This window comes from Methylobacterium sp. 174MFSha1.1, from assembly GCF_900116815.1.
GTDB lineage: Bacteria > Pseudomonadota > Alphaproteobacteria > Rhizobiales > Beijerinckiaceae > Methylobacterium.
This window is the reverse complement of sequence record NZ_FPCB01000009.1, coordinates 180811-279775: the sequence shown is the minus strand read 5'-3', so window position 1 is coordinate 279775 and position 98965 is coordinate 180811. Positions and strand designations below refer to the sequence as shown.

Annotated in this window: 73 protein-coding genes, 2 tRNA genes and 1 pseudogene; 36 read left to right on the top strand and 40 right to left on the bottom strand. The window is 71.2% G+C overall.

Annotation, left to right across the window (positions count from 1 at the left end):
- Positions 1–386: 386 nt before the first annotated feature.
- Positions 387–1103, bottom strand: a complete 717-nt coding sequence (locus BM430_RS08915) for a chemotaxis protein (RefSeq protein WP_093566878.1) — start codon at positions 1101–1103, stop codon at positions 387–389.
- A gap of 258 nt (positions 1104–1361) precedes the next feature.
- On the opposite strand from BM430_RS08915, the gene BM430_RS08910 reads away from it, so the two are divergent.
- A complete protein-coding gene (locus tag BM430_RS08910; RefSeq protein ID WP_244539388.1) occupies positions 1362–2345 on the top strand; it encodes a L,D-transpeptidase in 984 nt (327 codons plus the stop codon).
- 94 nt (positions 2346–2439) lie between these two features.
- Here BM430_RS08910 and BM430_RS08905 read toward each other — a convergent pair whose 3' ends face one another.
- Positions 2440–3195: a DUF2076 domain-containing protein gene (locus BM430_RS08905; protein ID WP_093566877.1), complete on the bottom strand. Its 756-nt coding sequence runs from the start codon at positions 3193–3195 to the stop codon at positions 2440–2442.
- Positions 3196–3462: 267 nt separating this feature from the next.
- Between BM430_RS08905 and BM430_RS08900 the strand changes: the two genes are divergently transcribed.
- Entirely contained in the window at positions 3463–5637 is a 2175-nt protein-coding gene (locus BM430_RS08900; protein WP_093566876.1) for a malate synthase G, read from the top strand.
- 294 nt (positions 5638–5931) lie between these two features.
- On the opposite strand, the gene bcsS is transcribed toward BM430_RS08900, so the two are convergent.
- From bcsS to BM430_RS08870, 6 genes are all read right to left on the bottom strand, one after another.
- Positions 5932–6714, bottom strand: a complete 783-nt coding sequence (gene bcsS / locus BM430_RS08895; RefSeq protein ID WP_244539394.1) for a cellulose biosynthesis protein BcsS — start codon at positions 6712–6714, stop codon at positions 5932–5934.
- 509 nt (positions 6715–7223) lie between these two features.
- Positions 7224–9689, bottom strand: a complete 2466-nt coding sequence (locus BM430_RS08890) for a response regulator (protein ID WP_093566903.1) — start codon at positions 9687–9689, stop codon at positions 7224–7226.
- Between the two features lie 172 nt (positions 9690–9861).
- On the bottom strand, positions 9862–10182 hold the full coding sequence (locus BM430_RS08885; protein ID WP_093566874.1) for a helix-turn-helix domain-containing transcriptional regulator: 321 nt from the start codon (positions 10180–10182) through the stop codon (positions 9862–9864).
- Positions 10183–10550: 368 nt separating this feature from the next.
- Entirely contained in the window at positions 10551–11786 is a 1236-nt protein-coding gene (locus BM430_RS08880; RefSeq protein WP_093566873.1) for a hypothetical protein, read from the bottom strand.
- Entirely contained in the window at positions 11783–13786 is a 2004-nt protein-coding gene (locus tag BM430_RS08875) for a GumC family protein (protein WP_177302985.1), read from the bottom strand. The genes BM430_RS08880 and BM430_RS08875 overlap by 4 nt, the downstream gene beginning before the upstream one ends.
- A 230-nt stretch (positions 13787–14016) precedes the next feature.
- Positions 14017–15201, bottom strand: coding sequence for an acyltransferase family protein (locus tag BM430_RS08870; protein ID WP_093566871.1), 1185 nt, complete (start codon positions 15199–15201; stop codon positions 14017–14019).
- Between the two features lie 219 nt (positions 15202–15420).
- On the opposite strand from BM430_RS08870, the gene BM430_RS08865 reads away from it, so the two are divergent.
- The gene (locus tag BM430_RS08865; RefSeq protein WP_093566870.1) at positions 15421–15675 is read left to right on the top strand and encodes an acyl carrier protein; all 255 of its coding nucleotides are present in this window, start codon (positions 15421–15423) and stop codon (positions 15673–15675) included.
- Positions 15676–16049: 374 nt separating this feature from the next.
- Here BM430_RS08865 and BM430_RS08860 read toward each other — a convergent pair whose 3' ends face one another.
- The 5 genes from BM430_RS08860 to nth all read right to left on the bottom strand — a co-directional run bounded on the left by BM430_RS08860 (position 16050) and on the right by nth (position 22672).
- Positions 16050–16427: a hypothetical protein gene (locus BM430_RS08860; protein WP_177302984.1), complete on the bottom strand. Its 378-nt coding sequence runs from the start codon at positions 16425–16427 to the stop codon at positions 16050–16052.
- A gap of 23 nt (positions 16428–16450) precedes the next feature.
- Entirely contained in the window at positions 16451–19588 is a 3138-nt protein-coding gene (locus BM430_RS08855; RefSeq protein ID WP_093566869.1) for an efflux RND transporter permease subunit, read from the bottom strand.
- Between the two features lie 13 nt (positions 19589–19601).
- Entirely contained in the window at positions 19602–21329 is a 1728-nt protein-coding gene (locus tag BM430_RS08850; RefSeq protein WP_093566868.1) for an efflux RND transporter periplasmic adaptor subunit, read from the bottom strand.
- Between the two features lie 88 nt (positions 21330–21417).
- The gene (locus tag BM430_RS08845) at positions 21418–21867 is read right to left on the bottom strand and encodes a hypothetical protein (RefSeq protein ID WP_093566867.1); all 450 of its coding nucleotides are present in this window, start codon (positions 21865–21867) and stop codon (positions 21418–21420) included.
- A 49-nt stretch (positions 21868–21916) separates the two neighbouring features.
- Positions 21917–22672, bottom strand: a complete 756-nt coding sequence (nth, locus tag BM430_RS08840; protein ID WP_093566866.1) for an endonuclease III — start codon at positions 22670–22672, stop codon at positions 21917–21919.
- Positions 22673–22692: 20 nt separating this feature from the next.
- Between nth and BM430_RS08835 the strand changes: the two genes are divergently transcribed.
- Complete coding sequence (locus BM430_RS08835; RefSeq protein WP_093566865.1) at positions 22693–23229, top strand: DUF2244 domain-containing protein; 537 nt, start codon at positions 22693–22695, stop codon at positions 23227–23229.
- Between the two features lie 321 nt (positions 23230–23550).
- Here BM430_RS08835 and BM430_RS08830 read toward each other — a convergent pair whose 3' ends face one another.
- From BM430_RS08830 to BM430_RS08820, 3 genes are all read right to left on the bottom strand, one after another.
- Positions 23551–25806 carry an SF1B family DNA helicase RecD2 gene (locus BM430_RS08830; RefSeq protein WP_093566864.1) on the bottom strand — a complete coding sequence of 752 codons (2256 nt, stop codon included), beginning with the start codon at positions 25804–25806 and terminating at the stop codon, positions 23551–23553.
- A gap of 81 nt (positions 25807–25887) precedes the next feature.
- Complete coding sequence (locus tag BM430_RS08825) at positions 25888–26733, bottom strand: FkbM family methyltransferase (RefSeq protein ID WP_093566863.1); 846 nt, start codon at positions 26731–26733, stop codon at positions 25888–25890.
- 211 nt (positions 26734–26944) lie between these two features.
- Positions 26945–27586 carry a DedA family protein gene (locus BM430_RS08820; protein ID WP_093566862.1) on the bottom strand — a complete coding sequence of 214 codons (642 nt, stop codon included), beginning with the start codon at positions 27584–27586 and terminating at the stop codon, positions 26945–26947.
- Between the two features lie 290 nt (positions 27587–27876).
- Between BM430_RS08820 and BM430_RS08815 the strand changes: the two genes are divergently transcribed.
- The 8 genes from BM430_RS08815 (at position 27877) to BM430_RS08780 (ending at position 43337) form a co-directional block, all read left to right on the top strand.
- The gene (locus tag BM430_RS08815; protein WP_093566861.1) at positions 27877–29262 is read left to right on the top strand and encodes an MdtA/MuxA family multidrug efflux RND transporter periplasmic adaptor subunit; all 1386 of its coding nucleotides are present in this window, start codon (positions 27877–27879) and stop codon (positions 29260–29262) included.
- A 241-nt stretch (positions 29263–29503) separates the two neighbouring features.
- A complete protein-coding gene (locus BM430_RS08810) occupies positions 29504–32623 on the top strand; it encodes an MdtB/MuxB family multidrug efflux RND transporter permease subunit (protein WP_093566860.1) in 3120 nt (1039 codons plus the stop codon).
- 220 nt (positions 32624–32843) lie between these two features.
- Positions 32844–36128 (top strand): efflux RND transporter permease subunit, encoded by a 3285-nt coding sequence (locus BM430_RS08805; protein ID WP_093566859.1) that lies wholly within the window; start codon positions 32844–32846, stop codon positions 36126–36128.
- A gap of 233 nt (positions 36129–36361) precedes the next feature.
- Entirely contained in the window at positions 36362–37825 is a 1464-nt protein-coding gene (locus tag BM430_RS08800; RefSeq protein WP_093566901.1) for an efflux transporter outer membrane subunit, read from the top strand.
- A gap of 541 nt (positions 37826–38366) precedes the next feature.
- Positions 38367–39986: an ABC transporter ATP-binding protein gene (locus tag BM430_RS08795; RefSeq protein WP_093566858.1), complete on the top strand. Its 1620-nt coding sequence runs from the start codon at positions 38367–38369 to the stop codon at positions 39984–39986.
- Positions 39983–41191 carry a phosphopentomutase gene (locus BM430_RS08790; RefSeq protein ID WP_093566857.1) on the top strand — a complete coding sequence of 403 codons (1209 nt, stop codon included), beginning with the start codon at positions 39983–39985 and terminating at the stop codon, positions 41189–41191. The genes BM430_RS08795 and BM430_RS08790 overlap by 4 nt, the downstream gene beginning before the upstream one ends.
- Before the next feature lie 46 nt (positions 41192–41237).
- Positions 41238–42608: a cytochrome P450 gene (locus BM430_RS08785; RefSeq protein ID WP_244539387.1), complete on the top strand. Its 1371-nt coding sequence runs from the start codon at positions 41238–41240 to the stop codon at positions 42606–42608.
- Positions 42609–42686: 78 nt separating this feature from the next.
- A complete protein-coding gene (locus tag BM430_RS08780) occupies positions 42687–43337 on the top strand; it encodes a TetR/AcrR family transcriptional regulator (protein WP_093566856.1) in 651 nt (216 codons plus the stop codon).
- A 257-nt stretch (positions 43338–43594) separates the two neighbouring features.
- Here the strand turns inward: BM430_RS08780 and BM430_RS08775 are convergent, their stop codons facing one another.
- Both BM430_RS08775 and BM430_RS08770 read right to left on the bottom strand, forming a co-directional pair.
- Positions 43595–45070 carry a SulP family inorganic anion transporter gene (locus BM430_RS08775; RefSeq protein ID WP_093566855.1) on the bottom strand — a complete coding sequence of 492 codons (1476 nt, stop codon included), beginning with the start codon at positions 45068–45070 and terminating at the stop codon, positions 43595–43597.
- Between the two features lie 340 nt (positions 45071–45410).
- Entirely contained in the window at positions 45411–48053 is a 2643-nt protein-coding gene (locus BM430_RS08770) for an MMPL family transporter (RefSeq protein WP_093566854.1), read from the bottom strand.
- Positions 48054–48456: 403 nt separating this feature from the next.
- On the opposite strand from BM430_RS08770, the pseudogene ispH reads away from it, so the two are divergent.
- A pseudogene (gene ispH, locus BM430_RS08765) lies at positions 48457–49408 on the top strand (4-hydroxy-3-methylbut-2-enyl diphosphate reductase).
- Positions 49409–49530: 122 nt separating this feature from the next.
- Positions 49531–50685, top strand: coding sequence for an adenosyl-hopene transferase HpnH (hpnH, locus tag BM430_RS08760; RefSeq protein WP_048449925.1), 1155 nt, complete (start codon positions 49531–49533; stop codon positions 50683–50685).
- On the opposite strand, the gene BM430_RS08755 is transcribed toward hpnH, so the two are convergent.
- From BM430_RS08755 to BM430_RS08745, 3 genes are all read right to left on the bottom strand, one after another.
- Positions 50608–51348, bottom strand: coding sequence for a phosphorylase (locus BM430_RS08755; RefSeq protein ID WP_093566853.1), 741 nt, complete (start codon positions 51346–51348; stop codon positions 50608–50610). The genes hpnH and BM430_RS08755 overlap by 78 nt on opposite strands.
- A gap of 105 nt (positions 51349–51453) precedes the next feature.
- Positions 51454–51684 (bottom strand): hypothetical protein, encoded by a 231-nt coding sequence (locus tag BM430_RS08750; protein ID WP_093566852.1) that lies wholly within the window; start codon positions 51682–51684, stop codon positions 51454–51456.
- A 75-nt stretch (positions 51685–51759) separates the two neighbouring features.
- A complete protein-coding gene (locus tag BM430_RS08745) occupies positions 51760–52653 on the bottom strand; it encodes a 3'-5' exonuclease (RefSeq protein WP_093566851.1) in 894 nt (297 codons plus the stop codon).
- Between the two features lie 467 nt (positions 52654–53120).
- Between BM430_RS08745 and ada the strand changes: the two genes are divergently transcribed.
- Together ada and BM430_RS08735 are read left to right on the top strand one after the other, a co-directional pair.
- Entirely contained in the window at positions 53121–54227 is a 1107-nt protein-coding gene (gene ada, locus BM430_RS08740; RefSeq protein WP_093566850.1) for a bifunctional DNA-binding transcriptional regulator/O6-methylguanine-DNA methyltransferase Ada, read from the top strand.
- A 222-nt stretch (positions 54228–54449) separates the two neighbouring features.
- A complete protein-coding gene (locus BM430_RS08735; protein WP_093566849.1) occupies positions 54450–54665 on the top strand; it encodes a hypothetical protein in 216 nt (71 codons plus the stop codon).
- A gap of 22 nt (positions 54666–54687) precedes the next feature.
- On the opposite strand, the gene BM430_RS08730 is transcribed toward BM430_RS08735, so the two are convergent.
- The 13 genes from BM430_RS08730 to BM430_RS08670 all read right to left on the bottom strand — a co-directional run bounded on the left by BM430_RS08730 (position 54688) and on the right by BM430_RS08670 (position 69108).
- The gene (locus tag BM430_RS08730; protein ID WP_210188424.1) at positions 54688–55404 is read right to left on the bottom strand and encodes a ribonuclease activity regulator RraA; all 717 of its coding nucleotides are present in this window, start codon (positions 55402–55404) and stop codon (positions 54688–54690) included.
- Positions 55405–55795: 391 nt separating this feature from the next.
- On the bottom strand, positions 55796–56272 hold the full coding sequence (locus tag BM430_RS08725) for a hypothetical protein (protein ID WP_093566848.1): 477 nt from the start codon (positions 56270–56272) through the stop codon (positions 55796–55798).
- 78 nt (positions 56273–56350) lie between these two features.
- Positions 56351–57970: an ABC transporter ATP-binding protein gene (locus BM430_RS08720; protein WP_093566847.1), complete on the bottom strand. Its 1620-nt coding sequence runs from the start codon at positions 57968–57970 to the stop codon at positions 56351–56353.
- The gene (locus tag BM430_RS08715; RefSeq protein WP_093566846.1) at positions 57967–59079 is read right to left on the bottom strand and encodes an ABC transporter permease subunit; all 1113 of its coding nucleotides are present in this window, start codon (positions 59077–59079) and stop codon (positions 57967–57969) included. The genes BM430_RS08720 and BM430_RS08715 overlap by 4 nt, the downstream gene beginning before the upstream one ends.
- A complete protein-coding gene (locus BM430_RS08710; protein WP_093566845.1) occupies positions 59076–59999 on the bottom strand; it encodes an ABC transporter permease in 924 nt (307 codons plus the stop codon). Before BM430_RS08710 ends, BM430_RS08715 begins: the two co-directional genes overlap by 4 nt.
- Positions 59996–61612: a peptide ABC transporter substrate-binding protein gene (locus tag BM430_RS08705; RefSeq protein WP_093566898.1), complete on the bottom strand. Its 1617-nt coding sequence runs from the start codon at positions 61610–61612 to the stop codon at positions 59996–59998. The genes BM430_RS08710 and BM430_RS08705 overlap by 4 nt, the downstream gene beginning before the upstream one ends.
- A gap of 8 nt (positions 61613–61620) precedes the next feature.
- Positions 61621–62055, bottom strand: coding sequence for a GlcG/HbpS family heme-binding protein (locus BM430_RS08700; protein ID WP_093566844.1), 435 nt, complete (start codon positions 62053–62055; stop codon positions 61621–61623).
- A gap of 137 nt (positions 62056–62192) precedes the next feature.
- The gene (purU, locus tag BM430_RS08695) at positions 62193–63056 is read right to left on the bottom strand and encodes a formyltetrahydrofolate deformylase (protein WP_093566843.1); all 864 of its coding nucleotides are present in this window, start codon (positions 63054–63056) and stop codon (positions 62193–62195) included.
- A 36-nt stretch (positions 63057–63092) separates the two neighbouring features.
- The gene (locus BM430_RS08690) at positions 63093–63746 is read right to left on the bottom strand and encodes a class I SAM-dependent methyltransferase (protein ID WP_093566842.1); all 654 of its coding nucleotides are present in this window, start codon (positions 63744–63746) and stop codon (positions 63093–63095) included.
- Positions 63743–65611, bottom strand: coding sequence for an ABC-F family ATP-binding cassette domain-containing protein (locus BM430_RS08685; protein WP_093566841.1), 1869 nt, complete (start codon positions 65609–65611; stop codon positions 63743–63745). The genes BM430_RS08690 and BM430_RS08685 overlap by 4 nt, the downstream gene beginning before the upstream one ends.
- Positions 65612–66346: 735 nt before the next feature.
- Positions 66347–66422: transfer RNA gene (locus tag BM430_RS08680), tRNA-Phe, on the bottom strand.
- A gap of 84 nt (positions 66423–66506) precedes the next feature.
- Positions 66507–66582, bottom strand: a tRNA-Phe gene (locus BM430_RS08675).
- A gap of 117 nt (positions 66583–66699) precedes the next feature.
- Entirely contained in the window at positions 66700–69108 is a 2409-nt protein-coding gene (locus tag BM430_RS08670; RefSeq protein ID WP_093566840.1) for a type IA DNA topoisomerase, read from the bottom strand.
- 215 nt (positions 69109–69323) lie between these two features.
- Between BM430_RS08670 and BM430_RS08665 the strand changes: the two genes are divergently transcribed.
- The 5 genes from BM430_RS08665 to BM430_RS08645 all read left to right on the top strand — a co-directional run bounded on the left by BM430_RS08665 (position 69324) and on the right by BM430_RS08645 (position 76319).
- Complete coding sequence (locus BM430_RS08665; RefSeq protein WP_093566839.1) at positions 69324–70313, top strand: ArsR/SmtB family transcription factor; 990 nt, start codon at positions 69324–69326, stop codon at positions 70311–70313.
- 26 nt (positions 70314–70339) lie between these two features.
- Positions 70340–71254 carry a methylenetetrahydrofolate reductase [NAD(P)H] gene (metF, locus tag BM430_RS08660; protein ID WP_093566838.1) on the top strand — a complete coding sequence of 305 codons (915 nt, stop codon included), beginning with the start codon at positions 70340–70342 and terminating at the stop codon, positions 71252–71254.
- 517 nt (positions 71255–71771) lie between these two features.
- Positions 71772–75521, top strand: a complete 3750-nt coding sequence (metH, locus tag BM430_RS08655) for a methionine synthase (RefSeq protein ID WP_093566837.1) — start codon at positions 71772–71774, stop codon at positions 75519–75521.
- A gap of 60 nt (positions 75522–75581) precedes the next feature.
- On the top strand, positions 75582–75839 hold the full coding sequence (locus BM430_RS08650; RefSeq protein WP_093566836.1) for a hypothetical protein: 258 nt from the start codon (positions 75582–75584) through the stop codon (positions 75837–75839).
- Positions 75840–75905: 66 nt separating this feature from the next.
- The gene (locus tag BM430_RS08645; RefSeq protein ID WP_093566835.1) at positions 75906–76319 is read left to right on the top strand and encodes a hypothetical protein; all 414 of its coding nucleotides are present in this window, start codon (positions 75906–75908) and stop codon (positions 76317–76319) included.
- Here the strand turns inward: BM430_RS08645 and BM430_RS08640 are convergent.
- A complete protein-coding gene (locus BM430_RS08640) occupies positions 76313–76531 on the bottom strand; it encodes a hypothetical protein (protein ID WP_093566834.1) in 219 nt (72 codons plus the stop codon). The two genes, BM430_RS08645 and BM430_RS08640, sit on opposite strands and share 7 nt — an antisense overlap.
- 157 nt (positions 76532–76688) lie before the next feature.
- Between BM430_RS08640 and BM430_RS08635 the strand changes: the two genes are divergently transcribed.
- Both BM430_RS08635 and BM430_RS08630 read left to right on the top strand, forming a co-directional pair.
- The gene (locus BM430_RS08635) at positions 76689–77234 is read left to right on the top strand and encodes a formaldehyde-activating enzyme (protein ID WP_093566833.1); all 546 of its coding nucleotides are present in this window, start codon (positions 76689–76691) and stop codon (positions 77232–77234) included.
- A 117-nt stretch (positions 77235–77351) separates the two neighbouring features.
- Complete coding sequence (locus BM430_RS08630) at positions 77352–78209, top strand: collagen-like domain-containing protein (RefSeq protein WP_093566832.1); 858 nt, start codon at positions 77352–77354, stop codon at positions 78207–78209.
- A 227-nt stretch (positions 78210–78436) separates the two neighbouring features.
- Here BM430_RS08630 and BM430_RS08625 read toward each other — a convergent pair whose 3' ends face one another.
- The gene (locus tag BM430_RS08625; RefSeq protein WP_093566831.1) at positions 78437–79669 is read right to left on the bottom strand and encodes a BaiN/RdsA family NAD(P)/FAD-dependent oxidoreductase; all 1233 of its coding nucleotides are present in this window, start codon (positions 79667–79669) and stop codon (positions 78437–78439) included.
- Positions 79670–79899: 230 nt separating this feature from the next.
- On the opposite strand from BM430_RS08625, the gene BM430_RS08620 reads away from it, so the two are divergent.
- The gene (locus tag BM430_RS08620; protein WP_093566830.1) at positions 79900–80946 is read left to right on the top strand and encodes a TerC family protein; all 1047 of its coding nucleotides are present in this window, start codon (positions 79900–79902) and stop codon (positions 80944–80946) included.
- Between the two features lie 213 nt (positions 80947–81159).
- Here BM430_RS08620 and mgtE read toward each other — a convergent pair whose 3' ends face one another.
- A complete protein-coding gene (gene mgtE, locus BM430_RS08615; RefSeq protein ID WP_093566829.1) occupies positions 81160–82527 on the bottom strand; it encodes a magnesium transporter in 1368 nt (455 codons plus the stop codon).
- Positions 82528–82854: 327 nt separating this feature from the next.
- Here mgtE and BM430_RS08610 point away from each other — a divergent pair, with 327 nt between their 5' ends.
- Positions 82855–83301: a low affinity iron permease family protein gene (locus BM430_RS08610; protein WP_093566828.1), complete on the top strand. Its 447-nt coding sequence runs from the start codon at positions 82855–82857 to the stop codon at positions 83299–83301.
- A gap of 144 nt (positions 83302–83445) precedes the next feature.
- Here the strand turns inward: BM430_RS08610 and BM430_RS08605 are convergent, their stop codons facing one another.
- Positions 83446–83889, bottom strand: a complete 444-nt coding sequence (locus BM430_RS08605) for a response regulator (RefSeq protein ID WP_093566827.1) — start codon at positions 83887–83889, stop codon at positions 83446–83448.
- A 387-nt stretch (positions 83890–84276) separates the two neighbouring features.
- On the opposite strand from BM430_RS08605, the gene pal reads away from it, so the two are divergent.
- From pal to BM430_RS08560, 9 genes are all read left to right on the top strand, one after another.
- Positions 84277–84810, top strand: coding sequence for a peptidoglycan-associated lipoprotein Pal (gene pal / locus BM430_RS08600; RefSeq protein WP_093566826.1), 534 nt, complete (start codon positions 84277–84279; stop codon positions 84808–84810).
- A 207-nt stretch (positions 84811–85017) separates the two neighbouring features.
- Entirely contained in the window at positions 85018–86016 is a 999-nt protein-coding gene (gene ybgF / locus BM430_RS08595; protein WP_093566825.1) for a tol-pal system protein YbgF, read from the top strand.
- 73 nt (positions 86017–86089) lie between these two features.
- Positions 86090–87091 carry a tRNA lysidine(34) synthetase TilS gene (gene tilS, locus BM430_RS08590; protein WP_280142268.1) on the top strand — a complete coding sequence of 334 codons (1002 nt, stop codon included), beginning with the start codon at positions 86090–86092 and terminating at the stop codon, positions 87089–87091.
- A gap of 147 nt (positions 87092–87238) precedes the next feature.
- Complete coding sequence (gene ftsH, locus BM430_RS08585; RefSeq protein WP_093566823.1) at positions 87239–89161, top strand: ATP-dependent zinc metalloprotease FtsH; 1923 nt, start codon at positions 87239–87241, stop codon at positions 89159–89161.
- Between the two features lie 198 nt (positions 89162–89359).
- Positions 89360–90703 (top strand): phosphoglucosamine mutase, encoded by a 1344-nt coding sequence (glmM, locus tag BM430_RS08580; protein ID WP_093566822.1) that lies wholly within the window; start codon positions 89360–89362, stop codon positions 90701–90703.
- 270 nt (positions 90704–90973) lie between these two features.
- The gene (locus BM430_RS08575) at positions 90974–91906 is read left to right on the top strand and encodes an outer membrane protein (RefSeq protein ID WP_093566821.1); all 933 of its coding nucleotides are present in this window, start codon (positions 90974–90976) and stop codon (positions 91904–91906) included.
- Between the two features lie 278 nt (positions 91907–92184).
- A complete protein-coding gene (locus BM430_RS08570; RefSeq protein WP_093566820.1) occupies positions 92185–93024 on the top strand; it encodes an outer membrane protein in 840 nt (279 codons plus the stop codon).
- A gap of 304 nt (positions 93025–93328) precedes the next feature.
- On the top strand, positions 93329–94711 hold the full coding sequence (locus BM430_RS08565; protein WP_093566819.1) for a M20/M25/M40 family metallo-hydrolase: 1383 nt from the start codon (positions 93329–93331) through the stop codon (positions 94709–94711).
- A gap of 75 nt (positions 94712–94786) precedes the next feature.
- Positions 94787–95491 carry an aspartate/glutamate racemase family protein gene (locus tag BM430_RS08560; RefSeq protein ID WP_093566818.1) on the top strand — a complete coding sequence of 235 codons (705 nt, stop codon included), beginning with the start codon at positions 94787–94789 and terminating at the stop codon, positions 95489–95491.
- Positions 95492–95497: 6 nt separating this feature from the next.
- On the opposite strand, the gene BM430_RS08555 is transcribed toward BM430_RS08560, so the two are convergent.
- Complete coding sequence (locus BM430_RS08555; RefSeq protein WP_093566817.1) at positions 95498–96853, bottom strand: 8-oxoguanine deaminase; 1356 nt, start codon at positions 96851–96853, stop codon at positions 95498–95500.
- Positions 96854–96998: 145 nt separating this feature from the next.
- Between BM430_RS08555 and uraH the strand changes: the two genes are divergently transcribed.
- On the top strand, positions 96999–97373 hold the full coding sequence (uraH, locus tag BM430_RS08550) for a hydroxyisourate hydrolase (RefSeq protein ID WP_093566816.1): 375 nt from the start codon (positions 96999–97001) through the stop codon (positions 97371–97373).
- Between the two features lie 470 nt (positions 97374–97843).
- Here the strand turns inward: uraH and BM430_RS08545 are convergent, their stop codons facing one another.
- Positions 97844–98143 (bottom strand): hypothetical protein, encoded by a 300-nt coding sequence (locus tag BM430_RS08545; RefSeq protein ID WP_244539386.1) that lies wholly within the window; start codon positions 98141–98143, stop codon positions 97844–97846.
- Positions 98144–98538: 395 nt separating this feature from the next.
- Between BM430_RS08545 and BM430_RS08540 the strand changes: the two genes are divergently transcribed.
- Positions 98539–98868, top strand: a complete 330-nt coding sequence (locus BM430_RS08540; RefSeq protein WP_244539392.1) for a DUF6894 family protein — start codon at positions 98539–98541, stop codon at positions 98866–98868.
- The last annotated feature ends 97 nt before the right edge of the window (positions 98869–98965 follow it).

The window sequence follows — 98965 nt, the reverse complement described above, 5'->3', positions numbered from 1 at the left end:
CGCCGCCGCTTGAGGAGCGGCGGGACGCGACCTTCGGTGAGCAAGGAGCTGTAAGCACGGCCAAGGCCAGAGCAGGATGAGGGACCTGGGACCAGGACACTCCGCCACGTCATCGCGCGTCACAGCGCGTCGGGATGTTGGGAGCCTGGTTCTTCGCAAGGAACGCTTGTGCGCACCCCTTGGTGGCCCGCCGTCGTCCTCGTCGCATCAACCGCGGCGGCACGACGGCATCAGAGGCCGGATACATGACTGCTCCTGAACCGACTGGCTCAAACCGATGCTCACAAACCCTTGCGAAACGGGGGCCGTCCATACATGACATCGAGGGTTTGAAATTCGTCGGCTGGCCCTTGAAGCGCCGGCGCCCCGACGCCGCCCGCCGCCCGTCAGTCGAACAGCGCGTCGATGTCGGTCTGGTCGACGTGGCCCGGATCCTCGTCGAGCTTCGGCCCGTTGAGCAGGCTGCTCTCGTCGTCGATGCTGACACCGGCGCGCTCGCCGATCAGGTCCTTGAAGGCCTCCAGGCCGCCCCAGGCCTCGATCATCCGGTCGATGTGGTCCTCGACGAACTTCAGCACGCTGACGATCTTGCTGATGCGCTGGCCGGTCAGGTCCTGGAAGTTGCAGGCCTCGTAGAGCACCACGGTGCGCTCGAGGATCGCGTCGACGTCGGAATGATCCTTGAGCCCGCCGGTCGAGCGCAGCACCGAGGCGTGGGTCTCGATGTCCTCGACCGCCGCCAGGATCGTGGTGGTGGCCCGCTCGGTGGCGTCGACCACGGCGTCCAGCTCGCCGGCGGCGCGGCGCACGCCCTTGCCGTCGAAATCCTGCCGGTGCAGCACCGCGATCTCGTGCTTGGTCCGGCCGATCGCGGCCTTCATCACGTCGAGCTCGTTGCGCATGCCGTAGATCTCGGCCATCTCCCGCCGGCAGGCGTCGATCACGTCGCCGGTGGTGGTCTCGGTCAGGCGCTTGAGTTCGTTGACCGTCGCCAGGATCTCGGAGATCCGCTCGTCGTTGATCGAGACCGGCGGGGGCGCCGCCTCGACGGGAACGGAAGCAACCCCGAGACTGTCCTCGATGCGGAAGCGCTTGTTCTTCATGGGTCCGAGAGAGCCTGCAGCCGCGGCCGCATCGCACGGCCCACACGGGCCAATGTCCCCAACATTGATTGCGATTTGCTGAATGCCTGGAGGGGGCTTGTGCCCGCGGTGACGAACGATTCACCGTGAGGCCGAATTAATGATTCACCACAAGGATTTAGCGAAACGCTCACCACGTTCCTTCACCGTCCGGTCTCGGCGGCCCTGCTCTCCTGCCGCCATCGCCGGGATGCGGCAGGGGTTGCGGGGACGGGTGCGATGGTGGTGCGCGGGATGGTGCTGGCCGGGGCGATCGCGGCCGGTCTCGGAACGGGTCTCGGAACGCTGCCGGCCCTGGCGCAGGGAGCGCCCGGATCCTATGGCGGCGGCTTCATCGAGTACCTGATGACCGGGCAGGACCCGACCTACGCCGCCCGCCCGCTGCGCCCCGCGCCGGTCGCCCCGGACGGCACGATCCTGCCGGGCCGCGGCTACCGGCAGGCCGGCCCCGTCGCCGGCGTCTACGGGGCGCCGCCGGCCTATGCCCGCACCGCGGGCTACGCCGCCGCCGGCACGTCGGGCGCCCAGGTCGGCTACGAGCCGGTCGTGCCCGGGGTCTCGCTGCATTCCGGCGACCCGGTGCCGGCGCAGGCCTATCCGCGCCAAGCCTACGCGCCGCAAGCCTACGCCCAGCCTCCGGTCTACGCCCAGCCCCAACCCACCCAGGCCTACGCTCCCGACCCGTTCGAGGCGCCTCGCGGGCGCCCGGTCCCGGCCGCGATGCCGGAGGCCCGGGAGGAGGGGATCGGCCGGGCGATGGACCCGCGCTTCCAGCGCCAGGAGGTCGCCTATGACGGCGGGCAGCGGCCCGGCACCATCGTGATCGACACGCCGTCGCGCTTCCTCTACCTGGTCCAGCCCGGCGGCCGGGCCCTGCGCTACGGCATCGGCGTCGGCCGGCCGGGCTTCACCTGGTCGGGCATGAAGACGGTCAGCGCCAAGCGCGAATGGCCGGACTGGACGCCCCCCGCCGAGATGCTGCGCCGCCGCCCCGACCTGCCGCGCCATATGGCCGGCGGTCCCGCCAACCCGCTCGGCGCCCGCGCCCTCTATCTCGGTTCGTCGCTCTACCGCATCCACGGCACCAACGAGCCGCACACGATCGGCCAGTCGGTCTCCTCGGGCTGCATCCGGATGATGAACGAGGACGTGACCGACCTCTACGAGCGCGTGCCGGTCGGCGCCCGCGTGCAGGTGATCTGATCATCGGGTGATCTGAGGACACGGTCACCCGACATGAAGAAGGCCCCGCCGCGTCGCCGCGGCGGGGCCCCCTCGGAACCGGAGCGACGGCCGATCAGACCCAGTCGTCGCTGCCGCTGTCGCCCATGTCGCCGTCGAAGGAGGCGTCCTGGAAGCCGGCATCGTCGCCGCCGAGGGGGGCGCCGAAATCCTCGCTGCCGCCCTGGTTGCCGAAGTAGTTGTTCTCGACGACCGTGCCGCCCGCCGCGCCGGCGCCCCCGAGGCCCGCCATGCTGCCGAGCGACGAGTGGCCGCCCGCGAAGGCGTTGCTGAGGGCGCTGCCGAGCAGCATGCCGCCGGCCGCGCCCGCCGCCATCGGCAGGGCCGTGGCGAGGAAGCCGCCGCCGCCGCGCTGCGGCGCCTGCTGACCGGCCCAGGGACCGCCCTGCTGCGGGCCGCCGTAGCCGGGTTGCTGCGGCGGATAGCCCTGCGGGCCACCGTAGCCCGGCTGGGGCTGCTGGCCGTAGCCGCCCTGGTTGCCCCAGGCACCGCCACGCTGCGGCGGTTGCTGCGGCTCGGGCCGCGACCCGCCGCCGAAGATGCTGGAGAAGAAGCCGCCGCCGCCGGCGCCCTGGCCGGCACCCTGGCCGCCGCGCTGGGCCTCGGCCCGGGCCTGCTCGAGCTGCTGGTTGAGACTCTTGATCGCCTCCTCCTGCACGTAGACGAGCTGCGCCATGGCGTAGGGGGCGTAGGGCTGGGCGCGGATCTTGTCGGCGATGAAGCGCTCCGCGTCGGCATCGCGGGGCTGCTGCGCGGCCTGCTCCAGTCGCTGGAATATGCCGTTGATGACGTCGCGTTCTTCGCTGTTCATGGAGCCGTACTCCTTCGGTTGCCGGCGGGCCGGCGCCCACGAGATGGGAGGGGGGCCGGTGTTTGTCACGGGGAGGCAACGCCCGAGCGGGGCATTTTCGCTCCCACACAACATTACGTTTTCGACAGGTCGTCTCATCCCGGGATATCCCCGGCCGGCGCGACGGACGCCGGCTTGCGCCCGTGCGCCGGCTTTCTGGTCTCCGCGTCGCCTGTTAAGGGGGGCGCGAAGACGCGGCACGTGCGGATGCCCGCGGGAGGAAATCGGATGGATCGCAAGACGGTCGGTGGCGTGTCGGTGGCCTCGGTGCTGCACGATTTCGTGGTCGAGGAAGCCCTGCCGGGGACCGGGATCGGCCCGGAGGCGTTCTGGAACGGCCTGTCGGCCATCGTGCGCGACTTAGGGCCCCGCAACCGCGCCCTGCTCGAGACCCGCGACGCGATCCAGGAGAAGATCGACGCCTGGCACCGCGAGCGGGTCGGCAAGCCGGTGGACGAGGCGGCCTACAAGGCGTTCCTCACCCAGATCGGCTACCTCCTGCCCGATCCCGGCCCGGTCCAGGTGCGCACCGACAACGTCGACGACGAAATCGCCACCATCGCGGGTCCCCAGCTCGTGGTCCCGACCTCGAACGCCCGCTACGCGCTCAACGCCGCCAATGCCCGCTGGGGCTCGCTCTACGACGCGCTCTACGGCACCGACGCGGTGTCGGAGGAGGGCGGCGCGACCCGGGGCGGCGGCTACAACCGCACCCGGGGCGCCCGGGTGGTGGCGCGCGCCCGCGCCTTCCTCGACCGCACCCTGCCGCTCGCCGGCGGCCGTCACGCCGACGTGGTGACCTACGCGGTGGAGGGCGGCCAGCTCGTCGGCAACATGAATACCGGCGACACGATCCCGCTCGCCCGGCCCGAGGCCTTCGCGGGCTATCGCGGCAAGGCCACCTCGCCCACGGCCCTGCTGCTGCGCCACCACGGCCTGCACGTCGAGATCGTGCTCGACCGCACCCATCGGATCGGCCGCTTCGACGCATCGGGCGTCGCCGACATCGTGATCGAGTCGGCGGTCTCGACCATCATGGACCTCGAGGATTCGGTCGCGGCGGTCGATGCCGAGGACAAGGTCGTGGTCTACCGCAACTGGCTCGGCCTGATGAACGGCAGCCTCTCGGCCCCGGTCGAGAAGGACGGCCGCCGCTTCGAGCGCAAGCTCAACCCCGACCGCACCTACACCGCCCCCGACGGCCAGGGCGAGGTCAGCGTGCCCGGCCGCTCGCTGATGCTGGTGCGCAATGTCGGCCACCACATGTTCACCGATGCGGTGCTCGACGAGTCCGGCGCCGAGGTGCCGGAGGGCATCGTCGACGCCGCCGTCACGGCGCTGATCGCGATCCACGACCTCAGGAGCCCATCCGGCATCCGCAACAGCCGCCGCGGCTCGGTCTACATCGTCAAGCCGAAGATGCACGGGCCGGAAGAGGTCGCCTTCGCGGTCGAGCTGTTCACCCGCGTCGAGGCGATGCTGGGCCTCAAGCCCAACACCCTCAAGATGGGCATCATGGACGAGGAGCGCCGCACCACGGTGAACCTCGCCGCCTGCATCAAGGCGGCGGCGGAGCGGGTGGTGTTCATCAATACCGGCTTCCTCGACCGCACCGGCGACGAGATCCACACCTCGATGGAGGCCGGTCCGGTCATCCGCAAGAACGACATGAAGGGCACGCCCTGGATCAAGGGCTACGAGGAGAACAACGTCGATGTCGGCCTCGCCTGCGGCCTGCTCGGCCGGGCGCAGATCGGCAAGGGCATGTGGGCGGCGCCCGACGCCATGGCCGACATGCTGATGCAGAAGGGCGCCCACCCGAAGGCCGGCGCCTCGACCGCCTGGGTGCCCTCGCCGACGGCCGCGACGCTCCACGCGCTGCACTACCACGAGACCGACGTGAAGGCCCGCCAGCAGGAGCTGGCGCGCCGGCCGCGCTCGGCCCTCGACGAGATCCTGCAGGTGCCGCTCGCCCGCTCGAACTTCGCCCCCGACGACGTGCAGCAGGAGATCGACAACAACGTCCAGAGCATCCTCGGCTACGTCGTGCGCTGGATCGACCAGGGCGTCGGCTGCTCCAAGGTGCCGGACATCCACGACGTGGCGCTGATGGAGGACCGCGCGACGCTGCGCATCTCGTCCCAGCACATCGCCAACTGGCTGCACCATCGCGTGGTGTCGGAGGCGCAGGTGATGGAGACGATGAAGCGCATGGCCCAGGTGGTCGACCGCCAGAATGCCGGCGATCCGCTCTACCGGCCGATGGCGCCGGGTTTCGACGGGCCGGCCTTCCAGGCGGCCTGCGACCTGGTGTTCAAGGGCCGCGTCCAGCCCAACGGCTACACCGAGTACGTGCTGCACGCCCGGCGCCGCGAGGCCAAGGCGGCCGGCGCGCCGGCCTGATCGGACGGGGGAGGGGCGTCCGGCCAGCCGGGCGCCCGTGCTCGTCTGAGAAGTTGGCCGGAAAGGACAAGGGTTTCGTCGGCGTGCTCGACAGTCCTGACACACTAAGGGTCATTCCGGGGCCGCGCAGCGGAGCCCGGAATCCAGAACCGCCGATCGTTCAGGATCGGGCGGAGATCGTTCCGCTTCCTTCCGAAACACCTGTGTTTCTGGATTCCGGGCTCCGCTTTCGCGGCCCCGGAATGACCCGGAGCGTGATCGGTCTGTAGAGGCTGATCGAACAGGCCGAGAGACTTAAAAATTCGCCCGCGCCTCGATGCTCGAATAGTACCCCGAGCCCTGGACCCGGTCCTGCACGTAGCCCGCCGCCAGCGACATCTGCACCGGCCCGAACTTCACGCCCGAGAGATGGGCGCCGATCCGGTACTGGCGGAAAAAGTCGTCGCCGAGGAACAGCGCCTCGGGGCCGATATAGACGCCGTCGGCGACCATGTAGCCGACGCGCAGGCGGGAATAGTAGGCGTTGAACTTGGTCGAGTAGGAGCCATAGGCCGACACCATCGTGCGGTCGGTGGGGTTGGCGTAGAAATTCGCGGCGACGCGCAAACCGATCCCGGTGCCGACCACCGGGTTGCCCGGATCGACGACCGAGAGCTGGTTGCTGCGCACGTTGAAGCCGATGAAGCCGGCGAGCGCCGCGTCGCGCCACACCCACTCGTAGCCGGCCATCGCCGAGCCTTCCTGCTGGTAGCCCGTCACCCGCGAGGCGACGGCCTGGCCCGGATAGGAATAGGTGCCGGCGATGGCCTCGACCCGCACCCGCGGGCCGCTCTGACTCGGCGAGCCGGCGAGCGGCGCCGTCACGGTGATCGAGCCGAAGGCCGAACTGTTGGAGGTGACGCTGGTCGAGCCGTCGACGGCGATCGCCCAGCTGTCGTCGACCGCCTGGGTCTGCGCGCCGGTGTACCAGTCGGCGTCGGTGCCCGGCGCCCTCAGGTCCGCCGCCCGGGCCGGAGCGGCCGCGGCGAGAACGGCGAGGCTCACGCCGCCGACGAGGCCGAGTGTTCGTGACTGAATCGAGGCAATCAACGCCGCCTCCTGAACTGGTTACCGAAACGTTGTGCACTGATTTATGCAACGAGACGGTTAAAATTTATTGTCCTGCAACGGAGGTTAGGTCGGCAATTTTTGCCTACGGAATTTTCCGACGAAGCGGAGACCGGCTCGTCGAAGAAAGTGCGGCGAAATCAAAGACCTGGAGCGCCAGCCGATCGCAGCTTACAATACAAGACATCGGCGCGGAGCCCGGCTCGCGTGAGCCGGCCGACCGGACAACCTCCGCGTCATCCCGGGGCTCGCCGACAGGCGAGAACCCGGGATCCATAACCGCTGACGATGCCGAATCAGGCGGATTGCGTTCCGCTTCGGCCTGAGATCTCGGCGGTTATGGATCCCGGGTTCCGCTGTCGCGGCCCCGGGATGACAGAGAGGGTTTCATTGTCGTCGGCTGACGCATGTCGGGATCCGGTGTCGCTGTCGTGTACCGTGTCGCAACGCGCTCGGCTGGGACGCCGGGCCTGCGCCGGTCAGGCGGCGAGCACGGCGGCGAGGTCTTCGCGCCGGAATGGCTTGTCGAGCTGGAGGAAGCGGCGGGCCGCCTGGGGCAGCTGGCCGTGCGGGCTCGCCAGGATGACGCGGATGCCCGGATGGCGCTCGACCACGGTGGCGGCGAGCTGGAGGCCGGTCATCACCGGCATCGCCTGGTCGGCGATCATCGCGTCGAAGGCGGCGTCGCGGGCCAGAAGTTCGAGGGCGTGCTCGCCGGAGGCGGCCTGGACCACGTCATGGCCGAGCTCGGCCAGGGCCTCGACGAGGCTGGCGCGCACGAGGCTGTCGCTCTCGACGAGCAGGATGCGCAACGCGGCCTGCGGCGCCGGACCGGCAAGGGCCGCCTGGCGCGGATCGGCGCGGCCGGCCGTCGTCTTCCGCGCCTCGGCCGGACGCGTCTCGGCGGGCAACCACGCCTCGGCCAGGAACGCGTCCGCGCCGCACCCGTCGCTGAGGACGCGCCAGCCCCCGCCGCCGGCGCGCAGGAGCCGCCCGACGGTGTCGAGCGCCTGGATCTGCGGCCGCGCGGCGGCGCCCGGGAGGCGGCGCCCGCTGGCGAACAGCACGCGCAGGGCCGGGCCCTCCGGCATGCCGGGCACCGGGGCCAGGTCGGCCGCGTGCTCGGCCGCCCCGACCGCGAAGCCGTGCAGGCCGAGGTCGCGGATGTGGAAGGCGAGGTTGAGCAGCACCAGTTCGACCAGCCGCTCGCCGCAGGCCGCCCGGGGCAGGTCGTCGGGGATGCGGGTGACGAGCGGCGCGTCGCGCAGGACGTTGGCCTGCAGGAAGGGCAGGAACGCCGCCACGGTCGCGGCGAGGTCGGAGGAGGCGAGCTCCGCCGGGGGTGCGTCGCCGGCGAGGTCGCCGCCGCGCACCAGGCCGAGCAGGCGCCGGGTGAGCGCCGCCCCGCGCTGGGCGCCGGCGAGCGCCGCGTCGGTCAGCGCCGCCTGGCGCGGGTCGAGGCCGGTCTGGCGCCGCAGCACGCCGAGATTGGCCAGCACCACCGTGAGCACGTCGTTGAAGTCGTGGACGATGCCGTCGGTGACCCGGCGCAGGACGACGTTGCGCCGCCGCTCGTTGGCGCCCGCCGGGGTGTCGGCGGGCGCGCCCTCGCGGATCGTCCGGCTGAGGGCGTGGACCCGGACCCGGCCGGCGGCGTCGCGGCCGCGCAGGAGCCGCACCAGCAGGCGGCGGCCGGATTCGGGCCCCGGCCCGCTCGTGCGCAGAACCACGTCGTGGGGGCCGTCCGCCCCGAGCGCCGCCTTCAGGGTGAGGTCGAGGAGGGGGCGGTCGGCGGGCTCGAACCGGGCGGCGAGATCGGCCATCGTCGCGACGCGGTCGGCGCCCGCCAGGGCGCCGGCGCCGTCAGGGTCCGACCAGACGACCTGCCGGGTCTCGGGATCGATCTCCCAGCAGGTCCAGCCCGACATCGCCTCGAAGGTGTGCAGGCGGCCGCGCACCCGGTCGAGGCCGGTCCCGGCCCCGGCGAGCCGGGCGTCGAGGCTCTGGGCCCGGTCGCGGACGGTGCCGGCGATCGCCGCGATCTCGCGTACCCGCGACACCGGAGCCTCGCCGCCGGTCTCGTCGGCGGTGCCGGCGTCTTCGGCGAGCCGGCGCAGGCGCGCCGAGACCCGCCCGCCCAGGGCGTGGCCGAGGCCGCCGGCGGCGAGCACCAGGGCAAGGCCGAGGGCGATCAGGCGCGGGTCGGGCCCGGCGGGCCGGAGCGGGATCGCGGGCGCGGAGGCGGTGACGAGCCAGCCGGGGCTGGCGATGTCGCGGCTGCCGCGGGTGGGCGCGGCCTCGTGCGGCCGGGGATCGTCGGCGGCCGGCAGCGGGCCGACGAGCGCCCGGCCGTCCGCCCCCGCCACCGCGAAGCGGAGGGCCTCGCCCGCGCCGAGCGCCCGGCGGACCCGCTCGCCGATCCCCTCGAAATAGGCCGGGCTCGCGCGCAGCACGAGGCGGTCCGACCGCCCGGGCTGGCCGAGCGCCAGGGTCAGAGCGAAGGGCGCCTCCTCGGGTCCGGCCGCCACCGCGACCTGTGCGGTGCGGGCGACGACGCGGTCGATCCGCGTCCCGCCGGGCCCGCCCGCGGCGCGCAAGGCGCCGTCGGGGCCGAGCAGGGCGGCGTCGCGGTAGCGCGGATTGAGGGCGAGCCAGTCCTGCAGCCGGCCCGCGCGCCAGGAATCGGCTAAGGAGGCATCGTCGAGGCGCAGGAGCAGGGCGGCGTTGCGGGCGTCGTTGATCGAGGCGCTCAACTCCTCGTCGAGGGCGTCGGCATAGGCGCGGGCGGCCTGGACGAGATTTTGGGCGAGCGCGGGCCGCTCGGGCACCGGCGCGGTGCCGGAGAGGGCGCCGCCGAACCAGGCCAGCCCGAAGGCGGCCGCCGCCACCGTGGCGAGCTGGGCCGCGTTCAGCACCTTGAGCGAGATCCGGACCGAGTCCAGCATGAACGGGTTCCACGGCGCGCCCGCGGCCACCGGCCGGACGGACGGGACCCACGCGCCGTATCCTGGACGGATCTGTGCTTAAGGCGGAGTTAACGCCGCTCCGTCTGTCGTGTGGACAGCGACCCCGTCGCCGGCTTGCGTCGAGCGGTTCCCGGGGCCGGGCGGCAACGATTCAGCCGGCGGCGGCCGAGACCACGAGATGCACGCCCGTCGTCTTCTGGACGGCGTGCAGCACGCCGAACAGGTTGCTGGCGGTCGGGTTGCCGGCCGGGCTCAGCATCCGCATCAGGCTCTTGGAGGAGGTGCCGGTTTCCTCGGCCAGGCGCTCGAAGCCGATCGTCGCGTTGATAAAGTCGCGCAGGACCGCCTTGCCGGTATCGAGATCACCGGCGAGCAACAGGTCGACGGCTTCGGTGAGCAGGGCATCGCGGAAGGCAGGATCGCGCTCGGCGCGCGCCTTGATCGTGTCCTTGAAGCTGCGGGTCAGGGCCATCACACCTCCCTCCTGCGTCGCTTGTACTCTGCCCAGTGCGCCAGCGCGGTGCCCAATGAGAACCATTCCGAACGACTGATTTTCCTGTCGGATCTTGAGCGCGGGATCCCCTCTCCCGTGTGGGAGAGGGGTAGGGGTGAGGGTGGCTCGGCTTCAGGATGAATCACCAAGCGTCGAGCTGCGCAGCTCTACGGTTCAGGGTCATTGCGGCAACCGAGCCACCCTCACCCCTGTCCCCTCTCCCAAACGGGAGAGGGGGACCCGCGCTAGATCCATAAACTTCGACTATTGCAAAGGGTGCAGACGATCACCGACTAGTTTCACCCACGACGGACAGCGAGCCCAGTGAACAACTCATATGTTACCAGTCAAGATGCCGCCCGCTCGATCTCCGGCTCCGCCCCGTCCGCCGCCCCCATCATGAACCACACCAGCGCCGCGGTCTTGATCGAGTACGGCGAGTCGCTGATGACGAGGAGCAGGCAGAGATAGATCGCCATGGCGCAGCGCAGGCGCCAACCGTCGGGGTTGCGGGCCGGCATCAGGACGAACAGGCCCCAGGCCACCAGCGCGCCCGCCACCCCGAGCTGGGTGAGGGTGTAGGCGTAGCCGGAATCCGACAGGAACATCTTGTCGGGCATGATGCCCCACACGCCCTCGGGCGGCAGGGAGGTGATGAGGAGCGCGGCCCAGAGCAGGCGGCCCGCCATGTCGTTCTGCCAGCTCGTCTGCAGGCTCTCGAAGCCGTAGACCGCGAGCGCGAGCAGGATCGTGAAGGGCAGGGCGAACCAGAGCAGGCGCGGCAGGCGGTACCCCACCAGCATCGCCCCGGCGATCGCCACGCAGACATAGGCGCCGAAGCGCGCATCGGCCAGGATGATGGTGACGGCGGCGCAGAGGAACAGCCAGGTCCGCCCGCGCATGGTGCGGCGGTAGAGCGCCCAGGCGAACAGGACGGCGCCGAAATTGCCGGCCGAGACCGGTTCGAGGAAGACCGACGAGACCCGGTGCGGCCCGAGGAAGGGCAGGATGGTGCGCGAATCCGGCCGGATGCCGGAGGTGAACAGCGAGCCGGTCAGCTCGCTGATCTCCGCCGCCGACATGCTGCCGCGGGCGACGTAGTAGCGCACGATGTTGAAGTATTGCTGGTAGACGTCGAACAGGCCGTACTCGAACAGGCCCATCACCACCACGATGCCGCCGCTCGCCAGCACCGCCCGGTCGGCGTCGCGCAAGGACGGGCTGCGGGTGCCGAGGCAGTAGAACACGACCGGAATCAGGAAGTCGCGGATGCCCTTGACGTCGGTGTTGCCGCGTAAGGTCACGAGCAGGAGCCCGTAGGTCACCAGCCCGGCGAGGACGAGCCACGGGCCCGGCCGCTCGTCGAGGGCGAATCCGAGGGTGACCGCGATGATCGCCACCTCGGCGCCCATGACGGTGCCGCCGCTGACCGGGAATCCGGCGGTGTTGAGGAAGCAGAGGGCGGCGTTGAAGACCAGCGCGCCGATGAGCACCGCGGTGGCGATCCGGCCCTGGAAGGGCGCGCGCCAATCGGCGGCGGGCGAGGCCGCCGGATGCAGGCCGGCCGTCAGGCCGCCGGTCATGCCGCGCGCACCTGGCCGGTCACTTGGCTGGTCACCTGGCCGGCCATTTGCCCTGTCACTTGCCGCGCCGGCGCCCGCTTGCGCCGGGCCAGGGCCCGCCGCGGCTCGACCGTGACGAGGCCGAACAGGCCCTTCGCCCGGAAGCGGCCGGCGCCGTCGAGGGTTTCGAGCAGGCGCTCCAGGCGGCCCCGGGTCATCCGGCCGGGGGCGACGACGAGGAGGATCGCGTCGGAGGTCTCGGGGATCGAGAGCCAGCCGTCGCCGCGGGTGACGTCCCGCTCCGCCACGATGATCTCGGGCCGGGCCAGGCGCTCTCCCCCGCGGGCGGGGTCGATGACGGCGAGCCGGCCGCGCAAGGGCGCGTCGGTGTGCGGGCCGTCGCCGAAGCCGAGGCGGGCATGGGCCTGCTCGGGCACCATCAGGGCCGGCTCGCCGAGGCGGATCAGCAGGTCGGTGAGGACCTCCGCCGCGTGCAGGCACTCGGGCCCGAGCCCGTCCGCGGCCACGGTCACGATCACCGGCTGGCCGCGGCCGGCGAAGCGGTTGCGCAGCTCGCGCGCCGCGGTGACCAGGGCCTCCTCGGCGCTGGCGCCGCCGCGGCCCCGCCGCTGCAGGCGCGCCCAGACCGGCGCCGCGGCGCCGAACCCGGAGACCGTGGTGATGTTGCCGCGCCAGAGGTCGTAGAGGAAGGCGAGGATCAGCCCGAGCACGGCGCCGAACAGGCCGGCGGCCACCACCACGACCGGGGCCGGGGTGTCGGAAGGCTTCAGCGGCGGGGTGGCGCGCGAGACGATCTGCGAGTTGCTCGGGTTGATCGATTGCTGCTGCTCGAGGTCCTTCGTCCGGTCGAGGACGAGGTTGTAGGTGCGCCGGATCGCCTCCGCCTCGCTCTCGAGCTGGCGCAGGCGGATGCCCTCCTGGTTGCTGCTGGTCTGGTTCTGGATCAGCCGCTCGGCCCGGCCGCGCAGCTGGCGCAGGGATTCCTCGGCCCGGCGCAGGTCCTCCTCGATGGTGCGGCGGATCCGGTCGGCCTCCAGGGCGATCAGCCGCGCGGTCGCGGCGCGCTGGGCGGAGAGCGCGATCATCTGCGGGTGGTTCGGCCCGAGGCTGCGCGACAGGGTCGCGGTCTCCTGGAGGGTCTGGGCGTATTGCGTGCGCAGCGAGACCATGACAGGCGAGGTGTCGCTCTCCGGCACCGCCTGGACCTGACCGTCGGGCGCCCGCAGCTGCTGCACCTGCTCGCGCCGGGAGGACAGCCGGGCGACGTTGGTCTCCGCGACGGTGATCTGGGCGTAGAGCTCCTTGAGCTGCTGCGACACCAGGAGGCCGGCCTCGCCCGAGCCGATCAGGCCCTTCTCGGCCCGGTAGCGCTCCACCGCCACGTCGGCCCGGTTGAGCTGGGCGCGCAGGTCGGCGGCCTGGGTCAGCAGCGCCTCGTTGGCCCGGCGCACCACCGAGACCCGGTCCCGGGCGCCGACCTCGAAGAACTGCGCCGCGACGGTGTTGGCGATCTCGGCCGCGCGCCGCGCGTCGGGATAGGCGACCGTGAGCTGGAAGTTGAACGAGTTGTCGACCCGGCGCACCACGATGCGCTTGCGCAAAGCTTCGAGCGCCACGACGGCCGGATCGGCGCCGGGCGGGGCGCCGCGGATCAGCACCGGATCCTCCGCCAGCCCGAGCTGCGCGATCACCGGGTCGAGGATCTTGCCCGAGAGCAGGACCAGCCCCTGGCTCTCGAGATTCGCGAAATCGAGCTGGGCCGGGGCATCCGGGCGCGACAGGCCGCGCCCGACGATCTGGAGCGCCTGCGGGTCGATCAACAGCTCGACCGTGGCGCGGTAGGTCGGCACCTGCCGGAGCGCGTAGAGTCCGCCGAGCGACGCCATCACCCCGGCGCTCGCGACGATCCACACCGCGCGCCGGCGGGCCGATCCCCACAGATCCACCAGCGTGCCGCCGGTCCTGCGGGGGGTGAGCGCGGCGGACTCTGCCGTCGACATCTGGTGTCCCTGCCTCATGCGACTTGACTGTCCGGCACTGCGGACATCGACTCCGCTCGTCCGTCACGCGGGTCGATCGCGGACTCCCTCGGAAGTCGTCTCCCGACGGGGCCCGCTCCTCGACCATCCCTGAACCGGCAGGGCACGGTGAGGAACTTAGTCGCGGTTCGGTTACCGATCCGCCAGCCGTTTCCGCCGGTTGGCCATCCCAAACTGAGACAGGGGTTCCTCTAGCGTGGAGCCATGGCGGCCACGGCCGCCGGAGTCCGGGCGGTGGGCGCGGCGAGGCCGGCATCGACGCGCTTGAACCAGGCGAGCGAGGGGCGCTCGATCACGCGGTGGGTGAGGGCGGCCAGCGGCACCGTGAGCGCCACCAGGGCGGCCGCGGCCGCGAGGTTGGCGGCGCCGGAGCCGAGATCGACGAGGTGCTCGTGACCGAGGACCGTCGTGAGGGACAGGCCGGTGCGCGCCTCGACCGCGTGGACCGCCGTGACGAAGACCTGGATCATCGGCAGGTGCAGGAGGTAGATCGAGAACGACCACCGGCCGAGGCGCTGGGGCCCCCGCGCGCGGGCGAGGTCCGACACGGCGCCGCCCTGGTGCGAGAACAGCGCGATCGCCGCGGCGAAGGCGAGGCTCGCGCCGTAGCCGAGGGGGCCGGGGCTTGAGAGCAGCACCAGGGCCGGCAGGGCGAGGAGGGCCAGGATCTCGGCCGGGGTCGCGAGGCGGCGCTGCAGGCGCAGCGCGTCGCGCAAGGTGTAGGCGAGGCAGCCGAGGAAGAGGTCGAACAGGCAGCGCACGATGCCGAAATTCTGGATCACGAACAGCGTGCGCGGGCTCACCCACCACAGGGCAAGGGCGCTCGCGCCGGCGAGCCCGGCGAAGACGAGGCGCCGCCGGGGGCCCGCCGCCATCACGATCGCGGCCAGGACGAGCGAGGCCCAGAACTCGACCGCGATGCTCCAGGACGGGAAGTTCCAGCTGTACTCGCCGAAGGTGCGGAAGTTCTGCAGGAACAGGAGGTGGGTGACGATCTCGACCGGGCGGTGCTCGGGCCCGAAGGGCGGCGTCGCGCCCGGCGCGCCGGCATGGTGCGAGAGGGCGAGGAAGCGGACCCCTTCGATCAGGACCAGGAGCCCGAGCGTCGCGGCGTGCAGCGGCCAGAGCCGGCCGAACCGCATCAGCCCGAAGCGGAGAACCTGCCGGCCCGTCGCGAGGCGGTCGCCGTAGGCGTGCAGCAGCACGAAGCCCGACAGCACGAAGAAGACGTCGACGCAGAATTGCAGGTTCGGGAACCAGGCCTGCTGCTGCCACGGATGCGCGAGCGGCATGTGGAAGAACGCGACCGCGAGCGCGCAGACGCCCCGCCCTGCATCCAGCGCCTCGAACCTTTCCGACCCCTCGCGCCCGCGCATCGCCTGCCACCCGTGCCGTTCTCGAACAGACCTGTCCGGTCCGGGGATGCCGGGCCGAGCCTCGCGCCCCGGGGCGCAGGATCGGTGCCGGGTCCACCTGTTGTGAGTGCTAACAAGATGGTCACCATGGTACGCGGTGGTCCGCCGGCCTCGCGGATTAGGTTTGATTTCAGGTTTGTATCTCTCTAACGCTGAAACAGTACAGAGCGAGGTCGAGCGATGGCGTCTGCCCAGGAGATCCGGACGATTCTGGCCCAGCACGGCGGGCTCGCCCGGACCATCGACCGCCTCTCGGACGACGATTGCTTGTTCGACAACGGTCTCGACTCGTTCGGCGCGGTCCAGGTGATGATGGACCTGGAAGAGCATTTCGGGGTCGAGTTCCCGGAGCACCTGCTCAGCCGCGACTCCTTCTCGACCTTGCGCAACATCCAGGCTCTGGTGGCGGGACAGGTGCTGCGTCAGGCGGCGTGAGGGGGTTTTCGCCATCGAACTGATCGCCTGTTCGACTGGCCTCTATCGGTTCCCACACCCTCATCGTCATTCCGGGGCCGCGAAAGCGGAGCCCGGAATCCATAACCGCTGACGTGGGAGAAGGAGACGGATCGCGTTCCGCCTCACCCCGATCCGTCAGCGGATATGGATCCCGGGTTCTGCTTTCGCGGCCCCGGGATGACGAGGAGGGCGGAAATTCCGCCGGCCAACTCGAACAGACCCTGGCACTCTCCGCTCTTTCCCGGACGACTGAAACGAAGTGGAAGGAGATCCGGGAAAGGGGAGGGGCGGCCATGGATGGGCGCGAGGGCGAGAGCCCCCAACGCGCCGACCCGCCGAAAGCCTTCCTCCGCTCAGTTGAACTTGCCGCTCGCCGCCGCGCCGTCCGGCCCGGTGATCTGCACCACGCCCTTCGGATTCGCGCCGAGCACCACCTCGGCCTCGCCGGTGAGGCGCGCGGCTTTGGGCGTCAGGACCACGCGGGCGGGCTTGCCGCCGACGACCAGGATCGCCGTGCCCTTGAAGCCGGCCGGGGACAAAGCCGTCTCCTTGGCGTCGTAGATCGTGACCTCGACGGTCCGGTCCTTCGTCACCAGTTCGATGTGGTAGGGCCCGGCATCGGCGATTCGGCCGCCATTGTGCCCGGTCCCGTCATGGGCGCAGGCGTGGCGCGCGCAGAGCGGCAGGGCGAGGGCCAGGGCGCCGGCGGTGAGGATCTTTCGGATCGGCATCGTGTCTCTCTCGGTGAGGGGGATCAGTAGAGGTCGGCCGGCGCGGCACCCGCGGGCGCCGTGCCCGTCGCGGTCTCCCGCGCCGCCATCAGGCGCTCCAGGGGCTTGCGGCCGAAGCGCAGCAGCAGCACCGGGGTCAGCAGCGCGTCGAGGAGGGTGGCGCTGACGAGACCGCCGAAGATCGTCACCGCGACCGGGTGCAGGATCTCCTTGCCGGGGCTCGCCGCGTCGTAAAGGAGCGGCACCAGGGCAACGCCGGCGGAGAGCGCGGTCATCAGCACCGGGGTCAGCCGCTCCAGGCTCGCCCGCACCACGAGGTCGGGGCCGAACGGCACGCCCTCGTGGAGGGCGAGGTTCAGGGTGTGGCTGACCTTGAGAATGCCGTTGCGGGCCGCGATGCCGGTGAGAGTGATGAAGCCGATCATCGAGGCGACAGAGAGCGGCTGCCCAGCGAGCCACAGGGCCGCCACCGAGCCGACCAGCGCCAGCGGCACGCTGCCGAGGATGATCAGCGCCAGGGCGCCCGAGCGGTAGCGGCTGGTGAGCAGCGCGAAGATCAGTCCCAGGGAGACCAGCGACAGCGCCCCGATGGTCCGGGTCGCCTCCTCCTGCGCCTGAAACGTGCCCTCCAGGCTGGCGAAGACGCCCGGCGGCAGGGTCTCGGCGGCGAGTACCGCGCGGATCGCCGCGACGATTCCCGTCATGTCGGACCCCGCCGTGGTGTTCGCCATCACGACGAGGCGCCGGCGGCCGTTCTCGCGCAGGATCTGGTTCGGGCCGTCGGTCTCGCGGATGTCGGCGACCTGGCGCGCCGGCACCCAGCCCGACGGCGTCTCGATCAGGAGGTCCCCGAGTCCCGCGGTGGTGCGCTGCGCCTCGGGCAGGCGCAGGACGACGTCGAAGCGGCGGTAGCCGTCGACCACCGTCGAGACGAGGCGCCCGTTGGAGAGCCGGCTGATCTGCTCAACGATCGCCGCCGGCTGCACGCCGTAGAGCGCCGCCCGGCCGTAATCGACCCGGATCTCGAGTTGCGGGATCCGCACCTGCTTCTCGACCTGGAGGTCGGCGAGGCCGGGAATCGCCCGCATCCGCTCCTGCAGGCTCGCCGCCACGCGGCGCAAGCCATCCAGGTCCTCGCCGAAGATCTTCAGGGCGATCTCGGCCCGGACGCCGGACAGCATGTGGTCGAGCCGGTGCGAGATCGGCTGGCCGACATTGACCGAGACCGGCAGCGCCGCGAGCCGGTTGCGGATCTCGGCCACCAGTTCCGCCTTCGGCCGGCTGCCGCCTTTGAGCGCCACCTCCAGATCGGAGGAATGGACGCCCTCCGCGTGCTCGTCGAGCTCGGCCCGGCCGGTGCGCCGGCCGACCGCCGCCACCTCCGGGATCTCCATCAGGAGGCGTTCGGCGATCGCGCCGACCCGGCTGCTCTCAGGTAGCGAGATGCCGGGGGTGAAGGCCATGGTGACGGTGAACGAGCCCTCGTTGAACGGCGGCAGGAAGGCCCGCGGCAGCTGCGAGGCGGCGAGGCCCGCGCCCACCACCAGCGCCGCCACCGCGCCGACGAGGATCCGCTGGTGGCGGAACACGACGTCCAAGGCGGCGGCGTTGGCGCGCTTGAGCGCGCGGATGAAGCGGCTCTCGTGCTCCGCGAGGCTCTTCATCCCGGGCAGGAGCCAGGAGGCGAGGACCGGCGTCAGGGTGATCGAGACGACGAGGCTCGCCAGGATCGACACGATGTAGGCCTGGCCGAGCGGCGCGAAGAGCCGCCCCTCGATGCCCGAGAGGGCGAAGAGCGGCACGAAGACCAGCACGATGATCGCGGTCGCGTAGACGATGCCGGAGCGCACCTCGTTCGAGGCCGAGACCACGACCTCGAACACCGAGCGCGGGTTACCGGCGGCCCGGTTCTCGCGCAGGCGGCGAAAGATGTTCTCGACGTCGACCACCGCGTCGTCGACGAGCTCGCCGATCGCGATGGCGAGGCCCCCGAGGGTCATGGTGTTGATCGACAGCCCGAGCAGATGGAACACCAGGGCCGTCGTCAGGATCGAGACGGGGATGGCGGTCAGCGAAATCAGGGTGGTGCGGACGTTCAGTAGGAAGCAGAACAGCACGATCGCCACCACGGCGATCGCCTCGACCAGGACCCGCTCGACATTGGCGATCGAGGTCTCGATGAAGTCGGCCTGGCGGAACAGGATCTTGTCGGCGGAGATGCCGGCGGGCAGCGAGGGCGCGATGTCCTTCAGCGCCGCCTCGATGCTGCGGGTGAGCGCCACGGTGTCAACGTCGGGCTGCTTCTCGACCGAGACGATCACCGCCGGCTTGCCCTGGTAGCCGCCCTCGCCGCGCTTGGCCTTGGCCGCGAAGGAGACCTCCGCCACCTGGCGCAGGCGCACCGGCGCGTTGCCCGAGGCCCCCACCACGAGGTCGCGCAGGTCCTCCAGGCTCATCGTGCGGGCGATGTTCCGGATCAGGTACTCGCGGGAATACTGGTCGGTGAAGCCGCCGCCGGCATTGGTGCCGAATTGCTGCAAGGCCGCGTCGAGCTGGGCGTTGCTCACGCCGAGCGCCCGCATCGCCGCCGGGTTCGGGGCGACGCGGAACTGGCGCACCTCGCCGCCGATCGGGATCACCTGCGCCACGCCCGGCACGGTGAGCAGGCGCGGGCGCAGCACGAAGTCGGCGGTCTCGCGCAGCTCCATCGGCGACAGGGTCTCGCCCGTCACCGCGATCAGCAGCACCTGGCCCATGATCGAGGAGACCGGGCCCATCTGCGAGGTCACCCCGCGGGGGAGCTGGTCCTGGACCAGGGCGAGCCGCTCGCCGACCTGCTGGCGGTTGCGGTAGATGTCGGTGCCCCAGGCGAACTCGACGTAGATCACCGAGAGGCCGACTCCCGAGACCGAGCGCAGCCGGGTCACCCCGGGCAGGCCGTTGAGCCGGGTCTCGATCGGATAGGTCACCATCTGCTCGACCTCCGGGGGCGCGTAGCCCTCGGCCTCGGTCATGATCGTGACGGTGGGGCGGTTGAGGTCGGGGAAGACGTCGACCGGCAGCCGCGTCAGGCTGAACGCCCCGTAGAGCACCAGCACGGCGGCGACCGCCAGGACCAGGAGGCGGTTGCGCAGGGATTGCGTGACCAGGAAGGAGAACATCTCGGGTCTCTCCTTACCGGACCTGATCCAGGAGCTCGGCGCCCTGGATCACCACGCGGGTGCCGGGAGTCACCCCGGCCTCGACCAGCACCCGCGCCCCGTCGAGGGGCGCGACCCGCACGGGCCGCGCCTCGTAGCGCTCGGCGGCTGTGTGGGCGTAGACCACGTCCTGGCCGTTGGCGGTGCGCACCACGCTCGCCCGCGGCAGGGCGAGGCCGCTCTGCTCGGCGTCGGTCGCGGCGAGCACGGTGACGAACTGGCCGACCCGCAGGCCCTCCGATCCGCCCCGGATCGCGAACTGGACCGGGATCGCCTGGTTGCGGTCGGCGAGCCCCGCGCCCTGGTAGGCGAGCGGCAGGCTGCGCCCGTCGGCGAGCCGCGCGGTGGCGTCGGACGCCGGCGTCAGGGCGTCGAAGCTCAGGGCCTCGACCCAGAGTTTTCCCGGATCGACGATCTGGAACACCATCTGGCCGGGAGCGGCCATCTGGCCGGCGACCGCGGCGGCTTCCGCGATCACCCCGCCGACGGGTGCGACCAGCACCTCGGGCTCCTGGCGGATGCGGTCGAGGGCGCCGCGGCGGTCCTTGAGGCCTTTGAGCTCGTCCTGCGCCTCGTCGAGCTGGACCTGCGAGACCGCGCCGCCGGGGGCGAGCTTGAGGTAGCGGTCGACCCGGCGCTGGACGATGGCGATCTGCTGGTCCAGTTCGCCCTGGCGCTGGCGCATGTCGGAGAGATCGACCCGCTGCACCGGCGGCGTGACGAGGGCCAGGACCTCGCCCGGGCGGACCTTGGTGCCCAGCCGCGGGAAGCTGCCCGAGGGCGGCGGCGCCAGGCGCCCGCCGACGGAGGATTGCACCACGCCGCTGGCATTCGGGTCCGGGATGATCCGGCCGGGCAGCGATACTGTGCGCCGGAACGCACCCTCCGCGGCCATCTGCGTGCGCAGGGACAGCAGGCGCTGGGTCGGTTTAGGCACGAACACCGCCCCGTCGGGGAGGCGCTGGGCGAGGTCCGTGGGGGGCGGGACGAAGGCCGCCCGGGCCTCCGGATGTTCCCCTTCATGTGCGAAGGCGGTGGCGCCGAGCACCAGGGTCGCGGCCAGCACCAGCACGGCGAGAACCGGCGCGCGGCGCCCGGCCCGCATCAGCCCCATGGCGGCGAGGCCGAGCACGAAGCCGCCGGCGGCGGCGAGGCCGGCACCGGGATCGCGGGCGGCGAGACGGTCGGTCAGGCGCTCGGTGAGCGTGTGCAGCCAGCCTTCGCCCTCGTGCTCGTGCTTGGCTTCCGCCGCCTCGGCGGGCTTCGGCAGTGCCACGCTGAGCGCCAGCACGTCCACGTCGGACCCCGCCGTCACCGTGACGACGAGATCGAGGTAATCCTCCTTCGGGTCGCGCTTGGCGAGCCAGGGCGCGGGGAGGCGGTAGCTGCCGTCCGGGGCGGCCTCGGCCGTCGCGGGGCCGGCCGGCGTCTCGACCTCAAGGGTGGCGTCGGCGACCGGCTCGCCGGTGGCGAAGCGGTCGAGGTAGAGCACCAGGGCGTCGCCCCGGGGGACCGCCACCAGCTCGAAGGCGGCGGAGGCCGCCTCGCCGCGGGGCGCGATCGTCTTCGAGACCAGCGGCTGGGGCGCGCCGTGGTCGTGGCCCTCGTGGGCCTGTATCGGGGCGGACAGGAACGGCAGCGCCGCGAGGGCGAGCGCCACGGCCGGCACGCGCAACGCGGCCGGCAACCGGAACGGAAACATCGCAGGAGGAACCTTCGCGAGCGGACGTCGAGGAGCGTCCACGGACGACCTGCCCGTCAGGGCGGCGCGCCGGCGCGGGACGCGGGCGTCAGGCGAAGGGTCGTGGGGGTCTTGCCGGGGAATCCGGCGCGATGCCGGCGGGCAGCGCGTCCTCGGCCGTCGCGAGGCGGCGGGCCGGACGGGGGCTCGGGAACGCCGCCAGGCTCTCGGGCAGCAGGCCGGGCACGCAGCAGGAGGCACCCATCAGGCAGCACAGCCCGTTGCAGGGCCGGGCGGCGGGCGCCTCGTCGGGGTTCGCGGCGGTGAGGCGCGGACCTTGCGCGGCCACGCGCGCCTCGGTGAGCGTCAGCGCCGTCGCGGCGGCGGGCGCGTCCAGGGACGGGCCGCGATGGGCATGGCCCTGATGCGCGTGTCCCCGATGGGCATGTCCTTGATGAGCTTGCGCCGACGACACCCCGACCAGCGGCGCGCCGAGGCACGCGGCGATCATCACGATCACCACGGCGAGCAGGCGCGCGAGGGGGCGGAGCGGGGTCATGGTGAGAGGATAGCAGATTCCGGATCCGAGGGAAGCGCGGGTGCGAGCCTCAGCCCGGACCGGGCGTCTTGTCCGGGTAGCGGCAGAGGTCGGCGATCGGGCAGCGCCAGCATTCGGGCTTCCTCGCCTTGCAGACGTAGCGCCCGTGAAGGATCAGCCAGTGATGGGCGTTGAGGCGGTAGGGCTCCGGCACGATCGCCTCCAGCCCGGCCTGGACCTTGTCGGTGGTGGAGCCGGGGGCCAGCGGCACCCGGTTCGAGACCCGGAAGATGTGGGTGTCGACCGCGATGGTCGGCTCGCCGAACGCGACGTTGAGCACGACGCTCGCGGTCTTCTTGCCGACGCCGGGCAGGACCTCCAGGTGCTCGCGGGCGCGGGGCACTTCGCCGCCATGCTCCTCGATCAGGATGCGCGAGAGCGCGATGACGTTCTTGGCCTTGGTGTTGAACAGCCCGATGGTGCGGATGTGGTGCCGCACCGTCTCCTCGCCGAGCGCCAGCATCGCCGCCGGATTGTCCGCGAGGGCGAAGAGCGGCGCGGTGGCGAGGTTGACGCTCTTGTCGGTGGCCTGGGCCGAGAGCACCACCGCGACGAGCAGCGTGTAGGGGTTGATGTATTCGAGATCGGAGCGCGGCTCCGGGTTGGCGGCGCTCAACCGCGCGAAGATCTCGGCGAGCGTCGCGGCGTCGACCGGCTCCGGCGTGGTGGCACGGGCAGTGAGGGGTTTCACCAGCCCCGCTCTCGCGAGTCCCGCCTTCACAGGTGCGGTGATTTTGTCGGGGACGGGCGGCTTCCGGCGAGTCATGCGCGCCTTATATTGTGCGCATGGCAAGCGGCAAGGCACCGGACGACGCAGGCGCGCGGCACCCCTACGGGCGCGATCCGGACGCGATCGAGCGCCCGGTCTTCTCGGCGACCATCCGGCCGCATTGCTCGCTGTCGCGCCTCGGCTTCCGGGTCGTCATGGTGGCCTGCGGCGGCGTCGCGCTGGTCACGGGACTCGCCTTCCTCCAGATGGGGATGTGGCCGGTCACCGGCTTCTTCGGCCTCGACATCGCGGCGCTGTGGCTGGCGCTCACCCTCAACGCCCGCCGCGGCCGCTCCTTCGAGGAGGTGGTGATCAGCCAGATCGAGGTTCTGGTCGCGCGCGTCAGCCATCGCGGCGAGCGGGCGGAGTGGCGCTTCAACCCGCTCTGGACCCGGCTGCACAAGGTCGAGGACGACGAGTACGGGCTTCTGTCCCTGTCCTTCGTCTCGCGCGGCCAGCGGGTGCTCGTCGCCCGCGACGCGTCGCCGACGGAACGGCAGGTGGTGGCCGACGGGCTGACGCGGGCGCTCGCCGAGGTGAAGAAGGGGTATTGACGGAGTTGCCTCAGGCGCCGTCAGGATGAGTTCAGGACTTAAACACGAGGCGCAGGCAAAACCCTCCCCCCTCTGCGGGGGGAGGGTGCCCCACGAAGTGGGGCGGGAGTGGGGACGCCGCTTCCGGAGATGTCGGACGCTCCATGAAGGGCGCGATCTGGATCAACGTCGCGCTGCCCCTCTCCCGGCTCGCTCCGCTCGCCACCCTCCCCCGCAGAGGGGGGAGGGTTGGCTCGCGCCTCATCCGGCGAGGGACGCGATCCGTCCGGTTCTGTACCGTCAGCGGTCATGCCCGGCCCCTGCATCTCCCTCCGCTTCGCTTCAGTCGTCCGGGAAGGGGGAGGGGGTCGTCGAGGTGACGCTCCGGCGGGGAGACCCGCCGGCCCGCGTCCTCGCCGGCTTCCGCAGCCACTCCGCCAGCTTCGTGTGCCGCGGCCTCGCCCCACCCCGCACCGCGATCGCCACCGCGCGCGTCTGCGCCACCAGCACCACCAGCCGCTTGCCCCGGGTCACGCCCGTGTAGAGCAGGTTGCGGGCGAGCATCGTGTAGTGCTGGAGCGCGACCGGGATCACCACGGCCGGATATTCCGACCCTTGCGACTTGTGGATCGTGATCGCGTAGGCCGGGCTCAAGGCGTCGAGTTCCTCGAACGGCCATGTCACCTCGCGACCCTCGAATCCCGCCGTCAGCAGGCCTTCCTCGGGATCGACCCGCAGCACCACTCCGAGATCGCCGTTGAAGACCTCGCGGTCGTAGTCGTTCTGGCCCACCATCACCCGGTCGCCGGGGGCGAAGACCCAGCCGAACCGCTCGACCGAGACGGCCGGGTTCGGGTTCAGCACCCGCTGGAGCGCCTGGTTGAGGTGGCGGCTCCCCAGGGCCCCGCGGGTCATCGGGCAGAGCACCTGCACGTCCCGGACCGGATCGAGGCCGAAGCGGCGCGGGATGCGGCGCGTGACGATCTCGACCAGCTTCTCGGCCCCGATCTCGGGGTCGTCGATCGTCACCACGAAGAAGTCGCCGTCGGGGGTGCCCGCGCCCTCGGGCATCTTGCCCGCGTTGATCCGGTGGGCGCCGGTGACGATCCGGCTCTCGGCGGCCTGGCGAAACACCTCCGTGAGGCGCGCCACCGCGACGCGGCCGGAGGCGATCACGTCGGCCAGCACCCGCCCCGGACCGACCGAGGGCAGCTGGTCGACGTCGCCGACGAGCCAGAGGGCGGCGTGGCGCGGCAGGGCCCGGGTGAGGGCGTTCATCAGCGGCACGTCGATCATTGAGGCCTCGTCCAGCACCAGGAGATCGCAGGCGAGGGGAGAATGCTCGTTCCTCTGGAAGCCGCCGTGGCGCGGGTCGATCTCGAGCAGGCGGTGGATGGTCTTCGCCTCGCGCCCGGTCTGCTCGCTCATCCGCTTGGCGGCCCGGCCGGTGGGGGCGGCGAGAAGCACCCCGGCCCCCGCCTCGTCGAGCATCCGCAGGAGCGCGTCGAGGGTGCTGGTCTTGCCGACGCCGGGACCGCCGGTCATCACCGCGACCTTGGCGTTGAGCAGCGTCGCGGCGGCGGCGCGTTGCGAGGGCGAGAGCGGTCGGCCGGTCGCGGCCTCGACTCGCGCCAGGGCCGCCTCCGTGTCGATCTCGTCCCAGGGCAGGGGCGCGTCGTCCAGCGCGATCAGCCGCTCGGCGATGGCCTGTTCCGCCGCGTGCAGGCCGCGCAGGAACAGGTGGGGCACGTCGGCGATCGTGTCCATCACCACCGACTCGCCGCCGATCTCCTCGACGAGGGCGGTGCGCAACAGGCTCGCATCGACCGCGAGCAAGTCGGCCGCCCGGGCGATCAGGTCCGGCACCGGCAGGGCGCAATGGCCGTCATCCATCGCCGCCTGGAGCGCGTAGGCGAGGCCGGCGCGCAGGCGCTCGGGCGCGGTCGGCGGCAGGCCGAGCCTGGCCGCGATCGAATCGGCTGTGCGAAAGCCGATGCCGCGCACGTCGCGGGCCAGCCGATAGGGATCCTCGGTCATCACCCGGACCGAGTCGGTGCCGTAGGTCTTGTAGATCCGCACCGCCCGGGCGGTGCCGACGCCGTGGGCGTGCAGGAAGACCATGATCTCCCGCACCACCTTGTGCTCGGCCCAGGCCGCCGTGATCCGGGCGGCGCGCGTCGGGCCGATCCCCGACACCTCGGTCAGGCGCTCAGGCGTAGCCTCGATCACCGCGAAGGTGTCGGCCCCGAAGGCCGCGACGATGCGCTTGGCCATCTCCGGGCCGATGCCGCGCATCTGGCCCGAGGCGAGGTAGCGGCCGATGCCCTCGACGCCCGTGGGCGGCGTCGCCGCCAGCGTGTCGGCGCGGAATTGCAGCCCGTGCTCGCGGTCGCTGATCCAAGCGCCGGTGGCGGTCACCCACTCGCCCGCCGCCACCGCCGGGGCGTGCCCGATCACCGCCACGAGGTCGCGCCGGCCCCGCGCCTTGACCTTCAGGACGCAGAATCCGCTCTCGGCGTTGTGAAAGGTGACGCGCTCGATCGACCCGGCGAGGGCGTCGGGGGAGCGGGAGCGCGGGGGAGCGGCGAAGGCGGCCATCGGCACGCCTTCAGATCGGATGGGGCCAAGGGTCTCGCAAGGGCCGGACCCGCATGGGCCGGACCCCCATGGGCCGCCCCGCTACCCCTCCCGCTCGAAGATCAGGTTCAGCCGGGTCTGGGCGATGCGGCGGTAGCCGTGGCGGGTGAGGAGGGCGGCGAGGTCGGTCTGCCACAGGTCGGTGCCGTCCTCGACGACCAGGAGTCGCGGGAGCAGGGACGGGGGCGCCTGGCGCAGGAACGGCTCGAGGATCAGGTCCTCGGCGCCCTCGACGTCGAGCTTGACCGCGTCGAGCCGGGTCAGGCCCTCGCCCCGCACCAGATCGAGGAGCGAGACCGCCGGCACGCGGATCGCCGCGCCCTCGCTGGTGCCCACCACCTTCAGGCTCGATTCGCCGCGGTTGCGGGGATCGACGAACAGGGTCATCTCGCCGGCCTTGTCGGCCACCGCGCAGGCCACTGCCTTGATGCTCCCGAACGGGTTCTGGGCGATGTTGAAGGTGAGCTTGTCGAAGATGTCCGGCTGTGGCTCCACGGCCAGGATCCGCGCCCCGGGGCCGGCGGCGGCGGCCACGAACAGCGCGTAGGCGCCGACATTCGCCCCGATATCGAGGAAGACGCAGTCCGGTCCGGTCCGCTCGGCCAGCTTCTCGGCCAGGATTCGTCTCTCCAGCGGATCGAAGAACTGCGGCGTGAAGAGCACCTTCTTCTCGCAGTTGTTGTTGTAGGGGTGCAGCCGCATGCGGGCACCGTAGCGCTCGACGTCGAGGGGCCGGCCGCGCAGCAGGCGGATGGCGCAGCGGCGCAGGAGCAGGGCGAGGCGCCGGGCGCGCCAGCTCTCGTCGGGCAGGCGCTCGGTGCGCGAGACGATCCAGCGCACGAGCCCGGCGGGCGCGTAGGTGCCGAAGGGATGGGTGGTCTGTGTCATCGGGCCGGTTCGACGCCGCGGCGCACCGCGGCCGCCCCGCGCGGCGGCGGGGCGGGTGGGGGAGTATCAAAGTGCGCCTCATGCCACCCGCGGGCGCGGGCGGCAATGCGCGATGCCACCCCGAGGGCGGGGCGGAATCGTGCGATGCCACCCCGAGGGCGGGGCGGAATCGTGCGATGCCACCCCGCAGGCGGGGCGGCCATGCGCGGCGTCAGGCGAGGGGGCCGGGAATCGCCGCTTCCGCCTCGTCCGTCAGCCGCGCCTCGTGCCGGCGCACGAACAGCCACAGGGCGATGCCGCCGAACACCACGAAGGCCAGGAGCCCGAGGCCGATCGGCCCGACGACGTGCTCGATCGAGCGGCCGCATAGATAGGCGCCGAAGCCCATCAGCGAGGCCCAGGCGATGCCGCCGGCGGCGTTAAACAGGAAGAAACGGCGGGCGTCGAACTGGTTCACCCCGGCGAGCAGAGCCGCGTAGGCGCGCAGCATCGCGGTGAAGCGGCCGAAGAACACGATCTTGCCGCCGTGACGCTGGAACAGGTACTGGCCGAGCTTGAGCCGGCGGTGGTCGAGGGCGATCTTCGACCCATGCTTGAGCAGCAGCGGCATGCCCCAGCGCCGGCCGACCCAGTAGCCGACATTGTCGCCGATGATTGCCGCCAGGGCCGCCGCCAGCACCACGAGCCCGATGCGCAGCTGCCCGGTCGAGCCGGCATAGACGGCCGCCGAGATCAGCGCGGTCTCGCCCGGCATCGGCACGCCGGCGCTCTCGAGGGTGATGACGAAGAAGATCGCCCAGTAGCCGTATTGGGAGATCAGGTCGGCGATCGGCAGGTCGTGGAGGAAGTGCATTCTGGTACCGTGGACGATCGATGCAGGGCGGCGCCGTGTCGCGCCCCATCCCCTCAGATAGGCGTGCGGATCGTGGCTCTTCCAGGGCGCCGCTCGGGCGGCGTTCAGCAATCGTGAGGCAACATCGCGGTCGTACTGACGACGCATTGCCGTGCGGAAAGGCGGGGCGGGGGCGTCGTCGGCGGGGCTTCGGGGGCGACGTGCCGCAGGCGTCGGCCACGCTGCCGGTACGACATGAGGGGCATCGCGGGGGCGCTGCGTCAGGTTTCTAGTCCGGGTTGTCCAGGTCGATGAACGAATTGTCTCCCATCCGCACCGACGACGCGGTCGAGGCGCCGCGCCGTCGGCGCGGCCGCGGGCTGGTCTGGTTCCTCGTGCTGCTGGCGCTCGCCGGCGGCGGATACTGGGCCTACCGGACCTACTTCCCGGACGGGTTCAAGAAGCCGCAGGCGCAGCAGGCCGCCACCGGCCGGCGCGGCGGCGGTCGCCGCGGCGGGGGCGGGGAGGGGCCGCAGGCGGTCGGCGTCGCCACGGTGCAGAAGGGCGAGATGCCGGTGGTGCTCTCAGGCCTCGGCACCGTGACCCCGCTCGCGACCGTGACGATCCGCTCGCAGGTGAGCGGCTACCTGACCCAGATCGGATTCCGCGAGGGCCAGACCGTCAAGGCCGGCGACTTCCTGGCCCAGATCGACGTGCGCCCCTACGAGGCTTTGCTCGCCCAGTACCAGGGCCAGCTCCTGCGCGATCAGGCGCTCCTGCAGAATGCGCGCCTCGACCTCGTCCGCTACCAGACCCTGAACCGGCAGGATTCGATCTCGAAGCAGAACGTCGACACGCAGGCCGCGACGGTGAAGCAATATGAGGGCGTCGTCGCCTCCGACCAGGCGCAGATCGACCAGCAGAAGCTCAACATCAACTACGGCCGCATCACCGCGCCGGTCGAGGGCCGGGTGGGCCTGCGCCAGATCGACCAGGGCAACTACGTCACCGCCGCCTCGACCGGCATCGTCGTCGTGACCCAGCTCCACCCGATCTCGGTTCTGTTCACCCTGCCCGAGACCGTGTTGCAGCGGGTGATGGATCGCCTGCGCGCCGGCGCCACCCTGCCGGTGCGGGTCTTCGACCGCTCCGACACCACCGAGATCGCGCGGGGCACCCTCGACACCGTCGACAACCAGATCGACGTCACCACCGGCACGGTGAAGCTGCGGGCCCTGTTCCCGAACAAGGACGACCGGCTGTTTCCCAACCAGTTCGTCAATGCCCGCCTCGACGTGGATACGGTGCGCGACGCGGCGCTGGTGCCGGCGGCGGCCGTCCTGCGCGGCACGCCCGGCACCTACGTCTATCTCCTGACCGGCGAAGACAAGGTCGCAGTGCGCCCGATCGAGATCGGCGAGAGCGACGGGGTTCGGACCGTGGTGACGAAGGGGCTCGCGGTCGGCGACCGGGTGGTGGTCGACGGGACCGACCGGTTGAAGGATGGAGCGCAGGTGCGGGTGACCGGCGGGCGGCCGGAGAAGGCGGCCGGGCCGGAGGCGGAGGCGAAGCCGGCAGCGCCGGCGGACGGGGAGGGTGCGGCGGCCCCGGCACGTTCGGAGGGGCAGCGCCCGGAAGGCCAGCGTCCCGAGGGCGAGCGCCCGCATCGCCGCCGGCAGCAAAGCCAGAACCCGTGACCATGACGAGGCACGCCGCCCAGAACCCTCCCCCCTCTGCGGGGGAGGGTGCCCCGCGGAGCGGGGCGGGAGAGGGGAGCCCGGCTTCCGGAGAGGTCGCGCGCGTCATGCGGGCCGCCCGCTGGATCAGCGTCGCGCTGCCCCTCTCGGCGGGACTTCGTCCCGCTGCGCTCGCTTCGCTCGCCACCCTCCCCCGCAGAGGGGGGAGGGTTGAGGGCGCGCGCCTCGCGGGAGACGGCGCATGAACCCCTCCCGCCTGTTCATCCTGCGCCCGGTCGCCACCACGCTGCTGATGCTGGCGATCCTGCTCACGGGCATGATCTCCTACTTCAACCTGCCGCTCTCGGCCCTGCCCTCGGTCGATTACCCGACGATCCAGGTCCAGACCTTCTATCCCGGCGCCAGCCCCGAGGTGATGACCTCGGCGGTGACGGCGCCGCTCGAGCGGCAGTTCGGTCAGCTCGCCAACCTCAACCAGATGACGTCGCAGTCGTCGGCCGGCGCCTCCGTCATCACGCTCCAGTTCAGCCTCGACCTCGGCATCGACATCGCGACGCAGGAAGTTCAGGCCGCCATCAACGCCGCCGGCAACCTCTTGCCGAGCGACCTGCCGGCCCCTCCCGTCTACGCCAAGGTGAACCCCGCCGACGCGCCGATCCTGACGCTCGCGCTCACCTCGAAGACCCTGGCGCTGACGCAGGTCCGCGACCTCGCCGAGACGCGGCTCGCCCAGAAGATCAGCCAGGTCTCCGGCGTCGGCCTCGTCTCGATGGCGGGTGGGCAGCGGCCGGCGGTGCGGGTGCGCTTCAACGCCTCGGCCCTCGCCGCCTACGGCCTCAACATCGACGACCTGCGCACCACCATCAACAACCTCAACGTCAACACCCCGAAGGGCTCGATCGACGGGCCGACCCAGTCCTTCACCATCAACGCCAACGACCAGATCCGCGACCCCGGCGCCTATCGCGACGCGGTGATCGCCTATCGCAACGGCGCGCCGGTGCGGCTCTCGGCGGTGGCCGAGGTGGTGGAGGGGGCGGAGAACACCCAGCTCGGCGCCTGGATGGACACCACGCCGGCGGTGATCCTCAACATCCAGCGCCAGCCCGGCGCCAACGTCATCGCGGTGGTCGACCGGATCAAGGCGCTCCTGCCCCAGCTCCAGGCGACCCTGCCGGCGGCGATCCAGGTGACGCCGCTCACCGACCGCACGGTGACGATCCGCGCCTCGGTCGAGGACGTGCAGGTCGAGCTGCTCCTCGCCATCGCCCTCGTGGTGCTGGTGATCTTCCTGTTCCTGCGCTCGCTGCCCGCCACCCTGATCCCGAGCCTGTCGGTGCCGCTGTCGCTCGTCGGCGCGCTCGCCGTCATGGACCTGTGGGGCTTCTCCCTCGACAACCTCTCCCTGATGGCGCTCACCATCGCGACCGGTTTCGTCGTCGACGATGCGATCGTGGTGATCGAGAACATCGCCCGCCACGTCGAGGAGGGCGACAGCCCGATGGAGGCGGCGCTCAAGGGCTCGCGCGAGATCGGCTTCACCATCATCTCGCTCACCGTCTCGCTGCTCGCGGTGCTGATCCCGCTCCTGTTCATGGGCGAGGTGGTCGGCCGGCTCTTCCACGAATTCGCCATCACGCTGGCGGCCACCATCGTCATCTCCGGCGTGGTCTCCCTGACACTGGTGCCGATGCTGTGCGCGCGCCTGCTGCGCCACCAGCCGCCCCAGGCCCGCGCCGCCGGGCGGATCGCCAGCGCCGGCCGCCGGCTGATGGAGGGGGGCATCGCGTTCTACGGCCGGACCCTCCGGGGCGTGCTGGCCTGGCAGGGCCTGACGCTGCTGGTGGCCCTCGGCACTCTCGTCCTGACCATCTACCTCTACGTGGTGATCCCGAAGGGGTTCTTCCCGATCCAGGATACCGGGCTGATCCAGGGCATCACCCAGGCCGACCAGACCGTCTCGTACCGCGCCATGGCCGAGCGCCAGCAACGCCTGGCCGAGGAAGTTTTGAAGGATCCGGACGTGGTCAGCCTGTCGTCGTTCATCGGCGTCGACGGCCAGAACGTGACGCTCAATTCCGGCCGCTTCCTCATCAACCTGCGCCCGCGCGAGGAGCGGGCGGAGAATGCGAGCGCGATCATCCGGCGCATCTCCGCCCGGGTCGCCGACGTGCCGGGCATCGCGCTGTTCATGCAGCCGGTGCAGGACCTCACCATCGACACCGCGGTGAGCGCGACGCAGTACCAGTTCATCCTGGAGAACCCGGATCTCGGCGCCTTCGACACCTGGGTCCCGCGCCTCGTCGAGCGCTTGAAGCAGATCCCCGACCTCGCGGACGTCGCGAGCGACCGGCAGGCGAGCGGGCTGGCGGCCTACGTCACCATCGACCGGGCGACGGCGGGCCGCTACGGCATCACCCCGGCCTCCGTCGACAACGCGCTCTACGACGCCTTCGGCCAGCGCATCATTTCGACGATCTTCACCCAGTCGAACCAGTACCGGGTGATCCTGGAGGCCGATCCCGACCTGCACCGGACGCTCGACTCGCTGCAAAGGATCTACCTGCCGTCCTCCACCGCCACCAACGGCCAGGTGCCGCTCACCGCGATCGCCCAGGTGAGCGAGCGGCGCGCGCCGCTCCTCATCAGCCATCTCGGCCAGTTCCCGGCGACCACGATCTCGTTCAACCTCGCGCCCGGCGCCTCGCTGGGGCCGGCGGTGGCGGCGATCAAGGCGGCGGAAGCGGAGCTCGGCATGCCCGACAGCTTCCGGCTGATCTTCCAGGGCTCGGCGCTCGCCTTCCAGGCCTCGCTCGACAACACGCTGTTCCTGGTGCTCGCCGCCATCGTGACGGTCTACATCGTGCTCGGCGTGCTCTACGAGAGCTTCGTCCACCCGATTACGATCCTCTCGACCCTGCCCTCGGCCGGCATCGGGGCGCTGGCCGGCCTGATGCTGTTCGGGCACGACCTCGACATCATCGGCATCATCGGCATCGTGCTGCTGATCGGCATCGTGAAGAAGAACGCCATCATGATGATCGACTTCGCGCTCCAGGCGGAGCGCGAGGAGGGCATGACTCCGCGGGACGCGATCTTTGAAGCCTGCATCCTGCGCTTCCGCCCGATCATGATGACGACCTTCGCGGCCCTGTTCGCGGCTGTGCCGCTGATCCTCGGGACGGGAACGGGGTCGGAGCTGCGCCAGCCGCTCGGCATCTCGATCGCCGGCGGGCTGATCGTGAGCCAGGTGCTGACGCTCTACACCACGCCGGTGATCTACCTCGCCTTCGACCGGCTCGGGCGGCGCCTCTCCGGGCGGCGGCGGAGCGGGCTGGCGCCCGGGGAGGCGGTGCCGTGAGGGGCGCGCCGATCGGGCACGTGAACCCTCCCCCCTCTGCGGGGGAGGGTGCCCCACGGAGTGGGGCGGGAGAGGGGCAGCGCGACGCTGGTCCAGATGGCGCCCGTCAGAACGGTTCAGTCACTTCCGCAAGCGTGGCTCCCCTCTCCCGGCCTGCTCCGCAAGCCACCCTCCCCCGCAGAGGGGGGAGGGTTCAGGGCGGCGTGCCCGGGGCCCACCCGTGAACCTCTCCGCCCCCTTCATCCTGCGCCCGGTCGCGACCACGCTCCTCACCCTGGGCGTGCTGCTCGCCGGGCTGTTCGCCTTCGTGCGGCTGCCGGTGGCGCCGCTGCCGCAGATCGACTTCCCGACCATCCTGGTCCAGGCGCAGATGCCCGGCGCCAGCCCCGACACCATGGCGACCACCGTCGCCGCGCCGCTCGAACGGCGGCTGGGCCAGATCGCCGACGTCGACCAGATGACCTCGACGAGCTCGGTCGGCTCGACCCGGATCGTGCTGCAATTCGGGCTCGACCGGGACATCAACGGCGCCGCCCGCGACGTGCAGGCGGCGATCAACGCCGCGCGGGCCGACCTGCCGACGGCGCTCCGCCAGAACCCCACGTACCGCAAGTTCAACCCGGCCGACGCGCCGATCCTGATCCTCGGCCTCACCTCGAAGACGCTGAGCCCCGGCACGCTCTACGATTCCGCCGCGACCGTGCTCGCCCAGAAGCTGTCGCAGCTGGAGGGCATCGGCAACGTCGACATCGGCGGCTCGTCGCTGCCGGCGGTGCGGGTCGAGCTCGATCCGCACGCCCTGTTCAATTACGGCATCGGGCTCGAAGGCATCCGCGCGGCGCTCGCCAGCGCCAACGCCAACTCGCCGAAAGGCGCGATCGAGGCCGGCGAGCGGCGCTACCAGCTCTACGCCAACGACCAGGGCCGCAAGGCCGCCGACTACCGGGACATCGTCGTGGCCTACCGCAACGGCGCCGGCGTGCGCCTGCGCGACGTCGGGCAGGTGGTCGACGGCGTCGAGGACCGGCGCAACCTCGGCCTCGTCAACGGCCAGCGCGGCGTGCTCCTGATCGTCTACAAGCAGCCCGGCGGCAACGTCGTCGAGACGATCGACCGGCTGAAGGAGGCGCTGCCGCAGCTCAAGGCGGCGCTTCCCGGTGACACCGAGCTCATCGTCACCGGCGACCGCTCGCTCACCATCCGGGCGTCCCTGGCCGAGGCCGAGCGCACGCTGATCATCTCGGTCGGCCTCGTGATCCTGGTGGTGTTCGGCTTCCTGCGCTCCGCCCGCGCCACCCTGATCCCCGCCGTCGCGGTGCCGATCTCGTTGGTGGGCACCTTCGCGGCGATGTGGCTGTGCGACTACAGCCTCGACAACATCTCGCTGATGGCCCTCATCATCGCCGCCGGCTTCGTCGTCGACGACGCGATCGTGGTGCTGGAGAACATCCAGCGCCACATCGAGGACGGGCGCTCGCGGGTCGAGGCGGCGTTGCTGGGTGCCCGCGAGGTCGGGTTCACGGTGCTGTCGATGAGCCTGTCGCTCATCGCGGTGTTCCTGCCGATCCTGCTGGCGGGCGGCATCATCGGGCGCTTCTTCCAGGAATTCGCCGTCGTCCTGTCGCTGGCGATCCTGATCTCGCTCGTCGTCTCGCTCACCACCACGCCGATGATGTGCGCCCGGTTCCTGAAACCGGAGGTCCACGGCGTGCGGCCCAACCTCCTGGCGCGGATCCTCGAAGGCGCGTTCACCGGGCTCCTGTCGGGCTACCGCGTCACCCTCGACTGGGCACTGCGCCACGGCGTGACCGTGATGCTGGTGCTGCTCGCGGCGGTGGTGCTCAACGTCTACCTCTACGTGATCGTGCCGAAAGGGTTCTTTCCCCAGCAGGATACCGGCCAGATGATCGGCGGCATCCAGGCCGACCAGCGCATCTCGTTCCAGGCGATGAGCGCGAAGCTCCGCCGCGCCGCCGCGATCGTCCAGGCCGATCCGGCGGTCGAGAGCGTGGTCGGCTTCACCGGCGGGCGCGGCACCAACTCGGCCAGCGTGTTCGTGGGCCTCAAGCCCCTCGGGCAGCGCGACCCGATCAGCGAGGTGATGGGCCGCTTGCGGCCGAAGCTGTCGGGCATCCCGGGCGCCCGGCTCTACCTGTTCCCGCGCCAGGACTTCATGGTCGGCGGGCGCCAGAGCTTCTCGCAGTACCAGTACACCCTGCAGGGCGACACCAGCGAGGACCTCTACACCTGGACCCCGAAGCTGCTGGAGGCCCTGCAGAAGGATCCGACCTTCACCGACGTCACCTCCGACCAGCAGCAGGGGGGGCTGGAGACGCGCCTCGTCATCGACCGGCCCACCGCCTTCCGCTACGGCCTGACCCCGGACCAGATCGACAACACCCTCTACGACGCCTTCGGCCAGCGCCAGGTCTCGACGATCTACAACCCGCTGAACCAGTACCACGTCGTGATGGAGATCGCGCCGCGCTACCTCGACAACCCCGAGACCCTGAAGCTCATCTACGTCTCGACCTCGGGCGCCCGGGCCCGCGGCTCGGCCACCTCCAACGCGGTCGCCGGCACCGTGACGAGCGCCGCCACCGCGACGACCGATGCGACCACCGCCGCCGCCCAGGTCGCGACCGATTCGGCCCGCAACGCCGCGACGAACTCCATCGCCTCGGCCGGGCGCTCCAGCGCCTCGTCGAGCGCCGCGGTCAGCAGCGCCAAGGAGACGATGGTGCCGCTCTCCGCCTTCGCCAGCTTCGAGGCCGGCTCGACCCCGGTCCAGGTCAGCCACCAGGGCCTGTTCGTCGCGACCACGCTGTCGTTCAACCTCGCGCCCGGCAAGAGCCTGAGCGACGCCACCGCGGCGATCGACGGCCACATGCGCGACCTGCGGATGCCCGCCACCATCCACGGCGAGTTCGCCGGCGCGGCCAAAAGCTTCCAGTCCTCGTCCTCGCGCCAGCCGCTGCTGATCCTGGCGGCCCTGCTCGCCGTCTACGCCGTGCTCGGCATCCTCTACGAGAGCTGGGTCCACCCGCTGACCATCCTGTCGACGCTGCCGTCCGCCGGCATCGGGGCGATCCTGGCGCTGATGCTGGCCGGGGAGGAGTTCGGGGTGATCGCGCTCATCGCCGTCATCCTGCTCATCGGCATCGTGAAGAAGAACGCGATCATGATGATCGACTTCGCCCTCGACGCCGAGCGCACCCGGTCCCTGAGCCCGCGGGAGTCGATCCGCGAGGCCTGCCTCTTGCGCTTCCGGCCGATCATGATGACAACCCTGGCCGCACTGCTCGGAGCTTTGCCGCTGATTCTCGACGGCGGCGAGGGCTCCGAGCTGCGCCGTCCCCTCGGCATCGCCATCGTCGGCGGCCTCATCGTGAGCCAGGTCCTGACCCTCTACACCACCCCCGTCGTCTACCTGTACCTCGACCGGTTCCGGCTCTGGGTCGGCCGCCGCCGGGGCTCCGCCACGCGGGCGCTGCCGGCCGAATGATTCTTCTCGATGATCGAATGATGCCGGACGGCGACGCGCATCCGAACCCTCCCCCCTCGGCGGGGGAGGGTGCCCCACGCAGTGGGGCGGGAGAGGGGAACCCCGCTTCCGAATATGGCGGAGCCTGTCTGAAGGGCGCCCCCTGGATCGGCGTCGCGCTGCCCCTCTCCCGGCCTGCTCCGCAGGCCACCCTCCCCCGCAGAGGGGGGAGGGTCGGCGGTGGCGCCCCGCACATCGCCGCAGCGATCCTGCTTCCCCTTGCTCTCGCCGGCTGCCTCGTCGGCCCCGACTATGCCCGGCCCACCGTCGAGACGCCCCCCGCCTTCAAGGAGGGCGGCGCCCGGCCGATGCCGCCGCGCAACTGGCGGCCGGTGCGGCCCCTCGACGAGGCGGAGCGCGGCGACTGGTGGCGGGTGTTTCGCGAACCCGCCCTCGACCGGCTGATCCGCCTAATCGACGTCGACAACCAGAGCCTGCGCGCCCAGGTCGCCGCCTACCGGCAGGCCCGCGCCCTGGTGCAGGAGGCCCGCGCCCAGCTCTTCCCGACGGCGCTCGGCGCGCCCTCGATCGCCCGGTCCAGCACCGGCGGGATCGAGCGCACCACCCTGACGCTCCAGGGCTCGGCGACCTGGGAACTCGACCTGTTCGGGCGCATCCGCCGCCTGATCGAGAGCGACGTCGCCGCCGCCCAGGCGAGCGCCGCCGACATCGCATCCGTGCGTCTCGCGCTCCAGACGCAGCTCGCCACCGCCTATTACCAGCTGCGCTACCAGGAATCGCTCCAGAGCCTGCTCGAGCGCACCGCCCGGGCCTATCAGCGCTCGCTCGACATCACCCAGAACCAGTACAATGCCGGCGTCGCCGCCCGCTCCGACGTCATCACCGCCCAGACCCAGCTCCAGACCACCCAGGCCAACGCCATCGCGGTCGGCCTGCAGCGGGCGAACCTGGAGCACGCGATCGCGACGCTGATCGGCCGCCCGCCCTCCGAGGTGTCGCTCGCCCGCGGCAGCCTGCCCGCGCGCCCGCCCGCGGTGCCGGTCAGCCTGCCCTCCGACCTGCTGGAGCGCCGGCCGGACATCGCGCTCGCCGAGCGGACCGTGCAGTCGCAGAGCGCCCAGATCGGCGTCGCCGTGGCGGCGTTCTTCCCGACCGTGACCCTGTCGGCGAGCGGCGGCATCGCGGGCGATCCGGCGCGCAACTTCTTTGCCGCCGCCAACTCGTTCTGGTCGGTGGCGGCCTCGGGCTCCCAGGTGCTGTTCGACGGCGGCGCCCGCACGGCCGCCCTCCAGGCCGTCGAGGCGGCCTACGATGCGGCGGTCGCCAATTACCGCCAGACGGTGCTCACCGCCTTCATGCAGGTCGAGAACGGTCTCGCCGGCCAGCGCATCCTCGCCCGCCAGCAGGCGGCGCAGGAACTGGCGGTGCAATCGTCGCGCCGGGCGGTCGAGATCGCGCTGAACGAGTACCGCGCCGGCACCCAGAACTACACCACCGTCGTCACCGCCCAGGCGCTGGAGCTCAACAACGAGGTCACGGCGCTGCAGGTCCGCCTCAGCCGCTTCACCAACGCGGTGTCGCTGATCGGCGCGATCGGCGGCGGCTGGGATACGCGCAGCCTGCCGAGTGGCGAGGAACTGAAACAGTTCCGGCCGCTGCCGATCGACAGCGGCCAGGCGCCGCGGGTGGATGAGTGAGAGGGGCGTCGCTCGCCGCGTCGCAGGGCTGTCCGGATCACGAGAAAGCGCAGGTCTTCTCCTCCCTCCGCGGGCGGCAGGGCTGTCCGGGGAAAAGATGTGGTGCGGATATTCTCCTCTCCCCGACAGATCCCGGGCAAGCCCGGGATCCGCAAGCTGCGGACGAAGTCGGGCAAGCCCGACTTCTCGCGGGGAGAGGCCTGAGCTCCGAAGGGGCTCAGGGAGCCCGCAGGGCGGGGGTGAGGGGGTGTTTCCGGAGGAGCCTCACTCGTCGAGACCCCCTCACCCTCGCTGCGGCTTTCGCCTCCGCTTGCTGCGTTCCCTGAACGGGAACACAGCCCTCTCCCCGCCCGCGGGGAGAGGGGATCATCCGCGCCCTTCCTTTTCCCCGGACAGCCCTAGCGCTCGCGGGGGGAGGGGAAACCGGCGCTTGCCATTTGTCTGGATTGCCCCCGCGGCGAGGCGCCGGTTCCCGGCCGCCGGGGAATGGCCTACATCGGTCGCTCGGCTCCACGCCGCCCGTCGCCCGACCCATGAGCCGATGACCGACCCGCTCCTCTCCGTCCAGGACCTCTCCGTCGCCTTCCGCCAGGGCGGGCGGGAGACCCGCGCCGTCGATCGCGTCTCCTTCGCCATCGCGCCGGGCGAGACCGTGGCCCTCGTCGGCGAGTCGGGCTCCGGCAAGTCGGTGACGGCTTTGTCGATCCTGCGCCTCGTCGACGGCGCGACGCCGGAGGGGCGGATCCTGTTCAAGGGCCGCGACCTCACGACCCTCACCGAACCGGAGATGCGCGCGGTGCGCGGCGCCGACATCACCATGGTGTTCCAGGAGCCGATGACCTCGCTCAACCCGCTGCACCGCATCGCCGAGCAGGTCGGCGAGGTGCTGCGGTTGCATAAAGGGATGAGCGGCGAGGCGGCCCGCGCCCGCACCCTGGAACTCCTGAACCTCGTCGGCATCCGCGACGCGGAACGGCGCCTCGGCGCCTATCCGCACGAATTGTCGGGCGGGCAGCGCCAGCGGGTGATGATCGCCATGGCGCTCGCCTGCGAGCCCGATCTGCTGGTGGCCGACGAGCCGACCACGGCCCTCGACGTCACCGTGCAGGCCCAGATCCTGGCACTGCTCGCCGACCTGAAATCGCGCCTCGGCATGGCGATGCTGTTCATCACCCACGATCTCGGCATCGTGCGCCGCGTCGCCGACCGGGTCTGCGTGATGCTCCAGGGCCGCATCGTCGAGACGGGCCCGGTCGCCGAGGTTTTCTCCGATCCGCAGCACGACTACACGAAGCGCCTGCTCGCCGCCGAGCCGCGGGGCCGCGGCAACCCGGTCCCGGACGGCGCCCCGATCCTGGTCGAGGCCGGGCCGATCAAGGTGCATTTCCCGATCAAGACCGGGCTCCTCCGGCGCATCACCGGCCACGTCAAGGCGGTGGACGGAGTGCGGTTGAGCGTGCGCGAGGGCGAGACCGTCGGGGTTGTGGGGGAGTCGGGCTCGGGCAAGACCACTTTGGGCTTGGCGATCCTGCGGCTCACCGCCTCGGAGGGACCGGTGGTCTATCTCGGCCGGCGCATCGACGGCCTGTCGTCCCGCGCCATGCGGCCCCTGCGGCGCGAGATGCAGGTGGTGTTCCAGGATCCCTACGGCTCGCTCTCGCCCCGGATGTCGGTGGCCGAGATCGTCGCTGAGGGGCTGGAGGTTCAGGGAAAAGGCCGCAGCGACGCCGAGCGCCGCGAAATCGTCGCCCGGGCGCTCGACGATGTCGGGCTCGATCCGGCGGCGATGGATCGCTATCCGCACGAATTCTCCGGCGGCCAGCGCCAGCGCATCGCCATCGCCCGGGCCATGGCGCTCGATCCGCGCTTCGTCGTCCTCGACGAGCCGACCTCGGCCCTCGACATGTCGGTCCAGGCCCAGATCGTCGAACTCTTGCGCGAGCTGCAAGCCCGGCGCGGCCTCGGCTACCTGTTCATCAGCCACGACCTCAAGGTGGTCCGCGCGCTCGCCAACCGCGTGATGGTGATGCAGGGCGGCCAAGTGGTGGAGGAGGGTGCGGCCGAGGAGATCTTTTCCGCGCCCCGCACCGCGTATACCCGCGCCCTGTTCTCCGCCGCCTTCGACCTGACGGCGGCCCCCGTCGGGGCGGTGCGCGAATGAGCCGGGCGCTCCTCATCGTGCTCGATTCGGTCGGCATCGGGGGCGCGCCCGACGCAGCGGCGTTCGGCGATGCGGGCGCCGACACGCTCGGCCACATCGCCGAGGCCTGCGCCCAGGGAAGCGGCGACCGGGCGGGCCTCCGGACAGGTCCTCTGCGCCTGCCACACCTCGCTGATCTGGGCTTGGGCCTCGCGGCGCAAGCCGCGAGCGGCCGGATGCCGCCCGGCCTCGCTCCCGCCGGGCCGGTCGAGGGCGCGTGGGGCCACGCGGTCGAGCGCGCGCAAGGCAAGGACACGGTCTCGGGTCATTGGGAGATCGCCGGGGTGCCGGTGGACTTTGCCTGGGGCCATTTCCCGGCGACGCGGCCGTCCTTCCCAGCCGAGCTGACCAGGGCCCTGGCCCAAGACGGCGGGCTGCCGGGCATCCTCGGCGATTGCCACGCCTCCGGTACCGCGATCATCGAGGAATTGGGCGCGGAGCACGTCCGGACGGGCAAGCCGATCTGCTACACCTCCGTCGACAGCGTGTTCCAGATCGCCGCCCACGAGGAAGCGTTCGGGCTCGACCGTCTCTACGCCCTCTGCGCCATCGCCCGCCGGCTCTGCGACCCCTACCGGATCGGCCGGGTGATCGCCCGACCGTTCACCGGCGACGAAATCTCGGGCTTCACCCGTACCGCGAACCGGCGCGACTACGCCGTGCCGCCGCCAGCCGACACGCTCCTCGACCGCCTGACCGCCGCCAGCCGTCCGGTGGTGAGCGTCGGCAAGATCGGCGACATCTTCGCCCACCGGGCGACCGGCCGCGAGATCAAGCCCGGCGGCAACGATGCCTGCCTCACCGCCGCCCTCGACGCTCTCGCCGACCTGCCCGAGGGCAGTCTGGTCTTCGCCAACCTCGTCGAGTTCGACACCGAGTACGGCCATCGCCGCGACGTGCCGGGCTACGCCGCGGCGCTCGAGCGCTTCGACGCCAGGGTGCCGGAGATCCGTGCGGCGTTGAGGCCCGGCGACCTCTGCCTCGTCACCGCCGATCACGGCAACGACCCGACCTGGCGCGGCACCGACCACACCCGCGAGCAGGTGCCGGTGATCGCCTTCGGGCCCGGCGTCACCCCCGGCCCCCTCGGGCCACTGGGCTTTCCGGAGATCGGCCGGATGGTGGCGCGCCATCTCGGCGTGGCGGAAGCGGAGCGGCTCGCTTAAAACCCCGCGGACACGCCGTTCGGGCGCCACCGGAGACTTTACCCCCTTGTCCGAGGCTCCCTTCTCCCTGGCGGCGCCCGGCTACGTGCCGCCGGCACCGCCGCTCGCCGAGCGGGTCGGCTGGCTCGGGCTCCTCGGCGCCTTCCGGCGCAACACCCTGGAGGCGTTTCCCCGCGCCTGCCTCGACGCGCCGGCGGTGCCGATCCCGCTGCCCGGGGGTGGGCGGATGGTGCTGCTCTCGACCCCGGCCGGGGCCAGGCAGGTCCTGCTCACCGGCACCGAGGATTTCGTGCGCCTGCCCGCCGGCCGGCGGGTGATCGGGCCGATCGCCGGGCGCGGCCTGGTGCTCGCCGACGGCGAGGCCTGGCGCCACCAGCGCAAGGTGCTGGCTCCCGCCTTCACGCCCCGCACCCTGCCGATGATGCTGCGCTTCGTCGCCCGCAGCGCGGAGGAATCCTGCCGCCGCCTGGAAGCCGGTCTCGGCGCTCCGGCCGATCTGCGGAGCGAGATGCAGCGCGTCGCCCTCGACATCGCCACAACGTCGATGTTCTCGCTGGAGACCGGGGCGCTCGGCGCCGAGATCCGGGCGCTGGTCTCGGGCTATCTCGACCGGCTGGGCAAGCCGACCGTGGCCGATTTCCTGCTGCCGCCGGGCTGGCCGACCCCGTCGAGCCCGCGCCGGGCGCTGTTTCGCCGCCGCTGGCTCCGGCTGGTGCGGGCGGTGCTGGAGGCGCGGCGGCAGCAAGACGCGGGCGGAGCGCCGCGGGACCTGTTCGACCTCCTGATCGAGGCCCATGGCGATGCGCCCGGCGGGCTGCTGCCCGACGAGGTCGGCACCCTGATCGTCGCCGGCCACGAGACCACCGCCTCGACCCTGTTCTGGGCCTGCACGCTGCTCGCCCGCGAACCGGGGCTTCAGGACGCGCTGGCCGGGGAAGCCGCCGGGCTCGACCTGTCCGAGACGGGTGTCGCCGGGGCGCTGCCCTCCTTGCGGCTGGCGAAGGCGGTAGCGCAGGAGACCCTGCGGCTCTATCCTCCGGTCTACGTCATCGCCCGGCGCGCCGCGCGGGCGAGCGTGGTCGAAGGCGCTGAGATCCCGGCCGGCAGCATCGTGATGATCCCGACCTGGGTGCTTCACCGCAACCCGCGCTGGTGGGACCGGCCGGAGGCCTTCGAGCCGGCGCGCTTCCTCGACCGTCCGGAACCCGACCGCTTCGTCTACCTGCCGTTCGGCGCCGGCCCCCGGATCTGCATCGGCGCGCAGCTCGCGCTCGCCGAGGCGACGCTGGTGCTGGCCCGGCTCGCCCGCGACTTCCGGCTCTCCCTCGACGACGACCGGCCGATCCTGCCGGTGGCGACCACCACGGTGCGGCCGGACCACGTGCCGCGCTTCCATCTGGCGCGACGCGCCGGTTGAGCCTGCCCCTCGCGGAAAAATGCTCTATGGCCTGTGCAGGCGGCCGATCCCGGCCCGTGATGAAGAGACAGTGACACGGTGCGACCCTGGCGCAGCGGCCCGTCCGACCGGCGCGGCTACCATCACGGCAACCTCAAGGAGGCCCTGATCGAGGCCGCGCGCCGCTTCATCGCGGAGCGCGGGATCGGCGGTTTCACCCTGGTCGACGCGGCGCGCCTCGTCGGCGTCTCGCCGGCGGCGCTCTACCGCCATTTCCGCGGCCGCGAGGCGCTGCTGGAGGAGGTGGCCGAGCGCGGCTTCACCGAACTCGCCGCCCGCCTCGCCCGGGCGCTGCGCGGCGCCGGCACGCCGCTGGAGCGCTTCACCCGCATGGGCGAGGCCTACCTGACCTTCGCCGAGGAGGAGCCCGGCTACTACGCGGCGATCTTCGAGGCCCGGCCGCCCGGTCCCGACGGCTGCCCGCCGGGCGGCACGCCCGCGCAAGGTCCGCGCGACCGCGACGCCTTCGGACTTCTGGTCGAGGCCCTGAAAAGCACCTTTCCGGACGGTTTTTCCGCCGGGGTCGATCCGCGCTTCATCGCCCTGGAGGTCTGGGCGCTCTCCCACGGCATCGCCACGCTCTCCGCCGCCGGCCGGCTGCCGACCGGGCCGGGCCTGCCGACGAAGTACGATCTGCTGCGGGCCGGCGTGCTCGCGATGGTGCATGGGGCGACAGCGCGGGCGGGGTAGAGGCGAGATTTGCAGCATCGAGGCTCGCTTCTGAAGCGGCGCACAAAATTCACCGGAGGACGTCAAACCCTCCGCGTCATCCCGGGGCCGCGCAGCGGAACCCGGGATCCATAGCCGCTGACGATGCCAGATGAGGCGGTATGCGATCCGCCTGGTTCCGCACCCTCAGCGGTTATGGATCCCGGGTTCTCGCCTGCGGCGAGCCCCGGGATGACGCGGAGAGTCTTCGTGACCGATGGAGCAATGCTGACGAGCACTCAATGCCCCGACGCCAGCGCCGCCCCCGGCTTGTCGTGAGTGCCGAGCTTGTCGACCAGGGTCGCCGAGGCCGCGTTGAGTCCGGTCACCTCCACCGGCACGCCGTGGTGGCGGAACTTCAGCACCACCCGGTCGAGGGCGTTGACGGCGGTGAGGTCCCAGAAATGGGCCTGCGTCAGGTCGATCACCACGCCCGTCAGATCCTCCTCGCGAAAGTCGAAGCCGGCATGGAAGGTCTCGGCCGTGGCGAAGAAGATCTGCCCGGTGATCCGGTAGGTGCGGGTGCCGCCCTCGCGCGCCGACGTGACGGCGAAGAAGCGGGTGACCTTGTGGGCGAAGAACAGCCCGCTCAGGACAACGCCGAACAGCACGCCCTTGGCGAGGTCGTGGGTCGCGACAACCACCGCCACGGTGCCGAGCATCACGATGCTCGACGTGGTCGGGTGCGTGACGAGGGTGCGGATCGACCGCCACTGGAAGGTGTTGATTGACACCATGATCATCACCGCGACGAGGGCTGCCATCGGGATCTGCGCGACGTAGGAGCCGAGCACCACGATCAGGAACAGCAGGAAGGCGCCGGCCCACAGGGTCGAGAGCCGGCCGCGGCCGCCCGACGAGACATTGATCACCGACTGGCCGATCATCGCGCAGCCGGCCATGCCGCCGAACAGGCCGGCGGTGACGTTGGCGAGGCCCTGGCCGGCGCATTCGCGGTTCTTGTCCGAGGTGGTGTCGGTGCGCTCGTCGACGATCGCGGCGGTCATCAGGCTCTCGAGCAGGCCGACCATCGCGAGCGTCAGCGAATACGGCAGGATGATCCTCAGGGTCTCGAGGGTGAGGGGCACGGAGGGGAGCGCAAAGGTCGGCAGCTCGCTCGGCAGCGCCCCCATGTCGCCGACGGTGCGGATGTCCAGCCCGACGATCATCGAGACGGCGGTGAGCAGCACGATGGTGACGAGCGCCGAGGGCACCGCCTTCGTCAGATACGGCAGGCCGTAGATCAGCGCGAGGCCGGCGGCGGTCATGGCGTAGACGACCGGGCCGCGGCCGATCAGCTCCGGCATCTGCGCGAGGAAGATCAGGATCGCCAGCGCGTTGACGAAGCCGGTGACGACCGAGCGCGAGACGAAGCGCATCAGGTTGCCGAGCTTGAAGGCGCCTGCGGCGATCTGGATCAGCCCGGTCAGGATCGTCGCGGCGAAGAGGTGCCCGAGCCCGTAATCCTTGACCAGATTCGTCATCACCAGCGCCATCGCGCCGGTGGCGGCCGAGATCATCGCCGGTCGCCCGCCGGCGATGGCGGTGACGACGGCGATGCAGAACGAGGCGTAGAGCCCGACCTTCGGGTCGACCCCGGCGATGATCGAGAACGCGATCGCCTCCGGGATGAGAGCGAGCGCCACGACGGTGCCAGCCAGGATTTCGCGCGTGACGTCGGGCGCCCATTCGCGCCGCAGGCGGACGAGATTCATGAGGAGAGCTTTCAGGATGGCGCGACGAGGCGCGCAAGACCGGCCGGCCGCGCGGGGCAAACGGGCACGAGAACATGGACGTGCGAAGAAGACGCGGGAGAGCGGGGCGCTACGGCGGCGTGGGCCGCGAGACCGGTATGGCTCGATCCTGCATCATGATTCGTGGCCTAGCACGGGCCTTCGCTGCGCCGCAACGGGGCTGGGCGACTTTAATCCCGAAACGACAAAGCGCGCGGCCCTTTCCGGGCCCGGCAAGGGGCGAGGCGGGGCGGCCGGTCGCAAAAAACCCGCCCCTCGGTCGAGGAGCGGGTTTTTTTCGATCGCGGAACTCCGTCCGGCGTCAGGCCGGGATCAGCGGATCCCGCCGGGCCGCGTTCTCCGGCGCCCCGTCCTTGGCCTTCTGCTTCGGGGGCGGGCCGAGGAAGGCCGGCACGATGAAGAACGCGGCGACGAGAGTGAAGAACAGCGACAGGGCGAGCAGCTTGCCCATGCTGGCGGTGCCCGGGTGGCTCGACAGAACCAGCGAGCCGAAGGCGGTGCCCGTGGTGAGCGCCGAGAAGAAGATCGCCCGGGTCAGGCTCGAGGCCAGCATGTCGGCGACGCCGGCCCGCCAGGCGATCACGTAGTAGATGTGGAAGGCCACGCCCACTGCCAGCATCAGCGGCAGCGCGATGATGTTGGCGAAGTTCAGCGGCATGCCGATCAGGTACAGCGCCTCCAGCGTCCACAGGGTGGCGAGCACCAGCGGGCCGAGGGCCATGGCGACGTCCCAGGGCCGGCGCAGGGCCACCGACAGGATGATGAAGATCGAGAGCAGCGCCAGCAGGCCCGCCTCGATGAAGGCGCCGAGGATGGTGTGGCTCGACCGGGTGGTGGCGACCGGCGCGCCGGTGGCGTGCGGGGCGACGCTCAGCACTTCCTTCGAGAAGCGCCGCAGCACCGCGTTGTCGTTCGAGTTGCCCTTCGGCTGGACCTCGATCCGGGCCTTGCCGTCGGCGGCGATCCAGTCGGAGCGGATCTGCGCCGGCAGGTTCTCCAGGGTGATCTTGGCCGGGGCGAGCAGGCTGCGCAGGCGGGTGAGCAACGCCTTGAGGTTCGGCACCACCGCGTTGGCGGCGGCCTCGCGCACCGGCGGCTCGGCGCCGGCGAGGCGGTCGAGGGTGTCGGTGAAGCCCTGGATCGTGGCGAGCGGCCCGGAGGCATTAGCCCCTTGGGCGCCCTGCGAGATGCCGCGCAACGCCGTTACGGCGTTGCGGATCGCCGTCACCACCTCGCGGTCGTTCGGCGCCGGCGCCACGCGGGGCGGGCTGAGCACCGGGCCGAGAACCTGCGCGGCGTCCTCGATGGTCGCGAGCTTCTGGTCCTGGTCGGCGGGCACGAAGGTGTCGATGTCGATCACCCCGGCGACGCTCGGCAGCGCCATCAGCTTCTTGACCATCGGGGCGATGGCGTCGCGGTTTGGCACCACCACGTCGATGGTGTTGGGGCTGGTCTTCGGGTCCTTGGTCAGGTCGAGATAGGTCGCGACCGATTCCACCTTCGCGCTGCGCAGGTGCATCGGGTTCGAATCGAAGGGCAGCCAGTAGAGGAGCGGCAGGCCCGCCACCGTGACGAGGCCGGTGAGCACCAGGACCAGCTTGCGGTTGGCGAGGATCCAGTGGTCGACCGAGGCCATGCTGGCGGTGCCGACCTCCTGCTTCTCGCCCGGCGGCCGCAGCACGGCGATCAGCGCCGGCAGCATGGTGAGGGAGGCGAGATAGGCGACGATCATGCCGACGCCGGCGATCAGGCCGAGCTCGGACACGCCGCGGAAATCGGTCGGCAGGAACGAGAAGAAGCCGGCGAGCAGCGACACCGCCGCCAACGTCAGCGACCAGCCGACGCCGCGGGCCGCCGAGCGGATCGCCCCTTCGAGATTGGCCTCGGCGAAACGGTCGGCGCGGTAGCGCACGGCGAACTGGATGCCGAAATCGATGCCGAGGCCGACGAACAACGCCGCGAAGGCGACCGAGATCGGGTTCAGCTCCCCGACCATCAGGAGGCCGAGGGCGGCGGTGACGATCAGGCCCGCGAAGGTGGTGATGAGCACCGCGACGACGAGGCTGCCCGAGCGCAGGGCGAGCCACAGGAACAGCACGATGGCGCCGCCGGTGACGGAGTAGTTCAGGCCGGCGTCGTCGGCCAGCGTCGCGAACTCGTCGTCGGCCACCGCGACCTGGCCGGTGAGCCGCACCCGCACGCCGTTGGCCTCGGTCAGACCGAGGTTGCGGGCGGTCTCGCGGATCAGCTGGGTCGCCTTCTCGCCGGGCTGGAGGGCGTCGTAGTCGAGCACCGGCTGGGCGATGACGAAGCGGCGCAGGTCGCTCGGCTCCGCCTTGCCGCCGGCGAGCAGCAGCTGCCACGAGAGCTGCGCCGGCTCGCCCTTGAGGACGCGGTCGAACGCGTCCTTCATCTGGCCCATCGGGCCGACGAGGTCCTCGGGCTTGGCCTGGCCGGCCTTCACCCCCTGAGCCCCCATCACCATCGCCTGCATGATGCCGCGCAAGGACGGGTCGGCGGCGAGCGGCCCGAGCAGGCCCTGCTGCTGGATCAGCTTCTCGGTGGTCTGCTCCAGGTCCTTCTGGGGCATCAAGAGCAGGCCGTTCTTGTCGAAGAACGGGCCGCCGTCGGGCCGGTAGACCACCGGCAGCAGGTCCTTGCGCGAGGACAGGGCCTGGGTCAGGCGGTTCGCCGCCTCCTCGGCCTGTTCGGGCGTCTGCCCGTCGATGACGGCGACGAGGAGGTTGCTGCGCTGCGGAAAGGTCTTCTCGAATTGGATCTCGTCCTGGCGCCAGGGCACGTCCGACGTGATCAGGCGCTCGACGTCGGTGTTGATCCGGAAGAGGTGCGCCGCCGTGACGGCGCTCGCGACGGTGAGCAGCAGCGCCGCCACGAGGACGAGCCAGCGCCGGTGTACGGAAAACGCCACGAGCCGTTCGATCACGATGCGAAGCCTGCCTCTAGCTCGCGGGCCACGCGGCGGCCCGGTAAAATCCTGATGATCGGCCCGACGGCCCCGCCGGGACGGCTTTGTCCCGTGCAAGGCCCGCACCGGACGGGACCAAGGTAGCGCGCGGGGCGGCGGCGCCCATGGTCGCGGGGTGCGTCGGCGTCACGGCCACGCTCGGAGGAGCCCGTCCGTGGCGCGCTAGGTAATGACCCGCAGGCCCGAATGCAACGCATTGGTCCGAAACGGATCCCCGAGCCGGGCCGCCTCCGTCGCCCACAGGAGCCGCGAGGGCTCGGCTTTACGCCGTCGCGGCGGGCGCCCTACACCTCGGGGCGGAAAGGGCTTTCGGCCGGGGCCGAGCCCGGACCGGGGTCGCGGCGAGAGGGACGGAGGACAGGTGGCGGGAACGGGGGAGAACGGGCTCGACCTCGTGCTGGCCCAGCCGAGGGGCTTCTGCGCCGGGGTGGTGCGGGCCGTCGACATCGTCGAGCGTGCGCTCGCCCAGGGGGACCGCACGGTCTATGTCCGCCACGAGATCGTCCATAACGGCCGCGTCGTCGCCGACCTGAAGGCCAAGGGCGCCCGCTTCGTCGAGAGCCTCGGCGAGGTGCCGGACGGGGCGACCACGATCTTCTCGGCCCACGGCGTGTCGCGGGCGGTCGAGGCTGAGGCCGCGCGCCGGGGGCTGCCCGTCATCGACGCGACCTGCCCGCTCGTCGCCAAGGTCCACAAGCAAGGGCAACTCTACGCCGCCCAGGGGCGCACCGTGATCCTGGTGGGCCACGCCGGCCACGCCGAGGTCGAGGGCACGCTCGGGCGGATCGACGGCGCGGTCCGCCTCGTCGGCAGCGTCGCGGAGGCGGAACGCCTCGATCTGCCCGCCGAGACGAAGCTCGCCTACGTCACCCAGACGACGCTCAGCGTCGACGACACGCGGGCGATCATCGCCGGTGCTGGCCCGGCGCTTCCCCGACCTCGTCGGGCCTTCGACCCGGGACATCTGCTACGCGACCCAGAACCGCCAGGCCGCCGTGCGGGCGCTGGCCGAGGTCGCCGACGCGATCCTGGTGGTCGGCGCGCGCAATTCCTCGAACTGCAACCGCCTGCGCGAGATCGCCGCCGAGGCAGGCCGGCCGAGCCACCTCGTCGAGGGAGCGGAGGACCTGGAACGAATCACCCTCGACGGCGTGCGCATCCTCGGCCTGACCGCCGGGGCCTCGACCCCCGAGGTGGTCATCGCCGAGGTGATTGCTGCGCTGCAGCGTCGCACCCCCCTGCGGATTTCTACTCTTCCGGGCGTTATCGAGAGCGTGAACTTCCCGCTCCCGTCGAGTTTGGGCCACAGTTAGGCGCTTCCGCGTCCAGGCTGGACCCTTTCGAACCTAGCTTGCTGGAAATCCGCCACTTTTCGGGCTAATCAGCCCGCTTGGCACAGCACTCGACACGAACCACGACACAAGGAGCCTTGGTCTTGGGCATTCCTCTCCGGTACGTCGCGAAGATCGGCGGCTACATCCTCAAGCAGCACCTCACCGGCCGCAAGCGCTACCCGCTTGTCATGATGATGGAGCCGTTGTTCCGGTGCAATCTCGCCTGCGCAGGCTGCGGCAAGATCGACTATCCGGACGAGATCCTCAACAAGCGCCTGCCGGTCGACGAAGCACTCGAGTCGGTCCGCGAGTGCGGTGCACCCGTCGTGGTCATCGCCGGCGGCGAGCCGCTGCTGCACAAGGACCTGCCGCAGATCGTCGAGGGCATCATCGCCCAGAAGAAGTTCGCGATCGTCTGCACCAACGCGCTTCTCCTCGAGAAGAAGATCGCGCAATACAAGCCGAGCCCGTACTTCACCTGGTCGATCCATCTCGATGGCGACAAGGAGATGCACGATCAGTCGGTGTGCCAGCGCGGCGTCTACGACAAGGCGGTGGCGGCGATCCAGAAGGCCAAGGAGATGGGCTTCCGGGTCACGATCAACTGCACCTTCTTCAACAACTCCTCGGCCGACAAGATCGCCGACTTCTTCGACAGCGTGACCCGGATGGGCATCGACGGCATCACCGTCTCGCCCGGCTACGCCTACGAGCGCGCCCCCGACCAGCAGCACTTCCTCAACCGCCGGGCGACCAAGGACCTGTTCCGCGGCGTGTTCCGCCTCGGCAAGGAGAAGGGCCGCGAGAAGTGGACCTTCCAGCAGTCGGGCCTGTTCCTCGACTTCCTGGCCGGCAACCAGACCTACCATTGCACCCCGTGGGGCAACCCGACCCGGACGGTCTTCGGCTGGCAGAAGCCGTGCTACCTGCTCGGCGAGGGCTACGCCAAGACCTTCAAGGAGCTGATGGAGACCACGGACTGGGACGCCTACGGCACCGGCAACTACGAGAAGTGCGCCGACTGCATGGTGCATTCCGGGTACGAGGCGTCCTCGGTGGTCGATTCGGTGAAGAAGCCCTGGAAGCCGGTGATCTACGCCCTGCGCGGGATCAAGACCGAGGGCGAGATGGCTCCCGAGATCTCCCTCGAGAACCAGCGCCCGGCCGAGTTCGTGTTCTCACGCAACGTCGCGCAGAAGCTCTCCGAGATCCGGGACGCCAAGGCCGACGCCAAGAAGCGCGCGACAGCGGCCTAACGCGGCGAAGGCCGCCGACGAGTCGCGGGCGAGGCGAACCAGCCCGCCCACGCTCGCCGAGCGACGCGCCAGAGCCGCCAGGACGGCGAGGATATCGGGCTCGCCGTCCGGCTTGAGGGCCTTGGCGATCGCCGCCGGCAGGGCCCGGTCGGCGGGGTCGCACACCACCCGTACCGCGCAGAACGGCAGGCCGTGCGCCTCGGCGAAGGCCGCCGCGACCTGCGATTCCATGTCGACCACCGCGGCGCCGGTCTCGGCGCGCAGAAGCGCCTTGGCGTGCGGCGACAAAACCGCCGCCTCCACGCCCGCCACATCGGCCTGGATCACCCGCACCGGCGCGTCCGCCAGACGCCGGGCCAAAGCCGCGACGACCTGCGGATGCGCGGCGATCCGCTGCCTGCCGGCCACCACGCCGGTCGCCACCACGACGTCGCCCGGCACGAGGTCGGGATCGAGCCCGCCGGCGATGCCGATGCTCATCACCGCCCGGCAGCCCGGGCCGTCGCGCCCCTTCAGCAACTCGCGCAACCGCTCCGGATTGCCCCCGGCCCCCACCGTCGCCACGCCGGGGCCCGCGGCGAGCCGCGCCTCGCGGGCGAGCCCTGTCACGGCCAGCACGGGATTGGGCCCGTTCGGACCCTTGGTGTCCTCGACGACGATCATGCGGGGCTCTGGGGAGATGCGGCAGGGGGAGGATGTGCGAGGCATCCCTCATACCAGAGCGGGTGGGGCGGTCCTGTGGCGCCGGTGTCACGGGTGGGGCCGGGATCAGGCCGTCTCGTAGAACAGGAACCGTCCCTCTGGCCGTAACTGCGGCAAGCAGTCGAAGTCGACGACGTTCGCGGTGAGCAGGGCGCAGCCGAGCCGGCGCGCCTGAAAGAACAGCGTGCAATCGTGCAGCGCCTTCATGCGCCTGTCCTTGGCGTAGCCCTGGAGGCGACACAGGAGGCCGGCATAGATCGCGGCGGCGGTCATCACGTCCTCGGCGGGCAGGTGCACGCGGTGCGAGGGGATTCTGTCGAGGATTCTGCGGATGGCCGCGACGTTCGCTGTCTCGCGCGACCCCGCACCATGTCACGATTCCGGATCGGCCCGCGTCGAGAACCGGTCGCGGGCGGTGAAGCGGTCGGCCGGCAGGCCGGAGGGCAGGGTGCCGCGATAGATCTCGCGCGAGAGGAACGACCGCTCGATCTCGATCTGCTCCTCGTCGAGGTCGACGTACCAGCAGCGGCGCCGGGGCGACCAGCGGTAGTTGCGGTCCTTGAGCCGGTCCTTGAGGGCGATCGGCGCGTCGGAGGCCCAGAGCCGCACGGTCGGCCGGCGCGCCGCCTCGAGCAGGGCGGCGAGCGCCAGGCGCCCCGAGACGCGCAAGGGCCGGGCGAGGATCGCCAGCAGCGCCTCGCAATCGTCGATCGCCCGGTGGCCGTTGTGGAAATGGCCGTGATCGGCGAGCAGGTGGCCGAGCCGCATGCCCTCGTGCCCTTCATTCCGCCACGGGATCTGGTGGCAGGAGCAGGCCCAGTTGCGCGAGACGAAGATCGGCCAGCGCCGCTCGCACATCTGCCGGTCGAAGCGGGCATTGTGGGCGATGACGACGCGGGCCTCCGCGGCGAGCGCCGCCACCGCGGTATCGTCGATGCGCTGGCCGGCGACGTCGGCATCGGTGATGCCGGTGAGGCGCACCACCGCCTCGGGGATCGGGCCGGAGGGCTGGTGGAGCTGGTTGAATCGCTCCAGCACCCGGTAGATCCGGCCGCTGGCGCCGTACTCGAACTTGATGATGCCGAGCTCGATCACCTCGTCCGCCGTGACGTCGATGCCGGTGGTCTCGGTGTCGAGGATCAGGCCGACGAAGGTCGGCTCGTCCGGCGTCTCGTCCGGCGGCACGAAGGCGCCGAGACGGCGCAGCACCCGGTACTCGCCGGTGCGCTCCAGGATGGCGGCGATGTCGTCGAGCGCGTCGGTCAAGCGGCGGTCTTCCTGGCCTACCGCGCCGCGCGGCGGCGCGTGTCGTTCCTTGAACCCGGATTAAACCCGGGCCCGCCGCCGGGCCAAGAGCCCTGCCGCCACGCTCCACCGTATTCGCATCCGGCAAACGAACCGTGGCGCCGTCGCCGCGGCAAGGTCCCGGCCACGACAAAAAAGCCCCGCGGCCTTGCGGCAGCGGGGCAGTCGAGGAGATCCGAGAGACGAGCGCCGGCAGGGGAGAGGGGAGGGCCGGCGGGTGCGACGGGCCGCCTCCTGCCGCCCGATCGGGGGTCCAACCTCCCGCCGCTGGTCCGGTTTCGGGGGGAAGCGCCAGAAACGCGTCCGGAGTAAACCTGTGGCAAGACGCGGCCGGAATCCTGCGCGGAATTCGGCAGCAAGCGCCGGGATGCGCGGGTGGGCCGAGCGGGGCGAGGATGGCGCCATCGCCAGACAGGGAGGCAGACGTCATGCGCAACCTGGAGACCGAACTTTCGGATTTGGGGGCGGCCTCGGGCAGCATCCCGTTCCTCGATGACGCGGCGCGCTTCGCCGCCATCGCCCGCCGCGACCGGGCGGCGGACGGCCTCTTCGTCTACGCGGTGCGCAGCACCGGCGTGTATTGCCGGCCGAGCTGCGCCGCCCGCCCGGCCCGGCCCGAAAACGTCAGCTTCCACCCGACCTGCGCGGCGGCGGAAGACGCGGGCTTCCGGGCCTGCCGGCGCTGCCGGCCGAACGAGGCGAGCTTGCCCGAGCGCCAGGCCGAGGCGGTGGCCCGGGCCTGCCGGCTGATCGAGGCGGCGGAGGCGCCGCCGGCGCTCGCCGACCTCGCGGCGGCAGCCGCCTTGAGCCCCTACCACTTCCACCGGGTGTTCAAGCAGGTCACCGGGGTGACGCCGCGGGCCTACGGCGCGGCGCATCGCGCGGCGCGGGCGGCGGAGGGCCTGCGGCAGGGCGGAACGGTGACCGCGGCGATCTTCGAGGCCGGCTACGGCGCGGCGAGCCGGTTCTACGCCGCCGCGCCGGCGCGCCTCGGCATGACGCCCACGGCCTATCGCCGGGGCGGGGAGGGCGCGGCGATTCGCTTCGCGGTCGGCGCCTGCTCGCTCGGCCACGTCCTGGTGGCGGCGACGGAGACCGGCGTGTGCGCGATCCTCCTCGGCGACGATCCCGACGCCCTGCTGCGCGACCTCCAGGACCGCTTCCCGAAGGCGGCCCTGACGGGCGGAGATCATGAGTTCGAGGCGGTGGTGGCGCAGGCCGTCGGCCTCGTCGAGGCGCCCGGCCGGGGCACGGCCCTGCCGCTCGACATCGGCGGCACCGCCTTCCAGCAGCGGGTGTGGCAGGCCCTGCGGGCGATCCCGCCGGGGCGCACCGCGACCTACGCCGAGGTCGCCCAGGCGATCGGCGCGCCCGCGGCGGCCCGGGCGGTGGCGCTCGCCTGCGGCGCTAATCCGATCGCGGTGGCGATTCCCTGCCACCGGGTGGTGCGGCAGGACGGCGGCCTCTCGGGCTACCGCTGGGGCGTCGACCGCAAGCGGGCGCTCCTCGACCGGGAGCGGGCGGACAGGGGCTGATCGCGGACCGCGTTCCGGACGGCGGCGCGCCGCTCCGACCGGCCGGTCCGCGATGCGGGACGGCTTGAGCCTTCCTTTAAGGAATACGGGACGGATTTTGCGCCGGCGACGGATCGACGGGCCGGGACGGGCGTTCTGGTACTGATCCCTTCCGCAAAGGTTGTGGCCGGGGTCGAGGGGACCATCCACCGCGCGAGCCTCCCCGCCTGGAGCGCCCAACCCATGTCGTGCCGCCACAACGCCGTCGCTCCCCTGCCGCACATGATCGCGACGGCGCCCTCGCACCTGCGCAAGTGGCGCCGCTTCCCGCGGACCTTGCCGCCGGCGGCCAACGACAACGTGCGGCGGGGCAGCGCCGCCGAGGCCGGACTCTGGGCCGCGGCGCTCGGCGCCACCGCCACGATGGTGGCGGTGCTGCTCGTCGGGATGATGGTGTGAGGCGCGATTCGATGCGCCCGGCTCAGCGGCCGGTCTTCTGCCGCCAGGCCGCGAAATCGGCCTTGGCCTGCTCGTCGATCAGCGGATAGAGGCCGATCACGGCGCGGCCGTTCTGGACCTCCTCCAGCACGAAATCCTCGAACACCGTCATCTCGGCCGCTTCCGCCGCGACCTCGTCGGCGATGTTCGCCGGGATCACGATCACGCCCTCGGCGTCGCCCACCACCACGTCGCCGGGCCACACCGCGACGTCGCCGCAGCCGATCGGCACGTTGATGTCGAGGGCCTGGTGCAGGGTCAGGTTCGTCGGCGCGGAGGGGCGGTTGTGGTAGGCCGGGAAGGGCAGGGCGCCGATCTCGGGCGAATCGCGAAAGCCGCCATCGGTGACGACGCCAGCCGCGCCGCGCTTCATCAGCCGCGTCACCAGGATCGCGCCAGCCGATGCCGCGCGCGGGTTCTTGCGGCTGTCCATCACCAGCACCGCGCCCTCGGGGCACTGGTCGACGGCGACGCGCTGCGGGTGGGTGGGATCGCGGAACACCGCGAGCGTGTTCAGGTCCTCGCGGGCCGGGATGTAGCGCAGGGTGTAGGCCTCGCCGACCATCGTCCCGGCATTCGGGTTGAGGGGGCGCACGTCCTGGATGAACTGGTTGCGCAGGCCACGCTTGTACAGGGCGGTGGCCAGGGTCGCGGTGCTGACGGTCTTCAGCGTCGCGCGGGTCTCGGGGCTCAGGGGCATCGTTGCTCTCCGGTCGGGGGCGCGGCCGGGGACGATCCGGGAAGCCCGGCCCTTGCGGGCTGTGTCGCCCGCGTCCGCTCCTCCCCACCGCACCGGACGGCTTCGCCGCTCCGCGGCCACCCGGGGGTGGCCTGTTGACGCGCGCATTGAAGCACTAATGTTTTAGTACATCAACTAGGACGGTGCAGGATGTGGCGCGGATGAACCCTCCCCCCTCTGCGGGGGAGGGTGGCCCCTGCGTCAGCAGGGGTCGGGAGAGGGGCAGCGCGACGCCGATCCAGAGGGCGCCTCTCACAACGGGTGGGTCACTTCCGGAAGCGTGGTCCCCTCTCCCGCCCGGCTCCGCCGGACACCCTCCCCCCCGCAGGGGGGGGAGGGTTCTGTCCGCACCTCACTTCTTGCGCGGCGCCGGCGGCGGGGGAGCCGGGGGCTCGTCGCCGCCCTCGTCGGCTTCGCCGCCGCCGATCGTCGACTTGAGGGCGAAGGCGACGAGCGGGCTCGCGACGTCGACCAATTCGGCCTTGGTCAGGCCGTCCTTCGGATCGTAGGTGCCGACCAGCATCACGGTGCGGTTCTCGGTCTTGGCGAGGTCGAGCCCGTCGCCGGCGACCGCCATCGGCTTGCCGGCGATCTCGTCGGCCTTGCGGTCGTTGGTGAACAGCACCGTGACCTTGCCGCCCTTGACCACGCCGACGTAGCAGGTCTCCTCCGGCGTGCGGCAGGGAAAGAGCATCGCGGCGGCCGGATCGGGCTGCGGCGCCTCCCTCTGTGGCGGCGGCGCCTTCGGGGGAGCCTTCGGGGCCGGCTGGGCGGCGGCCGGGATCGCGGCGGTGAGCGCGAGCAGCGTGAGGGCGAGCGCGGTACGCATGGTCTCGGTCTCCAGAAGATTGCCCTATCGGAAGGCGCCAAGTCGGAAGGCGCCAAGTGGCGCGGATTCCGGGGGCGTTCAAGGCTCCGGACGGCTCACGCCTGCGCGAGAGGCATCGAGATCGGCCGCCGTGACGAGGTCCCGGGTATAGGCCTCGCGCGGGCGCTCCAGCACGGCGGCGGTCGGGCCGCGCTCGACCTCGCGGCCGTGGCGCAGCACCAGCACCGTGTCGGCGAGGGCCCGGACCACCGCGAGGTCGTGCGAGATGAACAGGTAGGCGAGGCCGTGCGCCGCCTGGAGGTCGCGCAAGAGAGCGACGATGTCGCGCTGCACCGTGCGATCGAGGGCGGAGGTCGGTTCGTCGAGCACGACGAGACGCGGGCGCAGGACCAGCGCCCGGGCGATGGCGATGCGCTGGCGCTGCCCGCCCGAGAAGGCGTGCGGGAAGCGGTGGCGCCAAGCCGGATCCAGGCGCACCTCGGCGAAGGCCGTGGCCGCCCGGGCGTCGCGCCCGGCCGCGCTCAAGCCCGGTTCGTGGATCCGCAGGCCCTCGGCCACGATCTCGCCGGCGGTGAGGCGGGGCGAGAGCGAGCCCATCGGGTCCTGAAACACCGGCTGGAAGCCGCGGCGCAGGGGCCGCAAGGCGGCGCGGTCGAGCGCCGTCAGGTCGCGGTCCTCGAACCGCACCAGGCCGTGAGCGGCGGGTTCGAGGCGGATCAGCGCCCGGCCGAGGCTCGACTTGCCCGAGCCCGACTCGCCAACGATTCCGAGGGTCTGGCCCGCCCGCAGGGTGAGGTCGATGCCGGCGACCGCGAGGCGCGGCGCCTCCGCCCGCAGGAAGAGCCGCCTTCCCGGATAGGCGACCGACACGCCCCGCGCCTCCAGCACCACCGGGGCCGTATCGGGCACCGGCGCCTTCCGGCCGGCGGGTTCGGCGCCGAGGAGGTCGCGGGTCTCGGGCGCGCGCGGGGCGCGAAACAGCTCCGCCGTCGGCCCGGCCTCGACGAGACGGCCGGCGCGCAGGACCGCGGTGCGCCCGGCGATGCGCCGCACCAGCCGCAGGTCGTGGGTGATGAACAGGAGCGCGAGGCCGAGGCGCGCTTTCAGGTCGGCGAGCAGCGCCAGGATCTGCGCCTGCACGGTGACGTCGAGCGCCGTGGTCGGCTCGTCGGCGATGAGGAGGTCGGGCTCGCCGGCGAGCGCCATCGCGATCATCACCCGCTGGCGCTCGCCGCCCGAGAGTTCGTGCGGATAGGCCGTCAGGCGGGAGCCGGCGTCGCGCAGGCCCACGAGGCCGAGGAGTTCCCGCGCCCGCGCGCGCGACGCGCGCCGTCCCATGCCGCGATGGGCCCGCAGGGGCAGGGCGATCTGGTGGCCGATCGAGAAGAGCGGGTCGAGGGCCGTCATCGGCTCCTGGAACACCAGGCCGATGCGGGCGCCGCGGATCCGGTCGAGGGCGGGGCGAGGAAGCGTCGTCAGCTCGGTGCCGTCGAAGCGCACGGAGCCCGTCACCCGCGCCTGCGGCGGCAGCAGGCCCATCACGGCGAGCGCGACCTGGCTCTTGCCCGAGCCCGATTCGCCGACGAGGGCCAGGGTCTCGCCCCGCGCGAGGTCGAGGTCGAGGCCGTCGAGCGCGGTGACGCCGGAATCCGGGTAGCGCACGGTCAGGCCGCGCAGGGACAGGAGGTTCGCGTTCACGCGCCCTCCCGCGGGTCGAGGGCGTCGCGCAGGCGTTCGCCGAGCAGCGTCAGGGCCACGAGGGTGACGACCAGGAACCCGGCCGGCACAAGCAGCATCCACGGCGCGGTCTCGAGGCTGCGGGCGCCGTCGGCAATCAGCACGCCCCAACTCGTCGCCGGCTCCTGCACGCCGAGGCCGAGGAAGGACAGGAAGCTCTCGAGCAGGATCACCCGGGGCACCATCAGGGCCGCGAAGGCGACGACGGGCCCGAGCAGGTTCGGCACCACGTGCCGGCGCAGGATCGCCGCCGTCGAGAGGCCCAAGGCCTCCGCCGCCCGGACGTAGTCGCGCCGGCGGATGGCTTGCGCCTCGGCCCGGACGATGCGGGCCATGTCGAGCCACTCGACGGCGCCGACCGCGACGAAGATCAGCGCCACCGAGCGGCCGAAGAACACCACCAGCATGATGACGAAGAACACGAAGGGCAGCGAGTAGAGGATGTCGACGAGGCGCATCATCGCCGCGTCGACCCGTCCGCCGAGGGTGCCGGCGAGCGCGCCGTACACGACGCCGATGCCGAGCGCCACCGCGGTCGCCATCAGGCCGAGCGCCAGGGACAGGCACCCGGCGACGAGGGTGCGGGTGAGAAGGTCGCGCCCGAGCGCGTCGGTCCCGGCGAGGAAGCGCAGCGAGCGTAACGGCGCCTCCACCGTGAGCCGCCGACCGTCCTCGGAACGGGCGAGGATGCGGGCCTCCCCGAAGGTATCGGAGCGGGAGAAGAAGGTCAGCACCCGCGGGTCCACCGGCTTGTCGGAGGCGAGCGTCAGGCGGACCGCCTCGGGCGTCACCGACACGTCCTCGGCCCGCACCCGCATGCGGAAGGCGAGCCGGTCGAGGGCCGGGCGCACGGATTCCGGCTTCGGGTAGAGCGCGAGCGAGGGCGGGGTGCCGGGATAATCGTAGTAGAGCCGGTCGTAGGGGTGGCCGGTGAGGAACGGGCCGATTGTGCAGGCGAGGGCCACGAGGAGCAGCACGGCCGCGCTCGCCCGCGCCAGGCGATCGCCGACGAGGCGCCGTCGGGCGCGCGCGAGGAGCGAAGCCTCGGCGAAGGCCGTGCCGGCACTCACCCGAAATCCCTCAGGCGGGGGTCGATGAGGGCGCAGGCGAGGTCGGACAGGAGGTTGAGCACGAGGACGAACACCGCGATCAGCACCACCGTGCCGAGCACCAGCGTGTAGTCGCGATTGATCGCCCCGTCGACGAAGTAGCGCCCGACCCCCGGCAGGCCGAACACCGTCTCGACCACCACCGAGCCGGTGAGCAGGCCCGCGGCGGCCGGACCGAGATACGACACCACCGGCAGGGCCGCGCCGCGCAACGCATGGAGCACCAGGACACGCGGCGGCAGGCCGAGGGCCCGCAGGGTGCGCCAGTGCGGCCGGTCGAACACCTCGACGAGGCCGGCCCGGGCGAGGCGGGCCACCACCGCGACCTGCGGCAGCGCCAGGGTGACGACCGGCAGGACGAGGTTCTTGGGAGCGCCGTCGTCCCAGCCGCCGACGGGGAGCCAGCGGAGCGACAGCCCGAAGGCGATCTGGAGCAAGGGCGCCACCACGAAGCCCGGCACCGTCAGGGCGAAGGTGCCGAGCGTCGTGACCGCGTGATCGAGCCACGAGCCCCGCCGCAGGGCCGCGAGGCCGCCCAGCAGCGTGCCGAGGACGAGGGAGACGACGAGTGCCAGGCCGCCCAGGGTCATCGAGACTGGCAGGCCGCGGGCGAACAGCTCCGCCACCGAGAGGTCGCGCACCGAGAAGGACGGCCCGAGATTGCCCCGCGCCAGGGCCGCGAGGTAGCGGCCGTACTGGACGAGGAGGGGCTGGTCGAGGCCGTAGACCCGGCGCAGGTTCTCCATCGCGGCGGCCGGCAGCGGCCGCTCCAGGTCGAACGGCCCTCCGGGCGCCAGCCGCACCAGGAAGAACGACAGGGTGACGACGAGGAACAGCGTCGGGACCGCCTGGGCGAGTCGGCGCAGGACGTAAGGAATCATGCCAGCGACAGCCAGCGCGTCGGTGAGACGCCGCGCAGGTTGGGCTGAAAGCCGCGCAGGCGCGGGCCGATCAGGTGCTTGTGCCGGTAATGCAGCAGCGGGATCCAGGGCAGGTCGGCGAGGAAGAGCTCTTCGGCCCGGTAGAGGATCCGGGCCCGGGCCTCGAGGTCGGTCTCGCGGGCGGCGTCGCGCATCAGGGCGTCGTAGGCCGGGTTGGCGTAGCGGCCGGAATTGAAGCCGTCATTGTCGCTCTCGACCAGGAACAGGAAGTTCTGCGGGTCGGCGTAGTCGGCGAGCCAGCTCATCCGCGCGATGTCGAACGGCCCGCCGTCGCGCAGGTAAGCGAAATGGGTCTTGGCGTCGGTGGCGGCGAACGAGGTCGCGACGTTGAGCGGGCGCCATAGATCGGCGATTGCCACCATGGTGTTCCGGTTGTTGTCGGTGATGTTGTAGCGCAGCTCGACCGCGAGCGGTTTTCCGCCCGGGCCGTAGCCGGCCTCGCGCAGGAGCGCCACCGCGGCGTCCTCGCGTTCCAGCGGCGAGAGGTCCCGGCCCGGCATCACCGGCGGCGGCAGCGCGTTGTCGAGCCCGGCGGGCGTCAGCGAATAGGCCGGCAGCATCGTGTCGCCCCACACCGCCTCGGCCAGGAACTCGCGATCGAGGGCGAGCGACAGGGCGCGGCGCACCCGCGCATCGTCGAGGGGGCGCTTCCTCACGTTCACCATCAGCGCCAGCACGCCGAGGGCGGGGTTGAGCACCACGGCGTCGCCGAAGCGGGACTTCAGGGACTTCACCTGGTCGGCGGGCAGATCCTCCAGCGAATCGATCTCGCCGGCGGCGAAGCGGCGCACCGCGGCGGCGAGGTCCGGGGTCGGGATGTACTCGACCTGGGGGATCGCCACCTGGCCGGCCTCGCGGTAATGCGGGTTGCGGATTGCGGTGATGCGGTCGTTCGGCGAGAAATCCTTGAGGCGATAGGCGCCGTTCGACACGAGGTTGCCGGGCCGGGTGAAGGCCTCGCCGAAGCGCGCGAGCGAGGGCCGGTGGACGGGCGTGCTCGCCTGGTGGGCCATCAGCTCGACGAAGTAGGGCGTCGGCTGCGCGAGCCCGATCACCACCGTGCTCGGGTCCGGCGCGGCGACACCGACCGCGTCGACCGGCATCGCCCCGCGATTGACCGCTTCGGCGTTGCGGATCGGTGCGAGCACGCTGGCGTATTTCGCCCCCGTCGCGGGATCGAGCATGCGGCGGAAGCCGTGGACGAAATCGTCGGCGACGACCGGGTCGCCGTTCGACCAGCGCCCGTCGGGACGCAGCCGGAAGGTCCAGGTCAGGCCGTCGGCGGAGGTGGTCCAGCCCGCCGCCGCGCCCGGTACCAGATTGCCGTCGGGGCCGTAGGCGCTCAAGCCCTCGTAGAGGTCGAGGAGGATCGTCGCCTCGGCGACCGTCGAGGTCTTGTGCGGGTCGAGGGTCTCGGGGTCGGCGCCGTTGCCCCGCCGGTAGGCGGCAGGGCCGGCGGCTTGAGGACCGGCGGCGGCTTGGGGACCGGCAGCTTGGGCCGGGCGCACCAGGCTCGCGGCGCCGAGACCCGCCAGAAGATCGCGGCGCCGCATCATTCGGCTCAGGCGCCGGTTTCCGCCTGGAGCCCGGCGGCCGCGATGCCGGCGAGCGCCGCCTTCTCGTCGTTGTCGGAGGTGTCGCCCGAGATGCCGACGGCGCCCACAAGCTTGCCGTCGCGCTTGATCAGCACGCCGCCCGGCACCGGGATCAGGCCGGCCGGACCGGCCACGTGAGTCACCGCGGCGACGAAATAGGCCTGCTCCTCGGCCCGCTTGGCGATGGCCCGCGAGCCGATGCCGAGCGCCAGCGCGCCGTTGGCCTTGCCGGTGGCGATCTCGGAGCGCTTCAGGCTGGTGCCGTCCTCGACGCCGGCCGCCTTGAGGGCGCCGCGGGCATCCAGCACCACGACGGCCAGGGGCTTGAGCCCGAGCTCGCGGCCGGCCTCGAGGGCGGCGGTCACGATGGTCGAGGCGGCGTCGAGGGTGAGGTCGGACATCGTGGTCAAACTCCGGGTCGTCGGGCGAGCGGTCTTCCGCTCGGATGGCCCGGCTTACCCGGTGGGGCGGGCGGCGCCAAGGATGTCGGCCGAGGAGGTCGGCGAAAGAGACCGGCCAAGCGCGCCGCCCCTCGCCCTCAATCGGTGAAGACCACCGTCTTGCGGCCGTTGGCGATCACCCGGTCCTCCAGGACGTAGCGCACGGCGCGGGCCAGCACCCTGCGCTCGATGTCGCGGCCCTTGCGCACGAGGTCGTCGGGGGTGTCGCGGTGCGAGATGCGCTCGACGTCCTGCTCGATGATCGGCCCCTCGTCGAGGTCGCCGGTGACGAGGTGCGAGGTGGCGCCGATCAGCTTCACGCCGCGCTCGTGCGCCTGGTGGTAGGGCTTCGCCCCCTTGAAGCCGGGCAGGAACGAGTGGTGGATGTTGATGCAGCGCCCCGACAGTTTCTGGGCGAGGTCGTCCGACAGGATCTGCATGTAGCGGGCGAGCACCACCAGCTCCGCGCCGGTCTCCTCGACGAGGCGCCACAGGGCGGCCTCCTGCTGCGGCTTGGTGTCGGCGGTGATCGGCAGGTGGTGGAACGGGATGCCGGCGAGGTCGGCGGCGCCGTAGATCTCCCGCGGGTAGTTCGAGACCACGGCGCAGACCTCCATCGGCAATTCGCCGATGCGCCAGCGGTAGAGGAGGTCGTTGAGGCAGTGGTCGAAGCGCGAGACGAGCAGCATCACCCGCCGTCTCTCGGCCCGGTCGCGCAAGGTCCAGTCCATACGGAAGCGCGCGGCGACCGCCTCGAAGCCCGCGGCCAGCGCGTCCCGCCCCGGCTCGCCCTGCACGGGGTTGAACACGATCCGCATGAAGAAGCGGCCGGTCTCGACGTCGTCGAATTGCTGCGCGTCGAGGATGTTGCACCCGGCCTCGAACAGGTAGGCCGAGACGCCGGCCACGATCCCCGGGACGTTGGTGCAGGAGAGGGAGAGGACGTAGGAGGGGGTGGTCATGAGGATTCGGGCCGGTAAGGGAAATATGGCCCCGCCCTAGGCGATCGTCCCGGGCGCGTGAAGCCCCGGAATGCCCTCACGGACGCCGTCCTTGACGAAAGCCACCCGGTCCCAGGTCACACCGGGCCGGCGGAGCTGGGCATCCCCGTCCGTCCGGCGCAGGAGGCAGCGCAGGCCGTGCGCCTCGGCCAGCGCGATCGTCTCGGCGGCGGAGACGTCGAACATCCGGCGCCCGGGCGGCACCGGGCCGTGGCGCAGCGACAGGGCCGCCACGCCGCCGGGCCGCAGCAGGGCGGCGAGGCGCGGCATCGCGCGGTGGCGCTCGGCCGGGTCGAGATGCATCCAGACGGCGGTGAGCATCACGACGTCGAAGGCCGCAGCCCGCCCGGCAAGCGCCGGCAGGTCGGGCAGGCCGTCATCGAGCCAGTCGATCAGCGGCGAGGGATGCAGGGCAATTGCCCGCCGGCGCAGCTCGGCGGTCGGCTCGACGGCGGTCACCCGGTAGCCGAGGGCGGCGAAGCCCGCCGCGTCGCGTCCGGTCCCGGCCCCGATGTCGAGGACGTGGCCCGGCGGCGCGGGCAGGAGCGGCAGGATCGCCGCGTGGATGTCCGAGAAGGCGATGCTCTCGTAGCGCGAGACCAGCGCCTCGGCCTCCGCGGCGTAGCCGGCCGTGCTGCCAGCCTCCGTCATCCGTCCGCCTCCAGCTCCCCGCTCACCATCAGCCACTCCTCCTCCGCGGTGCCCAAAGCCGAGGCGGCCTCCGCGCGCATGCGGGCGAGCTCGCCGGCCTTGGCGGCGTCGGTGCGGAAGGCGGTGCCGTCGGCGAGGGCCGCGTCGATCTTGGCGATGGCCGCCGAGAGCTTGGACATGCGCGCCTCCACCGCCTCGAGCTTGCGGCGCAGGGGGGCGAGGGCCGCCCGGCGCTCGGCGTTGGAGCGGCGCTCCACGGCCTTGGCGCCGCCGGTGGAGTCCTGGCTCTTCGGCGCGTCCGTATCGGGGCCGGCGAGCACCAGGCGGCGGTAATCGTCCATGTCACCGTCGAACGGCTTCACGGTACCGTTGCCCACGAGCCAGAGCCGGTCGGCGCAGGCCTCGACCAGGAAGCGGTCGTGGCTCACCAGGATGACCGCGCCCTCGTAGTCGTTGATCGCCTCGACGAGGGCTTGGCGGCTCTCGATGTCGAGGTGGTTGGTGGGCTCGTCGAGGATCAGCAGGTGCGGGCCGTTGAAGGCCGCGAGCCCCATCAGCAGCCGCGCCTTCTCGCCGCCGGAGAGCTGCGAGACCGGGGTGTCGGCCTTGTGGCCGGGAAAGCCGAGGCGGGCGGCCGCCGCGCGGGCCTTCGCCTCCGGCACGTCCGGCATCAGGTCGCGCACGTGGGCGTAGGCGCTCTCGGCAGGCCGCAGCTCGTCGAGCTGGTGCTGGGCGAAGTAGGCGACGTTCATCTTGCCCCAGCGCCGCACCTCGCCCGAGAGCGGATCGAGCCGGCCGCCGATGAGCTTGCAGAAGGTCGACTTGCCGTTGCCGTTGGCGCCGAGCAGCGCCACCCGGTCGTCGGGGGCGAGCGTCAGGTTGAGGCCGGTCAGCACCGTGCGGTCGGGATAGCCGGCCTGGACCCGCTCCATCGCGACGAGAGGCGGGGAGAGGGCGCGCTCCGGGCTCGGCAGGTGGATCACCGGCACGTCGTCCTCGATGAGCGCCGCGATCGGCTCCATCTTGGCGAGGCGCTTCATCCGCGACTGGGCCTGGCGCGCCTTGGTGGCCTTGGCCTTGAAGCGGTCGACGAAGCTCTGGAGATGGGCGCGCTCGGCCTCCTGCTTCACCCGCGCCTTGGCCTGGAGCATCCGCTTCTCGGCGAGCTGGCGGGCGAAGGAGGTGTAGCCGCCGCGATAGAGCGTGAGCTTGCCGCGGTCGAGGTGGAGGATGTGGTCGACGGAGGTGTCGAGCAGGTCGCGGTCGTGGCTGATGATCAGCGCGGTGCGGGGATAGCGCTCGAGGTAGTCGTAGAGCCAGAGCGTCCCTTCGATGTCGAGGTAGTTGGTCGGCTCGTCGAGCAGCAGCAGGTCCGGCTCGGAGAACAGCACCGCGGCGAGCGCCACCCGCATCCGCCAGCCGCCGGAGAAGTCGGAGCAGGGCCGCGCTTGCGCCTCCGCGTCGAAGCCGAGGCCGTGCAGGATCGCGGCGGCCCGGGCCGGGGCCGAGTGGGCGTCGATGTCGACGAGCCGGGTCTCGATCTCGGCCCGGCGCAAGCCATCGGCTGTCTCGGCCTCGGCGAGCAGCCGCGCCCGCTCGGTGTCGGCGGCGAGCACCACCGCGTGCAGGGTCTCGGGGCCGGCCGGCGCCTCCTGGGCGACGCCGCCGACCCGCGTGCCCTTCGGCAGCCCGATCGTACCGCCTTCCGTGGGGATTTCGCCCTGGATGATGCGGAACAAAGTGGTCTTGCCGGCGCCGTTGCGGCCGACGATCCCGACCCGCGCCCGTTCGGGCAGGGCGAAGCCGGCTTGGTCGAGGATCAGGCGGTCGCCGATCCGGTAGGTGAGGTCGTTCACGCGGAGCATGGCCGGCGTTGTGGCGGCGGCGGGCGTGGGAGGCAAGGGGCGGTGTGGTGCGTCGCACGGTCTACGGCGACGGAGGTTGCTCGCGGGTGCTCGCCTGTTCGGTGGCGCCGGTTCGGGTGAGCCCGCGGGTATGATCGAGGCGATCGGATCTCGGCGATCCCACCTGCGCCCTCACGCCGTGGAAGTGAATGCAGGGGCCTCGAAGCAGGGTTCCAGGGAACGCTGAGCGCCTATCCGACCGAAGTGCACAGAGATTGGAAGCGGACGCACCCCATCCCCACAAGTGTAGGGGCTGTCCGAGGAACAGAAGAGCCGCAGGCTTTTCCCCTCCCCCTCTGCGGGGGAGGGTGGCCCCTGCGTCAGCAGGGGTCGGGAGAGGGGACGCCGCTTCCGGATATGGCTGAGCCGTTTTGAAGGGCCCGAGCTGGATCAGCGTCGCGCTGCCCCTCTCCCGCCCGGCTTTGCCGGGCACCCTCCCCCGCAGAGGGGGGAGGGGAAAGCCCCGCGCTATGTCGTTTCCTCGGACATCCCTGCCACAAGGGGAAGACGAGGCTCGCTCAATCTTCATTTGACCGGATTAAGCGGAAACCGTCTCATCCCGCGCAATGCCGCAGAGTCTGGCGAATGTCACCTTAACTAAAAGGGTCAGGCGACCGTCTTTCCCCCGCCGATCGCCGCAGCAACAAGTCAGGGCCGGGTCTATCGATGGAAAGCCGAAGCATTCGTCTGGAGGAATGGTGCCCGGGGACGGAGTCGAACCGCCGACACTGCGATTTTCAGTCGCATGCTCTACCAACTGAGCTACCCGGGCGCACCGGCCGCGCAGGGCGACGGTCCAAGCACCAGAGATCGTCCTGGTCTCAGGACGGCACCACTCACGTCAGGGACGAGGAAGTGGTGCCCGGGGACGGAGTCGAACCGCCGACACTGCGATTTTCAGTCGCATGCTCTACCAACTGAGCTACCCGGGCCCGCCGGCTGCGCGGGGCAGCGGCGTTGAGCGGGGGTATAGAGACGCTCGGATCGCCTGTCCAGCCGTCTCGTACGGGCGCGCGGGCGATTGTTTGCCGGCGCCCGGCGCGTCGCCGTCACCCCTCCGCCGCCCGCCGACGGCGGGGCGCGCGGCCCGGACTCGCCGGGCTGCGCGGATTGCGGGTGCGGGGCTTCTTCGCCGAATTCTCCCGGGTGGCGGCCTCGCGGGCGGGGGCCGCCCGGGCGTCGGAGCGGGGCCCGTCGCCACCCGCATGGGCGTCGAGGAAGGCGCGGCAGGCGGCGAAATCGGTCTCGATCTCGGGTGGCAGTGCCTCCAGGCGCTTCGCCCGGGCGAGCGAGGCGGCGAAGCGCAGCATCGCCGGGGTCGGGGGACGGGTCGCGCCGTCGCCGGACGGCGCCATCTTCGGCCCCGCATGGGTGTTGAGGAAGACCCGGCAGGCGCCGGCATCCCGCTTGGCTTCAGGGGGGAGGGGGATGCCCTTGCGGGCGGCGAGCGAGGTCGCGAACGACACCATCGCGGCGGTCGGCGCGCGGCCGCCGCGGGGCGGGGCCTCGCCCGCGATCGCCATGCTCTCGACGGCCAGACGCTCGGCGCCCGAGACCGCACCGATCAAGGCCTCGACCCGCTCGCGGGTGCGCTGGCGGAAGGCGTTCGCCCGGCGCAGGGCCTCGTCCTTCGTCGTCGCCCGACCGATCTCGGCCAGCTCCGATTCGAACACCGCCCGCCCGACCGGGTCGCCATAGGCCGGAAAGACCCGGCGCACCGCGGCGACGAAGGCGAGGCCGACCTCCGTCACGGTGATCGCCGGATCCTTGCCCTTCAGCAGCGTGACGTAGTGGCTCTTCATCAGCTTCGGCAGCACCGCGTCGCGGGTCGCCGCGGTGCCGAGGCCCTTCGGCTCGGTCGGGTTGGCGGGGTTCTCCAGCGCCCGCTTCAGGGCGGGATCCTCGATCTGGTCGATCAGCCGGCCCATCACCACCGGCAACTCGCCCCGGGTGATGCGGCGGGGCGGCTCGGTCCGGGCGGTCTCGATCCTGGGCTTCCCGCCGGTGCCAGCCTCGCCGTCGCGGACCGGCGGCAGGCGGCCGGTGGTCGGCTCGTCGTCGGCCTTGGCCTTGCCGGGCACGACCTCGTCCTCGTCGGCCTCGGTGCCGTAGAGGGCGCGCCAGCCCGGCACCTTCACCACGCTGCCGGTGATGACGAAGCGCTTCGCGCCCAGCGGCGTCGGGACGTCGGCAGTGACCGTGGTGCGCGCGTCGATCCCGTCGGCCATGTGGGCGGCGAGGAAGTTCTTCGCGACGAGCAGCCAGAGCTTCAGCGCGTCGGGCGCGACGTCGCCCGGCCCCGGCACCTTGCGCAGCGGCACGATGGCGTGGTGCTCGCCCGGATCCTTGACGTAGTGGCCCTTCGGCCCGCGGCGGATCTGCGGGGTCGCGGGGTTGTGTGCGGCCAGATCTTTGTCGACGGGGGCGATCGCCGCGAGCACCGCGCCGGCATCCTTGGCCTGCGATTCGGGCAGGTGCACCGATTCGGTGCGGGGATAGCTGAGGAACCCCTTGTCGTAGAGCGCCTGCGCGTGGCGCGCCGTGACCTGCGGGTCCCAACCGAAGCGCTTGGCGCAGGCTCGCGCCAGGGTGTCCTTCGAGAAGAGCTTCGGCGGCGCCCGGCGCACGTCCTTCTGGACCACCGCGAGCGGGCCGGCCCAGCCCACGGCCGCGTCGCGGATCGCCTCGGCGTCCTTGACCTCGAAGATCTTGTCCTTCGGCGCGTGCCAGAGAGTCAGGCTCGCGCCGCTCTCCGTCGTCACCGGCAGGGCGATCTTGTAGAAGTCCCGCGGCACGAAGTTGCGGATGCGCTCCTCGAGGTCGGCGAGGATGGCGAGCGTCGGCGTCTGCACCCCGCCGAAGCGCCACGGCTCGCGGAAGGCCGGCGGGCGCAGGCGCAGGGACACCGCCCGCGTGCCGTTGAGGCCGAGATGCCAATCCTCGTATTGCCGGCACAGAGCCTCGAGATAGGCGGCGTAGTCGCGCTCGCCGGAATCGTCCTCGCGCGCCAGCAGCCCGAAGGCCCGGCGGATCGAGATCTCGTCGAGGGCGCCCAGCCGCAGCCGGTCGACCCGTCCGTGCCAGCCGAGATGCTCCAGCACCTCCCAGGCGATCATCGAGCCCTCGCGGCCCGGATCGGTGGCGATGATCACCCGCTCGACCCCGTCGAGCGCCTGCCGGATCGCCGCGAGCTTCGGGGCGTGCGACTGGCCCGAGCGGCCGTGACCGGGGGCGACCGGCAGCCGCTCCATCGCGATCGGCAGCGCGTCGAAGCGCCAGGGCTTCCAGTCCGGCCGGATCTCCCCGGGCTCGGCCACCTCCAGGAGATGGCCCTCGGCGGCGACGCAGATTGTGGTGGGCGAGCGGAAGAACCGCTGCACCTGGCGCATCGCCGAGGGCTTCTCGAAGAAGAAGAGGGTTTTGCCGGACGCTCGACCGGCGGAGGTGGCCTGCGCCATGGAAGCGGGTCGCTCCTGGACGGGCGGGCAGCCCGAACGAAGCGGGAACATACCGGAGGGGCACCGGAGCGGTCAACGGTCGGATCCCATGTTCCCCGCTAGGCTGGTCGCTCAGGTGCCGGTCACGCACCCTCCCGAAACACCGCTTGCGCCCTGCCCATTCCTCACATAAAGATATCTTTATGTTTCAAGTCGGAGGCGAGGAGCCCCTCGATATGACTGCCACCGTCCCCTTCGCCGATGCTCTGGGCGTGCTGCGCGCCGCGGCGGAGGAGACGCGCCTGCGCATCCTGGTGCTGCTCGGCGAGGGCGAGCTGTCGGTTTCCGACCTCACCGACATCCTCGGCCAGTCGCAGCCGCGGATCTCGCGCCACCTCAAGCTCCTGGTCGAGGCCGGGCTGGTGGTGCGCCACCGCGAGGGCGCCTGGGCGTTCTTCCGCCTGCGCGAGGGCGCGGCGGGGCTGGTGGCGCCCCTCGTCGCGGCGCTCGACGCCGCCGAGCCGCCGCTCTCCGAGGACCGGGCCCGACTCCAGGCGGTGCGGGCCCAGCGCGCGGAGGCCGCCCAGAACTTCTTCGCGCGGCTCGCGCCGCAATGGGACCGGGTGCGCTCGCTCCACGTGCCGGAGGCCACCGTCGAGGCGGCGGTGCTCGACGTGCTGGGTGGAGGGCCCATCGGCAGCCTCGTCGATCTCGGCACCGGCACCGGGCGGATGCTCGGCCTGCTCGCGCCCCGGGCCGCCCGGGCCACGGGGCTGGACGCCAACCACGCCATGCTGTCCGTGGCCCGCGCCAACCTGGAGCGCCAGGGCCTGACCCGGATCGACCTGCGCCAGGGCGACATCCACGCGCCGCCCTTCGGCCGGGCGAGCTTCGACCTCGTGCTGATCCATCAGGTGCTGCACTATCTCGACGACCCGGCCCGGGCCCTGCGCGAGGCCGCCCGCCTCGTCGCGCCCGGCGGCCGCCTGCTGGTGGTCGATTTCGCGCCCCACGGCCTCGAATTCCTCCGCGCGGACGAGGCGCACCGCCGCCTCGGCTTCGCCCCCGAGCAGGTCGCCGGCTGGCTCTCCGAGGCTGGCCTCACCGACGTGCGGCTGCGCCACCTCGCGCCCTCCGGGGCTGCGGAGCACCAGCTCACCGTCACGCTCTGGCTCGCCCATCATCCGGAGGCGGCCGCCGGTCTGCCCGACCGCGCCGTCGCCTGATTCGCCCCCTTCCGCCGAGGCCGCCGATGTACCCCACCGCCTTCCGCCCGAGCCGCGAGAGCCGCCGCCCGATCCGGGTCTCGTTCGAGTTCTTCCCGCCCAAGTCCCCGGAGATGGAGGCGACCCTGTGGTCGTCGATCGAGCGCCTGGCGCCGCTCGGCCCCAGCTTCGTCTCGGTGACCTACGGCGCCGGCGGCTCGACCCGCGAGCGCACCCACAACACCGTGTCGCGCCTCGTGCGCGAGACCGACCTGAAGCCCGCCGCCCACCTCACCTGCGTGGCGGCGACCAAGGGCGAGGTCGACGACGTGGTGCGGGCCTACCACGAGGCCGGCGTGCGCCACATCGTGGCCCTGCGCGGCGACCCGGCGGAGGGCGTCGGCACCGCCTACACCGCGCATCCGGGCGGCTACGAGCGCTCCTGCGACCTCGTCGCCGGCATCAAGCGCATCGGCGACTTCGAGGTCTCGGTCTCGGCCTACCCCGAGCGCCACCCCGAGGCCGTCTCCCTCGACCAGGACCTCGACGCCCTGAAGGCCAAGGTCGATTGCGGCGCCGACCGCGCCATCACCCAGTTCTTCTTCGACAACGACCTGTTCTTCCGCTACCTCGACCGGGTGCAGTCGCGCGGCATCGACATCCCGATCATCCCGGGCATCCTGCCGGTGCAGAACTTCAAGCAGGCGGCCAACTTCGCCCGCCGCACCGGCGCCTCGGTGCCGGACTGGCTCGCCGCCCGCTTCGAGGGGCTGGAGGACGACGTCGCCACCCGCAAGCTGGTGGCCGCGGCGGTGGCCGCCGAGCAGGTGCTGGACCTCGTTGACCGCGGCGTCACCGACTTCCACTTCTACACCATGAACCGCGCCGACCTCGTCTACGCGATCTGCCATCTGCTGGGCTTGCGTGCGGCGCCGGTGGCGGCGGAGAAGGCAGCGGCCTGACGATCGTCTCGAAGGAAGCTTGCCTTGACCGAATCGCAGGACGTGAGTGTTCCGCGGTTGCGCCAGATCTTGGCGGATCCTGCCGCTGGCCGGGGCCGCCGTCATCGAGGAGGCGCGGTCCTACGACGCGGAGCGGATCGAGGCACGCCTCAACGATCTCGAGCGACATGTAGCTGCACTTGAGGCCCGTATGGCTGGACAGGAGCAAGGTTAAGCGCGGGATCCCCCCTCTCCCGTGTGGGAGAGGGGCCGGGGGTGAGGGTGACACGCTTCAGTATCAAGCGCTGAGCGTCGAGCTGCCTGCACTACGGTCTGAGCTCGACTCAGAACCGTAGCACCCTCACCCCTACCCCTCTCCCACACGGGAGAGGGGATCCCGCGCTTCTCGGTTCGTCGGGCAGTGACATGGAAGCTGGCCGATACCCGAAAAGCTTCTCAATCAAACCGCGATAACGCGGCCCACATCGTCCCTTCGCGGCCCCGCGCCGCCCAAACGACCCATTGGAACCCCACCCCGATGACCGACTTCCGCCCCGCCGACGGTGCCGAAATCCTGACCGCCCTGCGCCGGCGCGCGGCGGAGAAAATCCTCGTCCTCGACGGGGCGATGGGCACGGTGATCCAGCGCCTCGGCCTGACCGAGGCCGATTTCCGCAGCGAGCGTTTTCGCGAGCACGCCCACGACCAGAAGGGCAACAACGACCTCCTGATCCTCAGTCAGCCCGACGCGATCCGGCAGATTCACCTCGACTACTTCCTCGCCGGCGCCGATGTCGTCGAAACCAACACCTTCTCGGGCACCACGATCGCTCAAGCCGATTACGGCATGGAGGCGATCATCCACGAGCTGAACGCGCAAGGCGCGCGCCTCGCCCGCGAGGCCGCCATCCTCGCCGAGAAGCAGGACGGGCGCCGCCGCTTCGTCGCCGGGGCGATCGGCCCGACGAACCGCACCCTGTCGATCTCGCCGGACGTCAACAACCCGGGCTACCGCGCCGTGACCTTCGACCAGGTCCGCGAGGCTTACGCCGAGCAGGTGCGCGGCCTGATCGCCGGCGGCGCGGAACTCATCCTGATCGAGACGGTCTTCGACACGCTGAATGCCAAGGCGGCGGTGGCGGCGTCCTGGCAGGTCTTCGAGGAGACCGGCATCCGCCTGCCGATCATGATCTCGGGCACCATCACGGACCTGTCCGGCCGCACCCTGTCGGGCCAGACCCCGACCGCCTTCTGGCACTCGCTGCGCCACGCTGAGCCGCTGACCTTCGGGCTCAACTGCGCGCTCGGCGCCCGCGAGATGCGCGCCCATATCGACGAGCTGTCGCGCACCTGCGACACGCTGGTCTGCGCCTATCCGAATGCCGGCCTGCCGAACGAGTTCGGCCTCTACGACGAGAGCCCGGAGGCGATGGCCAAGCTCGTCGGCGAGTTCGCCGAGAGCGGCCTCGTCAACATGGTCGGCGGCTGCTGCGGCACCACGCCGGACCATATCCGCGCCATCGCCGGTGCGGTGGCCGGCAAGGCACCGCGCCGCGTGCCGAGCGTGAAGCCCTTGATGCGCCTGTCGGGTCTCGAGCCGTTCACGCTGACGCCCGAGATCCCGTTCGTGAACGTGGGCGAGCGCACCAACGTCACCGGCTCGGCGCGCTTCCGCAAGCTCGTCACCAACGGCGACTACGCCGCCGCCCTCGACGTCGCCCGCGACCAGGTCGCCGCCGGCGCCCAGGTGATCGACATCAACATGGACGAGGGCCTGCTCGACTCCCAGAAGGCGATGGTCGAGTTCCTCAACCTCGTCGCCGCCGAGCCCGACATCGCCCGGGTCCCGGTGATGATCGATTCCTCGAAGTTCCCGGTCATCGAGGCCGGCCTCAAATGCGTGCAGGGCAAGGCGATCGTGAACTCGATCTCCCTCAAGGAGGGAGAGGAGAAGTTCATCCATGAGGCCAAGATCTGCCGCGCCTACGGCGCCGCCGTGGTGGTGATGGCCTTCGACGAGCAGGGCCAGGCCGATACGCTGGAGCGCAAGGTCGCGATCTGCACCCGCGCCTACAAGGTGCTCACCGAGCAGGTCGGCTTCCCGCCCGAGGACATCATCTTCGATCCCAACGTCTTCGCGGTGGCAACCGGCATCGAGGAGCATGACGGCTACGGCGTCGCCTTCATCGAGGCGGCGCGGATCATCCGCGAGACCCTGCCCCACGCCCATATCTCGGGCGGCATCTCGAACCTGTCCTTCGCCTTCCGCGGCAACGAGCCGGTGCGCGAGGCGATGCACGCGGTGTTCCTGTACCATGCGATCAAGGTCGGCATGGACATGGGCATCGTGAATGCCGGCCAGCTCGCGGTCTACGACGAGCTGCCGGCGGAGCTGCGCGAGCTGTGCGAGGACGTGGTCCTCAACCGCCGGTCCGACGCGACCGAGCGCCTGCTCGACGCCGCCGCCCGCTTCAAGGAGGGGGGCCAGGCGCGCGACAAGGGCACCGACCTCGCCTGGCGCGAGGCGCCGGTGGAGAAGCGCCTGGAGCACGCGCTCGTCAACGGCATCACCGAGTACATCGAGGCCGACACCGAGGAGGCTCGCGCCAAGGCGGCCCGCCCGCTCCACGTCATCGAGGGCCCGCTGATGGCCGGCATGAACGTGGTCGGCGACCTGTTCGGCGCCGGAAAGATGTTCCTGCCCCAGGTCGTGAAGTCGGCCCGCGTGATGAAGCAGGCGGTGGCCTACCTGATGCCGTTCATGGAGGCGGAGAAGGCCGCCAACGGCGGCGTCGGCGGGCGGCAGGCCGCCGGCAAGGTGCTGATGGCGACCGTGAAGGGCGACGTCCACGACATCGGCAAGAACATCGTCGGCGTCGTGCTCGCCTGCAACAACTACGAGATCATCGACCTCGGCGTGATGGTGCCGGCGGCCAAGATCCTGGATACCGCGCGGCGTGAGAACGTCGACATCGTCGGCCTGTCGGGCCTGATCACGCCGTCCCTCGACGAGATGGTCCACGTCGCGGCCGAGATGGAGCGCGAGGGCTTCGACGTGCCGCTGCTGATCGGCGGGGCGACGACGAGCCGGGTCCACACCGCGGTGAAGATCCACCCGGCCTATGCCAAGGGCCAGGCGGTCTACGTGACCGATGCGAGCCGCGCCGTCGGCGTGGTCTCGAACCTGCTCTCGCCCGACACGAAGGTACAGACGATCGAGACGGTGCGCGCCGAGTACAAGCGCGTCGCCGAGGCCCATGCCCGCTCGGAGGCCGACAAGCAGCGTCTGCCGCTCGCACGAGCTCGCGCCAACGCCTTCAAGGCCGATTGGTCGGCGTACAAGCCGGTCAAGCCGACCTTCACCGGCACGCGCGTGTTCCGCAGCTACGATGTGGCCGAGCTCGTTCCCTACATCGACTGGACGCCGTTCCTGCAGACCTACGAGTTCAAGGGCCGCTATCCGGCGATCCTCGACGATCCCGAGCAGGGACCGGCCGCCCGCGCCCTGTTCGAGGACGCGCAAGCGATGCTGCGCCAGATCGTCGAGGAGCGCTGGTTCAACCCGAAGGCGGTGATCGGCTTCTGGCCGGCCAACGCGGTCGGCGACGACATCCGGCTGTTCACCGGCGAGAGCCGGACCGACACGCTCGCCACCTTCCACGGCCTGCGCCAGCAGCTCTCGAAGCGCGACGGCCGGCCCAACACCTGCCTGTCGGACTTCGTGGCCCCGGCCGAGAGCGGGCTGCCCGACTATGTCGGCGGCTTCGTGGTCACGGCGGGCCTGGAGGAGGTTCGGATCGCCGAGCGCTTCGAGCGCCAGAACGACGATTACAAGTCGATCCTGGTCAAGGCTCTGGCCGACCGCATCGCCGAGGCCTTCGCCGAGCGGATGCACGAGCGGGTGCGGCGCGAATTCTGGGCCTACGCGGCCGACGAGTCCTATACGCCGGCGGACCTCGTCACCGAGCCCTATGCCGGCATCCGCCCGGCCCCGGGCTACCCGGCCCAGCCCGACCACACCGAGAAGACGACCCTGTTCGACCTGCTCCAGGCGGAGCCGCGGATCGGCGTCAAGCTCACCGAATCCTACGCGATGTGGCCGGGTTCCTCGGTCTCGGGCCTCTACCTCGCCCATCCGGACGCGCACTACTTCGGCGTCGCCAAGGTCGAGCGCGATCAGGTCGAGGATTACGCCGCCCGCAAGGGGATGGACGTGGCCAAGGTCGAGCGCTGGCTCGGGCCGGTGCTGAACTACGATACGGCGCGGTATCGGGCGGCGGCGGAGTAGGGAGTGCTTGCCTCCGGGGGCGGTCCGTCATCACGATGGGTTGTAACCCCGGAGGTGCGCATGGACGCGAAAGACGAATTGTTGCCGGGACACTGGGATTGGCTCCAGAAGCGTATTCGGCCGCTCGATCCTGATGTGGAGGCGGCCCTGGAAGAGCCGGTGCCCGAGCCCGTTGAGGCGCCGATCGAAATCCCGGAGAACTGGGACTGGCTGCGCCGTCTCGTCGGCCCGCTGGACGAGGATTTTGAGCGGGCGGCGACCGAGGAGTTGCCTCTGCCTCCGGACGACCCGGTGGAGGACCCGGACTCCACTCCCTGACCCGGGCTTGACCGCCGCCGCCGGCCCGGCTCAAAGCTTGACCCGAGGATGCGGGAAGGATCGGGGATGCGGACAGGATCATGGGCGCTCGCGCTCGTCGCCGTCGTGGCGGCGGCCGGCTGCACCGAATTCTCCTACATCTCGAAGACCTATGTCGGCCTCCAGCCGCAGGTGGTCACGATCGGCTGCAACGATCCCTACGAGGTCTACGACCAGCGCCAGCAGCGCAAGGTCCTGATCGTCTCGAACCACTTGCGCGAGGTCGCGGGCTGCGGCCTCGAGGGCAAGGACCCGGCCCTGACCCGGCGCCGCCGCTTCTCGGAGGCCGCCGCGAGCTACCTGCGCGAGACGGCGCGGGAGACCTGCACCATCGTCGGCGAGACGGTGTTCACCGATCTCCAGACCGAGTTCGTCTATTCCTGCGCCGAGCCGATCGAGAAGCCCGGCACCAAGGTGCCGCGCCTGCCGGGCCGCTACTGAGGATCGTCGCCGTCGACGGGCGGATGCGGGAAGGTGCGCTCGGCCGCGTCGCCGGCGGCCGCCAGCATCGCCCGGGCGAAGCGGCGCGCCTCGGCCCGGTCGAGGGCGATCGCCGCCGTCACCGGCGCGCCGTCGAGGTCGGCGAGGTCGAGTTCGAGCCGCACGCCCGCCTCGGTCGGCGTCACCCGCAGGGTCCAGTCGCGATCGCTCATCCGTCCGCTTCAGCTGTTCGAGGGCGCGAGGCCCATTCCTCGGCCCTATAGACCAATTTCCGGACAGGTCGATGGGTCCGCCGCCGTTGACGGCACGACCGCCGCCGTGGTCGACCCGCGCCGGGAAAAGCCCCTGCTTCGAACCGAGGAACCGCAGATGAGCGAGATCGTCTTCCGCACCGGCGAGGCCACGGTGCTGGCCGCCGAGGGCCAGTACACCGACGCGATGCCGGAGGTGCTGATCGGCTCCGTGCGCGGTCCGGTCGGCCAGGCCTTCGCCTCGATGATGGGGCAGGTCCAGGGCCATACCCGCATGTTCGTGGTGCGCGACATCAACCAGCTGGTCCGTCCGGCCACGATGATGACGACCAAGGCGACGATCCACACCGCCGAGTACGTCGAACTGCTCGGCGGCGTGGTCCAGGCCGCGACCGGCGACGCCATCGTCGATTGCATCATCGAGGGCATCCTACCCCGCGACGGGCTCGACGAACTGTGCATGATCATCATGATCTGGCTCGACCCGCGCTGCCCCGAGGATCCGAACCTCGACCGCAAGGATCTCTACCGCACCAATTACGAGGCGACGAAGCTCGCCATCGCCCGGGCGCTGAAGGGCGAGCCGACGGTCGACGAGCTGATCGCCAACCGCCGCACCGTGCGCCACTACGCCCTCGAAGGCGTGCTCGACGAAGAGGCCTAACAAGTGGTTTACGGCGGGCATCTGCGCAGTTGACCGCAGCTTGACAGCGCCGCAAGGTGCGCCGCCCGCCACCTCTGCCCTGCGCGCGGGCCGTCCATCATGCCTCGAGGCTGAACGATGCGTCCATTCCGCGCCGCGTTGATCCTGTCCGCCTGTGCCGTCCTGTCCGGCCCGGCTCTCGCGCAGCCGCAGAGTCCGGCCGGCGGCCGCGCGGCCGCCCCGGCGCAACAAGCCATTACGGTCTGGGACGCCCGGATCGAGGCCGGCGACCTGACCGTCTCCGGCAGCGTCGGCAAGGCCGGGGTGGTCGTCACCCTCGACGACGACATCCCGGTCACCTCGGACAAGCGCGGCCGCTTCACCCTGAAGGTGCCGTACGTGCCGCAGAACTGCGTCGCGACGCTCAAGGCTGGCGAGGCCTCGCGCGAGATCGCGGTGGCGAATTGCGGTGCCACCGGTGCGCCGGGGCCGAAGGGCGAGCCCGGCCCGACCGGGCCGCAGGGCATGGCCGGCCTCGCCGGGCCCCCCGGTCCGAAGGGCGAGCCCGGTCCCAAGGGGGATGCAGGGCCCAAGGGGGATGCGGGGCCCAAGGGCGAGGCAGGACCTAGGGGCGAGCCCGGCGCGAGGGGCGAGGCGGGTCCCAAGGGTGAGCCCGGTGCTCCGGGGGCCCGTGGCGAGGCCGGGGCGAAGGGTGAGGCGGGTCCCGCCGGGCCGCAAGGGCCGGCAGGGCCGCAGGGGCCGGCCGGATCGGCGGGAGCGACGGCGGCCACGGCCGCCCTGCCGTTCCGGATGCTGCGCACCGACGGTTGCGCCAAGCCGCATTGCGAACTCGTCTGCGACGAGGGCGAGACCTTCGTGTCGGCCTATTGCCTGCGCGGCGGCAACCCGAACTTCACCCGCCGCGAGAGCGGCGAGGCGGTGGCTTTGTGCCCGTCGGACAGCTCGGGCATGGTCGGGTTCTGCGCGAAGTTGTAAGTCTTCGTCGATCCCACCGGCGGTTTTCCAACCCTCCGAGTCATCCCGGAGCTCGGCGAAGCCGAGAACCCGGGATCCACGACCGCTGACGGTTCAGTGAGAAGCGGAACGTTGGTCGCCTCATCCTGGATCGTCGGCGTTTATGGATCCCGGGTTCCGCTGCGCGGCCCCGGGATGATGGGGAGGATGTCAAAGGCCGTAGATCCCTGCGAATGAGCGCCGCTCCGTCAGCGCTCACCCAGCCACGCGATCACCCCCTGAGCCGCCGCCCGGCCGCTGGCGAAGCTCGCCTGGAGCAGGTAGCCGCCGGTCGGCGCTTCCCAGTCCAGCATCTCGCCGGCGAGGAACGTCCCGGGCCGGCGGCGCAGCATGAAGCGCGCGTCGAGATCCGCGAAGGCGACGCCGCCGGCGCTGGAGATCGCCCGCTCGATCGGCCGCAGGCCGGTGAGCCGCAGCGGCACCGCCTTGATCAGGGCGGCAAGCGCCCCGGCCTCCGCCGGGAGGTCGCGCACCGCCTCGCGTAACAGGCCGGCCGCCGGCGGGCTCAAGGACGCCGCCTTGCGCAGGATCGTCGCGCGGGATTCCTTCGGCCGCGCCCCGGCGAGCCGGCGGGCGAGGACGGTCGCATCGAGGTCCGGGCGCAGGTCGAGGGCGACCACGGCCTCGCCCGTCGCCTCGATCGACTCGCGGATCGGCCGCGACAGGGCGTAGATCGCGCCGCCCTCGATCCCGTCGCGCGTGATCACCGCCTCGCCCCGCACCTGCGTGGAGCCGAGGCGCAACGCGATGCGCTTGAGCGGCGCGCCGGCGAAGCGCTCGGCGAAGACCGGCGACCATGCGGCGGTGAAGCCGGCATTGGCCGGGCGCAGCGGGCTCACGGAAATTCCTTGCGCTTCCAGCACCGGCACCCAGGCGCCGTCGGAGCCGAGCCGCGGCCAACTCGCGCCGCCCAGCGCCAGCACGACCGCGTCCGCCGTCACGCGCTCCGGGCCCTGCTCGCCCGCCAGGATCAGCGCGCCGTCGTCGTCCCAGCCGGTCCAGCGGGTGCGGGTGCGCAAGGTCACGCCGAGCCCGTCGAGCCGGGCGAGCCAGGCCCGCAGCAGCGGCGACGCCTTGAAGGCCTGCGGAAACACCCGGCCGCTCGACCCGACGAAGGTCGGCTGGCCGAGGCCCTCGCACCAGTCGCGCAGGGCCTGCGGCGGGAATTCCCGGATTGCTGCGTCAAGGCGTCGCTCCGGCGGGGCATAGCGGGCGAGGAAGCACTCCAGCGGTTCGCTGTGGGTGAGGTTGAGGCCGCCGCGCCCGGCGATCAGCAGCTTGCGGGCCGGCGACGGCATCCGCTCGATCACGGTGACCCGCAGGCCCGCCTCGGCCAGGATTTCGGCGGCGGAAAGCCCCGCGGGCCCGGCTCCGATCACCGCGACGGTCGCGGCCCCTCGCGCACTCGGTGTCGTCGCCATCGGTGTCGTCATGGCGCCCCATGGCCGCGACGCGGGGCGCCCTGTCAACCTGCCGCTGAGGCAGGACGGCAAAAATAAGAGCGTGGCCGTCAGGCCGAGCCGCCCTTGATCCGCCGCCATCGGGGACATAAGTCGCATCCATCGGCTGCGGGCCCCTCTGGCGAGCTGCGCTTTTCGCGCTCGTGATGTCGGAGCCGATGCTTTCTTCCTCGAAGCATCACGGTCCCGCGATGGTCGATTTTCTGTACATGACGTGGCTCGGCAAGCCGATCTGGATGTGGCTGGGATTCCACGCCGTCATCTTCATCCTGCTCGCCCTCGATCTCGGCCTCCTGCACCGCGACAAGAGCCGCGAGATCGGCGTGAAGGAGAGCCTGCTCCTCACCGCCTTCTACCTCACCCTCGGCCTCCTCTTCGGCGGCTGGGTCTGGTGGTACATCGGCCCGCAGGCGGGCCAGGAATACCTCGCCGGCCTCGTGGTCGAGAAGTCGCTGTCGATGGACAACGTCTTCGTGATCGCGGTGATCTTCGGCTATCTCGGCATTCCCCGCAACGCCCAGCACCGGGTGCTGCTCTGGGGCATCCTGGCGGCCATCGTGCTGCGCGGCCTGATGATCGGGCTCGGCGCCGCCCTCGTCCACCAGGCCGAGTGGGTGCTGACCATCTTCGCCGCCTTCCTGATCTATGCCGGCATCAAGATGCTGGTCTCCGGCGACGAGGAGGAGGGCGAGAACAAGTCCGCCGACCGCTTCACCAGCTTCATGCGCAAGCACATGCGGGTGACGGACGAGCTCGACGGCCAGAACTTCACCACCCGCCGGCCCGATCCGAAGACCGGCAAGCCGGTGCTCTGGCTCACCCCGCTGGCGCTCGCGCTGGTGCTGGTGAACGGCGCCGACGTGATCTTCGCGGTCGACAGCGTGCCGGCGATCTTCGCCATCACCACCGACACCTACGTGGTCTACACCTCGAACATCTTCGCGATCCTCGGTCTCCGTGCGCTCTACTTCGCGCTGGCGGCGATGGTCGACCGCTTCGCCTACCTGAAGACGGCGCTCGCGGCGATCCTGATCTTCATCGGCCTGAAGATCGTGGTGGCGGACACGTTCGAGCTGGTCGAGATCCAGCCCTGGGTCGCCCTGGTGGTCACCGTGGTCCTGCTCGCTGGCGGCATCGTCTACAGCCTCTGGCGCACCCGCGGCGCGGCGGAGGCCCCCGCCGCCGTCCCGCCGGCGGCGGAGGTGCCGCGCGAGCGGTTGGGCAGCAGCCACGGGTGAGTGAGGGGAGGGGGCGCTTCGGGCGCCCTCTTTTTTGTTTCGGCGAGCCGCGGAGGGATCGTACGCCATCCCATCTCCGCTCCAAGACCCTAAGTTTGATCCCTCGATGAGTGGCCGACGGACCCTCGCGCGTCATCCCGGGGCCGCGCAGCGGAACCCGGGATGACGCGCGAGGGTTTTCACAATCGGTCAGAGGAACGACCGGGAACGCCCCTACAGCAGCGTCCCCTTCAGGATCACCAGCGCCACCGTGAAGTAGATCACCAGTCCCGACACGTCGACGAGCGTCGCGACGAACGGGGCCGAGGCGGTGGCGGGGTCGAAGCCGACGCGCTGGAGGAGGAAGGGCAGCATCGAGCCGGTGAGCGACCCGAACAGCACGATGCCGACCAGCGCCGTGCCGACGGTGGCGGCGACCAGGAACCAGTGCTCGCCGTAATCGTAGAAGCCGAGCTTCTGCCAGATCACGATCCGCACGACGCCGATCATGCCGAGGATCGCCCCCAGCGTCAGGCCGGCGGGGATCTCGCGGAGCGCCACCCGCCACCAGTCGCCGAGCCGGACCTGATGCAGGGCGAGCGCCCGGATCAGCAGCGAGGTCGCCTGCGAGCCCGAATTGCCGCCCGAACTCATGATCAGCGGGATGAACAGGGTCAGGACCAGCGCCTTCTCCAGCTCACCCTCGAATCCCTGCATCGCGCTGGCGGTGAGCATCTCGGACAGGAACAGCACGCAGAGCCAGCCGGCCCGCTTGCGGATCATGGTGAGGAAGTTGATCGACATGTAGGGCTCGTCGAGCGCCTCCATGCCGCCGAAGCGCTGCACGTCCTCGGTCTGCTTCTGGATCATCGCGTCGATCACGTCGTCGACGGTGACGATGCCGACGACGTGGTTGCTGGCATCGACCACCGGCACGGCGAGGAGGTCGTATTTCGAGATCAGGCGGGCCGCCTCGTCGCGGCTGGCATCGGCCGAGACCACCACCGGGCGGCGGTTCGGCGCCACCGACAGGATGTTGTCCTCCGGGTGGCCGGTGATCAGGCGGCGCAAAGGCACCGCCTTGGCCAGCGCCCCGGTGCGCGGATCGAGCACGAAGATGGAGTAGACGGTCTCGCGGGTGCGCTCGACCTTGCGGATGTAGTCGAGGGTGAGCCCGACGGTCCAGGTCGTCGGCACGGCGACGAACTCGGTCGTCATGATCGAGCCGACGCTCTCCTCCGGATAGGCGATCAGCTTGTCGACGGCACCGCGGGTCTCGGCATCGAGCCGGGCGCGCAAGTCCGAGCGACCCGGCTCCTCGACCTCCCGGATCACGTCGGTGACCCGGTCGGCCGACATGCCCGACAGGAACGAGGCGACGCGGTCGCGCGGCAGCATCTCGATGATGTCGGGGGCGCAGTCGAGCTCGGGCTGGTCCAGCACCTCGACGGCGCGCTCGTGCGGCAGGCTGAGCAGGATGGCGGCCGCCACCTCCGGCGCCTCCCGGTTCAGGGCCTCGACGATGTCGGGGGCGCTCTCCTCGGCGAGGCGCGCGGCGAGGGCGGCGGGCTCGACGGGGGCGTCGATCACGGTGTCGGTCATGGCTCACCTTCGGGGCGCTGGCGTCGGCCGGCCGTCCCCGGCCGGTCGCGGTGAGCCGCCTCGGAGGCTAAGCGCGCGGGACCTCAGGCCGGAGACGGCAAGGGCGGTCGACTGTGACTGTCGCTCGGCATGGGGTTGCGGTTGTCCGGGGATGCTGCCGCGCGAAGGCGCGCCGCGAGCGGCCCGTCACTGCGCCGCGCCGCACGTCGCGTCAAGAGGGGAACCGCGGGCGCCGGATCGGAATTCGTACCCGGGCACTCACCAGCCCGGAGCCTCCTGGAAATATTGGGAAATCTTCCAGGAGCCCGAGCCGCCACGGGGGGCACGATGGCCACGACGCACGTCCGCACCTTCTCGGATTTCGCCGCCGCGGTCGCCCGGGCGGCGGGCCGTCCGGGCACCTTCGCGGCCAGCCTGCTCCTGATCGTGGTCTGGGCGCTGACCGGCCCGCTGTTCCACTACTCGGATACCTGGCAGCTGATCATCAACACCGGCACGACGATCGTGACGTTCCTGATGGTCTTCCTGATCCAGAACACCCAGAACCGCGACGGGGCGGCGATCCAGGCCAAGCTGGACGAGCTGATCCGGGCGAGCGCGGCCCAGAACGCCTATATCGGCATCGAGCACCTGACCGAGGAGGAGCTCGATTCCCTGCGCGCCCGCTGCGAGGCGCGGGCGAAGGATTTTCGCCTCAGCGACGCGGCCGACGCCGCCGAGGAGACCGCCAACGCCAAGGCCGCGGCGGCGGCGCGGGCGGCGACGGGGGCGTGAGCGAAGTCACGAGGAGTCCCCTTGTCCCGCGACGGCACTTAAACTCTCCGTCGTCATTCCGGGCTCCGCTACGCGGCCCCGGAATGACGCGGTGAATGTCAATTTAGTCGAGAACGAACCCGCGTACGGATGCCGGGGCGTGCGTCACGCGCAGAGCTGGCGACCCGCCTCGGTCCGGGACGCCTCGATCTCGTTGGCCATCATCCTGGCAAGGTGCAGGATGTCGGCGATCACGAAGGGCTTGGTGACGAAGATGCTGCCGGGCACCGCCGGGTGACTCAGGTTGGCGGTGGTCGAGGAGTAGATCACCGGCCGGTGCGGCTGGATCTGCCGGTAGGCCTCGGCCACGCCCCAGCCGTCGACGAGGCCCGGCAGCCGGATGTCCGTGAGCAGCCAGTCGATCCGCGGGCCGTGCTGGCGCAGCAGGGTCAGTGCCGCCTCGCCGCTCGACGCGGTCAGCGTCGCGACGCCGTGCTGCTCGCAGAGCGTCACCAGCAGTTCGAGCAGCATGTAGCTGTCCTCGACGATCAGGACGCAGGGCTTCTGACCCGATTGGGCCGTCCGGGGCGGGGGCAGGGTCTCGAGCATCGGTTTTGAGAGAATCTCGATCGTCGATCCTGTGACGGTCGGCGGTCTTGGTTAACGAAGCGTCAACGATCTCGCTTCCTGGGGTGTTGCGTCGATGCAACGTGGGACGGATGCGTGCGGCGATCGCTTCTCGCGCCGCAGCGTAGCCGTATTTTTCCGGCGTCTGGGTCTCGCCCCGCACTCGTCGCCGGGGCTCGGCCTCAGGGCGGCGGAAGCCGCGCGGTCCTGCCGGAATCGGGGTTCCGTCAAGGTTGACGGAACCTTCGCTTAACCCGCCGGGACTATGGACGATCACGTGTCGTGAAGCGGCGTCGCCGGGCTCTTCGTACGGCTCGGGCCTCGCCGGGTGCGGTCTTTCCTCGAGACCGCCAGAGGAGTTTTACGTCGATGCCGCTGCCGCTCGCGCCCCTGCGCGCGCTCAAGATCACCGCCGCCCTCGGGCTCGCCCTGTCGATGGCGGCCTGCGCGAGCAACAACGATCTCGCCGATGCCTCGGCGGCCTATGGCGCCGGCGGCGCCGGGGGCATGGGCCGCGGCGGTCCCGCGACCCCGGGCAGCGCCCAGGACTTCGTGGTCAATATCGGCGACCGGGTCTTCTTCGATTCCGACTCGACCGATCTGAACCCGACCGCCACCGCCACCCTCGACAAGCAGGCGCAGTGGCTGTCGCGCTACCCGCGCTACACGTTCCTGATCGAGGGTCATGCCGACGAGCGCGGCACCCGCGAGTACAACTTCTCCCTCGGCGCCCGCCGCGCCCAGGCGGTGCGGGACTATCTCGCCTCGCGGGGCATCGGCTCGAACCGCATGCGCACCGTGTCCTACGGCAAGGAGCGCCCGGTGGCGGTCTGCAACGACATCTCGTGCTGGTCGCAGAACCGCCGCGCCGTGACGGTGCTGGACGGCGGCGCCGGCTCGTGAGGCCGGGGCGGCGCGAGCCGCCCTGTTCTCAGCAAAGAAGGACGCGGCGCGAACCGCCCTGGTTCCAAGCGGGGAGGGGCCCCGGCCCCCGATCCCGCTCGGACGGCGCGGGCCGCGCCGTTCCTTTTGCCCGGAGCCGCGGCATCTGCTAACCCGCGCTCCCGAGTGCGGACCCACCGCCTGACCCGAGCCGTGATGCGACCCGCCATGCTTCGCCGCCTGCTCCTCGCCCCCCTCGCCGTCTCAGGGCTGGCCCTCGCCGCCGCGTGTCCGGCCGCGGCCCAGGACGCCGCCGAGTTCGTGGTGCGCCTCAACCGGCTGGAGAACCAGTCGCGCCAGATGGCGGGCCAGATCGAATCGCTCCAGTACGAGAACCGCCAGCTCAAGGAGCAGCTGCGCAAGTTCCAGGAGGATGTCGAGTTCCGCTTCCAGGAGCAGAAGGGTGGGCAGAAGCCGGCGGCCGCGACGCCGCAGGGCAAGCCCCAGAAGCGCAGCGACGCCTTCGACCCGTCCCAGAATCCCGGTGCTCCGGGCGCGCCGCAGGCGCTCGGAGGGGGGCCGCAGGCGCTTGGAGGGGGATCGCAGGCGCTCGGCAATACGCCGGGTTCGGGCGCCGCCACGCCGGCGCCGCGCGCCGCGGCCGCCGCCCCCGCGACCCCGAACACCACCGCCGCCCTCGCCGCACCCCGCGCGGCGATCGAGGACGAGACGCCCGATTACGGCGAGCCGGTCGACCTGCGCCCGCCGTCCCGCCCGGCCGCCACCGCGCCGGCGGCGCCGCCGCGGCCCTCGGCCAGCGTCGCCGCCACGGGCTCAGGCGACGCGAAGGCCGATTACGAGTCGGCTTACGCCTACGTGCTGCAGCGCCAGTACGAGCAGGCCGAGATGAGCCTGCGCCAGTTCATCCAGTCGCATCCCCGCGACGCCCTGGTGCCGGACGCGACCTACTGGCTCGGCGAGAGCTACCTGCAGCGCAACCGCACCCGCGAGGCGGCCGAGCAGTTCCTGAAGGTTTCGACCGACTACGCCCGCTCGCGCAAGGCGCCGGACGCGATGCTGAAGCTCGGCGCCTCGCTCAACGCGCTCGGTGCCCGCGAGCAGGCCTGCGCGACCCTGGCCGAGCTGGAGCGCAAGTTCCCGCAGGCCTCCTCGACGGTGAAGCAGGGTGTCGACAGGGAGCAGCGGCGCGCGCGCTGCGCGGCGTGAGCCGGAATTTGTGAGCCGCCCGGACGGATCATCACCTGACACCTCGCTCGGCCAGGCCGAGGGCGCCGCTCTCCTGACGCCCTGGATCGGCCCCGGCACGGCCTGCCGCGGCGTCGTGCTGGCGGTGTCCGGCGGGCCCGATTCGACGGCGCTGATGGGCTGCGCCGCTTCGATCGAGCCCGGCATCCCCCTCGTCGTCGCCACCGTCGATCACGGCCTGCGCCCCGGCTCGGCCGCCGAAGCCGACGGGGTCGCGGGCCTCGCCGCCCGGCTCGGCCTGGCGCACCGGATCCTCGCCTGGGCCGGTCCGAAGCCGGCGGCGCGCCTCCAGGAGGCGGCGCGGGCAGCCCGCTACCGTCTGCTCGCCGACCTCGCCCGCGCGACGGGCGCCGACCTCGTCCTCACCGCCCATACCCTCGACGACCAGGCCGAGACCGTGCTGATGCGCCTCTGCGCCGGATCCGGCCCGGCCGGCCTCGCCGGGATGGCGCCGGCCCGCGCCCTCGGCGGGCTGACCCTCGGGCGGCCGTTCCTGAGCATCCCGAAGGCCCGCCTCGTCGCCACCTGCGAGGAGAGGGGCTGGCCCTTCGTGCGCGACCCCTCCAACGCCGATCTGCGCTTCGGCCGCGCCCGCCTGCGGCGCCTGCTGCCGCTGCTGGCCGAGGAGGGCCTGACCGCGGAGCGCCTCGCCCGCCTCGCCGGGCGCCTGCGCCGCGACGAGGCGGCGCTGGGCGACGCCGCCGCGGCGGCTCTGCACGATCTCCGCCGGCCCGTTCCGGGCGGGGAGGGGCGCCTCATCCTCGACGGCGCCGGCCTCGCGGCCCTGCCGGAGGCGGTGGCGCTGCGGGTCGTCGGCCTCGCCGTCGCGGCCGTGCAGATCGCCGCCCAGCAAGCGGAGGCCTCGCCCTACCCGCCGCGGCTGGAGCGGCTGGAGCGGATCGTCCTGGGCGAGATCCTGCCGGCCCTGCGGGCGGGTGCGGCCTGCCGGCGCACGCTCGCGGGCCTCCTCCTGGCGGCGGGTCGCGGCAAGCTGACCTTGAGCCCGGCGCCTCCGCGCCGACCACCCCCGTCATGACGTTCGGGTGAGCCGGGACGCGCGCGGCGCCGCAGGCGCGGGCGATTACTTGGCAAGCACCGGGCGGGTGCCTACATTGCGATCCGAGTGCCGGTGCCCACCCAGCACGCCCGCCCGGTACCGCGCTCCTCAGGGATTGACTCTTCGATGAACCCCAATTTCCGCAATTTCGCCCTGTGGGTCGTCATCTTCCTGCTGGTGCTGGCCCTCGTGACCCTGTTCCAGAACCCGGGTCACCGCTCGGGCGGCGGGGAGATCGCCTACAGCCAGCTCCTGAACGACGCCGAGGCGGGCCGCATCCAGAACGTGGTCATCTCCGGCCAGGAGGTGAGCGGCACCTACACGAGCGGCGGCACCTTCACGACCTACGCGCCGAACGATCCCTCGCTGGTGTCGAAGCTCCAGGGCAAGGGCGTGACCATCACCGCCCGTCCGCCCTCCGACAACACGCCGTGGTTCATCGCGCTCTTGGTCAACTGGCTGCCGATCCTGGTGTTCATCGGGGCCTGGATCTTCCTGTCGCGCCAGATGCAGTCCGGCGCCGGCCGGGCCATGGGCTTCGGCAAGTCCAAGGCGAAGCTCCTGACCGAGGCCCATGGCCGCGTGACCTTCGAGGACGTGGCGGGCGTCGACGAGGCCAAGGAGGACCTGCAGGAGATCGTCGAGTTCCTGCGCGACCCGCAGAAGTTCCAGCGCCTCGGCGGGCGCATCCCGCGCGGCGTGCTGCTGGTCGGCCCCCCCGGCACCGGCAAGACCCTGATCGCCCGGGCGGTCGCGGGCGAGGCCAACGTGCCGTTCTTCACCATCTCGGGCTCGGACTTCGTCGAGATGTTCGTCGGCGTCGGCGCCAGCCGCGTCCGCGACATGTTCGACCAGGCGAAGAAGAACGCCCCCTGCATCATCTTCATCGACGAGATCGACGCCGTCGGCCGCCACCGCGGCGCGGGCCTCGGCGGCGGCAACGACGAGCGCGAGCAGACCCTCAACCAGCTCCTCGTCGAGATGGACGGCTTCGAGGCCAACGAGGGCATCATCATCATCGCGGCGACCAACCGCCCCGACGTGCTCGACCCCGCCCTGCTGCGTCCCGGCCGCTTCGATCGTCAGATCATCGTGCCGAACCCGGACGTGATCGGCCGCGAGCGCATCCTGCGCGTGCACGTCCGGAAGGTGCCGCTGTCGCCCGACGTCGACCTGAAGGTGATCGCCCGCGGCACCCCCGGCTTCTCGGGCGCCGACCTGATGAACCTCGTCAACGAGGCGGCCCTGCTGGCGGCCCGTCGCGGCAAGCGCATCGTCACGATGCACGAGTTCGAGGACGCCAAGGACAAGGTGATGATGGGCGCCGAGCGGCGCACCCTCGTCATGACCGAGGACGAGAAGCGGCTTACCGCCTATCACGAGGGCGGCCACGCCATCGTCGCCTTCAACGTCCCGGCGACCGACCCCGTCCACAAGGCGACGATCATTCCCCGCGGCCGGGCGCTCGGCATGGTCATGCAGCTGCCGGAGCGCGACAAGCTGTCGATGTCCTTCGAGCAGATGACCTCGCGCCTCGCCATCATGATGGGCGGCCGCGTCGCCGAGGAGATGATCTTCGGCCACGACAAGGTCACCTCCGGCGCCCAGTCGGACATCGAGCAGGCGACCCGCCTCGCCCGCATGATGGTGACCCGCTGGGGCTTCAGCCCTGAGCTCGGCACCGTCGCCTACGGCGAGAACAACGACGAGGTCTTCCTCGGCATGCAGGTCAACCGGCAGCAGAACGTGTCGGAGGCCACCGCCCAGAAGATCGACGCCGAGGTCCGCCGCCTGGTCGAGGCCGGCCTGCAGGATGCCCGCCGTATCCTCGACGAGCGCAAGGCGGATCTCGAGGCACTCGCCCGCGGCCTGCTCGAGTACGAGACCCTGTCCGGCGACGAGATCCGCGATCTCCTCGACGGCAAGCCCCCGGTGCGCGACGCCGGCGACTATCCGACCAACCCGAGCCGCGGCTCGCCGGTCCCCTCCGCCGGCCGCGGCCGGCCGCGGGAGAACGACGGCGGCTACGAGCCGCAGCCGCAGGCCTGAGCGGCACGGAAACCACATCGCCCGACGATTCGGGCGAGGGGCGGCGGGAGCGATCCCGCCGCCCCTTGTCGTTGCAGAGCAGCCTCAAAATAACCCAGACACCATGTGACGGCCGTTTCGAGTGGCGGCACCGGCCTTGCGCGGCGCCGCCCGCCGGCGGCCGGAATGGCCCGGAACGGGACAGGGAGAACGAGAGCCGTGCGCAAGTATTTCGGGACCGACGGCATCCGGGGCCGGGCCAACGGCGTCATCACGCCGGAACTCGCGCTCAAGGTGGGACAGGCCGCCGGCCTCGTGTTCCAGCGCGGGGACCATCGTCACCGCGTCGTGATCGGCAAGGACACCCGCCTGTCGGGCTACATGATCGAGACCGCGCTCGTCGCCGGGTTCACCTCGGTCGGCATGGACGTGATGCTGCTCGGTCCGATGCCGACCCCGGCCGTGGCGATGCTGACCCGCTCGATGCGGGCCGATATCGGGGTGATGATCTCCGCCTCGCACAACCCGTTCGAGGATAACGGCATCAAGATCTTCGGCCCCGACGGGTTCAAGCTCTCCGACGAGGTCGAGCGCGAGATCGAGCGGCTGATCGATTCGAGCCTGCACACGAGGCTCGCCGGTTCGAACGATCTCGGCCGGGCCAAGCGCATCGAGAGCGTGCATGCCCGCTACATCGAGTTCGCCAAGCGCACCCTGCCGCGCGCCCTGACGCTCGACGGCCTGCGGGTGGTGGTGGATTGCGCCAACGGCGCCGCCTACCGGGTCGCGCCCGAGACCCTATGGGAGCTCGGCGCCGAGGTGATCGCCATCGGCACCGAGCCGGACGGCTTCAACATCAACCGCGACGTCGGCTCGACGGCGCCGGAGGCCCTCGTCGCCAAGGTGCGCGAGTTGCGCGCCGATATCGGCATCGCGCTGGACGGCGACGCCGACCGGGTGCTGGTGGTCGACGAGAAGGGCCAGCGGGTCGACGGCGACCAGCTGATGGCGGTGGTCGCCCGCTCCTGGCAGGAGGACGACCGCCTGTCGAAGAACGGCATCGTCGCCACCATCATGTCGAATCTCGGCCTCGAACGCTATCTCGGGGGCCTCGGCCTCGGCATGGTGCGCACCGCCGTCGGCGACCGCTACGTGCTGGAGCACATGCGCGAGCACGGCTACAATCTCGGCGGCGAGCAATCCGGCCACATCATCATGTCGGATTACGCCACCACCGGCGACGGGCTGGTGGCGGCGCTCCAGCTGCTCTCGGTGGTCCAGCGCCAGCAGCGCCCGGTGAGCGAGGTCTGCCACTGCTTCGACCCGCTGCCGCAGGTGCTCAAGAACGTGCGGTACGGCACCGGCGGCGAGCCCCTGCGCCAGGATTCCGTCGTCACGGCCATCGAGGGCGCGCGGCAGCGCCTCGGGGAGGGCGGTCGCCTCGTCATCCGGCCCTCCGGCACCGAGCCGGTGATCCGGGTGATGGCCGAGGGCGACGACCGCGACCTCGTGGTGCGTGTCGTCGACGATGTCGTCGAGGCCCTGCGCAAGGTCGCGGCCTGATCGCGACCGGACCGGGACGGAGGCGACGTCCTCCGTTCCCCGTATTGCACGCTCAGCGCGAGCGAGCGACGAGGCCGCTTGCATGACTTGCGCATCCCGCGACCGCGTCTTCGGGCACGGTCTGACGGTGCAGCCCAATCAATCAAATGCAACACTTTCTCAGCCCTAAGGCTTAACGTTAAGCGCGGGTTTACCGAACCCGGCGACAGTCGTGACGTCTTCCAGAACGGCCGCCCGACCCGCTCGCGGCCCTTCACACAAGGAACCGTCATGGGCCGCAGCAAGCCACTCGCGCTGGCGCGCATCATCACGCTCGCTGCGAGCGTGGCCGCGCCGGGGCTCGTTCACGCCGCCGACCTCCTGCCGCCTCCGCCCCCGCCGCTGCCGCCCCCGCCGGTCGAGTTCGGCGGCGGCTGGTACCTGCGCGGCGATGTCGGCGCCAGCATCTACACCCGGCCGAAGCTCTCGACCGTGCCGAGCCCGGACGTCGTCAACTACTACAACAGCGATCTCGGCGGCGGCGGTTTCGCCGGCGTCGGCGTGGGCTACCAGTTCAATTCCTGGCTGCGCGGCGACGTGACCGGCGAGTACCGCTTCTCCAGCGGCTTCCGCACCAACGACCGCATCAAGTCGTCCTACTCGACCTACGACGAGGCCGGCCTGCGCCGCGACCACGACGACACCACCTACGAGACCACCAACGGCAACTACTCGGCCGCGGTCGTCCTGGTGAACGGCTACGCCGATCTCGGCACCTATTACGGCGTCACGCCATTCATCGGTGCCGGCGTCGGCGCGGCGTTCCACCGCTTCTCTGGCCTGTCGGAGACGAGCCAGATCACCGGCAGCTACACCTACCCGGACAATCCCGACTGGGGCAAGTACGGCTACCAGAGCATCAGCGGCGGCACCTACAAGACCCAGATGAAGACGAGTCTGGCCTGGGCTCTGCATGCCGGCCTGTCCTACGCCGTCACGCCGAACCTGAAGCTCGAACTGGCCTACCGCTACCTCAACCTCGGCGAGGGCAGCACCGGCGTGCTGAACTGCTTCTGCGGCAGCACCCTGACCCCGATCAAGGTCAAGGACATCGAGTCCCACGACATCAAGCTCGGCATGCGCTGGATGTTCGGCGCGCCGATCCTGGCTGCCGCCTACGAGCCGCCGCCGCCCCCGATGATGCCGCTGGTTCGCAAGTACTGATACTATTTCCGGAAGATTACTTCCGGAAATAGTATCACCAGCCCGCGCGGCACCTGAGCGAAGTCGATTTCCGCATCGCGAAGCGATCAATCGGAAATCGTATGAGATCCTCGATCCGTCTCCGGCGCGCCCGCGCCGGAGATGTCGGCGGCCGATCGTTAGGGTTAAGTCTCCGCTCATCTTCTTACGTTACGTCAATGATCGGGCACACGGTCCCACTCCCAGTTTCGCGTAATTCGCCCCGGCCGAGACGCCGATGGGGCAGGAAAGGGCGCCCCATGGCACGGTTCGGTCTCTCTCTCCCGGTCGCGGCCCTCGGGCTCGGCCTTATCGGCGCGCCCGCGCTCGCCGCAGATCTGCTGCCGCCACCTCCGCCTCCCCCGCCGCCGCCCGCGGCCCCGGTGGAGATCGGCTCCGGCTGGTACCTGCGCGGCGACTACACGATGAGCGACTTCCGCCATCCGAAGGACGACACCCTGCCGGGCACCGACGGCGCCAAGCTCGTCGGCTTCCGCCTCGGCAACACCGACGGCTACGGCGGCGGCATCGGCTACCGCTTCAACAGCTTCCTGCGCGCCGACGTCACCATCGACGGGCGCACCCGCAGCCGCTTCCGCGACTATTCCTCGCGCACCAACTTCGTCGAGGGCTTCAACACCGAAGCCGGCAAGCTCGACGTGCTGACCGGCCTGTTCAACGTCTACGTCGATCTCGGCACCTGGTGGGGCTTCACCCCCTATATCGGCGCCGGCGTCGGCATGGCGAGCAACCGCTTCCACGATGCCTGGACCGGCACCACCTGCTTCACCACCGCCTGCGGCAGCGGCGTCGACGGCAGCTACAAGATCGGGGCGCAAGGCTACGACCCCCGCGCCAACCACACGGCGATCGGTCTCGCCTGGGCGGCGATGGCCGGCATCTCCTACGAGATCGGCGCCGGCGTGAGCGTCGATGCGAGCTACCGCTACCTCGAGGTCGGCAAGGCCCGCACCGGCTTCGACGCCTACAACCAGAACACCCGCATCAAGGACATCGCCGCCAACGAGTTCCGGGTCGGCCTGCGCTGGGCCTTCGGCAACGGCCTCGCCCTGCCGGGCCTCGGCGGACTGACGTACTGAGGTCGATCGCCGGACGACCGTCGCCCGGTGATCGTCTCACGGGCCCTTCGGATCCGCCCGACAGCCTTCACACCCTCCGCGTCATTTCGGGGCCGCGCAGCGGAGCCCGGAATGACATGGAGGGTGTGCATTCAGTCACGGCCGAGCCGGCAGGTTCTTGGAAGCCCGTCCACCGCTTTGCGCCCGCCATGCGCCCGCGGCGGCCCGCTGTCCGTGCCCGACGGCTTCTGGCCGCCGGTCCGCTGCGCTAGTGATGGCGCGGTGAGCGCCGGGCCAGGGGGCCCGGCCAGACCGGAGACACCGCATGGCCGCGCTTGACCGGATCCTCGACGACATCGACCGCGACCTCGACAATTCCCTGGAGCGGCTGTTCGCCTTCCTGCGCATCCAGTCGATCTCGACCGATCCGGCCTACGCGGCGGAGTGCCGGAAGGCGGCGGAGTGGCTCAAGGGCGACCTGGCCGCCATGGGCTTCGAGGCCTCCCTGCGCGAGACCGGCGGCCACCCGGTGGTGCTCGGCCACTACCCCAAGCCCGGCGCGCCGCACGTGCTGTTCTACGGCCACTACGACGTACAGCCGGTCGATCCCCTGGACGAGTGGGAGACGCCGCCCTTCGAGCCGCGCATGGCGGTGCTGGCCGACGGCCGCAAGGTCATCAGTGCCCGCGGCGCCTGCGACGACAAGGGCCAGGTGATGACCTTCGTCGAGGCCTGCCGCGCCTTCAAGGCGATCGACGGCGAGTTGCCGGTCGGCGTCACGATCCTGATCGAGGGGGCGGAAGAGGACGGCTCGAAGTTCCTGCCCGAATGGGTCGCGGCGAACCGCGAGGCGCTGAAGGCCGACGTCGCGCTGGTCTGCGACACCGGGATGTGGGACCGCGACACCCCGGCCATCACCTCGTCCCTGCGGGGCCTCGCCTATTTCGAGGTCACGGTCGCCTGCGCCGACCGCGACCTGCATTCGGGCCTGTTCGGGGGCGCCGCCGCCAACCCGATCCGGGTGCTCTCGCGCATCATCGCCGACCTGCACGACGACCAGGGCCGGGTGACCGTGCCGGGCTTCTACGACGGCGTGCACGAGACGCCGCCGGAGGTACTGGAGCAGTGGCGCGGCCTCGACCTGACGCCGGAGAGCTTCCTCGGCACCGTCGGCCTGAACAAGCCCGCCGGCGAGCGCGACCGGATGCTGATCGAGCAGATCCAGTCCCGCCCGACCTGCGACGCCAACGGCATCATCGGCGGCTATACCGGCGAGGGCACCAAGACGGTGATCGCCGCGAAGGCGAGCGCCAAGATCTCGTTCCGCCTCGTCGGCGACCAGGACCCGGAGGCGCTCGACCGCAACTTCCGCGCCTTCGTCCAGGAGCGCATCCCGGCCGATTGTTCGGTCGAGGTCGTCACGCACAAGGGCTCGCGGGCGCTCGCCCTGCCTCACGGCATGCCGGCGCTGGAAGCCGCCAAGGGCGCGCTCGCCGAGGAATGGGGGAGGGCGCCGGTCACGATCGGCTCGGGCGGCTCGATCCCGATCGTCGGCGACTTCAAGCGCACGCTCGGCCTCGACACCCTGCTGGTCGGCTTCGGCCTCGACGACGACCGGGTGCACTCGCCGAACGAGAAGTACGACCTGCAGAGCTTCCACAAGGGCACCCGCTCCTGGGCGCGGATCCTGGCGGCGCTGGCGAAGTAGGGTTGAAGCAACTGCCGCCGGGCGACCGGCGGCAGGTCTCTCCGGGATGGGTCGTCGATCGGGAGAGGACCGGACATGCAGCAGAAGGTCATCGGCCTGATCGGCGGGATGAGCTGGGAGAGCTCGGCCGAGTATTACCGCATCATCAACGAGACGGTCCGCGCCCGCCTCGGGGGTCTGCGTTCGGCGCGCTGCCTGATGTGGTCGTTCGACTTCGGCGAGATCGAGGCCCTGCAGCATGCCGGGCGCTGGGACGAGGCGGCGGACGAGCTGATCGCGGCCGCCCGGCGGCTGGAGCGGGGCGGGGCGGACTTCGTGGTGATCTGCACCAACACCATGCACCGCATGGCCGATCAGGTGCAGGCGGCGATCGGCCTGCCGCTCTTGCACATCGCCGACCCGACCGCCGAGCGGATCCGCGCCGCGGGCCTCTCCCGGGTCGGCCTCCTCGGCACCGCCTTCACCATGGAGCAGGATTTCTACAAGGGCCGCCTCGCGGCGCGCCACGGCCTCGACGTCCTGGTCCCCGAGGCCGGCGACCGGGCGGAGGTGCACCGGGTGATCTACGAGGAACTGGTCCAGGGACGTGCGCTGCCGGCCTCGCGCGAGGCCTACCGGGCGGTCATCGCCCGGATGGTCGCGAACGGCGCCGAGGCGATCATCCTCGGCTGCACCGAGATCATGCTGCTGGTGCGCCCGGAGGACAGCCCGGTGCCGCTGTTCGACACCACGGCGCTGCACGCCGAGGCGGCGGTGGACCGGGCGCTGGGGGACCCCTGATCCCCGCTACGCCCCGTCGACGAGGCGCCGGCTCAGCGCATTGTGCCGCTCGGCCAGTCGGCTCGTGTCCAGCGTCAGCAGGTGCCCGTCCCGCACCACGATCCGCCCGTTGATGACGCTCAGGCCCACGCCCGGCGGCGCGCAGAACACCAGCGCGGCGACCGGATCGTGCAAGGCGCCGGCGACGCCAAGCCCCCGCATGTCGAAGGCGACGCAATCGGCCGCCATGCCGGGCTTGAGCGCCCCGATGTCGTCGCGCCCGAGCACCCTTGCGCCGCCGAGCGTCGCGATCTCCAGGGCCTCGCGCGCCGTCATCGCCGCGGGGCCGTGACCGACGCGGGCGAGCAGCATCGCCTGGCGCGCCTCGCCGAGCAGGTGGCCGGCATCGTTCGAGGCCGAGCCGTCGACGCCGAGGCCGACGGCCACGCCCTCGCAGCGCATCCGCGGCACCGGGGCGATGCCGGAGGCGAGCCGCATGTTCGAGCACGGGCAATGCGCGACCCCGGTGCCGGTGCGGGCGAAGAGTCGGATCCCGTCCTCGTCGAGCTTGACGCAGTGGGCGTGCCAGACGTCCGGCCCGACCCAGCCGAGATCGGCGGCATACTCGGCCGGCGTCTTCCCGAACCGCTCGCGACTGTAGGCGACGTCGTCCTGGTTCTCGGCGAGATGGGTGTGGAGCGAGACGCCGTAGGATCGCGCCAGGGCAGCCGCGTCGCGCATCAGGCCTTCGCTGACCGAGAAGGGCGAGCACGGCGCCACCACGATCCGGCGCATCGCGTAAGGGGCCGGGTCGTGCCAGGTCTCTATCAGGCGGCGCGTGTCGGCGAGGATCGCCGCCTCGTCCTCGACCAGGGCGTCGGGCGGCAGGCCGCCGGCGCTCTCGCCGAGGCTCATCGCCCCGCGGGCGGCGTGGAAGCGCAGGCCGATCGCGTCCGCCGCCTCGATGCTGTCGTCGAGGCGGCAGCCGTTCGGATAGAGGTAGAGGTGGTCGCTCGAGGTCGTGCAGCCCGACAGCATCAGTTCGGCCATCGCGGTCTGCGTCGAGATCCGCACCATCTCCGGCGTGAGCCGGGCCCAGATCGGGTAGAGCGTCTTCAGCCAGCCGAACAGGTCCGCATCCTGCGCCGCCGGGACGGCGCGGGTGAGCGACTGGTACATGTGGTGGTGGGTGTTCACGAGGCCGGGCAGCAGCACGTGGCCGGCGAGGTCGATCACCGTGTCGGCGGTCTCCGGCGCCGCCTCGGGCCCGCCGACCGCGGCGATCCGGTTCTCCTCGATCAGCACGAAGCCGCGGTCGATCTCGCGCCGGTCGTCGTCCATGGTGACGAGGCGGTCGGCGTTGCGCAGGAGAAGCGTGGCCATGCGGGGCTCCGGCAGGATCGGGCCGCATGCTGGGCGCGCCGGCCGGCACGGGTCAAGCCGTGCTTGACCGAGCGGCAGCCCTCGGGCACCCCAAGGAGTCGAGGCCAGTGGCCGAGGCGAGAGGCCGAGAGCGGAGATCCGAGCGATGTCGATGCCCAACAGCCCCGAGACGCCGCGCCTGACCACCCACGTGCTCGACACCGCCCATGGCCGCCCGGCCGCCGGGGTGGCGGTGCAGCTCTGGCGCCTCACCGACGGCACGCGCGAGCAGGTCGCCCGCGCCCTCACCAACGCGGACGGGCGCTGCGACGCGCCGCTGCTCGCCGGCGCGGCGCTGGCGCCCGGCATCTACGAGATCGTCTTCGCGGTCGGCGCGTACTTCTCCGGTCAGCGCGATGCCGGCGCCGGCGACTTCCTGGACGAGGTGCCGGTGCGCTTCGTGGTCCGGCCCGGCCTGAACCACTACCACGTGCCGCTGCTGATCGCGCCCTACGCCTACAGCACCTATCGCGGCAGCTGACGGGGCTCCAGAGTATTTCCGGCGAAGCGGATACCGGTTCGACGAAGAAAGTACGGCAAAAGCAATGACCTGGATCACCGCACGATCGGGCAGTCACGCTACACGACAGGGGCATGTAGCGAAGGTTCGATATGGCCGGGGCGAGGGTCGCCGGGGAAACATTCCGTTTCCGTTTCTTCCCCTTTCCCGGACGACTGGAGCGATAGCGGAAGGAAATCCGGGATCCAGCACAGGAAGGGCCGCGAAGCGGCTCTGAATGTTGCACCGTTGCAGACACAAAGACGCTTCGCGACTTTTTGCGCTGGATCCCGGATCTCCTTCCACTTCGTTTCAGTCGTCCGGGAAAGGGGAGGAAGCGGAAACTGCGTTGCTGATCGATGAATCTCAGCCGCGCTGAGCCTTCGCACTGTGCCAGTGTCGTGGACCGTGTTGCAGCGCGATCGGATCGTAGTTGAGCGCCGGGAGCCGGATCAGGCGCCCGGCTTCTGCCAGCCGCGCCGGCGCTCGGCGAGGCCGTGCTCGCGGTAATGCAGCAGCGGGTTCACGCCCGCCCGCTCGACGTCCGGATTGGCCGAGAGGTATCCGCGGGTGCTGAACTCGGCGGATGGATCCCGTCCCTCGCGCCAGCCGAAATGCAGGTAATGTTCGAGGGGGTCGCAGCCTTCGGCCGCCACATCCGGATTCTTGCCGAGATAGTAGATCGGGTCGAACCCGCCGACGAGGGAGGGCGCGGACGGCTTGCGGCTCCAGTGCGTCATGCGCCACAGCATCGGACGTTTCGAGGCTCCCATGGGCGAAGCCGAGCGGCGCCGGTATTCAGTGACCTAGCGTTCCGTCGTTGTCCCGGGTCCAGGAAAGCCGAATCGTGAGCCCGGCGCAAGTGGACGATAGCCGGGGAAGCGCCGTCCCGCCGCCTGTTCGGCGTCGCCCGCACCGGGTACTCGGCGCTGGATTGCACGCGAGGCCTCATCTCTGCCACAAGTTGCAGTCTCACTGGACTCGGGCGGCGGGGCGCGTTGCACAGGAGTGGACGATGGGACTCGTCATTCTCGATCCCCAATCGGGCACACGCGTCGAAATCGGCATTGCATCCCCCGATCAGGGGACTGGTCCTGGAGGGGCGAACAGGGCAGGTAGGACGAATGTCCGGCCGGAAGGATTGCCCATGCCCCGTTACTTCTTCAACACTCACATCGGCGAGGACGTGATCACCGATCTGAACGGTGAAGAACTGCGCGATCCCGATCACGCCTGGGAGGCCTCGCGCGCGATCATCCGCGCGATGATGGACGACCCCAAGATGAGCCATGGCGGGAACCAGGACCGTCTGCTCGCCGCGAGCCTCGTGGTGACCGACGAGGCCGGCGAGGTGGTGCTGGAATTTCCCTTCGCCGAGGCCCTGGCGGGCGATGCGCCCGAAGCGCCGCGGCATCCGGAGGAGGCGCCGCGGCACGAGGAACAGCCGCCGCACCACGAGGTGCCGAACGCCCATTGAGGCGTCTCCGCCGAGGCGTCCCGATCGGTCCGGCCCCCGTCCCCCGGCCCGGGCCGGGGCCGAACGCATGACAATTGTCCGCCGCGCCCTATATAGT

Bases quoted from the DNA above. Each gene is read 5' to 3' on its own strand.
- BM430_RS08725 (WP_093566848.1), bottom strand. From the start codon at position 56,272: ATGCGTACCGCGCTCGCCCTCACGCTGCTCGCGCTCACCGCCGCGATC.
- BM430_RS08900 (WP_093566876.1), top strand. From the start codon at position 3,463: ATGGATCGCAAGACGGTCGGTGGCGTGTCGGTGGCCTCGGTGCTGCAC.
- mgtE (WP_093566829.1), bottom strand. From the start codon at position 82,527: ATGACCGACACCGTGATCGACGCCCCCGTCGAGCCCGCCGCCCTCGCC.
- BM430_RS08790 (WP_093566857.1), top strand. From the start codon at position 39,983: ATGAGCCGGGCGCTCCTCATCGTGCTCGATTCGGTCGGCATCGGGGGC.
- BM430_RS08545 (WP_244539386.1), bottom strand. From the start codon at position 98,143: ATGCTGTGGCGCATGACGCACTGGAGCCGCAAGCCGTCCGCGCCCTCC.
- BM430_RS08645 (WP_093566835.1), top strand. From the start codon at position 75,906: ATGCGGACAGGATCATGGGCGCTCGCGCTCGTCGCCGTCGTGGCGGCG.
- BM430_RS08670 (WP_093566840.1), bottom strand. From the start codon at position 69,108: ATGGCGCAGGCCACCTCCGCCGGTCGAGCGTCCGGCAAAACCCTCTTC.
- BM430_RS08650 (WP_093566836.1), top strand. From the start codon at position 75,582: ATGGACGCGAAAGACGAATTGTTGCCGGGACACTGGGATTGGCTCCAG.
- BM430_RS08860 (WP_177302984.1), bottom strand. From the start codon at position 16,427: ATGCCGATCCGAAAGATCCTCACCGCCGGCGCCCTGGCCCTCGCCCTG.
- BM430_RS08700 (WP_093566844.1), bottom strand. From the start codon at position 62,055: ATGTCCGACCTCACCCTCGACGCCGCCTCGACCATCGTGACCGCCGCC.
- BM430_RS08610 (WP_093566828.1), top strand. From the start codon at position 82,855: ATGGCCACGACGCACGTCCGCACCTTCTCGGATTTCGCCGCCGCGGTC.
- BM430_RS08795 (WP_093566858.1), top strand. From the start codon at position 38,367: ATGACCGACCCGCTCCTCTCCGTCCAGGACCTCTCCGTCGCCTTCCGC.
- BM430_RS08555 (WP_093566817.1), bottom strand. From the start codon at position 96,853: ATGGCCACGCTTCTCCTGCGCAACGCCGACCGCCTCGTCACCATGGAC.
- BM430_RS08575 (WP_093566821.1), top strand. From the start codon at position 90,974: ATGGGCCGCAGCAAGCCACTCGCGCTGGCGCGCATCATCACGCTCGCT.
- BM430_RS08825 (WP_093566863.1), bottom strand. From the start codon at position 26,733: ATGACACAGACCACCCATCCCTTCGGCACCTACGCGCCCGCCGGGCTC.
- BM430_RS08540 (WP_244539392.1), top strand. From the start codon at position 98,539: ATGCCCCGTTACTTCTTCAACACTCACATCGGCGAGGACGTGATCACC.
- BM430_RS08870 (WP_093566871.1), bottom strand. From the start codon at position 15,201: ATGCGCGGGCGCGAGGGGTCGGAAAGGTTCGAGGCGCTGGATGCAGGG.
- metH (WP_093566837.1), top strand. From the start codon at position 71,772: ATGACCGACTTCCGCCCCGCCGACGGTGCCGAAATCCTGACCGCCCTG.
- BM430_RS08820 (WP_093566862.1), bottom strand. From the start codon at position 27,586: ATGCACTTCCTCCACGACCTGCCGATCGCCGACCTGATCTCCCAATAC.
- BM430_RS08755 (WP_093566853.1), bottom strand. From the start codon at position 51,348: ATGATCGTCGTCGAGGACACCAAGGGTCCGAACGGGCCCAATCCCGTG.
- BM430_RS08830 (WP_093566864.1), bottom strand. From the start codon at position 25,806: ATGGCCGCCTTCGCCGCTCCCCCGCGCTCCCGCTCCCCCGACGCCCTC.
- BM430_RS08850 (WP_093566868.1), bottom strand. From the start codon at position 21,329: ATGTTTCCGTTCCGGTTGCCGGCCGCGTTGCGCGTGCCGGCCGTGGCG.
- metF (WP_093566838.1), top strand. From the start codon at position 70,340: ATGTACCCCACCGCCTTCCGCCCGAGCCGCGAGAGCCGCCGCCCGATC.
- BM430_RS08605 (WP_093566827.1), bottom strand. From the start codon at position 83,889: ATGCTCGAGACCCTGCCCCCGCCCCGGACGGCCCAATCGGGTCAGAAG.
- uraH (WP_093566816.1), top strand. From the start codon at position 96,999: ATGTCGATGCCCAACAGCCCCGAGACGCCGCGCCTGACCACCCACGTG.
- BM430_RS08630 (WP_093566832.1), top strand. From the start codon at position 77,352: ATGCGTCCATTCCGCGCCGCGTTGATCCTGTCCGCCTGTGCCGTCCTG.
- ada (WP_093566850.1), top strand. From the start codon at position 53,121: ATGCGCAACCTGGAGACCGAACTTTCGGATTTGGGGGCGGCCTCGGGC.
- ybgF (WP_093566825.1), top strand. From the start codon at position 85,018: ATGCTTCGCCGCCTGCTCCTCGCCCCCCTCGCCGTCTCAGGGCTGGCC.
- BM430_RS08565 (WP_093566819.1), top strand. From the start codon at position 93,329: ATGGCCGCGCTTGACCGGATCCTCGACGACATCGACCGCGACCTCGAC.
- BM430_RS08665 (WP_093566839.1), top strand. From the start codon at position 69,324: ATGACTGCCACCGTCCCCTTCGCCGATGCTCTGGGCGTGCTGCGCGCC.
- BM430_RS08620 (WP_093566830.1), top strand. From the start codon at position 79,900: ATGGTCGATTTTCTGTACATGACGTGGCTCGGCAAGCCGATCTGGATG.
- BM430_RS08885 (WP_093566874.1), bottom strand. From the start codon at position 10,182: ATGGCCCTGACCCGCAGCTTCAAGGACACGATCAAGGCGCGCGCCGAG.
- pal (WP_093566826.1), top strand. From the start codon at position 84,277: ATGCCGCTGCCGCTCGCGCCCCTGCGCGCGCTCAAGATCACCGCCGCC.
- BM430_RS08890 (WP_093566903.1), bottom strand. From the start codon at position 9,689: ATGCTGGACTCGGTCCGGATCTCGCTCAAGGTGCTGAACGCGGCCCAG.
- BM430_RS08880 (WP_093566873.1), bottom strand. From the start codon at position 11,786: ATGACCGGCGGCCTGACGGCCGGCCTGCATCCGGCGGCCTCGCCCGCC.
- BM430_RS08835 (WP_093566865.1), top strand. From the start codon at position 22,693: ATGGCAAGCGGCAAGGCACCGGACGACGCAGGCGCGCGGCACCCCTAC.
- BM430_RS08905 (WP_093566877.1), bottom strand. From the start codon at position 3,195: ATGAACAGCGAAGAACGCGACGTCATCAACGGCATATTCCAGCGACTG.
- ftsH (WP_093566823.1), top strand. From the start codon at position 87,239: ATGAACCCCAATTTCCGCAATTTCGCCCTGTGGGTCGTCATCTTCCTG.
- BM430_RS08815 (WP_093566861.1), top strand. From the start codon at position 27,877: ATGAACGAATTGTCTCCCATCCGCACCGACGACGCGGTCGAGGCGCCG.
- BM430_RS08865 (WP_093566870.1), top strand. From the start codon at position 15,421: ATGGCGTCTGCCCAGGAGATCCGGACGATTCTGGCCCAGCACGGCGGG.
- BM430_RS08810 (WP_093566860.1), top strand. From the start codon at position 29,504: ATGAACCCCTCCCGCCTGTTCATCCTGCGCCCGGTCGCCACCACGCTG.
- BM430_RS08910 (WP_244539388.1), top strand. From the start codon at position 1,362: ATGGTGGTGCGCGGGATGGTGCTGGCCGGGGCGATCGCGGCCGGTCTC.
- BM430_RS08560 (WP_093566818.1), top strand. From the start codon at position 94,787: ATGCAGCAGAAGGTCATCGGCCTGATCGGCGGGATGAGCTGGGAGAGC.
- BM430_RS08915 (WP_093566878.1), bottom strand. From the start codon at position 1,103: ATGAAGAACAAGCGCTTCCGCATCGAGGACAGTCTCGGGGTTGCTTCC.
- BM430_RS08640 (WP_093566834.1), bottom strand. From the start codon at position 76,531: ATGAGCGATCGCGACTGGACCCTGCGGGTGACGCCGACCGAGGCGGGC.
- BM430_RS08690 (WP_093566842.1), bottom strand. From the start codon at position 63,746: ATGACGGAGGCTGGCAGCACGGCCGGCTACGCCGCGGAGGCCGAGGCG.
- BM430_RS08730 (WP_210188424.1), bottom strand. From the start codon at position 55,404: ATGCCCCTGAGCCCCGAGACCCGCGCGACGCTGAAGACCGTCAGCACC.
- BM430_RS08570 (WP_093566820.1), top strand. From the start codon at position 92,185: ATGGCACGGTTCGGTCTCTCTCTCCCGGTCGCGGCCCTCGGGCTCGGC.
- BM430_RS08705 (WP_093566898.1), bottom strand. From the start codon at position 61,612: ATGCGGCGCCGCGATCTTCTGGCGGGTCTCGGCGCCGCGAGCCTGGTG.
- BM430_RS08855 (WP_093566869.1), bottom strand. From the start codon at position 19,588: ATGTTCTCCTTCCTGGTCACGCAATCCCTGCGCAACCGCCTCCTGGTC.
- BM430_RS08710 (WP_093566845.1), bottom strand. From the start codon at position 59,999: ATGATTCCTTACGTCCTGCGCCGACTCGCCCAGGCGGTCCCGACGCTG.
- BM430_RS08875 (WP_177302985.1), bottom strand. From the start codon at position 13,786: ATGTCGACGGCAGAGTCCGCCGCGCTCACCCCCCGCAGGACCGGCGGC.
- purU (WP_093566843.1), bottom strand. From the start codon at position 63,056: ATGACCACCCCCTCCTACGTCCTCTCCCTCTCCTGCACCAACGTCCCG.
- BM430_RS08625 (WP_093566831.1), bottom strand. From the start codon at position 79,669: ATGGCGACGACACCGAGTGCGCGAGGGGCCGCGACCGTCGCGGTGATC.
- BM430_RS08735 (WP_093566849.1), top strand. From the start codon at position 54,450: ATGTCGTGCCGCCACAACGCCGTCGCTCCCCTGCCGCACATGATCGCG.
- BM430_RS08845 (WP_093566867.1), bottom strand. From the start codon at position 21,867: ATGACCCCGCTCCGCCCCCTCGCGCGCCTGCTCGCCGTGGTGATCGTG.
- BM430_RS08635 (WP_093566833.1), top strand. From the start codon at position 76,689: ATGAGCGAGATCGTCTTCCGCACCGGCGAGGCCACGGTGCTGGCCGCC.
- nth (WP_093566866.1), bottom strand. From the start codon at position 22,672: ATGACTCGCCGGAAGCCGCCCGTCCCCGACAAAATCACCGCACCTGTG.
- BM430_RS08685 (WP_093566841.1), bottom strand. From the start codon at position 65,611: ATGCTCCGCGTGAACGACCTCACCTACCGGATCGGCGACCGCCTGATC.
- BM430_RS08775 (WP_093566855.1), bottom strand. From the start codon at position 45,070: ATGAATCTCGTCCGCCTGCGGCGCGAATGGGCGCCCGACGTCACGCGC.